Source organism: Gillisia hiemivivida (genome assembly GCF_007997295.1).
GTDB lineage: Bacteria > Bacteroidota > Bacteroidia > Flavobacteriales > Flavobacteriaceae > Gillisia > Gillisia hiemivivida.
Genome location: NZ_VORY01000001.1, coordinates 173,015 through 288,357, shown reverse-complemented (window position 1 = coordinate 288,357; position 115,343 = coordinate 173,015). Strand labels below are relative to the sequence as shown.

Annotated in this window: 103 protein-coding genes and 1 tRNA gene (2 of these 104 running past the window's edge); 41 read left to right on the top strand and 63 right to left on the bottom strand. The window is 34.9% G+C overall.

Annotated elements, in window-relative coordinates; translation table 11 throughout:
* Both ES724_RS01280 and ES724_RS01275 read right to left on the bottom strand, forming a co-directional pair.
* Positions 1–102 carry the beginning of a lipid-binding SYLF domain-containing protein gene (locus tag ES724_RS01280; RefSeq protein WP_146928485.1) on the bottom strand. Its footprint begins 447 nt before the window's first position, so only the first 102 of its 549 coding nucleotides appear in the window; the start codon lies at positions 100–102; the stop codon falls past the left edge of the window.
* Between the two features lie 156 nt (positions 103–258).
* Positions 259–1,275 carry a LacI family DNA-binding transcriptional regulator gene (locus ES724_RS01275; RefSeq protein ID WP_146928482.1) on the bottom strand — a complete coding sequence of 339 codons (1,017 nt, stop codon included), beginning with the start codon at positions 1,273–1,275 and terminating at the stop codon, positions 259–261.
* A gap of 656 nt (positions 1,276–1,931) precedes the next feature.
* Between ES724_RS01275 and ES724_RS01270 the strand changes: the two genes are divergently transcribed.
* The 5 genes from ES724_RS01270 (at position 1,932) to ES724_RS01250 (ending at position 7,120) form a co-directional block, all read left to right on the top strand.
* Positions 1,932–2,069, top strand: coding sequence for a hypothetical protein (locus ES724_RS01270; protein ID WP_211362736.1), 138 nt, complete (start codon positions 1,932–1,934; stop codon positions 2,067–2,069).
* Positions 2,070–2,209: 140 nt separating this feature from the next.
* Positions 2,210–3,976, top strand: coding sequence for an SLC13 family permease (locus tag ES724_RS01265; RefSeq protein ID WP_146928479.1), 1,767 nt, complete (start codon positions 2,210–2,212; stop codon positions 3,974–3,976).
* A 485-nt stretch (positions 3,977–4,461) separates the two neighbouring features.
* Positions 4,462–5,460 carry a DUF1028 domain-containing protein gene (locus ES724_RS01260; RefSeq protein ID WP_246136788.1) on the top strand — a complete coding sequence of 333 codons (999 nt, stop codon included), beginning with the start codon at positions 4,462–4,464 and terminating at the stop codon, positions 5,458–5,460.
* A gap of 39 nt (positions 5,461–5,499) precedes the next feature.
* Positions 5,500–5,865: a hypothetical protein gene (locus ES724_RS01255; RefSeq protein ID WP_146928476.1), complete on the top strand. Its 366-nt coding sequence runs from the start codon at positions 5,500–5,502 to the stop codon at positions 5,863–5,865.
* A 100-nt stretch (positions 5,866–5,965) separates the two neighbouring features.
* Positions 5,966–7,120: a DUF3095 family protein gene (locus ES724_RS01250; RefSeq protein WP_146928473.1), complete on the top strand. Its 1,155-nt coding sequence runs from the start codon at positions 5,966–5,968 to the stop codon at positions 7,118–7,120.
* A 48-nt stretch (positions 7,121–7,168) separates the two neighbouring features.
* Here ES724_RS01250 and ES724_RS01245 read toward each other — a convergent pair whose 3' ends face one another.
* Positions 7,169–8,716 (bottom strand): M20/M25/M40 family metallo-hydrolase, encoded by a 1,548-nt coding sequence (locus ES724_RS01245; protein ID WP_146928472.1) that lies wholly within the window; start codon positions 8,714–8,716, stop codon positions 7,169–7,171.
* Between the two features lie 162 nt (positions 8,717–8,878).
* Between ES724_RS01245 and ES724_RS01240 the strand changes: the two genes are divergently transcribed.
* A complete protein-coding gene (locus tag ES724_RS01240; protein ID WP_146928469.1) occupies positions 8,879–10,102 on the top strand; it encodes a cysteine desulfurase-like protein in 1,224 nt (407 codons plus the stop codon).
* Positions 10,103–10,167: 65 nt separating this feature from the next.
* On the opposite strand, the gene pncA is transcribed toward ES724_RS01240, so the two are convergent.
* Positions 10,168–10,776, bottom strand: a complete 609-nt coding sequence (pncA, locus tag ES724_RS01235) for a bifunctional nicotinamidase/pyrazinamidase (protein ID WP_146928466.1) — start codon at positions 10,774–10,776, stop codon at positions 10,168–10,170.
* Positions 10,777–10,778: 2 nt separating this feature from the next.
* The gene (locus tag ES724_RS01230; protein WP_146928463.1) at positions 10,779–12,182 is read right to left on the bottom strand and encodes a nicotinate phosphoribosyltransferase; all 1,404 of its coding nucleotides are present in this window, start codon (positions 12,180–12,182) and stop codon (positions 10,779–10,781) included.
* Positions 12,183–12,908: 726 nt separating this feature from the next.
* Between ES724_RS01230 and ES724_RS01225 the strand changes: the two genes are divergently transcribed.
* From ES724_RS01225 to ES724_RS01210, 4 genes are all read left to right on the top strand, one after another.
* Positions 12,909–14,315 carry a reprolysin-like metallopeptidase gene (locus ES724_RS01225; RefSeq protein WP_170249829.1) on the top strand — a complete coding sequence of 469 codons (1,407 nt, stop codon included), beginning with the start codon at positions 12,909–12,911 and terminating at the stop codon, positions 14,313–14,315.
* A gap of 109 nt (positions 14,316–14,424) precedes the next feature.
* Positions 14,425–15,132 carry a VIT1/CCC1 transporter family protein gene (locus ES724_RS01220; RefSeq protein WP_146928457.1) on the top strand — a complete coding sequence of 236 codons (708 nt, stop codon included), beginning with the start codon at positions 14,425–14,427 and terminating at the stop codon, positions 15,130–15,132.
* Between the two features lie 83 nt (positions 15,133–15,215).
* Positions 15,216–15,797 (top strand): tRNA-(ms[2]io[6]A)-hydroxylase, encoded by a 582-nt coding sequence (gene miaE / locus ES724_RS01215; protein ID WP_146928454.1) that lies wholly within the window; start codon positions 15,216–15,218, stop codon positions 15,795–15,797.
* Positions 15,798–16,561: 764 nt separating this feature from the next.
* Entirely contained in the window at positions 16,562–16,888 is a 327-nt protein-coding gene (locus ES724_RS01210; RefSeq protein ID WP_146928451.1) for a hypothetical protein, read from the top strand.
* A gap of 680 nt (positions 16,889–17,568) precedes the next feature.
* On the opposite strand, the gene ES724_RS01205 is transcribed toward ES724_RS01210, so the two are convergent.
* The 7 genes from ES724_RS01205 to ES724_RS01175 form a co-directional block, all read right to left on the bottom strand.
* A complete protein-coding gene (locus ES724_RS01205; RefSeq protein WP_146928448.1) occupies positions 17,569–18,231 on the bottom strand; it encodes a GIY-YIG nuclease family protein in 663 nt (220 codons plus the stop codon).
* The gene (locus ES724_RS01200) at positions 18,224–19,633 is read right to left on the bottom strand and encodes a hypothetical protein (RefSeq protein ID WP_146928445.1); all 1,410 of its coding nucleotides are present in this window, start codon (positions 19,631–19,633) and stop codon (positions 18,224–18,226) included. Before ES724_RS01200 ends, ES724_RS01205 begins: the two co-directional genes overlap by 8 nt.
* A gap of 188 nt (positions 19,634–19,821) precedes the next feature.
* Positions 19,822–20,625 (bottom strand): hypothetical protein, encoded by an 804-nt coding sequence (locus tag ES724_RS01195; protein ID WP_146928442.1) that lies wholly within the window; start codon positions 20,623–20,625, stop codon positions 19,822–19,824.
* Between the two features lie 247 nt (positions 20,626–20,872).
* The gene (locus tag ES724_RS01190; RefSeq protein WP_146928439.1) at positions 20,873–21,121 is read right to left on the bottom strand and encodes a hypothetical protein; all 249 of its coding nucleotides are present in this window, start codon (positions 21,119–21,121) and stop codon (positions 20,873–20,875) included.
* An 18-nt stretch (positions 21,122–21,139) separates the two neighbouring features.
* Positions 21,140–22,123 (bottom strand): DUF3871 family protein, encoded by a 984-nt coding sequence (locus ES724_RS01185; protein ID WP_146928436.1) that lies wholly within the window; start codon positions 22,121–22,123, stop codon positions 21,140–21,142.
* A gap of 4 nt (positions 22,124–22,127) precedes the next feature.
* Positions 22,128–22,994 carry an AAA family ATPase gene (locus ES724_RS01180; protein ID WP_146928434.1) on the bottom strand — a complete coding sequence of 289 codons (867 nt, stop codon included), beginning with the start codon at positions 22,992–22,994 and terminating at the stop codon, positions 22,128–22,130.
* Positions 22,995–23,113: 119 nt separating this feature from the next.
* Positions 23,114–23,458 carry a hypothetical protein gene (locus ES724_RS01175; protein ID WP_146928431.1) on the bottom strand — a complete coding sequence of 115 codons (345 nt, stop codon included), beginning with the start codon at positions 23,456–23,458 and terminating at the stop codon, positions 23,114–23,116.
* A 430-nt stretch (positions 23,459–23,888) separates the two neighbouring features.
* Here ES724_RS01175 and ES724_RS01170 point away from each other — a divergent pair, with 430 nt between their 5' ends.
* From ES724_RS01170 to ES724_RS01155, 4 genes are all read left to right on the top strand, one after another.
* Positions 23,889–28,808, top strand: coding sequence for a DEAD/DEAH box helicase (locus ES724_RS01170; RefSeq protein ID WP_146928428.1), 4,920 nt, complete (start codon positions 23,889–23,891; stop codon positions 28,806–28,808).
* Positions 28,809–28,821: 13 nt separating this feature from the next.
* Positions 28,822–29,919 carry a dsDNA nuclease domain-containing protein gene (locus tag ES724_RS01165; RefSeq protein WP_146928425.1) on the top strand — a complete coding sequence of 366 codons (1,098 nt, stop codon included), beginning with the start codon at positions 28,822–28,824 and terminating at the stop codon, positions 29,917–29,919.
* On the top strand, positions 29,909–31,648 hold the full coding sequence (locus ES724_RS01160; RefSeq protein WP_146928422.1) for a hypothetical protein: 1,740 nt from the start codon (positions 29,909–29,911) through the stop codon (positions 31,646–31,648). The genes ES724_RS01165 and ES724_RS01160 overlap by 11 nt, the downstream gene beginning before the upstream one ends.
* Before the next feature lie 148 nt (positions 31,649–31,796).
* The gene (locus ES724_RS01155; protein ID WP_146928419.1) at positions 31,797–32,813 is read left to right on the top strand and encodes a phospholipase D-like domain-containing protein; all 1,017 of its coding nucleotides are present in this window, start codon (positions 31,797–31,799) and stop codon (positions 32,811–32,813) included.
* Positions 32,814–33,022: 209 nt separating this feature from the next.
* Here ES724_RS01155 and ES724_RS01150 read toward each other — a convergent pair whose 3' ends face one another.
* The 3 genes from ES724_RS01150 to ES724_RS01140 form a co-directional block, all read right to left on the bottom strand.
* Positions 33,023–33,517 (bottom strand): BAR domain-containing protein, encoded by a 495-nt coding sequence (locus ES724_RS01150; protein WP_146928416.1) that lies wholly within the window; start codon positions 33,515–33,517, stop codon positions 33,023–33,025.
* A gap of 133 nt (positions 33,518–33,650) precedes the next feature.
* Positions 33,651–34,478 (bottom strand): hypothetical protein, encoded by an 828-nt coding sequence (locus ES724_RS01145; RefSeq protein ID WP_146928413.1) that lies wholly within the window; start codon positions 34,476–34,478, stop codon positions 33,651–33,653.
* Positions 34,479–34,488: 10 nt separating this feature from the next.
* Positions 34,489–34,947 (bottom strand): hypothetical protein, encoded by a 459-nt coding sequence (locus tag ES724_RS01140; RefSeq protein WP_146928410.1) that lies wholly within the window; start codon positions 34,945–34,947, stop codon positions 34,489–34,491.
* A 78-nt stretch (positions 34,948–35,025) separates the two neighbouring features.
* Between ES724_RS01140 and ES724_RS01135 the strand changes: the two genes are divergently transcribed.
* Positions 35,026–35,259: a helix-turn-helix domain-containing protein gene (locus tag ES724_RS01135; RefSeq protein WP_146928407.1), complete on the top strand. Its 234-nt coding sequence runs from the start codon at positions 35,026–35,028 to the stop codon at positions 35,257–35,259.
* A gap of 47 nt (positions 35,260–35,306) precedes the next feature.
* Here ES724_RS01135 and ES724_RS01130 read toward each other — a convergent pair whose 3' ends face one another.
* The 3 genes from ES724_RS01130 to rseP all read right to left on the bottom strand — a co-directional run bounded on the left by ES724_RS01130 (position 35,307) and on the right by rseP (position 38,324).
* Positions 35,307–36,506 (bottom strand): site-specific integrase, encoded by a 1,200-nt coding sequence (locus ES724_RS01130; protein WP_146928404.1) that lies wholly within the window; start codon positions 36,504–36,506, stop codon positions 35,307–35,309.
* A 228-nt stretch (positions 36,507–36,734) separates the two neighbouring features.
* Positions 36,735–36,808: transfer RNA gene (locus ES724_RS01125), tRNA-Asn, on the bottom strand.
* A gap of 199 nt (positions 36,809–37,007) precedes the next feature.
* Positions 37,008–38,324 carry an RIP metalloprotease RseP gene (gene rseP, locus ES724_RS01120; RefSeq protein ID WP_146928977.1) on the bottom strand — a complete coding sequence of 439 codons (1,317 nt, stop codon included), beginning with the start codon at positions 38,322–38,324 and terminating at the stop codon, positions 37,008–37,010.
* A 155-nt stretch (positions 38,325–38,479) separates the two neighbouring features.
* Here rseP and ES724_RS01115 point away from each other — a divergent pair, with 155 nt between their 5' ends.
* The 4 genes from ES724_RS01115 to ES724_RS16440 all read left to right on the top strand — a co-directional run bounded on the left by ES724_RS01115 (position 38,480) and on the right by ES724_RS16440 (position 41,750).
* Positions 38,480–39,148 carry an SCO family protein gene (locus ES724_RS01115; protein WP_146928402.1) on the top strand — a complete coding sequence of 223 codons (669 nt, stop codon included), beginning with the start codon at positions 38,480–38,482 and terminating at the stop codon, positions 39,146–39,148.
* A gap of 82 nt (positions 39,149–39,230) precedes the next feature.
* A complete protein-coding gene (locus tag ES724_RS01110; protein ID WP_026837059.1) occupies positions 39,231–39,458 on the top strand; it encodes a FeoA family protein in 228 nt (75 codons plus the stop codon).
* A gap of 4 nt (positions 39,459–39,462) precedes the next feature.
* Positions 39,463–41,562, top strand: coding sequence for a ferrous iron transport protein B (gene feoB, locus ES724_RS01105; RefSeq protein ID WP_146928400.1), 2,100 nt, complete (start codon positions 39,463–39,465; stop codon positions 41,560–41,562).
* Between the two features lie 38 nt (positions 41,563–41,600).
* The gene (locus ES724_RS16440) at positions 41,601–41,750 is read left to right on the top strand and encodes a hypothetical protein (protein WP_170249828.1); all 150 of its coding nucleotides are present in this window, start codon (positions 41,601–41,603) and stop codon (positions 41,748–41,750) included.
* Between the two features lie 8 nt (positions 41,751–41,758).
* Here ES724_RS16440 and ES724_RS01100 read toward each other — a convergent pair whose 3' ends face one another.
* The 3 genes from ES724_RS01100 to ES724_RS01090 are packed head-to-tail and all read right to left on the bottom strand — an operon-like array spanning position 41,759 to position 43,708.
* Positions 41,759–42,175 carry a hypothetical protein gene (locus tag ES724_RS01100; protein ID WP_146928398.1) on the bottom strand — a complete coding sequence of 139 codons (417 nt, stop codon included), beginning with the start codon at positions 42,173–42,175 and terminating at the stop codon, positions 41,759–41,761.
* Between the two features lie 48 nt (positions 42,176–42,223).
* Positions 42,224–43,045, bottom strand: a complete 822-nt coding sequence (locus ES724_RS01095) for a ZIP family metal transporter (RefSeq protein WP_146928974.1) — start codon at positions 43,043–43,045, stop codon at positions 42,224–42,226.
* A gap of 6 nt (positions 43,046–43,051) precedes the next feature.
* On the bottom strand, positions 43,052–43,708 hold the full coding sequence (locus ES724_RS01090; RefSeq protein WP_146928396.1) for a metal-dependent transcriptional regulator: 657 nt from the start codon (positions 43,706–43,708) through the stop codon (positions 43,052–43,054).
* Between the two features lie 99 nt (positions 43,709–43,807).
* On the opposite strand from ES724_RS01090, the gene ES724_RS01085 reads away from it, so the two are divergent.
* The gene (locus tag ES724_RS01085) at positions 43,808–46,078 is read left to right on the top strand and encodes a TonB-dependent receptor (protein ID WP_146928394.1); all 2,271 of its coding nucleotides are present in this window, start codon (positions 43,808–43,810) and stop codon (positions 46,076–46,078) included.
* Between the two features lie 68 nt (positions 46,079–46,146).
* On the opposite strand, the gene ES724_RS01080 is transcribed toward ES724_RS01085, so the two are convergent.
* Positions 46,147–46,878, bottom strand: a complete 732-nt coding sequence (locus ES724_RS01080) for a TerB family tellurite resistance protein (protein ID WP_146928392.1) — start codon at positions 46,876–46,878, stop codon at positions 46,147–46,149.
* Positions 46,879–47,059: 181 nt separating this feature from the next.
* Here ES724_RS01080 and ES724_RS01075 point away from each other — a divergent pair, with 181 nt between their 5' ends.
* The 4 genes from ES724_RS01075 (at position 47,060) to ES724_RS01060 (ending at position 49,581) form a co-directional block, all read left to right on the top strand.
* On the top strand, positions 47,060–47,470 hold the full coding sequence (locus tag ES724_RS01075; protein WP_146928390.1) for a BrxA/BrxB family bacilliredoxin: 411 nt from the start codon (positions 47,060–47,062) through the stop codon (positions 47,468–47,470).
* 255 nt (positions 47,471–47,725) lie between these two features.
* Positions 47,726–48,103 carry a hypothetical protein gene (locus tag ES724_RS01070; RefSeq protein WP_146928388.1) on the top strand — a complete coding sequence of 126 codons (378 nt, stop codon included), beginning with the start codon at positions 47,726–47,728 and terminating at the stop codon, positions 48,101–48,103.
* Between the two features lie 57 nt (positions 48,104–48,160).
* Entirely contained in the window at positions 48,161–48,892 is a 732-nt protein-coding gene (locus ES724_RS01065) for a lysophospholipid acyltransferase family protein (protein ID WP_146928386.1), read from the top strand.
* A gap of 35 nt (positions 48,893–48,927) precedes the next feature.
* Entirely contained in the window at positions 48,928–49,581 is a 654-nt protein-coding gene (locus tag ES724_RS01060; RefSeq protein ID WP_146928384.1) for an HD domain-containing protein, read from the top strand.
* Between the two features lie 495 nt (positions 49,582–50,076).
* On the opposite strand, the gene ES724_RS01055 is transcribed toward ES724_RS01060, so the two are convergent.
* The 17 genes from ES724_RS01055 to uvrC form a co-directional block, all read right to left on the bottom strand.
* A complete protein-coding gene (locus ES724_RS01055) occupies positions 50,077–50,514 on the bottom strand; it encodes a hypothetical protein (RefSeq protein ID WP_026837048.1) in 438 nt (145 codons plus the stop codon).
* Between the two features lie 43 nt (positions 50,515–50,557).
* A complete protein-coding gene (locus ES724_RS01050; protein ID WP_146928382.1) occupies positions 50,558–51,910 on the bottom strand; it encodes an endonuclease in 1,353 nt (450 codons plus the stop codon).
* 108 nt (positions 51,911–52,018) lie between these two features.
* On the bottom strand, positions 52,019–53,182 hold the full coding sequence (locus tag ES724_RS01045) for a hypothetical protein (protein WP_146928380.1): 1,164 nt from the start codon (positions 53,180–53,182) through the stop codon (positions 52,019–52,021).
* A 12-nt stretch (positions 53,183–53,194) separates the two neighbouring features.
* The gene (locus ES724_RS01040) at positions 53,195–55,747 is read right to left on the bottom strand and encodes a TonB-dependent receptor (protein WP_146928378.1); all 2,553 of its coding nucleotides are present in this window, start codon (positions 55,745–55,747) and stop codon (positions 53,195–53,197) included.
* A gap of 186 nt (positions 55,748–55,933) precedes the next feature.
* Positions 55,934–57,568: a glucose-6-phosphate isomerase gene (gene pgi / locus ES724_RS01035; RefSeq protein WP_146928376.1), complete on the bottom strand. Its 1,635-nt coding sequence runs from the start codon at positions 57,566–57,568 to the stop codon at positions 55,934–55,936.
* Positions 57,569–57,570: 2 nt separating this feature from the next.
* Positions 57,571–58,809 carry a peptidoglycan DD-metalloendopeptidase family protein gene (locus ES724_RS01030; protein WP_146928374.1) on the bottom strand — a complete coding sequence of 413 codons (1,239 nt, stop codon included), beginning with the start codon at positions 58,807–58,809 and terminating at the stop codon, positions 57,571–57,573.
* 2 nt (positions 58,810–58,811) lie between these two features.
* Positions 58,812–59,780 (bottom strand): tryptophan 2,3-dioxygenase family protein, encoded by a 969-nt coding sequence (locus ES724_RS01025; protein ID WP_146928372.1) that lies wholly within the window; start codon positions 59,778–59,780, stop codon positions 58,812–58,814.
* A 4-nt stretch (positions 59,781–59,784) separates the two neighbouring features.
* A complete protein-coding gene (locus tag ES724_RS01020) occupies positions 59,785–60,561 on the bottom strand; it encodes a DUF3108 domain-containing protein (protein WP_146928370.1) in 777 nt (258 codons plus the stop codon).
* A 313-nt stretch (positions 60,562–60,874) separates the two neighbouring features.
* The gene (hppD, locus tag ES724_RS01015) at positions 60,875–62,035 is read right to left on the bottom strand and encodes a 4-hydroxyphenylpyruvate dioxygenase (protein WP_146928368.1); all 1,161 of its coding nucleotides are present in this window, start codon (positions 62,033–62,035) and stop codon (positions 60,875–60,877) included.
* A 105-nt stretch (positions 62,036–62,140) separates the two neighbouring features.
* Positions 62,141–63,301 (bottom strand): homogentisate 1,2-dioxygenase, encoded by a 1,161-nt coding sequence (locus ES724_RS01010; RefSeq protein WP_146928366.1) that lies wholly within the window; start codon positions 63,299–63,301, stop codon positions 62,141–62,143.
* Between the two features lie 198 nt (positions 63,302–63,499).
* Positions 63,500–65,437, bottom strand: a complete 1,938-nt coding sequence (locus ES724_RS01005) for a heavy metal translocating P-type ATPase (RefSeq protein WP_146928364.1) — start codon at positions 65,435–65,437, stop codon at positions 63,500–63,502.
* A 57-nt stretch (positions 65,438–65,494) separates the two neighbouring features.
* A complete protein-coding gene (locus tag ES724_RS01000) occupies positions 65,495–65,914 on the bottom strand; it encodes a Fur family transcriptional regulator (RefSeq protein WP_146928362.1) in 420 nt (139 codons plus the stop codon).
* Positions 65,915–66,061: 147 nt separating this feature from the next.
* On the bottom strand, positions 66,062–67,264 hold the full coding sequence (locus ES724_RS00995; protein WP_246136787.1) for an efflux RND transporter periplasmic adaptor subunit: 1,203 nt from the start codon (positions 67,262–67,264) through the stop codon (positions 66,062–66,064).
* A gap of 10 nt (positions 67,265–67,274) precedes the next feature.
* The gene (locus ES724_RS00990; protein ID WP_146928360.1) at positions 67,275–71,654 is read right to left on the bottom strand and encodes a CusA/CzcA family heavy metal efflux RND transporter; all 4,380 of its coding nucleotides are present in this window, start codon (positions 71,652–71,654) and stop codon (positions 67,275–67,277) included.
* A 117-nt stretch (positions 71,655–71,771) separates the two neighbouring features.
* The gene (locus tag ES724_RS00985; protein ID WP_146928358.1) at positions 71,772–72,197 is read right to left on the bottom strand and encodes a hypothetical protein; all 426 of its coding nucleotides are present in this window, start codon (positions 72,195–72,197) and stop codon (positions 71,772–71,774) included.
* Positions 72,198–72,208: 11 nt separating this feature from the next.
* On the bottom strand, positions 72,209–74,434 hold the full coding sequence (locus tag ES724_RS00980; RefSeq protein WP_146928357.1) for a patatin-like phospholipase family protein: 2,226 nt from the start codon (positions 74,432–74,434) through the stop codon (positions 72,209–72,211).
* On the bottom strand, positions 74,435–76,228 hold the full coding sequence (uvrC, locus tag ES724_RS00975) for an excinuclease ABC subunit UvrC (RefSeq protein WP_146928355.1): 1,794 nt from the start codon (positions 76,226–76,228) through the stop codon (positions 74,435–74,437).
* 219 nt (positions 76,229–76,447) lie between these two features.
* On the opposite strand from uvrC, the gene ES724_RS00970 reads away from it, so the two are divergent.
* From ES724_RS00970 to ES724_RS00945, 6 genes are all read left to right on the top strand, one after another.
* Positions 76,448–76,873: an ATP-dependent zinc protease family protein gene (locus tag ES724_RS00970; RefSeq protein WP_146928353.1), complete on the top strand. Its 426-nt coding sequence runs from the start codon at positions 76,448–76,450 to the stop codon at positions 76,871–76,873.
* Positions 76,870–77,742 carry a 30S ribosomal protein S6--L-glutamate ligase gene (rimK, locus tag ES724_RS00965; RefSeq protein WP_146928351.1) on the top strand — a complete coding sequence of 291 codons (873 nt, stop codon included), beginning with the start codon at positions 76,870–76,872 and terminating at the stop codon, positions 77,740–77,742. The genes ES724_RS00970 and rimK overlap by 4 nt, the downstream gene beginning before the upstream one ends.
* A 2-nt stretch (positions 77,743–77,744) precedes the next feature.
* Positions 77,745–78,734, top strand: a complete 990-nt coding sequence (locus tag ES724_RS00960; RefSeq protein WP_146928349.1) for a succinylglutamate desuccinylase/aspartoacylase family protein — start codon at positions 77,745–77,747, stop codon at positions 78,732–78,734.
* Complete coding sequence (locus tag ES724_RS00955; protein ID WP_146928347.1) at positions 78,724–79,290, top strand: 5-formyltetrahydrofolate cyclo-ligase; 567 nt, start codon at positions 78,724–78,726, stop codon at positions 79,288–79,290. The genes ES724_RS00960 and ES724_RS00955 overlap by 11 nt, the downstream gene beginning before the upstream one ends.
* A 61-nt stretch (positions 79,291–79,351) precedes the next feature.
* On the top strand, positions 79,352–80,803 hold the full coding sequence (locus ES724_RS00950) for a sensor histidine kinase (protein WP_146928345.1): 1,452 nt from the start codon (positions 79,352–79,354) through the stop codon (positions 80,801–80,803).
* A gap of 6 nt (positions 80,804–80,809) precedes the next feature.
* Positions 80,810–81,229: a response regulator gene (locus ES724_RS00945; protein ID WP_121344312.1), complete on the top strand. Its 420-nt coding sequence runs from the start codon at positions 80,810–80,812 to the stop codon at positions 81,227–81,229.
* Here ES724_RS00945 and ES724_RS00940 read toward each other — a convergent pair.
* The 7 genes from ES724_RS00940 to gdhA form a co-directional block, all read right to left on the bottom strand.
* The gene (locus ES724_RS00940) at positions 81,226–81,855 is read right to left on the bottom strand and encodes a lipoprotein signal peptidase (RefSeq protein WP_146928343.1); all 630 of its coding nucleotides are present in this window, start codon (positions 81,853–81,855) and stop codon (positions 81,226–81,228) included. The genes ES724_RS00945 and ES724_RS00940 overlap by 4 nt on opposite strands.
* Before the next feature lie 41 nt (positions 81,856–81,896).
* Complete coding sequence (locus tag ES724_RS00935; protein ID WP_146928341.1) at positions 81,897–82,517, bottom strand: DUF4097 family beta strand repeat-containing protein; 621 nt, start codon at positions 82,515–82,517, stop codon at positions 81,897–81,899.
* 80 nt (positions 82,518–82,597) lie between these two features.
* Complete coding sequence (locus ES724_RS00930; protein ID WP_146928339.1) at positions 82,598–82,981, bottom strand: TraR/DksA family transcriptional regulator; 384 nt, start codon at positions 82,979–82,981, stop codon at positions 82,598–82,600.
* Between the two features lie 4 nt (positions 82,982–82,985).
* On the bottom strand, positions 82,986–86,387 hold the full coding sequence (gene ileS / locus ES724_RS00925) for an isoleucine--tRNA ligase (protein ID WP_146928338.1): 3,402 nt from the start codon (positions 86,385–86,387) through the stop codon (positions 82,986–82,988).
* A gap of 172 nt (positions 86,388–86,559) precedes the next feature.
* Complete coding sequence (locus tag ES724_RS00920; RefSeq protein ID WP_146928337.1) at positions 86,560–88,962, bottom strand: TonB-dependent receptor; 2,403 nt, start codon at positions 88,960–88,962, stop codon at positions 86,560–86,562.
* Positions 88,963–89,682: a DNA repair protein RecO gene (gene recO, locus ES724_RS00915; RefSeq protein WP_146928335.1), complete on the bottom strand. Its 720-nt coding sequence runs from the start codon at positions 89,680–89,682 to the stop codon at positions 88,963–88,965.
* 74 nt (positions 89,683–89,756) lie between these two features.
* A complete protein-coding gene (gdhA, locus tag ES724_RS00910; RefSeq protein ID WP_146928333.1) occupies positions 89,757–91,100 on the bottom strand; it encodes an NADP-specific glutamate dehydrogenase in 1,344 nt (447 codons plus the stop codon).
* Between the two features lie 196 nt (positions 91,101–91,296).
* Between gdhA and ES724_RS00905 the strand changes: the two genes are divergently transcribed.
* Positions 91,297–92,073: a THC0290_0291 family protein gene (locus ES724_RS00905; RefSeq protein WP_146928331.1), complete on the top strand. Its 777-nt coding sequence runs from the start codon at positions 91,297–91,299 to the stop codon at positions 92,071–92,073.
* A gap of 55 nt (positions 92,074–92,128) precedes the next feature.
* Here ES724_RS00905 and ES724_RS00900 read toward each other — a convergent pair whose 3' ends face one another.
* Positions 92,129–93,271, bottom strand: a complete 1,143-nt coding sequence (locus ES724_RS00900; RefSeq protein WP_146928329.1) for a cystathionine gamma-synthase — start codon at positions 93,269–93,271, stop codon at positions 92,129–92,131.
* 91 nt (positions 93,272–93,362) lie between these two features.
* Here ES724_RS00900 and ES724_RS00895 point away from each other — a divergent pair, with 91 nt between their 5' ends.
* The 3 genes from ES724_RS00895 (at position 93,363) to ES724_RS00885 (ending at position 95,491) form a co-directional block, all read left to right on the top strand.
* A complete protein-coding gene (locus ES724_RS00895) occupies positions 93,363–94,115 on the top strand; it encodes a DUF3298 and DUF4163 domain-containing protein (RefSeq protein ID WP_246136786.1) in 753 nt (250 codons plus the stop codon).
* Between the two features lie 118 nt (positions 94,116–94,233).
* Positions 94,234–94,587 (top strand): arsenate reductase family protein, encoded by a 354-nt coding sequence (locus ES724_RS00890; RefSeq protein WP_146928328.1) that lies wholly within the window; start codon positions 94,234–94,236, stop codon positions 94,585–94,587.
* Positions 94,580–95,491 (top strand): DMT family transporter, encoded by a 912-nt coding sequence (locus ES724_RS00885; RefSeq protein ID WP_146928326.1) that lies wholly within the window; start codon positions 94,580–94,582, stop codon positions 95,489–95,491. The genes ES724_RS00890 and ES724_RS00885 overlap by 8 nt, the downstream gene beginning before the upstream one ends.
* Here ES724_RS00885 and ES724_RS00880 read toward each other — a convergent pair.
* Entirely contained in the window at positions 95,463–95,951 is a 489-nt protein-coding gene (locus ES724_RS00880) for an acyl-CoA thioesterase (RefSeq protein ID WP_026836956.1), read from the bottom strand. The genes ES724_RS00885 and ES724_RS00880 overlap by 29 nt on opposite strands.
* A gap of 96 nt (positions 95,952–96,047) precedes the next feature.
* On the opposite strand from ES724_RS00880, the gene ES724_RS00875 reads away from it, so the two are divergent.
* The 4 genes from ES724_RS00875 to nadD all read left to right on the top strand — a co-directional run bounded on the left by ES724_RS00875 (position 96,048) and on the right by nadD (position 99,112).
* Positions 96,048–97,013, top strand: coding sequence for a YheT family hydrolase (locus tag ES724_RS00875; protein WP_146928324.1), 966 nt, complete (start codon positions 96,048–96,050; stop codon positions 97,011–97,013).
* A gap of 73 nt (positions 97,014–97,086) precedes the next feature.
* The gene (locus ES724_RS00870; protein ID WP_026836954.1) at positions 97,087–97,944 is read left to right on the top strand and encodes a YicC/YloC family endoribonuclease; all 858 of its coding nucleotides are present in this window, start codon (positions 97,087–97,089) and stop codon (positions 97,942–97,944) included.
* Complete coding sequence (gene gmk, locus ES724_RS00865; RefSeq protein ID WP_146928322.1) at positions 97,944–98,531, top strand: guanylate kinase; 588 nt, start codon at positions 97,944–97,946, stop codon at positions 98,529–98,531. The genes ES724_RS00870 and gmk overlap by 1 nt, the downstream gene beginning before the upstream one ends.
* Entirely contained in the window at positions 98,528–99,112 is a 585-nt protein-coding gene (gene nadD / locus ES724_RS00860) for a nicotinate (nicotinamide) nucleotide adenylyltransferase (RefSeq protein ID WP_146928320.1), read from the top strand. The genes gmk and nadD overlap by 4 nt, the downstream gene beginning before the upstream one ends.
* A 148-nt stretch (positions 99,113–99,260) precedes the next feature.
* On the opposite strand, the gene lysM is transcribed toward nadD, so the two are convergent.
* Positions 99,261–99,761, bottom strand: coding sequence for a peptidoglycan-binding protein LysM (lysM, locus tag ES724_RS00855; RefSeq protein ID WP_146928318.1), 501 nt, complete (start codon positions 99,759–99,761; stop codon positions 99,261–99,263).
* A gap of 299 nt (positions 99,762–100,060) precedes the next feature.
* Here lysM and ES724_RS00850 point away from each other — a divergent pair, with 299 nt between their 5' ends.
* Together ES724_RS00850 and ES724_RS00845 are read left to right on the top strand one after the other, a co-directional pair.
* Positions 100,061–101,056 (top strand): NAD(P)H-dependent glycerol-3-phosphate dehydrogenase, encoded by a 996-nt coding sequence (locus tag ES724_RS00850; protein WP_146928316.1) that lies wholly within the window; start codon positions 100,061–100,063, stop codon positions 101,054–101,056.
* 44 nt (positions 101,057–101,100) lie between these two features.
* The gene (locus tag ES724_RS00845) at positions 101,101–102,003 is read left to right on the top strand and encodes an EamA family transporter (RefSeq protein WP_146928314.1); all 903 of its coding nucleotides are present in this window, start codon (positions 101,101–101,103) and stop codon (positions 102,001–102,003) included.
* Positions 102,004–102,014: 11 nt separating this feature from the next.
* On the opposite strand, the gene ES724_RS00840 is transcribed toward ES724_RS00845, so the two are convergent.
* From ES724_RS00840 to ES724_RS00830, 4 genes are all read right to left on the bottom strand, one after another.
* On the bottom strand, positions 102,015–102,443 hold the full coding sequence (locus ES724_RS00840) for a hypothetical protein (protein WP_317129729.1): 429 nt from the start codon (positions 102,441–102,443) through the stop codon (positions 102,015–102,017).
* Complete coding sequence (locus ES724_RS16435) at positions 102,413–102,580, bottom strand: hypothetical protein (RefSeq protein ID WP_170249827.1); 168 nt, start codon at positions 102,578–102,580, stop codon at positions 102,413–102,415. Before ES724_RS16435 ends, ES724_RS00840 begins: the two co-directional genes overlap by 31 nt.
* Positions 102,581–103,603 (bottom strand): phenylalanine--tRNA ligase subunit alpha, encoded by a 1,023-nt coding sequence (pheS, locus tag ES724_RS00835; RefSeq protein ID WP_146928312.1) that lies wholly within the window; start codon positions 103,601–103,603, stop codon positions 102,581–102,583.
* A gap of 67 nt (positions 103,604–103,670) precedes the next feature.
* A complete protein-coding gene (locus ES724_RS00830) occupies positions 103,671–104,027 on the bottom strand; it encodes a hypothetical protein (protein WP_026836946.1) in 357 nt (118 codons plus the stop codon).
* Positions 104,028–104,073: 46 nt separating this feature from the next.
* Here ES724_RS00830 and ES724_RS00825 point away from each other — a divergent pair, with 46 nt between their 5' ends.
* Positions 104,074–104,601: a CvpA family protein gene (locus ES724_RS00825; RefSeq protein WP_146928310.1), complete on the top strand. Its 528-nt coding sequence runs from the start codon at positions 104,074–104,076 to the stop codon at positions 104,599–104,601.
* A 64-nt stretch (positions 104,602–104,665) separates the two neighbouring features.
* Here the strand turns inward: ES724_RS00825 and can are convergent, their stop codons facing one another.
* The 10 genes from can to ES724_RS00775 form a co-directional block, all read right to left on the bottom strand.
* On the bottom strand, positions 104,666–105,301 hold the full coding sequence (can, locus tag ES724_RS00820; RefSeq protein ID WP_146928308.1) for a carbonate dehydratase: 636 nt from the start codon (positions 105,299–105,301) through the stop codon (positions 104,666–104,668).
* Positions 105,302–105,316: 15 nt separating this feature from the next.
* Entirely contained in the window at positions 105,317–106,906 is a 1,590-nt protein-coding gene (locus ES724_RS00815) for a SulP family inorganic anion transporter (RefSeq protein ID WP_146928306.1), read from the bottom strand.
* 269 nt (positions 106,907–107,175) lie between these two features.
* Positions 107,176–107,463, bottom strand: coding sequence for a hypothetical protein (locus ES724_RS00810; RefSeq protein ID WP_034886018.1), 288 nt, complete (start codon positions 107,461–107,463; stop codon positions 107,176–107,178).
* 81 nt (positions 107,464–107,544) lie between these two features.
* Positions 107,545–108,291, bottom strand: a complete 747-nt coding sequence (locus ES724_RS00805; protein ID WP_146928304.1) for a tetratricopeptide repeat protein — start codon at positions 108,289–108,291, stop codon at positions 107,545–107,547.
* Between the two features lie 2 nt (positions 108,292–108,293).
* Positions 108,294–110,051 carry a BatD family protein gene (locus ES724_RS00800; protein WP_146928302.1) on the bottom strand — a complete coding sequence of 586 codons (1,758 nt, stop codon included), beginning with the start codon at positions 110,049–110,051 and terminating at the stop codon, positions 108,294–108,296.
* A 38-nt stretch (positions 110,052–110,089) separates the two neighbouring features.
* The gene (locus ES724_RS00795) at positions 110,090–110,989 is read right to left on the bottom strand and encodes a tetratricopeptide repeat protein (protein WP_146928300.1); all 900 of its coding nucleotides are present in this window, start codon (positions 110,987–110,989) and stop codon (positions 110,090–110,092) included.
* 1 nt (position 110,990) lies between these two features.
* On the bottom strand, positions 110,991–112,031 hold the full coding sequence (locus tag ES724_RS00790) for a vWA domain-containing protein (RefSeq protein ID WP_146928298.1): 1,041 nt from the start codon (positions 112,029–112,031) through the stop codon (positions 110,991–110,993).
* A 44-nt stretch (positions 112,032–112,075) separates the two neighbouring features.
* Positions 112,076–113,080 (bottom strand): vWA domain-containing protein, encoded by a 1,005-nt coding sequence (locus ES724_RS00785; protein ID WP_146928296.1) that lies wholly within the window; start codon positions 113,078–113,080, stop codon positions 112,076–112,078.
* Entirely contained in the window at positions 113,080–114,774 is a 1,695-nt protein-coding gene (locus ES724_RS00780; protein WP_146928295.1) for a DUF4381 domain-containing protein, read from the bottom strand. Before ES724_RS00780 ends, ES724_RS00785 begins: the two co-directional genes overlap by 1 nt.
* Before the next feature lie 9 nt (positions 114,775–114,783).
* Positions 114,784–115,343: the 3' portion of a DUF58 domain-containing protein gene (locus tag ES724_RS00775; protein ID WP_146928293.1), read on the bottom strand. It continues 307 nt past the right edge of the window; only the last 560 of its 867 coding nucleotides appear in the window; its start codon lies off the right edge, out of view; it ends in the stop codon at positions 114,784–114,786.

Here is a 115,343-nt window from a genome sequence, read left to right as displayed (position 1 = left end):
AATATCTCCAGATGTGTTCTGACTTGATCCACAACTTACCAACAATAAAACCATAAAAGACATTAGCATTGGAATTAAAACTTTTTTATTAATCGTTTTCATCTAAACTTATTTTTTTGGTTAATACCATAAAATTAGACGAAGCATAAAACTATTAATGTTAAGCGCTTGTTATTTCACTAAATATTAGCACAAAAATCTTAATATTGTTAATTTTTTAAGGTAAAATTCAGATGAATTTTACAAGTTGGCTGTATATTAAATTAGCGTAGAATCTAAATGCACGATCTTAGTGTTTAAAATCTGAGTGTCAAATTCTTTCGGTTGCATTTTTTTGATCCTTTCTATAAGTAATTGAGTGGCAGATTCTCCGATACTCAAAGGGTGCTGATCTATATACGAAATTGAAGGCCAAAGAAATGGTGCGAAATCTTCATTTACATATCCTATGATCTTTATGTCTTCAGGAATATTTAGTTTTTTTTCCTGAACAACTCGGGAAGTTAACAGCGTACTTAAATAATCCAAGGACACAAATGCTTCCATCTCATAGGTATCCAAAACAAGACCAAGCTGTTTTCTTAATACCTCAGGATCATTAGATACAATCAAGAATTCCTTTTGAAATGTTGTGTTTTGGTCGTTCATTGCCGCTTTATATCCATCTATTCTAGCTTGTGCAAGTCCAAGATCTCCGATACTACAAACCAATCCTATTCTATTAAGTCCTTTAGACTTCAGATAGCGAACAGCATTATAAATACTTTGCATATCATCTACCCCAACTTTATCCAATTTTACATCTACATTGATTCGATCAAATAAAACCACAGGGATCTCATACTCGGTAAATCTATAAATATGATCGTAGTTCTTAGTAGTTTGAGTTTCTGCCGAAACAGACATTAAAACCCCATCTGCCAATCCATTAGAGATCAAATCCATTATCTGTTTTTCAACAGTTAAGGACTCATTAGAAATATATGTGATTAATTGATAACCATTTTTTCTAGCCTCATTCTCAATTCCTCCTAGTACTTTTGCGAAAAAAGTGTTGGAAATATTGGGAACTATCACTGCGATATTTCCTGTACTCTTACGCTTTAAATTAACTGCGGTAAGATTTGGGCTATAATTATGTAATTCTGCTAATTCCTTTACCCTTTTCACCGTATTCTTGCTTATCTCCGGGCTTCCATTCAATGATTTTGAGACCGTGGAAACGGAAACATTCAATAATTTAGCCAATTCTTTTAGTGTGATCTTGGATCTCATAAGCCTAATAAATTACTTGAAATTTAAATTTAGAGAAGTTATGTTAATTAAACCCTGTTTAAGCTGTAAATTATTCTGATTTTTCAGTTTCAGACATAAAAAAATCCGAGTTCTAGATAAGAATCCGGATCATCTTTTATTTTAATAATGTTTAATACAGTATAAAAATCAAGAACCTCGGGGCAAGCCCACGAGTTATGTCTCGATGGTTCGGGAGGAAAATACTTTTAAAAATTCGAGGCAAGCCCGCCTGAACGTATCGGCCAGGCCTCGGGGAATTAAACCCTCAATGAGGGATTGATTAAGGAAAAATTTAAAATTTGTTAATTCAATGTTATTTTACTGATAAACAAATGATTAAAAACCATAGGTTTAGGGAATATGTTTAAAAGTGACCTCGCCCAGAATCGAACCAATTCCCTTGACGCCCTATTCTATGGGGCTTGAACAATTCTACAAAAAAATATTGACGATCTGTGAGCCTTTATAAGTGATTTTGAACATTCATCTTATAAAATATAATCAAATATAATAATAAAAATTAGACAGCTAAAACACCTACTGAGATAACCATATTTTTGATAGATTTAAAAGAGCTAATAGAAAATTGAATTTAACTGAAATTGCAAAAAACGGTTATAACTAAAAAATTAAGTATGAAAATTACTCGTCACAGTTTTGGAAATATAGCGGGTGATAAAATTCCTGTTCAAATGCTTCAGCAATTATATAGACATTCATCTATAAATACCATTATAATGAACCAATCACTTTATAAGAGAAGAAGCAAATAAAGCTTTCTGTATTAAATAATCGCCTATTTATATGAGTCAAACCGGTTATATATTAACCGGACATTAATGTTCTTAAAATGGAAAAGAAACAGATATTAGCTCAAACATTGACTTTTCTTTACTTAATAGCCTAATAAAATATGGATCAAAGTATTGTATTTATTACCCTTGCTCTAGCCCTAATCCTTTTTATTTGGGATAAGGTTCGTTATGATATAGTTGCTTTTCTTACACTTTTTACATTAGTTGTTTTTGGAATAATTCCATCGAGTGAAGCTTTTAAAGGATTAAGTCATCCTGCAGTTATTACGGTAGCAGCTGTGCTTATAATCAGTAAGGCTCTTCAATATTCCGGACTTGTAGATGTTATTGTTGACTGGATAAGCAGGATATCTGAGAAATTATGGATACAGATTATATTACTTTGTGGTATTGTTGCCTTAGCTTCTGGTTTCATCAACAACATTGGTGCTCTAGCCATTATAATGCCCGTGGCAATTCACCTTTCACGAAAAAATAAATTTTCACCTTCAGTTCTTCTTATGCCCCTGGCATTTGCTTCAATCCTTGGCGGGATGATTACACTTATAGGAACCCCTCCCAATATTATAATATCCACTTTCAGGGAAGAAGCTTTAGGTAGTAGATTTGAGATGTTTGATTTTGCTCCGGTTGGTCTTGCCTTAACCGTGGTCGGACTTCTTTTTATCACCCTGCTGGGTTGGCGGTTCTTACCCAAAAGGCAGTCAGCCGAGAGTCCCAATATATTTGAGATAGAAAATTATATTACAGAAGTGATCATTCTGCCAAATTCAGATCTAATTGGAGTGACCATTTTCAAAGTAAATGAATTGCTGAAGACGGAAGTTATTATCTTGGGGATCATTAGGAACAATGTGCGCATACACGCACCTTCGCCCTGGGAAGAATTACTGGAAGGCGATATACTTATCCTTGAGGCCGATACCGAGGATCTCAAAAAATTTACCGACTCCAAAAGATCTACTCTTGCAGAGGGTAAACTTCTAAGTGATAGCGCAAGGGGATCTGATATAATCCAGACCGCTGAAGCTGTAGTAATGGCTAATTCCCTGTGTGTGGGAAGCAGCGTGACAGAGATAAGAATGCGGTCACAATACAATATAAATGTGCTGGCAATTGCCCGTGAAAACAAGAAAATAAAAAAGCGAATTGCCCAAACTATAATAAAACAAGGGGATGTGCTGCTTTTACAGGGCCGTCCAGAGAACCTTAAGGAAGCCATGAAATCCTTGAACTTCCTCCCTCTGGCTGAAAGGGAATTGCATCTTGGAAGACCTACCCGGGTCATTGGTGCGCTTAGTATTTTTGCAGCAGCAATCATCCTAGTGATAACAGGACTCTTGAGGGTAGAAATAGCTTTTTCTTTCGCTGCTGTAATCCTGGTGATAAGTAAAATTCTACCCTTGAAGGAAGTTTACCTAAGTGTTGACTGGCCAGTGATCATCCTCTTGGCTGCAATGATCCCGGTGGGAGAGGCTTTTGAATCCAGCGGAGGAGCCGCGACGGTGACCAGTTTGATATTGACACTAGACAACGATTATCCTGTTTGGATCTTTTTGGGTTTACTTATGGCCATAACTCTGGTTCTCTCCAATATTATTAATAACGCCGCCACAGTGGTATTAATGGCTCCCATTGCCATAAAAGTTGCTGAAAGTCTGGGATTAGCCACAGACCCTTTTCTTATGACTATTGCTGTGGGGGCCTCCTGTGCCTTTCTTACTCCAATTGGGCACCAATCCAATACCCTGGTTATGGGACCGGGAGGATATAAATTCAGCGATTACTGGAAAATGGGACTACCTGTAACCATACTAATATTGTTATTCGGCATTCCACTTATCCTCTATGTGTGGCCTGTTTAACGTTGGGCTATTTTATTGAATTGCATTTATATTTTCCTTTTGCAACTAAAAATGTCACCACCACCAGTTTTTAAGAGGTGATTTGACATCATAATTGAAATTAAAGTATTAATATTTTATTGCCCCATATCTACCATAACTAATCTGCGCGTGGATCCTGCGCTGTTTTTATAGCGTACGGGAAGTTAATCGTTAAATAAAAACAGCATAGGGAACGAAAATATGATTTTGTTTGATTGGTATTATTACTGTAAAAGTGACCTCGCCAAGCCCGAGCCGTCGGGGGAACTTGGATCTAAAGTTAAGGACCCCGACGCTTCGGGGCTATTCTAGCCGTTGAACTACGAGACGATTAATTAAAGATCATAAATTTATAACCTCTAAGAGGTTTTGCTATAACTTATTCCAATTCATTAAAAATTATGTAAAAGCAGGTACAGTAGTAAATAGCTAGAATTTCCCTATTTTTAAGTAAAATTCGAAATATGAACATAAATTATAAACACACAATTATATTCCTAATAGGCTTGATGTTTTCAGGGACTATAATTGCCCAAACCCATCCAATTATGAAAGACCCCTTTGCACATACCTTTTCTATAGTTGCCCGAGATTCTGTAACTGGAGAAATGGCGGTGGGAGTTCAAAGTCATTGGTTTTCTGTAGGACCATTGGTGGCTTGGGGAAAATCTGGAGTTGGAGTGGTAGCAACTCAATCTTTTGTTAACCCGGCTTATGGCCCTAACGGGTTAAAATTAATGGAAGAAGGAAAATCTGCCTCTCAGGCTTTAGAAAAATTAATAGCTGAAGATGATGGTGAAGAGTATAGACAGGTTGCTTTTTTAGATTCTTCAGGAAGAACAGCTGCACATACTGGCAGTAGTTGTGTAGAATCTGCTTTTCATTATACAGGGAAGAATTACTCTGTACAAGCAAATATGATGCTTAATGATAAGGTGGTACCCGCAATGAAAGCTGCGTTTTTAGAGCATTCTGATCTTCCTCTGGCAGAAAGAGTTGTTAAAGTTTTACAAGCGGCACAAAATGCTGGCGGAGATATTCGCGGGAAGCAATCTGCTGCATTGATCGTGGTAGGCGCCAACAAGGTAAAGAACTCTTGGGAAGATAAAAAGATAGATCTTAGGGTAGATGATAATGCAGAACCTATAGTGGAGCTAGCGAGACTTTTGAAAGTAGCAAGAGCTTATGAATTTATGAATAAAGGAGATCTTGCAATGGAAGCAGAAGATGTAGACGAAGCTCTAAAGCAGTATAGCAGTGCTGAAAAACTATTCCCCGATAACTTAGAAATGAGATATTGGAAAGCAGTAGCACTTGCAAATAGCAAGAGATTTGAAGAGGCGATTCCTCTATTTAAAGCTATATTTGAGGCAGAAGATAATTGGAGAACGATGACCTTGAGATTACCATCTTCTGGCCTTTTGAATGTAACCGAAGCTGAATTAGATAAGATTGTGAATTAAATAGGAAATTAATTTTTACTGAATTTAAAAAAATTTATTATGAAAAAGAGACTCTTAAATAGTACCATCATTGCCTTAAGTTTAAGTGTGATGATTGCATGTAAAGAAGAAAAGAAAGAAACTGAAGCATCTCCGGCTAATTCAGAAATGGAAACTATAGATAATCCAAAAACTACTGCTGCTTTAAACCCAGTTCATGGACAGCCAGGACATCGTTGTGATCTTCCCGTGGGAGCACCTCTAGACCAAGCTGCTAGCACAAGTATTCAACAAACCAATACCACTACTCTCAATTCAAATGTTTCCCCAGTGAGAGTTGACGGAGGTGATACCCCTGCCAAAAACCCTGCTCATGGGCAACCAGGACACGATTGCTCTAAACCCGTTGGAGCAGATCTAAATTAGACTGAGGAAAGTTTATAACATCCCTTTTATATTCGTTCAATAAAATTATTGAAGGGGAAATTTTTTAGTTTCACTATCGACTAAAATTCTAAAATTAAATATGCCGACCTCAACCAGTCTGAACTTTTATTCCAGCCTCGTCTTGCAAACGAGTTCTATTAGTGATCTGGTTGCTAATAAATCCCTTTTTTCTAAAGTTCCAGAAGACTGGCATGCAGTTGCCGCAGATATCAAAAATTCTACGGAAGCTGTTAGAAACGGAAATCATGACCAGGTTAATTTAGTAGCGACCGGAAGTGTAATTGCCATTTTAAACTTAGCCTATTCAAAAAATATGACTATCCCTTTTTTCTTTGGAGGAGATGGTGCAACGATGCTAATTCCTTCAGAATTACTTGATAGCGCAATGGCAGCTTTAAATCAGCATAGAATAAATACCTTGGAAAATTTTGGGCTCGAACTTAAAATAGGTTCTCTTTCAATTAAAGAGATCTATGAGAAAGAGATCTCGTTGGAAATCTCAAAAGTTAAAATTAGTGATATCCTAACTATACCAGTAGTTCTTGGTGAGGGTCTACAATATGCAGAAAACCAAATAAAGGCCAACTTTAAAGATTCGCATAAAGGGAGCACCAAAATTCCAGATCTCTTAAATTTAGAGGGTATGGAATGTAAATGGGATAAAATAAGTCCGCCAGAAAAAAATCAAGAAGTTGTAAGCTTAATAGTAATTGCTTGTAAAGAAGAAGATCCTTCAGAAGTGTTATCGAAGGTCCTACAAAATATCGATACTATTTATGGTTCCCTAAACAGTAGAAAACCTATTTCAGTAAAACGATTAAAATTGAAGGCCAGTTTGCAAAAACTGAATGATGAGATGCGCTCTAAGCTTGGAAAATATGACGCTTTCTATCTTTTAAAAAATTGGATTACTACTGTATTTGGAAAATATTATTTAAAAAACACCAGCGCAGGAAAAACCTATCTTCAGAAATTAGTGGAGCTAACAGATACGCTAACCATAGACGGGAGAATAAATACCGTAATTACAGGTACTCCACAGCAGCGTAAATCCCTAACATCTTACTTAAATCATTTGGAAGAAAAAGGAAAGATAAAATATGGGCTTCATGTAAGTGAGCAAAGTGTGATGTCCTGTTATGTTAGAGACATGAAAAAAGATGACCATATTCACTTTGTAGATGGTGCTGGAGGTGGTTATACAAAAGCAGCAAACCAGCTAAAAAACAAATAGTCTTTTACCTGGTTTGCAGCAATAATATTATTTCAAATTTCTTCTTACTTAATCCAACCCACCTTTTCGAGTAGCATCTCTAGCCTCAGGCCAAGTCATTTGCTCCCCAGATCTTTTGCTAATTGGTAAAACTCTTTTTTCTCTTGAGGTTTTCTCTGGATCTTCACTTGCCATATATGCCATAATTGCTGTAAGTATCACGTTGCTACGAACATCATCAAACACAATCTTATCATAAGTATCCAAGTTGGTGTGCCAAGTATAATTCCAGTAAGACCAGCTTATAGAACTCAAGCTAAAGGCTGGAACTCCTGCCGCAAGAAAAGAAGCATAGTCTGATCCACCACCACTTGGTATTCCAGGGAAGGTCGTTTCAATTTCATCTGTAATTTCTTCTGGAACTGCTTCCAACCATCTACCTAAATAATCGTAAGAGTTCAAGAATCCTCCTCCTGAAAGATTTACCACTCTCCCGGTTCCATTATCCTGATTAAATAATGCCTGAACATTGTCTACGATTTCCGGATGATCCTTCACAAAGGCTCTAGACCCATTCAATCCTTGCTCCTCACTGCCCCAATGTCCTGCAATTATAGTACGCTTTGGATTTGGATACATTTTTTTGAGAATTCTCATTGCTTCCATCATTACCATAGTACCAGTCCCATTATCTGTCGCTCCTGTTGCTCCATCCCAGGAATCGAAATGCGCTGAAAGGATTACATATTCCTCAGGTTTTTCTGTTCCTTTAATGGTTGCTATGGTATTAAAGGTAGGAACTACACCCAATTCTTCAGATTCTGCAACCAGTCTCAATTTCGGTTTATCTCCATACTCAGCTAGCCTATAAACCATTCCATAATCCTCTAAAGAAAGCTCTATAGTTGGAATTTTTTTAGTGGAAGCAGAAAATATCTTGTTTGCTCCAAATCCTCTGGACCAGTTTAAGGTAATAATTCCAGCAGCTCCTGCTTTTTCCAAAGCTTCAGTAATGTTTCTGTTGGTATATCCTGTTTTGGTCATTCTATCTGACCATGCCTCAGACTGCGCGTTTCTGTCCTCTTTCATTTTAGCGAAAGAAGAATCGGTAGCAAATTCTTCCCAATTCTCATCTGGTCTCCCAGTCATTTGAGGCATAGAAATCATTACTAATTTCCCTTTAACTCCAGATAATAATTTGGCAAAATTAGTAGAATCTTTGGCTTCTGGTAAAATAACAACTTCAGCAACAATAGGTTTCTTACCCGAGCTTGGGCTCCAAGCCAATTGCATTCCAGAAAGAGTTCTTACTCTAGGTTCTATTAGGTCTATATGGGTAATTCCACGTTTCCAACCTCGCCATTCTCCCCATTGCTGATTTTCTGCAGGAATATCCCATTCTTTATATTTATTCACCGCCCAATCATGCGCTTGCTTCATTTCTGGAGTACCCACTAATCTTGGTCCAACAACATCTAATAGCTCATGACCTAACTTTTCTAGTTGAGAATTCTCTGAAGCTTCCTTTACAATATTTTGAATAACAACATCCTGATCTTGAGCAAAAAGAATGCTCGAGAAACAAAAGGATGCAATGAATAAAAATTTACTTTTCATAAAAAATGAGTTTAATTAATTCTAAGTTGTTCAAATATATCTTTTTTTGCATTAATAATTCTCAAAGTGACATTTTGTGTATAATACGCAAGAAAATACAAATCACATTTTTAAACTTCCTATTTTTGATTTATAGGAAACTGTAACTAAGAAAACTTTATAATGGATTTAGAATTTATACGGGAACAATTCCCTTCTCTTAAAAAGGGCTATACATTTATGGATAATGCGGGAGGCTCGCAAATTTTGGGTAATAGCATCAACTATATTTCTGAATATTTTTTGAACTATAATGTACAATTAGGTGCCTCCTATGAAGTTTCAGCCAATGCGGGGAAAGCACTTTCAAATTCTACGGAGAAGGTTGCAGAATATCTAAATGTTTCCAATCCTAAAGAAGTAATTATTGGGCCTACCTCTACAATGCTGTTAAGGATACTGAGTATTTGTATTAGCGATAGCTGGAAAGCAGGGGACGAGGTTATTATAACCAATACAGATCATGAAGCCAATGTTTCTTGCTGGAAAGACTTAGAAAGCAAAGGTATTAAGATTAAGGTATGGAAAGTGAATCCATGTTCTTTTGAATTGGAATTAAATGAACTTTCTAATTTACTTTCCAACAAGACAAAATTAGTGGCGGTAACACATTGTTCGAATGTTTTGGGAAGCATTAACCCCATTAAAGAGATCTCCAAAATTGTACATGAGGCCGGAGCACTTATTTGTGTAGATGGCGTCGCTTTTGCTCCCCATAGAAGAGTGGATGTGCAAGAATTGGATGTAGATTTTTATGTTTTTAGCTGGTATAAAGTTTTTGGTCCGCATCTGGCAGTGATGTATGGAAAGTTGCCTTTGCTTATTGATATGCCTGGAATTAATCACCAATTCTTCAAACCCGAAGATGTGCCCTATAAATTTCAGCCGGGGAATTATAATTTTGAACTTACTTATAGTTTAAAAGCTATTCCTGAATATATGATCGGGATAAATGATCATCACTTTTCTGATAATAAGTTTAACAGAAACGAAAAGCTGGAAGCTAGTTTTGAGCTGATAGCTAATTATGAGGCTCAATTGGCACAAGAGCTTTTAGGTTATTTGAGATCTGTTGAAGACATTAAAATTATTGGCGCTTCGAGTGCCGATGCCTCTCTTCGTGTACCAACCATTTCCTTTATTCATCCCAAATTTAAAAGTTCAGAAATTGTTGAGTTCATAGATAAAAAGCACATTGGGATTAGATATGGAGATTTTTATGCGAAACAGCTAATTAAAGATCTGGACCTGAAACAATATGAAGGTGTAGTTAGAGTGAGTTTAGTACATTATAATACAATAGAGGAGGTTCAGAATTTAATAGCGGCTTTTAAAGAGATCTTTTAATTCCTCATTGAGGGTTTAGTTTCTTAACCCATAAGCTATCGGGGTGACTCGCATATTTAAAAGTATTATTCAACTTCTGATGTAGCAATAATTTTTCCTCCAGCGTGCAGGATGGACTTTTTTGCATTTTCAAAATCATCCTGAGAAATAGCTCTGGTGGCATCTTCTATCAAGACGGCTTCAAAGCCTTCTTTTAGAGCATCTATGATGGAGAAATAGACACAGTATTCTGCCGCAAGGCCACAAAAATATAAAGTACTAACTCTTTTATCTTTTAAATACCCCGAAAGTCCAGTAGATTTTAAATGCGCATTATCATAAAATCCGCTGTAACTATCTATTTCCTTATTGGTTCCCTTTCTGAAAATAGCTTCAATTTTTTTTGAATTTAATTCAGAATTAAATTCTGCTCCTTTTGAATTTTGTACACAATGAACTGGCCATAAAATTTGATCCATTTCATTCAATTTGATGATTTCATACTCCTTCTTTCCAGGATGATTTTCAGCAAAACTAGAATGATCTAAAGGATGCCAATCCTGGGTTGCTATTACCAAATCAAATTTATGCTGAAGCTTATTAATTAACGGAACAATTTCGTCGCCACCGGGAACAGCCAAAGAACCTCCCGGAATAAAATCATTTTGCAAATCTATTATTACCAATGCTTTCATCACTATTTCTTATATTTCTTTAACAAGGTTTCGCGTTCCTTTTTAAGTGCCTTACTAATACCTACCTTATAAATATGCGGATTATCAAAGCGTTTATATTCCATAGGAAGACCCTCTAATCGGTCTCGGGAGTATGCTGCTATCTCTTTTAAGCTCCTGGTCTCTTGGGTTTTTTTACCATTTTTCATCACTAAATGAAGCAAGGCTTCAGTCTTACAGTTTTTTACAGGCAAAGATTTCAAAATTTCCTGCGGATCATAGATCCTTGAAACCTCTTCCTCATCTCTCATCGTAATGGCATCGGCACCTATAAGTTCTCCTTTTGCATTCATCAATCTATAAACCTGTTTTTTATGGGGAATGGTTACTTTGGAAAGACTTTCAGAAATCTTCAATCTTGGAATGCCATTAGAAACAGAGAGTTTATAAACGCCATCTAATGCACCATCTGGTTCTCCAGTCACCAAATTAGTACCCACTCCAAATATATCTATCGGGGCATTTTGTTCTAACAAACTCTTGATCACATATTCATCTAACTGATTTGATGCCGCTATTTTCACATAATCCAGACCTGCCTTATCAAGCATTTTTCTACTTTCTTGCGCCAAATATGCCAAATCTCCACTGTCCAATCGAATTCCCATCAATTTTTGACCCTTAGATTCCATTTCCTTTCCTATCTTAATAGCATTTGGAATACCGCTCTTAAGCGTATCGTAAGTATCTACAAGAAGCACGCAGTCTTTTGGTCGGCTTTGGGAAAAGGCTCTAAAAGCCGTTATTTCGTCGTCATAACTTTGAATAAAGGAGTGTGCCATAGTCCCAGAAACCGGGATATCAAAATTTTTGCCTGCCACCACATTGCTGGTGCCATCAAATCCTCCAACTATTGCCGCTCTACTGGCATAATATCCACCAGGACCATGGGCTCTTCGCAAACCGAATTCAAGTAATATGCTGTTTTTTGCTACCAATCTTATTCTGCTTGCCTTAGTGGCAATTAAGGTTTGAAAATTTAAAAGATTCAGAAGGATAGTTTCTATAAGTTGAGCTTCTATAATATTGGCTTCTACTTGAAGAACCGGCCTATTAGGAAATAAAATATCACCCTCTCTAGCAGCCATGATAGTACCAGAAAATTTGAAGGTTTTTAGGTAGTCTAGAAACTCTTCAGAATAGTTCTGATCTTTTAAATAAGCAAGGTCTTCTTCATTAAATTTAAGTTCTTCGAGAATTTCCAATAGATCTTCTAAACCCGAGAAAATCGCATATCCCCCATCAAAAGGAAGCTTTCTAAAGTAGTAGTCGAAAACTGCAGAGTGTTCTTTTTGCCCATTTTCAAAATAAACTTGCGCCATGGAAAGCTGGTACTGATCTGTATAAGTAGCAGTAAAATCTAGCATTTAATTAATTTTGGTGAAGCGGGATATCCCTGTATCACCTTCAATTTTTTAAGATAATAATCGAGATCCTGCTCACTATGTAACACAAATTTAATCTTTTGGATTTGGGATTTCTCATCCAGCTCCTCTAAAATTGTTTTGAGGACAATATCATCCCCTTATCCCCTCCTAAATCCTCCTAGATCCTCCCCAAAGGGGATGACTTTAAAAAAATAGTACATAAATTAGGTTCTGAAATTATTCCGCTAGCTATCCGAACAGCATGAACTGTGCTAAAAACCAGTATTGTCCACCTGTCCCGAATCATATACGCAGGATTTTGGAAATCATCTAACTGAATTAGTTAAAGACTACGAGCTAGAATAATCAGAAAAAAATAAATATTTTGCTGAAGAAAATCTTGCTGAGTTATCCCAATTCTGTTTCCTTCAGAAGTTTTAGGCTTAGAACACTACTTTTTCTATAGCAGTAGTTAATTTATTTTCCTAATTTAGAAAGATTTCGCAATTCATTGGTATTAATACAAAATCCGAAAAACTCCTGAAATTGAGAGAGAACCGAAAACGATACAGAATCTTTTTTAAGCTTGAGGAACATCTTGAAGTCCCAATGTTTCTTCTGGCAATTGGGTGGTTAATTCTTTTTATTATAGAAATTTTTAGAGGGCTCAGCCCATTTCAAGAAAAGCTCATATACCTCATATGGATTCTCTTTATACTCGAATTTTTGATTAAAATAATAATAGCACCCCGAAGAAGTCAGTTCATAAAGCATAATTGGATCACCGTAATATCACTAATAATACCTGCACTTCGGGTTTTTAGAATGTTTAATGCTTTAAGAATACTGCGTACGCTAAGGGTTATAAATTCTACAAAGATCATCCGGGCTATAACTTCAGGAAAAAGGTTTTTTGGTGCATTAGATAAAGCACAGGGTCCACAGCCAAATGCAGAGATGGATGTAGGATTCCTGATCGCAGTTAAGAATCTGAAAGAAAAAAAAGAAATGATTGCGTATGCAAATCAACTTGCTGAAGACGTAAAACCAGAGCTGGAAGAAAGTACAGGAATAAAATGGAATTTTGTTATTTCAGAAACTTTTAAACTTGACAATGACCGCTCCAGAAATCCGTCTTTTTTCCTTGACAGAGCCAGCATGAGTATGGCTGAGGGCAATTATGACCTTGTTTGTGTACTAACAGATATTGGACTGATGTCTAGGAGAAATGTCCAGGTTTCTGCCCTTAGTTCATCCATTGCACGCATTGTGGCCCTTTCCACAAGACAAACTACGTCCACAGGAAAGAACCGGGAAAGACTTGATTTAAATAGCACATTCGTCCGGTACAACTCTGCTTCTCTTTTCCTTCATCAAATAGGGCATATATTGGGCCTGAACCACAGCCCTGCAACAGAACCGGGAATTATGAGTTCCACAAAATTCGACAGGTCTTTATCAAAAGTTCCCTCTTTTTCTTCAAAAGAAAAAAAAGTACTTAAGAAAAAAGCAAAAAAGGCTCCAGACAGAGAGTTGAGAAATGGAAATGATCTTGAAACCTTCATTTTTCATATCCTGATGACCTTTAGGCATCTTGGTAAATTCTTTTGGCCACTGATAAGGAATAAAGCATTATTACTGCCGCTTTCCTTGCCGGGTTTAGCTACTGCCGCGGTAGCGCCCGCAATAATTTTAATTTTCAACGCAGAGATCTGGGATGTGGGTTTAGGAATGACCAATGGAACTGCTGCATTTTTTGCGATTATAAGCATCATGTTAGCAAGCTTTTATCTGGTGCGGGTACAATCTCTGTTTCTTCCGAAAAGAGAAAAAAGAATTATCACTGAACATCTTGCCGTGGCCAACACAGTTATCTATTTCAGCATTTTCCTTGCTTGCATTGGACTTTTCCTCATGGTAGGGGCATTGATGATGGTAATAGAATTGTACGTATTCCCAGAAGATCTTATGCGCACTTGGCCAACTTTAAGCAAACCGGAAATTTTATTGGAAGATAAGATCAGGATCGCAGTTTTTATAAGCACAGTTGGAGTAACCACGGGTGCCTTGGCAGGGGGATTAGAAAGCAGAACTATTATTCAACATCTGGCCTTGTTCAGAAAAAACGAATAGGAGAAATGAAAGAAACTCTATAGTTCCCGCCATGTCCATAACTTCTGAAAATGATGCATGAATCCTTTAAAAATAGGAGAAAAATATTATAAACAAAAAAGCCCGACAGATGAGTGATCAACCAGATGAATACTTAGATAATCATTATATCCATAGAAGTAATTGGTTAAGAGCAGCAGTGCTTGGTGCTAATGATGGCATTTTATCTACTGCAAGTCTTGCAATTGGTGTCGCAGCCGCGAGCGATATGAGAGAACCTATTATTTTGGCTACTCTAGCTGGTTTAGTTGCCGGTTCCTTATCTATGGCTGCTGGAGAATACGTCTCAGTAAGTTCTCAAACCGATGTTGAAAGAGCGGATATTGAAAGAGAAAAAATAGAACTAGAAGAAACCCCAGAAATAGAATTGCAGCGCCTAGCTGAGATTTATGAGAATAGAGGTTTAAAGAAAGAAACTGCCTTAATTGTGGCAATAGAATTAACCGAGCACGATGTCCTTGCTGCTCATGTAAGAGATGAGTTAGGAATCAATGAAATGAGTCAGGCCAATCCAATCCAAGCCGCATTGGCTTCAGGAGCCTCCTTTATCGTTGGAGGGATACTTCCTCTTTTGGTTGTGTTATTTCTACCTCTTTTATTTATGGAGTATTATTTATACGGATTTGCAACCTTATTTTTAATAATATTAGGTGCCTTAGCTGCTAAAACCGGAGGTTCCAATATTGGAATTGCCATTCTAAGAATTACATTTTGGGGAACAGTAGCGATGGGGTTAACCGCTTTCGTCGGGTATTTATTTAGTGTCAACGTGGGATAAAAATTTTAGATGTTTTTCGGGAAGCACAAATCTATTATTATAAATACAATCCTATCTTTAAGTATCTTTGAAAAAAATAAATAATGCTTCATCTTAAGTTAGAAACAGATCCACGTTGGGTAAACATAGTTGAATCCAATATAGAAGAAATCCTTACTGACCATGCTTGGTGTGAGCAGAAAGCAGCCACAAATGCTATCACAATTATCACGTTAAATTCGGAATATCCAGATCTGGTAACCGAATTATTGGAGCTGGCAAAAGAGGAGTTAGAGCATTTTGAAATGGTTCACGAGATCATCAAAAAAAGAGGGTTTAAACTGGGGCGAGAACGCAAAGACAGCTATGTTAATGAACTTTATAAATTCATGAACAAAGGCGGGAGCAGATTGAATTCTATGGTAGACAGGCTCCTGTTTTCTGCAATGATCGAGGCGAGAAGTTGTGAGCGCTTTAAACTACTTTCCAAAGAAATAAACGATCCTGAATTATCTAAATTTTATCACGACTTAATGATAAGTGAAGCTGGTCATTATACCACTTTTATAGGCTTTGCTCGTAAATACGGAAAAGATATCGATGTTGATTCGCGTTGGAAGGAACTTGTAGAATTTGAAGGCGAATTAATAAAAAGCTATGGTAAACATGAAACTATTCATGGTTAAAAAAACCAGAAATACCGAACATCTTCAAGTACAAGTACTAACATTTATTGATCTACCCTTGAGAACAAATAGAACATTCGCTTACAATGACCCTTTTAAGCCCAAACACGTTTAAACTTTCTACTTATAATCCCTAGAATAGTGAAATTCAGCTGGTTTATAATTATGAATACTGCAATTTCAGAGGCGATATAAGGCCGGGCTATCTACAATTCCTGATCGCAGATTTGTAATCCAGTGATATGATCTTATAATTTTAGCAACTGCCATTCCAGATAGACTTGTCCAAATCATGTGCATGCTGTATAAAGGGAAAATTATAAAGCTTTTGTAAATATGACAGCAATGTATAGTAAAGACAGTAAAACAGAAGATTTCACCGATATGACAAACTCTTAAACGAAACGCAACGAAATGAGTGCATCCAATGATATCGAGGATTTCAGCGCAAAATATTCCATTCCTCCAACATCAAGCATTCTCCACTTTCTTTTATAAAACATGCTTATCACACAGTACACTAACAGCTTTTAACATAAAATTGCAGGAAAATAACGCCGTTTTTTGTAATTTAAAAAGAACAATCTAAAAAAGTAAACTTTACTATTATGAGATATTTTTTTTTAATACTAAGTGTAATCTCCATTGCACTTACCAGTTGCGGGGACGAGAACAAAACGCTTATCGAGATACATGACCAGCTTCTCACAGAGAATGACAGCCTGAGGCAGGTCAATATGCAATTCCAACGGACTCATCAACAAATGAAAGATACACATGCTCAAATGAAGGAGCAGGTGGAAGCCAAAGAAATAACCGATCCTGATCTTAGGGAAAAACTTGCGCAGCACGAAGTTTTATTTAAAAAGCATGAGGCAATAATGATGGGTCACGAGGCAAACATCGAAGCTCACGAAAGTCTTCGGGAAGGCTTCTCTAAACTCAACCTTACCGAAATGGAAGCCCAGATCGTTGAAATGCAGGAGGGCCATAACAAGTTGATGGCAGAACACGAGGCTATGCGGGTAGAACATGAACAGATGGAAAAAGATCATTCTATGATGCTCGAGCAGATAATAGCACAGAAGTAAGCTCCAGCAAACGTTCTGAAAACTAATTTAATAGAGGCGGCTCCAAAAAAGCAGTCTCTTTTATTATAATTATACTCGAAAAATTATCCAGATCGCCACTTGAATATAATATATATCCCTGACTGAGATTTTTCTTCTAAGAGGGATTAATATAATAATTGTAAAAATTGTCTTTATATACAGCTAAACTTTCTTTATTAAGAAAAGTTTCAAAAAAAAGGATGGACTGCTTACTAGTGGATGATTTATAAGAATTCATTCTCAAATTTAATAAGAATGTTTGACCTATGTTAGACCTATATAAAAAAAGAAAGCCACTCAATTTCTTGAATGGCTTGTCTTCATTGAGCTCCTCCTCTTGGGCTCGAACCAAGGGGCAACATCTTAAGTATATCAGTCCTTTCCAAAGGTTATCATTTAATGGGTATCCGAAAAGTATGCCTTTTTAATAATGTTAATATTCAAATTTAATATAATTAATGCATCTAGTTATAACTATAATAATAAAATAGAGATGTTTTTTTATTATAGCTGGAATGAATATCTATTCAATAAATTAAAAATTTACTCGTTAAAATATTAGGTAGAGCTCGTTTAAAATTACCTATTACTTTTTAGATTATCAAAAAAGCAAATCTTCTCCTTATACAAATATAGAAGGCATCGATTTCTTACTCCTTTCATAATTGATTGGTGTATCTCCATATATATCCTCCTGAAGAATCTCTTTCTCCTCGGCATACTCTTGAAATACAAGTTTTACTCAATCCTGTTTTTTGAGTAGCTTCTGCAACTGAATCAAATTCATCAATTATATTGGCATTTAAATCCAACTGAATTACTCCTTTTTTCCTAGAATCACCATTGGAAGTAAATACCTTAGAACAACTGTAACTCCATAGGTATCCATTTAATAAGCCATTGGCGCTTAAACATGCTCTGGAAATATCCTGTTTAGTTGCATTAACCGAAATGGCTGCACTATTTAAACAAGTATAATCTTGAATTAACTCCTTAGTTTCTAGATTATACTTAAAAATAGTCTTTTTAAAACCTCCTCCACTATCTGCATTGTAACCATTTTCTTTAGCATTATATTTTATCACATATTCCTTTTCTTTTTCTGCTAATTCGTTACTTGAATTTGCTGTATCTATCTGCACCCATTCAAATGCTTCAGATCCATAGGTTCTAATAGCTTGCTGAAATTTTCCACCGACATTTTTTTTAGCTTTTTGTAGATGGTCGTTTCGTCTATCTTTCAAAAGATTAAAGGTCACACCTATATAAACTTCTTTTGTGATTTTATTGATTGCTTTATATATTTTTCCTAATCTATTCATTACTATCTGCTTTAGAATGAATCCAAAAATAATATTCCCCACCTGAAGATTTATCTTCGTAGCTGCAGTTCAGATGATCTGCATAAAGTTGTAACCATTTAGTAAATTGATGAGGAGACAAATCTTGATATTTGGGATATAAGGAGATAAAATCAGACAGAAAATGTCGCTTATCAAACTTAAAATCTTTCTTAATATATACCTCTGCAAATTCCACAAAATCAGAACTTGTATTGTCCGTTATTTTTGAAATTTGCAAATTTAAGGATGGTAAATCTATTAAACCATTAGCCAAATAATCTTGTACACATGTAGACATAAAAAAATAAAATTTATTCCATTCCTCCATAGGCCAAAAATTGCCAAAAAATCTATTTCCAAATTCATGTTCAGGTTTGAGTTTTTTACTATAGTGGTTTGCTATTTCAAATTCATATCGTCTTCCTAAATCAGAGTCACCCCCATCCCCATTTACATAATAATTAGAGGTAATTAACAGCTTAGGAGATTTTGAATCAGGAATATAGAATGATTGTTTTCCTTTTTTTTCTACTTCCACTCCAGTAGTTAGAATAGAATAAAAAATATCGAATTTTAAATTTTTAGAAATATCATCGTATACCAAAAGGTCGGTAGTAAGATTTATGCGTTGATTCTTGAAATAGCTTTCATTTTTCATGCTCTTACCATCAAAAAGTTCCACTTCTCGACATTTACTTAATGCTGTGGCGATAACAGTTTTTCCAGTTCTTCCATTGGCTTTGTCTCCAACACCCATTTTTTCATCATACAAAATAACCGCCTTTTGTTCTCCTTTCTCTTTATTGCGATGCAACAAATAACCTATAAGACATTTCAATGCTTGAAACCTTTGATCTTTACCTCCAGTAATTCTTTTACAAAAAGTTTCAAATTGTCCAACAACATCTAGAGAAGGAGGGTTATATTCTATTTGTAATATCCTATTCTGCCATATAGGTTTTTCTAAATTTTCATTTTCAATAACCTCTATTCTATCTGAGTAAACCTCACATACGCAATTTTGAAAATAAAATTTTGAAGAATTTAATTCATCTAGATCATCAATAATCTCTATTGACTTTAATAACTGAAGTTTATTTACACCTATGTAAGTACCAGGGCTTCTTGCGAAAACATCATATATCTCTCTATTAGCTTCGTTATCTAGAGTATTTCGAATAAATGCGACCAAATCTAAAATCTTTATACGATATAAAATGTTCCTATCATTTCTAACGAGCATAACCTCATCCCCCATGCGGACATTTAAAAACCCATTCAATTCTAAAAAATCAATAAGTTTGGCTTGTATAATTTTAATTGCACCATTATCATCACGTAAATAAAATGATATAGGTTCTTCGATAACTTCTTTAGTCATTTGTTTCAAATTTTTAATTAGCAGAGAAATTTCGCCGCTTTCTGAGAACAAATATTTATAAGAAATTTATCTGTAAATGGAAAGTTTTAATTAGAAACAGATAATACGCTAATACAAATAACTAGAATACAACCACTTAAACTGGTTACCAATTAAAAATTTTATAATGGGAAGCAGATAAATGCAGATTACTTCTCGGTTTCTAATAAGTCAATTATACTATTGATCTCTCGCATAGAATCTTTATCCGATAGTATCTTTTTATCTAATACTCCAAGTGAGTTTAGCTTATCACTTGGCATAGGGATGCCTTCTTTATCTAATATTGCGAAATTTTGGTTTACAGATAGCCAGATGGGGTTAATTTTTATTAAATGTTTCTTCTCTTTTAAACCTTTAAAAAAATGATCAGCTTCGGGATGAGAGCCCAACCATATTATCTTTTTTGATATTATACCTTTTGAAAAAACAATCTTAAGATCCATTTTATTAGTTTCTGATGGAATTAAGGAACTTTTTCTTAAAGCTTTACAAAATTCATTAAAACTACTCCATCCTGAAGGACTTTCCATATTTAGGAATTGAATCCCATAATTGATTCTTGACTTTTTATTATCTTTTTCACTGATAAACTCTTTTTGAAAGTCTAATAAACATTTATGGAATTGAGTTTTTATGACCGTTTCAAAGGGTTTGGGAGTATTAAAATTTGCAGCGTTATCAGATGCTTTAGATAATCTCTTATTTATGAGCATCACAAAACGGTTCTCCTTCCTTTCATTATCTAACTGGATTAAATCTTCATGGAGTGTAATTCTTAATCTCTCGAATTTATCAGAAATTTCATTCTGTAAATCTTCATTTAAATCAAATTTATTTATATCAGATTCAAAGCTCGGCGTTAAACTTATAGAATATCTGCTCCTACCGTCCCATTCCTTTGGAGAATTAAATATTATAGTATAACTATACCAAAATCTATCTTTAATCACTAAAAAAAAGGATTCTGAAAAAACATCTTCTATTTCATCAATTAGCTCTAAGGATTTCATGTAACTCTAAATTAAATATTAACCAACACAGCAACAATATTGATGCTGTGCCAGCAAATATAATAATCCAGATTTCTTTTTCAGGAGTTTTTTGATAAAGGAGAAACAGTCTCAAAAGCTTGGTTATCCAAAATACAGCTTAACTCCTACCCCTTACTAATAATATGAGGAATTTTCAATCTTTACTTTAATTTAAAATTTCAAAATGATCATAATAATAAGCTCTCCCTTTAATTATATAAACAGTTTTTAATTTGACTGTAACTTTTACATTTTCTACCCAAATCTTCTCCCCTTTTTCAAGTTCCCCAATTTGATGTTTTACCATCACCTGAAAAGGACAGAAGAGTTTTTTAAGAAGATTATTCCAAGTAACTATGTATAAAATTTTAGGAGAGCTATACTTTAATGTTTCTATTAATTCTTCATCGCTCATTGCATAAACGCTATATAATTAATGTTGCAAGAACCAATTAGGACTTCCACTATGTAGTGAATTCACTAGGTGATTGATTAAGTCGTACGCGTGAACATTGCGTTCAAAATTATTATCTATGTAGGAGGATTTGTTGGCTTCCGTAAAAAGATTGTAAAGCTTCCACAGATTAATTGTGCCATCCCCTTTACATTTAAAATTAGGGCATTGATAATAGTTTTTCACTACGGTGTTTATCTGACTGTCATTTAGCGAAATAGAGAAATGCTGCTGTTGATCGTATTTATCCATAAACTGGTACATTCTTAATTTCCCAATTAAATGGGCGAATTGAGATTCAGTAAGATTATAATCAGCCATTCTTTTCATCACACTTAAATGATCCTCACGATTATATGCCCTTAACAATCCCTCAACTGCTTCAGATAGTTGGTTAACAGAAGTAACTCTAACCTGATCTGCCAAACCATCTGTTGATATGCACAAGTTGGTACACACCATGTTTTTAAACCCAACAAATAATTTGAACTTTTCAGGACTTTTCTTGCTATACAAGTTTTCCTGATTATAGGCACGTACGCCACCCACGCTAAGGGCTAATGCATTTCCATTTACAATCTCAGTAACCTCAGGAATTTCTATAATGAAAGCACAACGTTCATAGTACAATGTTTTCTCAAAATCCTTAAGATCTTTTGCAGGCTTACCTATAGCAGATGGAATTCTCCCTTTAATCATATGTGATGTCCTAATATTTGGCTCAGCTACATTAAATTCTGGAAATAGGTCTTTCACTACCTGTCTGGTTTTATGTACAAATTCGTAGTGACTAATCGTACTCTCATTGTCCTTGGAAAAAACTGGAATTATACATTCATTTTTTAGATGAGATAAATTTACTTGGGTCGTATTGGCTTCAATAAAACTTCGATTTGTGGATGTTACCACTTCCCTCTCTTCCACCATTTGATTTTGTATAAGGGATCTTTCTATTATTTCCATAATTTTAATTTTTTGGTTGTTCTACATTATTTTCTTCAATTAACTGCGAATTGCTATCCTCAATAAGGTTCTTACGTTCAATTATTAACGGGTATATTTCCTTCTGTACGGAAGAATATTTATCATAAATATGTTTGAGCCCTGCAAGATGGTGGCATAGTGAAATTTCTTTCTTAATCTTTTCTATTGAAACTCCATCTGTACACCACTCTTTAAGCTTCTTTCCAGTAGATTGATTAATTATAAACTCTGGCTTATTCATAAATAATCCAGTTCTATCCTTTGAAGCTTTTACTAGATGGTTATCATTAATAAGCTCAAAATTGACAGTGAGTTCATATTCAAAACCCTCTCTTGTTATCTCTTTTGTACCCAGCTTCATAACCTTAGTTTTACCATTCATATCCCTATCTAAGGAATAATCCACTTTTCTGCGGGTTGATGTGATCACGTGACATTTAGATTGTAATATCCCATCTACAAATGAATTATGATAAGGAGTGATTTTTGCCCAATCTTGGAATCTCCCTCCAAGCTTTTCGTGCATCTCTAGGCAACCACCTTTACCCTGCCATTCGTGAGATATAGAGTCCACAATAATAACCTCCATATCAGCCATTTCGCAGGTTTTAAGAGCTTCAACATATCTTTGTGGTGAATAAGGTTCTTCTAGACTTAACACGTTAAAATCGCCTAGATGAGAGTATAATGATGCGGAATTATTTTCAGTATCTATTACTGCTATTTTACTCCAATCGTTAGTAATTCCAAATGCTAATAAAAGGGCAGAATATGTCTTGCCATAGCCACTTGGTCCGCTTAAGCCAATTCTTAATTTCACTTGGCTTCGCTGTGCTTGTTGTAGTTTCATAAAATATTAATTATTAGTTGTCATCAAGATTATTATTAAATCTACATGACGGGATTAGACAATAAAAAAGAGCCTCCTAATTGGAAGCTCTTCTTATATTTTAACTTTAAACTGAAGAGTTAGATTACCATTCTTTCTTCCTCAACATTACTTTCAAGGATTTCTTCTTCTGGAGTTACAAATACATTTCTCTCTGAGTATGTGGTAATTTCCCCAGTTTTTGTATTTGTGTACTCGTAGGGATCAACTTGTACCTTTTTAATAGTTCCTGGGATGCTTGTTCCTACTAATGACTTACAAGTAGCTTCATCAAATGTGCTTGATACTTGAGCTGTTTTTGCTGTAAAATAGATTTGTCCTGTTTCTTTACTTTTAACAGTCTCCAATCCACCTTGTACAATTAATGCATTAAAGTTCCCTCCGTCTTCTTTTTCATAAGACTTGTAATTGATAATCGTAACCATGGTTTTATCGATTTAAATTAATATTAAACGAGAGACTATCCTCCCAAGGCTCTAACTGAGTAGGGGTTGACAGCCCATAGGGCGGTTTAGATTCTTTTATAAAAAACTTTGGAAGGAGAAAATAATTTACCTTAAATGAATTGGCGGTGGCGCGGGTATGTCCAGTTTAAAAGGAGGATAGGGGGGTATGTTTTAGATTATAGCGCATTCTCACTGAAATCTTCCATAAAAATTTTATAAAAAATTTAGGAACAAAATTTTCAATTTAAACTTGACGTCAAATTGTCAACTTTTATTGTTGATTTCTTTCACTCTATTTTAACAGGAGAGATTGGATAAGACAAAAAGAAGCGTTAAAATTGTATATGGAATTCATTCTCCCCTACTACTCTGTAATTCCTTCATATAATTAATAAACACCCAACAATAAATGTCCTTCCAAAAAGTACTAGATAAGTATCGTGAATTTTCATTTTCAGAGCGAGATAAAGGTGATAGGTTTGAACGTTTAATTCAAGCATATCTGCAAACAGATCCCACATACTCAAATACCTTAAAATATGTTTGGATGTGGAATGAGTTCCCTGGAAAGAAAGATTTTGGAGGAAAGGACACAGGGATAGATTTAGTTGCCTTAACTATAGATGGTGATTATTGGGCTATACAATGCAAGTGCTATAAAGAGACTGGGCGAATTGATAAAGCAGAAGTAGATTCTTTTCTTTCCACATCAAGCAGGCATTTTAAAAATGACCAGTTACAAACTATTGGGTTTGAAAAAAGAATTTGGGTTTCTACTACTAATAATTGGAGTAGTAATGCCGAAGAAACAATAAGAAACCAAAATCCCCCAGTTACAAGAATTAATCTTACAGATTTAGAACAAGCTCCAGTTGACTGGGGAACACTTGAAAAAGGTATTACAGGTGATCTAGCAAGAACTACTAAGAAGATTTTAAGGCAACATCAAACGGATGCTCTTAATAAAACTCATGATCATTTTTTAGAAAATGATAGAGGAAAATTAATAATGGCTTGTGGTACGGGTAAAACTTTTACTTCCTTGCGTATTGCAGAAAATGAAACAAATAATAGTGGCTTAGTGTTGTTTTTAGTTCCATCTATCGCATTATTAGGACAAACACTACGTGAATGGTCTTCCGACGCTAATGAACCTATTAAACCTATTTGTATTTGTTCAGATTCTAGGATTACCAGACAAAGTGGTAATAATGATGACGATGATTTTAGTGTAGTAGATTTAGCTTTTCCTGCTTCTACAGATGTAAAGAGCGTAATAAAGCAATTTAAAGGCATAGATAGAACATCAAAAAAAGGAATGACAGTTGTCTTTTCAACATATCAATCTATAGATGTAATTGCTAATGCCCAACGTCATTTATTAAACGAAAAGAATAACAATGCTATTTTTGACTTAATCATATGTGATGAAGCTCACAGAACTACAGGAGTTACATTAGCTGGCAATGATGAATCTTCATTTGTTAAAGTCCATGATAATGAATTCTTGCAAGCTAATAAGAGGATTTACATGACTGCTACTCCTCGTCTATTTAGTGATGATTCTAAATCCAAAGCAGATCAGAATGACGCTACCATTTGTTCAATGGATGATCCTGAAAAATACGGTGAGGAGATGTATCGTATTGGTTTTGGCGAAGCTGTAGAGAGAGGTTTATTAGCTGATTATAAGGTTTTGGTTCTAACATTAAGTGAAAATGATATACCACCAGCAGTTCAAAAAATGGTGTCTAATTCAGAAAATGAAATTAACTCTGATGATGCTTCTAAATTAATTGGATGCTTAAATGCATTATCTAAACAGGTGCTAGGCGACAATGGGTTAATAAAAGATAGTGATCCGGAACCAATGAAAAGGGCAGTCGCATTCTGCCAAAATATTAAGATTTCAAAAAAAATAACTAGCACATTTAATGATACTTCAGATGTTTATTTAGATTCTGTTGCTCCAAAGCAAAGGGAGAAGTTAGTACGTGTTTCATCAAATCATATAGATGGAAGTATGAACGCTCCTCAACGTGATCAATTATTAGGTTGGCTAAAATCACAATCTGCAGATTCCAATGAATGCAGGGTTTTAACCAATGTACGCTGTTTAAGTGAAGGCGTAGATGTACCATCATTAGATGCTGTATTATTCCTCTCCGCACGTAATTCTCAGGTAGATGTAGTTCAATCTGTTGGAAGAGTAATGCGTAAAGCTCCAGGAAAGAAATATGGTTATATTATTATTCCTGTAGTTGTACCATCAGATGTAGAACCTTCAAAAGCATTAGATGATAACGATAGATTTAGAGTTGTTTGGTCTGTTCTAAATGCATTACGTGCTCATGATGATAGATTTAATGCTACAGTAAATAAGATCGATTTAAACAAAAAGAAACCTAACAATATATTAATTGGTGGAGTTCCTAGGTTAGATGTAGATGGGAATGTTGTTAATGAACCAAATGAAAAATATGGCGATGTTAATGACCAATTAGCTATACAATTTGAACAATTGCAATCTATCGTTTATGCTAAAATGGTTCAAAAAGTTGGTGACAGAGTTTATTGGGAAAAATGGGCGAAAGATGTAGCAAAAATTGCTGAGAATCAAGTCGCACGAATTAGAGTACTTATAGAAAATTCTCCTGAGCATGAAGAAGCATTTGAAAAGTTTCTAACAGGTCTAAGAAAAAACATAAATCCTTCGATTTCAAAAGAACAAGCAATTGATATGCTATCACAGCATATTATTACCAAACCAGTATTTGAAGCATTATTCGATGGATATTCTTTTGTAAAAAATAATGCTATCTCCACATCTATGCAATCCATGCTGGATGTATTAGAAGATCAATCTTTAGATAAAGACACAGAAACGCTAGATAAATTCTACCAATCTGTTAAGAAACGTGCAGAAGGAATAGATAATGCAGAAGGAAAACAACGTATTATTATAGAGCTATACGATAAATTCTTTAAAACAGCTTTCCCAAAAATGGTGGAACAACTGGGAATTGTATATACCCCTGTAGAAGTTGTAGATTTTATTATTCACTCAGTTAACGATGTATTACAAAAGGAATTTGATCGCTCAATTTCAGATGAAAATGTTCACATTCTTGATCCATTTACTGGAACAGGTACCTTTATTACACGTTTATTACAAAGTGGGTTAATAAAGAAGGAAGACCTCAAAAGAAAGTATACCCAAGAATTGCACGCTAATGAAATTGTATTATTAGCCTATTACATTGCAGCTGTAAATATTGAAAATGCTTACCACGATCAAATAGAACAAGAGGAGACTGAATACACACCTTTTGATGGTATTGTATTAACAGACACTTTTCAATTAGGTGAAACCAATGAGAGTGAAAAATTGTTTTCAGAAATGTTTCCTCAAAATTCAAAACGGGTACAAGCACAGCAAAAAGCTCCGTTAAGAGTAATTATTGGAAATCCGCCTTATTCAAAAGGTCAAAAATCTTCTAATGATAATGCTCAAAATCAATCCTACACATTTTTAGATAATAAAATCGCAAAAACTTATGTAGCTCTATCAGAAGCGACAAACAGCAATGCTGTTTATGATTCTTATTTAAAAGCATTTAGGTGGAGTACCGATAGATTAGATCCTATAAATGGAGGAATAATAGCATTTATTAGTAATGGAACTTGGTTAGATGGAAATAGTACCGATGGTTTTCGTAAATCATTAGAGAAAGAGTTCTCGTCTATTTACATATTTAATTTAAGAGGTAATCAACGTACCTCTGGTGAGTTATCTCGTAAAGAAGGAGGTAAAATATTTGGATCTGGGTCACGTACGCCTATTTCAATAACCTTATTAATTAAAAATCCTCATAGCGCTAAAAAGGCGAAAATCTACTATCACGATATTGGTGATTATTTGAATAGAGAAGAAAAATTAAAAATAGTTTCAGATTATAAATCAATAAATAATATAAAATGGAAAGAGTTAATACCAAATGAACAAGGAGATTGGGTTAATCAAAGAAATGAATCGTTTGAAGAGTTTATAGAAATTGCACCAGAGAAGAAAATGGATTCATCCTCAAAATCTTACTTTGTTAATTATTCTTTAGGGCTAGCTACAGGACGCGATGTTTGGGTTTATAATTTCTCATATTTAAATTTAGGAAAACAAATCAAAAAGCATATTAATCATTACAACAGCGTAGTAGATGAATTTGTGTTTTCACAAAAATCAAATAACAAAACTAATTATGAGGACTATATAGTTACTAATTTAAAAAAAATCAGCTGGAATAGGAATCTGAAAAATGACTTAAAAAAAACATATAAACATACATTTAATCAAAATCGGGTTTATCAAGGTCAGTATAGACCTTATGTAAAGTCTAATTTATATTTTGAAAAAGACTTGAACGCAATGTTATATCAAAATTTAAAACTTTTCCCAGAGTCAAATATTGAAAACTTAACAATTTGTGTTTCAGGTATAGGCGGTAATAAAACAAATACGGCAATAATGAGCAATACCATAACAGATTTGAATTGTTTAGATGCTGGTACACAATGTTTCCCATTATATTATTACGAAGAAAAAGAACAAGTACAGGGCAGTTTATTTGATGCATCAAGTGAGTCTAAATACATTCGTAGAGATGGAGTAAGTGATTTTATTTTAGAGCGTGCTATTAAACAATATGGAAAATCAGTAGAAAAAGCGGATATTTTCTATTATGTATATGGGATTTTACATAGTCAAGATTATAAAGAAACCTTTTCTAACGATCTTAAAAAAATGCTACCTCGTATCCCCTTGGTAGATAAACCAAAAGATTTTTGGTCATTTAGTAAAGCTGGTCGCCAATTAGCAGATTTGCACATCAATTATGAGGATGTGGAACCATACCAAGGTCTAGAAGTGGAAATGCCAAAAGACCAATTACAAATAGATGATTATGAATTGTATAAAGTAACTAAACTACGTTTTCCTAAAAAAGACCAAAAAGGAACTATTCTCTACAATAGCAGAATTAAGATTAGTAATATTCCAGAGAAGGCTTATGATTATATTGTAAATGGTAAAAGTGCAATAGATTGGATAATGGATAGATATCAAGTAAAAATTGATAAAAAGTCTGGAATTAAAAATGATCCTAATGACTGGAGCAAAGAGGTAGAAAATCCAAGATATATACTTGATCTTATTTTAAGTGTTATTAATGTAAGTGTGCAAACTGTGGATATTGTTAATGCGTTACCAGCATTGAAGTTTGAGGAAGAAGAAGTGGAAGAAGAAAGCAAAATAGAAACACTTAACTCTAACTAAAAATCACCAGACTTTGAAAGATCCATCTCTCAATGCAGGACCAAGAGCCGAAAATGGCTTTGCACTACAACGAAATTCAGCCTTGTATCTTTTAATGGAAAACTACCATTCTAAATTTAGAGATGAAAAATTTTTTATATGCTTGGAACACCACGATGATTTTCTTTTCGTTTTCCTTGATGACAAAGAAGATGTGGCTTACATTGAGGCTTACCAATCCAAGAAAAAGTCACCTGATAAGTGGACAATAAACCAAGAAATGTCTGCTATTATTGGGAAGCTTTTAAGCACGGGAGTAAATCTAATAAATGACTCTATTCCCAAATCTGAAGATTATTCCCACTGTTTATTTTTTTCATCAAATTCCTCCATTAAATTAAAGGAAGGAGCGATTAATATTTCGATTGATGAGGAGAGTCTTTCTGTTGCTTATAAGAGCCTTGATGACAAGTTAAAAGATAAAATTAGATCTAAACTTAAAGAAGATCTTAGTGGTAATTTTACAACAGAGTTGGAAGGTGAATTACATAATTTACATTTTCATTATATTGTTCTCACTCGTACAGACAAAGAACAACAAAATCAGCTGATAGGAAAGATAGAAGAAGTTTTTGAAGATTCAGTTTCTAATCCAAGAGCTGCCCTAATAACAATTTTACATCTATTTAGAAACATTGAAACAATTTACAACCAAGGTAACACTGCGAAACTATTAGATAAATCAAAAAGGGTTCATAGTGATGATATTAATAAAGTTTTCAGTCTGATAACTACACAATCTAAGGCATTTGACTTTTGGAGAGATGAATCAAAATCTATTTCACGGATTTTAAACATTAAACCCTTTGAAAGGGATCAATTTAAGATGAGTTTTGAATCAGCATTCGACTTGTTCAAAAGTTTGGAACAAGTCCAACATCAAAGAGTTTTAAAATTTGTGAAAGAAAATTATCTCAAATGTATTACAACGCAAGAAGAAGAAAATGTAAAGGAATTGTTTGATATGATAAGATCTGAGACGTCTATTCCTTTTGATGATCTTAATCTGAAGGCAACTATTTACGCTGCATATTTCGAAGCAATTCATAAACAAAAGAATAATGAACAATAAATTAGAGTTTAAAAGATTTTTCGCTTATTCAGAAGAAAAACATAAATCTTTTTATACAGAATTCATAAATGGAAGCAACATAATTTATGGAAAGAACACTTCTGGAAAAAGTACTTTAATTCATGCTTTGCTTTACACCTTCGGAATTAATGACGAGAAAGGAAAACTTTCGGATCTATTAAAGGAGAATGTGATATTCAGAATTGATATCATACTACATTCAAATACAGCTGAAAATATTACTATAGTAAGAGAAGATGAGACCATTATAATTTCAAGAGAAAATAAACCCAGGAAGAAATTTATTGGAATTAGCGGTAATAGATCCGAAGAACATAAATCTTTAAAACATTATTTAGGAGAAATATTTGATTTTAATCTCCATTTGGAGAGTTCTGGGAAGTATCAACAGGCACCAATCGAAGCTATGTTTCTTCCATATTATATCGCTCAGGATGTGGGATGGGTTTATCGTCATAAATCTTTTAGAGGACTAGATTTTATCAAAAATTTCAAAAGAGACTTTTTTGATTACTACTTAGGAATTGTAAACGACTACGATAGAAACCAAAAAAATGAATTAGATAAAGCTAAAGAAAAACTTAAAAATGAAATTGAATTTCTAACCAATATTGAAAGCCAAGATCTTGAAATTAAGTTGTCAAAACTTAAAGATGAAAAATATGTAACTAAGTCTTTAGATTATTTGAAGATTTACAAAGAAAATAAAGAAGCTCTTATTGTATTAGAAAAAGATTATCTCATAACCCACAATAAGCTAGCATTGCTTGAAAATAGAAAAAATGTTCTTTTTAGAGTGAGAAAGGCACTTAAAAATCAAGATCCAATCGAAGATGATTGTCCAACTTGTCATCAGGAATTACCTGAAAGTTTAGAAAAAATTTATGAATATCATCAAGATTATTTAGATACAGAGGATCAAATTGAAGAGAATAAACGAGTGATAAATAAGCTCAAAACCACATCTGGCAAAATCAATTCACTGAATAGAGATATTGCAAAGTATAAGGAGATTATTGCCAAAGATTACGCTACTTTAGAAAACTATAACCTAAACGATTTATCACTTAATACCTGGATCGAGAATAAAGTAAACATTCAATTTTCAAGCAATGTAACTTCTAAAATCGGTGAGAAAACAATAGAGTTAAAGGAAATAGAAAAAAAATTAGAAATATTTAAAACTGATGATGAAATTGAAGATGAAAGAAAATTAAATAGTTCAGTTTTCCGTACTTTATTCAAGAGGAATTTAAAAGAACTGAAGGTTAAAGAATTTGACGATCATAGGTTTTTAAGACTCTATGAAATTCCTGCCTTTCCTCGGCAAGGAGTGGAATTATTGAAAACACTTCTAGCTTATAATTTCGCATTTAATAATTTAATAAAAGATACTGAAGGAATTCACAGGTTTCCATTTTTGTTGGATGCCATTTTCGAAGGAGATTTAGAAGCTGATAGTAAAGATATTATACTCAAGTTTATAGGTAAATATAAACCTACAGATACACAACTCTTTGTTTCCATAGCAGATTCCAAGAAAAATAAAATCTCAGTTAACGATTATAATACAAAGTACTTTAATGGAAAAGCTAATTTAATTTGTATTGGTAATAATAAACTTGAAAGAGCTTTTCTTAGCGATCATGAAAGCAAGTTTGATGAATATCTAAATGAAACCTTTGATCTTCTTATTGAAACTGATTAGAAGGAAAAATATTTAAAAGTTGACGTCAAGTTGTCAAGTTGTCAAGTTTTTCCTGTCAAGCACAAATCTATTAATAGATAACCTATATTTATCTAAAAAGATAAATTTTTGTTTTTATTAGTAGCTATTTAACAATTCCCTCAATTTAATGTTAGCATTTTCTGAAAATATTGAAAACGTAATAATTGATAAATTTGATTCTGCTAAAGAATCAATTATAATTGTTGTTGCCTGGTTTACTAGTCCAATGATTATTAATTCCCTAATTGATATAAAAAGATATAAAAATATTGAAATAGAGATTTTAGTAGATGATAATTTCACAAATGAAAAATACTTTTTTGAAAGATTTTCAGCAATATTATATAAAGAAGGAATCAAGGTTAGGAAACAAAAATTTAAGGGCTTCAACCATAATAAGTTTTCAATAATTGATAATCAAAAAATTATAATTGGATCATATAATTATACCAAAAGAGCATCTAAAAATAAAGAAACAATAGTAATTCTCGAGAGTAAAGAAATTGCATCATACTTTACAAGAATATTTAAATTTTTTACAGTTGACAATTATATAGACCAAAATATTGAAATACTATTTGAGAATTTTGAGTTTGCAAATAGAATTATTTCGACATATTACCCTTTTAACAAAAAAACTTTAAATAAGATAAAAGATAAAATTGAAATTGGAGCTTGCTATACTTACCCCAATGGTATATATGATGAAATATATTATCGGCCAGGGTTAATTTTTAACCCAAAATATATTCATCATAACGAGTTGAAGAATCAAAAGAAATATAAAATTTCTATGAAAGATATTGATTCTAACTTTTCTCAAGAATTTTCACTCCCTGTAAAGAAGGAAACAATAATTAATTTCCAAACTAATGAGATAAACAATTTCAACCTTTCAATACTAAATGAATACTCCCTTTACCATGAGGTTGACATTGATTACGATCAATATTCGGATGATGCTTTAAAAAATGAAATTGCTATTAAGTTATTTTACAAAAGAAAATTTGAACAAACATTTTCTAAATCAGAATTAGAAAAGATAATAAACGACAATATTGATTTAATTAAAGAGGATTATATATGGGCCAATAATTTCATGCCATTTTTAAATGATCGCATCATATTAGATTTGTACAATTAAGTTCAGCCAACATCAATTAGAAGCAAATAGCGTACAATTTGAGGAAATGTCCTATTTTAGTCATCAAAGAAAAAGTGGCAACATTAAAAAATACTTTTATCACTAATTTTATAATAGAAAACCTGACGTCAAGATGTCAAATTAAAAGTCAAAAAAATACCCTCTACAAAATAATAGAGGGTTTAATATTTCTGATTTTTTAATATAATCTATTTGATTTTTATTCTATTATTAAGTTGTTTTAATTCTACACTATTTAAGTCATTAGTGGTTAAATTAACTATAAAACTTTTTTGCTTATAAAGGAATACAATTGAAGTATTATTAAACTTATTTCCTGAGTAGGTTAAATAGGATTTAATTTTTAATGCCTTTTGACCATTTGCTAAGATTATTGATTCCGTACTTTCTCCATTTGAAATAGCATTCTGCTTTGCAGCTTGTAAAAAGCTATTCTTAAAGCTCTGCAACTGTTTTCCTTGAAAATTATTCATTTCTTCAAATAAGTTTTGAACTGTTACAGAATATTGAAATATTGTTTCATCAATATTTTGTAATACACAACTGTAATTATTTTGATTTCCCAAATTACGTGTATATTCTAGCTCACAAGGTGTATTAATAGTTAGTCCTTCTATTTTATTATCAGTTTGACTAATGGCAATAAAAGGAAATAAAATTCCAAGTAATAATATTTTTTTCATAATGATGGATTAAAATTTTAGCTTATTTGAAAGGTTAAGCAATTAATTATTGTAAAAAAACTTGACAAGTTGACGTTAGCTCTTTAAGTCAAAAAATCCCCCATACATATAAATATATGGGAGAGTATAAGTTCTATATTTTGTTATAAAATTCGTCCATCAAGTTATCCCAATCTGCATTAGAAGGCGTTCTTTCTAATCGTCTATCTAATTCATTAAATACTGTTTGAAAACTAGCATCTGGTAACGTACCACAATCTAAAATATCATTGTCTGTCAGTATAAACAGTTTGGGCTCATGAATTCTTCCAGACAGATGCATAAATAGCCATCTTGATAAACTATCCTCTTCAATACCCAGAATTATAAAATTGTTACTACAAATCACACTCCCTTCATGATTTTTGAAAACATCTCCCAAATTATTAGAAATAAATAATAGCTTACCTCTATTTTTATCAAGTTCAACAGTAATTGGTTTTAATGAAGTGGTAAGAGATTTAAAGATACAAGTATAATCCTCTATTATAAGATTAACACCTGTTTTAGAACTCACAAACTCCTTCAGCAACTTCAAGAACTCGTTAAAATATAGAGTAGTGTCAGCGCTTTTAATCTTCTCTAAAGATCCTAGAGCTTTTTGATTCATGCTAAATTCATAGAGAATTTCTGCAAATTCATTTCTATCAGTTTCAGAATTTGATTTATTAATTTCAACCTCTTTAGTTATTGGAGGGGTTTGGTAAGTCTTTTTTGTAGTGGGTGTAGGTTTTGTCTCTTTTGGGTTTCCTCTAGCTTTATCAATCAAAAAGCCTATTAGCCAACCCCAAAAAACTCCATTTACAACTCCTACTAAAATTAACATTCCAATATCGTCATCATTGGAGCCTCCTGTTAAAGCAACAGTTAATATTGGAGAAATAATGGCGCCAATCCACCATGAGTAATTTGCTACTTTCATATTTGATTATTTATAAATTGATTTTTGAATAGGTGAGAATAGGTATTATTAAAATAATTAGTGTTAGAATACAACCAGACTTTTTGCTTTGAAAATTCTTTCTTGGGGTATTAACTTTTTTTCTGGTAAAATCCATTACAAGTTGGGCATGTTTAGGATTAGCATTGTGTTTATTCATAACTCCTGCGATTACACTCTTCCATTCGCTGACATCTAAATCTTCATAGATTTTATCGCCAGTTGTTTTAGCTTTTTCAATTAGCCCTTTAAATGTTGCAAATGAAACATATACAAAATCTTCATGTTTATTGAGGTCTATGTAAATATCTCCTAATTTATTACCGTAAACAACGTAGGACATACCATGTGAGAGAACATTAGAAGAGCTTTTACACTGAGTTAAATCTGTAGTGTCCTTCATTTGATTCATAGCTTGGACGTAATTGGGGTATGCTTTTTTTAATTCCATGTATTAAGATTGATTAATTAGTTAAAAATAGGCAAATATGCCTATAATATAAAGGTGCAGCTCCACGACTTTTAATTTGTGGAATATTTAAATGAAAAAGAGTTTTTAATAGCATTTGGTAAAAACCTTAGAAAGGCTAGAAAATCCAAAGGATTTACCCAATCGCAATTAGCCAACGATATTGGCATAGAAATCTCTCAAATCAGTAGAATTGAAAGAGGGATAATAAACACATCTGTAGGGAATGTAAATGCTATCTCTAGAGCATTACGGGTAGATATTCAGGAATTATTTAACCTAATTAAAAACTAAATATAGGTAAATTAATAAAAAGTCCAATATAAAACTGGACGTCTCATTTAATTTTTATCCAATTTTACAGAAAGCTTACTCATTTCCATTCCTACTTTTTTTTGTAAAATCTTTCCATAATAATCTTGAGTTATTTGAATACTAGAATGCCCTAACAATTCACTAACTATTTCGATAGACACATCATTAAATAGTAGAACGGTTGTAGCAAAGGTTCTTCTCGCAACATGGTGAGTCAGATTAAGTTCGATCCCTATAATTACGGCAATCTCCTTCAAATATGCATTAATCTTTTGATTGCTGTATGAGGGAAATATCAACTCTTTGTCACTAGAATATTTTTTAATGATTTTTTTAGGTTTTACTAAAAGAGGTACTGATATCATCTTCCCTGTTTTTTCCCGTTTAATCTTTATCCATAATTCACCATCGAAATTTTTGATGATATTAATTTTATGTAATTCTTTCATTTCACGGTAGGCTAACCCAGTATAGCAACAAAAAATAAAAAGATCTCGTACTAACTCCAAGCGAGGTAGTTGAAACTCATAAGTTTCTAATTTTTCCAATTCCAATTCACTAAGAAATGTCAGCTCCTTTTTAGCCCTTTTTGACTTATGAAGCATGAAAGGATCAGAAGTGATTAAACCTTCCGCAAAAGCTACTCTAACTACCCTTCTGAGACGTTGTAAAGCCTTATTAATAGTTATTTGCTTATGTCCCTTCTCAATTTTTAAGTAATGATCAAAATCTTCTAAAAAATGAAGTTTTAATTCTTCTAGTAAAATATCATTCTTTTGAAATTTAGCACGAATAAACTTTTTAAGATCATTTCTAATGTATTCAAACTTTTTGTAAGTGGACTCCTTTAACTCCTTACCAATTAAGGAATTTAATTTCTTTAAATAGATGTTATAAAATGAAATTAAGTAAACTTTATTCTGCTCAGGTTTATTAAAATATTTTAGAGCAATATCCTCCACAGTAAAAATGTCGTTTTCTAGCTGTACTGAGATATATGATTTTTGAAGTTTACTGCGAATTACCTCTATATTGGAATTTAGTAATGAGGAGTCTTTCTGCAATTGTAATTTAGAATTCCACTTCTTTGGGTCTACCATAAAACCAGATGCAAATTCTTTACGTTTCTTATCAAATGTAATTCTACATTTTAATGGGCATAGACCTTTACGGTTTAGCTTTGCCAGATTGGCAACAAATAAAATTGATAGTTTTGATTGATTCATACCAATTGGTTTTTAAGTTAAACAATTGGCATACTCTCGGATATGAAAAAATGGGAACCCAGATTTTAAAAGTGGGAACCTTTTTCTACACCTTATTTTGGGTATAGGAACCCAAATCTGATATTTTTAGTTTTTTATACAAAACAGGAAAAATGTTATAGATCCTGTTATAGCGGTGGCTATAAAGCAAAAAAACCAGCCTCGTTAAAGACTGGTTTACTTAATTTGCTCCTCCTCTTGGGCTCGAACCAAGGACCCTCTGATTAACAGTCAGATGCTCTAACCAACTGAGCTAAGGAGGAAACTGTACTTTATAATTCTTTAAGAACGTTTTTCTTTTTAAAGATCCTAACTCTTAATCTGGACCTGCAGTAGAGACTTAAATATTTCTCTTTTGCGGTTGCAAATATAAATCAATTTTTAAATGCCTACAAAACAAAAAACGACTTTTTTTTGCTAATTTTTGATAAAAATTTTTGGCTACTTTTTACTAGATAGCTATTATTCGAACAACCAGCGATATAAATCGTTTCCATTAGCAAACAATACCAATGCGATCAATAAAAAGAACCCAAACATTTGAGCATATTCCATGAATTTCTCATTCGGAGTTTTTCCTGAAATAATCTCATAAAGCAAGAACACCACATGTCCACCATCTAATGCTGGAATTGGCAAGATATTCATGAACGCTAATATGATAGAAATTAAAGCCGTTGCCAACCAGAAGCCTTTCCAGTCCCAAGCATCCGGGAACAAGCCTCCAATTGCCCCAAAACCACCAACCTGAGTTGCCCCTTTAGCAGTAAATACATATTTAAATTGTGCTACATAGTCATGAAGTGTCCAATACCCATAACTAAAGCCTTCTTCAATACTTTCACCAAAATCATATTCTCTGGTTTGTACATTAAAATCACGCCTTGAAGAAACGCCAAGCATTCCATCTTCATCTGGAGTTACCATTACGCTCATAATATCTCCATCTCTTTTAAAGACAACTTCTACTTCTTTTTCTTTGTTTTCAGCAGTGATTGGCGCTAATTCGTGCCAGTATCCAATTTCCTGCTTATTTATAGAGATCAAACTATCTCCTTTCTTCAATCCTGCTTTAGATGCTGCAAGGTCTGCAACAACCGTATCCAAAACTGCATTTTGAATAGGCACGAAAGGTTGCATCACCCCTTCTTGAAACATTTTAGAACCTATATCTTCAGGAATAGAAATTGTTTCTTCTTCTCCCGATTGATGAATTACGGTGATATTTTTGACATCACGCATAAACAGGAATCTGTTTACCTCTACACTGTTTTGGAATTCCTCTCCGTTAACAGAAAGTATTCTATCTCCATCTTCAAATCCAAATTCCTTGAACTCGTCTGCAACAGCAAATCCTTGTGGCATATCGTCTGGACCTACAAAAGAGCTTCCCCAAACAAATAATACCATCATATAAATAAGGAAACCAAGAACCAAGTTAACAGTAACTCCACCCAACATAATAATTAAACGTTGCCAAGCCGGCTTACTTCTAAATTCCCAAGGCTTTGGAGGAAGCGCCATTTGCTCCTTGTCCATACTCTCATCTATCATTCCGGATATTTTTACATATCCACCAAGTGGTAACCAACCTAATCCATATTCGGTTCCACCTATTTTTTTCTTGAAAAGCGCAAACTTCACATCGAAAAACAAGTAGAATTTCTCTACTCTGGTTTTAAATAACTTGGCTGGTATAAAGTGTCCAAACTCGTGTAAAACGATTAATAAGGATAAACTAAGAAGTAACTGTATTGCTTTTATTAAAAATGGATCCATTCTCTCTGCTTCAAATTTGAAATCGCACAAAAGTAACCTTTTAATAGCTCCTAAAAAAGTATAAATAGCTACTGAAATGTCCGCCTAAAAAATTTTAGTACTTCCCTTGCACGTATTTAGTTAGAAGGCTTTAATTTTGTATTAAATCATTTCTAATGCTTCAGTTTTTCTCTAAATACAAGCCCCTTGCCATAGTGATGGCAATTCTTTCAATTATAATTATTTCTAGCATTTATACTTTGCTGAAACCGGAGAAAAAATTACCTGTCTTTCAACCAGATATGGTGAATTCAGAATTAGTAGATACTACGGTTCAGTTTGTGAGGAAATATCACAAGATTGCCGACTTCAATCTACAGAATCAGAATGGAGAAACAATCACGCAAGACACTTATAAGGACAAAATTTACGTAGCAGATTTCTTCTTTACAACCTGCCTTACAATTTGCCCAATCATGACTGGGCATATGCTAGATATTCAGGAACGTTTAAAAGACGATCCAGATGTGCTATTGCTTTCTCACACTGTAATTCCAGTGGCAGACAGTGTGCCTCAGCTTAAAAAGTATGCCTTGGAAAAAGGAGTGAATGATGCTAAATGGAATTTAGTTACGGGGGATAAAAAGCAGATCTATGAATTGGCAAGAAAGTCTTATCTAGCCACTAAAAGTGATGGGGATGGCGGCCCTTACGATATGATACATACCGAAAACTTTATCCTGGTAGACAAAGAGAAAAGAATCCGTGGTTTTTATGATGGCACCAATGCAGAAGCTATAGATGATCTCTTGGATGATATTGAAATTTTAAAAGCTGAATACTAGCGATTATACTTTTTCTTCCTAAACTTTTCTAAGACTTTTTTTTAAGTTATTTTTGCCTTGTTTAAAATCAATCTAAATAATAATGAAGCTAACTGTTGCTCATTTACAGCGTGGTCAACGAGGGATCATCAAAGAATTTATCGTAGATAAAATTCCTTTGAAACTCTTAGAAATGGGCTGCTTACCAGGAAATTTAGTAGAGTTGGTGCAAACCGCCCCTTTTAGAGATCCTATGTATTTGAACATTAACGGGAGCCATTTGGCAATTCGCAAAGAGACTGCGTTGCTTATAGAAATAGAATTAATATAATACTATGGGGAAACAGATTAATGTTTCGTTAATTGGAAACCCAAATACTGGTAAAACTTCTGTTTTCAATCAACTTACTGGTTTAAACCAGCAAGTTGGGAACTACCCGGGAATTACGGTAGAGAAAAAATCGGGAGTCTGTAAACTTCCCCGAGGCTTAAAAGCACATATTTTAGATCTCCCCGGAACCTACAGTTTAAATGCATCTTCCTTAGATGAGAATGTGGTTATAGAACTCTTATTGAATAAAAACGATAGGGACTTCCCAGACGTTGCAGTCGTAATAAGCGATGTAGAAAACCTTAAAAGAAATCTACTTCTATTTACCCAAATAAAAGACCTTGAAATACCTACCATTCTTGTTATCAATATGGCAGATAGAATGGTGCGTAAAGGAATATCATTGGATATTGGCATTTTAGAAGCTAAATTAAATACAAAGATCGCACTTGTAAGTGCCAGAAAAAATACCGGAATAGAGGAACTAAAAGAAATGATCCTTAATTACCGCCAAATTTCTACTGAACCTTGCTTGCATGCCTCCATTATGGACCCTGAGTATTTTGGAAGATTAAGAAAGGCATTTCCAAATCAGTCTTTATACAAACTCTGGTTAGTTATCACACAAGATGTAAATTTTGGGAATGTAAACAGACATTCTTTAGATAATGGTAATAGCTTTCACACTAAAAGCAATAGTGACCTTAAAAGGCTTCAGCAAAAAGAAACCATTCTAAGGTATCAGTTTATAAATGGATTATTGAAAGAAGGTTTAAAAGTAGATCTAAAATCTGCAACGGACCTTAGAATTAGATTAGATAGGATCTTAACCCACCGAGTTTGGGGATATGTGATCTTTTTTATGGTCTTGTTACTCATTTTTCAGGCTATCTATAATTGGTCCAGCTACCCTATGGATTTTATAGATTCCACATTTGCATCATTAAGCGAATGGACAAAAAACATGATGCCCGCGGGACCTTTTACCAATCTTATTTCTGAAGGAATTATTCCGGGACTAGGCGGAATTGTAATTTTTATTCCGCAGATCGCGTTTTTATTCTTCTTTATATCCTTACTAGAAGAAAGCGGCTATATGAGCCGAGTGGTTTTCTTGATGGATAGAATTATGCGAAGGTTTGGACTTAGCGGCAAAAGTGTAGTGCCTTTAGTATCTGGTACCGCATGTGCAATTCCAGCTGTAATGGCCGCAAGGAACATCGAAAATTGGAAAGAGCGACTTATCACCATTCTGGTGGTTCCTTTTACAACATGCTCCGCTCGACTACCTGTTTATTTAATTATAATTGCTTTGGTAATCCCAGACGAAAGTTTCCTAGGCTTTAATTTACAAGGATTAACATTAATGCTCTTGTACCTACTTGGTTTTGGTACAGCCCTTGTTTCCGCTTGGATTCTCAACAAGATTTTGAAGATAAAGAGTAAAAGCTATTTTGTGATTGAAATGCCTAACTATAAGCTACCAATGGTCAAGAATGTAGCGATCAATGTGGTAGAGAAAACAAAGTCTTTTGTACTTGGTGCGGGGAAAATAATACTTGCTATCTCCATTATATTATGGGTTTTAGCAAGTTATGGGCCTGGAGATTCTTTTAATAATGCTGAAGAAATTGTAACTTCTACCTATAATGCTGAAGCTGATCTAGATTCTGATTTAGAAGAAGAAATAGCCTCTTATAAATTGGAGCATTCTTATATAGGAATTCTCGGAAGAGGGATTGAACCTGCAGTAACACCTTTAGGTTACGACTGGAAAATAGGAATTGCTATTGTGAGTTCTTTTGCAGCTCGTGAGGTTTTTGTAGGAACCTTAGCAACTATCTATAGCGTGGGAAGCGATGAGCAAGAAACCATTAAGAATAGAATGGCTGCAGAAGTGAATCCCATCTTAGGTGGCCCATTATTCACTTTTGCCAGCGGAATAAGTTTATTATTATTCTATGCCTTTGCCATGCAATGTATGAGCACCTTAGCAATTGTGAAAAAAGAAACAAACAGTTGGAAATGGCCCATTTTACAACTGGTAATTATGAGCGCATTTGCCTACGTAGTGGCATTAATTGCTTTTCAGCTTTTAAAATAGTGTAAGAATTTAAATATAAACCGACTTAAATAAGTATTATGGACGTATTACAAAACATACTAGTATTTATCACCTTTTTGATCTCTGTTGGATATGTGATCACAAAATTTGTGTGGAAGCCAGCCTTTTTAAAAAGTAAAAAGGAATCTGAGAAAGAATGTGGCGTTTCAGGTTGTGGATGCAGCTAATTCCTGATTTATTTTTCTACCTTTTTATTCAATTGAATTTTTAGACAGTATTCTGAATCTTTAATTTTATGACTAGAAACTGGATAAGGAATTAGATCTAGAGCTTTTAAAGAATAAATATCTTCCAGACCTAAAAAGCTAAGATCAATTTTGTTTTGGGCATTTAGCGTTACTATTTTCTCTTCAATTAGTTTTCCGTTTTCTAGAATAGCGAGCATTACTTTCGCTTCTCCGGCCCAAACACAGGTAACATCTTTGGGACATCTTGAATCTGAGATCACTTTTTTGAACTGAATAGATTTGTTTTCAAAAGAGAACAGCTCACTAGCATTAATTTCTGCATAAAATTGAACAATAGAATCGTTTTCTTGAGCATATGAAGAAACCATTATCAAAGAAAACACAAGAACCAAACAATATTTCATAACCAATTTTATTTTAAAGACTGTAATTAAAACTGGCTGTTGCAAATTTTAGCCCAAACCAACATCTAAAGTCATCATAACTATAAATCCTCCTATAAATCCCATAGTTGCAATGTCGGTAAATCTTTCCTGCTGAGATTCAGGAATCACTTCCTCCACCACTACAAAAATCATAGCCCCGGCTGCAAACGATAAAGCATAAGGTAAAATTGGTTCAAAAGTTAATACTGCCCAAGCCCCAAGCACTGCGGCTATAGGCTCTACCGCCGCTGAAAGTTGTCCGAAATTAAAACTTTTCCATTTGCTAAGGCCCTGCCGGCGTAAGGGCATTGCTACTGCGAAACCTTCTGGGAAATTCTGTAGTCCAATCCCTATAGCGAGTGCCACAGCACCTCCAATACTAGCACCTTCAATACCGGCTGCAGCAGCTCCAAACAGCACTCCCACGGCTAATCCTTCAGGAATATTATGCAATGTAATGGCTAGGGTTAATAAAGTAGATTTATGCCAAGGGGTTTTAATACCTTCCTTTTCATCCATTTTAAAATTTACATGCAAATGGGGAAGAACTTTATCGAGACCAAAAAGAAAAAAAGCTCCCAGGGTAAAACCCACAACAGCAGGAATAACTTTAACAAAACCTTCTCCGGGACTCATTTCAATTCCCGGAGCCAGTAAACTCCAAAAACTGGCGGCAACCATAACTCCACCAGTAAAACCAAGCATTCCATCAAAAAAAGCTCTATTCATCTTATTAAAGAAAAACACTAAAGAAGCGCCAAGTGCAGTAACCCCCCAAGTAAAAAGTGTTGCATAAAGTGCCGCTAAAATTGGATTTAAACTTTCCATGTAAGCAATAATAGTTTCCATCATAATCTAAGAGGTTTTTATATATAAATTACTCGAGATCACATTAGAGATCTTAAGCTCCTTTCCGTTTAAATTTATAAGCATAGACTGGTCAAAAGACTCCTTTTCAAGGATCACTATTAATTGTCCTAATGCAATGTTATTCTTGTCTAAATATTGAAGGAATTCTGGTGAAGAATCTTTTACTCCAATACAAATTCCAGACTCTCCTTTCTTCAATTCGGCTAACAACACCTTATTGGAGGTTACAAAATTTCCTTTTGAATCCGGAATAGGATCCCCGTGAGGATCCCGTTTCGGAAAATCTAGAAATCTATCAAGTTCTTTTATTAATTTATCAGATTTAATATGCTCCAGTTGTTCTGCCACTTCGTGTACTTCATCCCAGGCAAATCCCAGTTTATCAACCAAGAAAACCTCCCAAAGACGATGTTTTCTAATTACTTCTACAGCAGTTTCTCTACCAAACTTACTAAGCTTAACACCCTGATATTTTTTATAAGCCACCAATTTTTTCTCAGATAGTCGCTTTATCATATCTGTTACCGAAGAAGCTTTCGTACTCATTTCTTCTGCCAAAGCGTTAGTACTAACCCCTGTTGGATATGACCTTTCCAAATGAAAGATCGCTTTTAAATAATTTTCTTCAGAGAGACTGAACATAATCCTAATTTATTTTGATCAAAAATACATTTTTATTTTAAATAAAAGCTTTTTTAGACTCATCTAAATAATATTTGTAAATTTGTAAAAAATAATTTTATGAGATATCTGATATATTTAGAGCTTTTTTTGTTCGGAGGCAATGCTTTTGCGCAATCCGGAGAACTTTCCGGAATTGTTTCATCTAAAGATGGACCGGTAATCTATGCGAATATTTATATACAAGATCTAAATTTAGGAACTACCTCAAATGAATCCGGGAGCTATTTTTTGAAAAACATTCCAGAAGGCACCCATATATTGCAGATAAGTGCTGTAGGATACGAGGCTAAAAAAAAGGAAATATCAATAAGCCCCAACCAAAAAGTACTAATAGATTTCCAGATGGAAATTACCTCCAGTGAACTTTCTGAAGTTTTAATTATAGATGAGCAATCCGGCTTAGCCCTACGCACGCCTTACAATGTTTCCTCAATTAGTATGGCAGGAATTGAAAATAAGGGAAACCCAAACGGTATGATGGGAATCCTGAGGGAAGTTCCGGGAATTTACGGAGCAGAATTCGGCCAGGGAATTGTAAAACCATTTATTCGCGGACTTGGATTTTCACGAATTGTAACTATCTATCAGGGTAATAAACTCGAAAATCACCAGTGGGGAGCAGATCACGGATTGGGGATCAACGATCTTGGGATAAAAAGTGTGGATGTTATAAAAGGTCCCGCATCGGTTTTATATGGATCTGGCGCTTTGGGCGGGGTTTTGCTTTCAAAAGATGATGATTTTTATCTAAATTCTACAAAATTTGCTGGGAATGCCGGCACTACATTCAACAGTATTTCCAATGGAATAAGAACATATGGTTCTTTGGGAAAATCCTATAAAAATGACATGTTTTTCGCTATTAATGCCGCTTATGAAACGCACGCCGATTATAAAAACGGCGATGGGAGAATTATAGGTAACAGCAGATTCAATACTCAAACGATTCGGTTGCATACCGGGATTGAAAAAGAGAGTTTTCAGAATAAGTTGTCATTTACCTACAACAATCAAAATCTGGGAATTATTAGTGATGAGGAAATGGATGCATCTAAATCGCTTGCAACTACCAGGAATGACATGGATATGCAATTGCCCTTTCAGGAGGTGGAAGATTTCCTGATCTCCTACAATCAGGGAACTCAAAGCGAGACTCTGGAGAGTTTTGTTCATCTCTCCTATCATTTTAATGACAGGAAGGAAATTGAGACCGAACCCAATCTAGTAGATCTTGGATTGATGCAGCATCATACATTCTACAATTTCAGACTGCGGTTTCCGAAGGGAAAAGTCAAACATAGTATTGGAACCCAGGGCAGTTTTAAACAAAATAATAATCTGGAGACTGCTCAAAAATTTCTTATCCCGAATGCACGAACTTTTGAAAGCGGTATTTATTATCTAAGTAGTCTAAAACTTGAATCTGTTTTTTTACAGGGGGCGCTAAGGTATGATTATAGATCCGTTACCGCCGATGCGACATCGGCATCTTTGGTGGCTTATAATTTTATCCTGCCCGGAAATCCTGAAAACCGCAAACTCACAAAAACATTCAGCGGATTTACAGGCTCACTTGGGATGACCACTAAATTTGATAAAAAAAACACGCTCAAATTAAATTTTTCGACCGGGTTCAGAGCCCCGGATCTTGCAGAGTTATTTTCCAATGGCCCCCATCCCGGAACCAGCAGGTTTGAAAAAGGCAATGAAAATTTTGGAAGGGAACAAAGTTTTCAGGCAGATGCGAATTACAGTTATAGAAATAAAGATTTTCAGGGTCAAGTCTCAATTTTTGGTAGCCGGATCAACAACTATATCTTTTTTGCTTCTACCAATGAAGTACGGGAAGAAGATGGTCTCGAAATATGGTCTTATCTCCAAACCGATGCCGATTTTTACGGAATGGAGTTCGATTTAAAACACAGCTGGTTGAAAAGCAACCGAATGGAAACCACTATTTCAGGAGCCATTGTAAGAGCATCTGAAAGTGGATCGAATGAAAACATAAGTTTTATCCCTCCCAATAATTATAATGTTGAAATAAGCTATTTTACCCTTCAGGATAGATCGCTTTATCTATTTTCAAAATTAAGGCTTATTGATACTCAAGAAAGGCTTGGTTTTAATGAGGAGAAAACCCCGGGATATGTGCTGCTAAATTTGGGTGCAAGCAAAAAAATCAATCTGGAAAAAACCAATATTGAAATTGGAATCACCGTGTATAATGCGCTAAACAAAACCTATGTAGATCATATGTCCATTCTCAGGGCCTTTAATGTGAGCAGTCCCGGTAGAAATTTAATGTTGAACCTTAATTATAGCTTTTAATCCAGCAGCGTGTTTATTCCCAAATGCCCAAAGGGAAATGGAATGCATCAAGGTGATTTGGAATTTCCTTATATCCCTCTTTCTTTTTGGATCTGCTCGTAGGCTTCTTGGACTTTCGTGAATTTGTCTTGAGCTCCAGTTCTGTAAGCCTCGTCCATATGCTGAAGCTTGTCCGGATGATACTTCTTTGCCATGGTTCTGAATGCCTTTTTAACTTCTGCATCTGTAGCCGACTTTTCGATCTCTAAAATCTTATAGGCATTATCGGCACTTTTAAAGAACATTGCTTTAATACTCTCAAAATCTCTATTATTCAGCGCTAAAAAGCCTGCAATAGATTGTAATTCTGAAACTTCAGCGGTTGAGATTGATCCATCTGCTTGTGCAATACTAAAAAGAAAATGCAAGATCTGTAACCGCACTTCGTATTTGGTACGCTGCTGCAGGTAGAGTCCAATTCTTTGAGCAGAGATCTCCCTGTCCTTTATAATTTCATTAAAGGTGCGAAAAGTAGCATTTGCACGCTCTTTTCCATAAGCACGCACAAAATAAGTACGCACATAATCCATTTCAGTTTGAGATACTTGCCCGTCTGCCTTTATCACCAAAGAGGCTAAAGAAAGGAGATTCAATTCAAAATCGCCAGGAGACACCGTTTTGCTTTCAGTTTTAAAAACCGAAGTAAATCCTCCTGAAGAACGATTCCAATTATCTATTACAGTTCCTAATATAAACCCCAGTACTGCTCCAGGGTATCTGAAAAACATATAGCCTACAAAGGCCAATATCCATTTAAACATAAATTTCAACTTGATAAGTGGCAAATATACTATTTTGAATAGGTATTAAAGAGACCATATCCCATAAACTTGTCTTTGATATCTATAAGTAGAGCCTATTAGTATATAGGAAATTGAGATATGAAGAGCTAAAGTTAATTTGTATCTTTACCCTTTATAAATTATAATAAAAACTCTATATATGTATCCAGCAGATTTAGTTAAACCGATGAGAGAAGACCTTACGAATATAGGTTTTCAAGAATTACATACCGTTGCAGATGTTGATGCTGCTATGGAAAAAAAAGGGACTACTTTGGTAGTAGTAAATTCAGTTTGTGGATGTGCAGCTGCTAACGCACGCCCAGGAGCTCGTATCTCTTTACAAAATGGCAAAACTCCAGATAATCTGGTAACCGTATTTGCAGGTGTAGATTCTGAGGCTACAGATAAGGCTCGTGGCTTCATGATCCCTTTCCCTCCTTCTTCACCTTGTATGGCATTATTTAAAGACGGGGAATTAGTTCATATGTTAGAACGTCATCATATTGAAGGACGTCCTGCAGAGATGATCGCAGATAACTTAACAAGTGCCTTCAACGAGTTTTGTTAATCCCTCATTGAGGGTTTAATTAGTCGTTCCGATAGCTATCGGGATGCCTGAATTTTTTTAAAGTATTTTCCTCACGAACCATCGGAACAGACCTCAAAGGTTTGTCCTGAGATTCTTGATATCTAAATATACTAAGCCGATCTAAATAAGATCGGCTTTTTTTATGCTCTTATTTATTTAGATATTTTAGCACTACTATCTGGAAGTTGGTTTTTTTAGTATCTTTCCTTTTTAACCTGAAAAATAAAAACAGAAATGAAAATCCTAATTCTTCTTTTACTATTTATAGGAACAACAGGAAGTTGCCAAAATTCAGAAGAGACTCAAGAAGTAAGCACACGGGATTTGGATTTGCAATTTAAAGAGATCACCAATTTAGTAGCCTCAAAAAATTGTACTGAAAATTCACAATGCAGCTATATGGCCTACGGAAGTAAAGCTTGTGGTGGTCCACAAGGTTATCTGGTGTTTTCTTCTGAAGTTGATCTGGACAAACTAAAGGAATTAGTTGAAAATTATACTGCTGCTGAAGCTGCATACAATAAACAAAACGGAATAATGAGTGACTGCAGTATAGTTTCTCCACCACAAACTATTGGCTGTGTAGATGGCGACTGCATTAAAATGGATTAAAGAAAGCATTTCTCATTATTCCATAAAAATGTATTTTTGCTGCAATCACAATTTAAGATGAAGAAAATACTAGCTTATCCTCTTTCAATTATATCTTACTTTTTTTTCTTTTTAACCTTAGTGGTATTTCACGGGATCCAATGGTTCTGTTTTACCTTTATTGGAAAAGAGGCTCATAAAACTTCTGTAGATGTTTTTAATTTCACCCTTATGCGATGCCTTAATATTTTGGGAACTACTTTTACAGTAGATAATCCGCATAATATCCCAACAGATGTGCCTTGTATCTTTGTTTCTAATCATCAAGGACTTTACGATATTCCGCCAATCATCTGGTATCTTAGAAAACATTATCCAAAATTCATTAGTAAGAAAGAACTAGGAAAAGGGATTCCAGGGATCTCATACAATTTAAGGCATGGAGGCTCTGCATTAATAGATAGAAAGAACCCCAAACAAGCGGTGGTAATTATTTCAAAATTTGCAGATTATTTAAATGAAACGCATCATTCTGCTGTTATTTTCCCGGAAGGCACCCGAAGCAGAGATGGAAGACCCAAGAAATTTGCAGGAACTGGTTTACAGATCATGTTAAAAAAAATGCCACATGCTTTGGTTGTGCCAATCACCATCAATAATTCTTGGAAATTGTTCGAATACGGGAGCTTCCCCTTAGGAATTGGCCATAATATTAAAATGAAGATCCACAAGCCAATTTTGGCAAATTCAGACGATGTCAATAGCATTATTGCAAAGGTGGAGCAAACGATTATTGCAGATATTCTATAGAAAATTATATTCCTATAAATTCAATTTCCCTTGGTATGACTTCAGAAAAAATTATAGAGAATACTATTCTTTTTGTTCAGGAAACTTTAAAAGATGCTGAAGGAGGACATGATTGGTTTCATATCCTTAGAGTTTTAAATAATTCCAAATTAATTGCTGCTACAGAAGAGGTAGACCTTTTAACTGTAGAGTTGGGCGCATTGCTTCATGATATTGCCGATTCTAAATTCCATAATGGAGATGAAACTGTTGGACCAAAAGTAGCTAGAGCCTTTCTAAGCACTCAGGATGTTACAGAAGAGGTAATTGTTCATGTTATTAATATCATTGAGAACATCTCGTTTAAAGGAGGAAACAACAAGCAATCTTTCCACTCTAAAGAACTCGCCGTTGTTCAGGATGCAGATAGACTAGATGCACTTGGCGCAATAGGAATAGCAAGAACCTTTAATTATGGTGGATTTAAAGGAAGAACTTTGTATGATCCGGAGATCCAACCAAATCTTAAAATGAGCAAAGAGGAATACAAAGCTTCTACGGCACCTACTATCAATCACTTTTATGAAAAGCTTTTGTTGCTGAAAGATCGGATGAATACCGAAACCGGGAAGGCTATTGCAGAACAGCGGCATCTGTATATGAAACAATTCTTAGATCAGTTCTATGCTGAATGGAACGGAAAAGTTTAGCATAAAAAAAGCCTTATTTCTAGTAAGGCTTTTTATTAATATTTTATAAAAATATTCATGAAGTGTTATTCTGAACGTAATGAAATGAAGAATCTATCTACAACTATGAGATTCCTCTACTGATACCTATCGAATCGGAATATTTTAAAATTCACTAAAATTATCGTTTTCGAGAAGCTCAACCTGACAGTTCTAATATTTGTCATTCTGAACGCAATGAAATGAAGTGAAGAATCTCTCGACAACTATGAGATTACTCTCCCGATACCTATCGGGTCGGAATATTTTAAGATCTACTAAAATTATAGGTTTCGACAGGCTCAACCTGACAATTTTAATATTTGTCATTCTGAACGCAATGAAATGAAGTGAAGAATCTCTATAGAGCTATGAGATTCCTCTCCCTATACCTATCGAGACGGAATATTTTAAAATTCACCACAATAATAGGTTTCGAGAGACTCAACCTGCCATCTCCACTATATTATAACTTCACTACAACCAAGAACTCCAAGGAATTCTTGAAAGCATTAAGATTAAAGCCAGCGTATAAAAAATAGCTAGGATCTTGAATTTAGGTTTAGAGGTAAGTTTCTTCTTATGTTTTGAATATCCCATTGTAATAAGAACAATGGCTAAGATCATTACTAAAGGATGTTCTACATTATACAATCTAAGAACCGAATCCTTCATTACTCCGCCCATTCCAACTTCACCCCACATTTTAAAATAAGGAGTTGTAAAATACAGCACTAACCCAATAAGCAATTGTAAATGTGAAACAATAAGAGTGAACAATGCAATTCTAAAATTGGTTGCACCATATTCTTTATTGGTAGCATAACCAATAATTGAGTTTACTGATGCTACTACAAGAACAATAAGCACTAGATATGCCCAATAAGAGTGTATAAATTGAATAGTTTCGTACATAGTTGTTGTTTTGGGTAAATATATTAAAGTTAACGGAATATGACTACTCCCATTTGTTTTCTGCAGGGTCACCGCCCCAGATTAACGTTGCAATGTAAGGATTATCTATAAAAATATTTCTATTCCCTTGGGCTGCGTAAATCACATTATTTCGTTGCAGTTCAAACGCTGAAACCGGGTCTTCTTTATTCCATTTTAAAAACAGCTCCAAACCTCCAACCTTTACAAACTCTTCCCCGTAACGCACATTAAGATACAACAGCATTCGTGCTACATCCCCTTTCCATTCATCTCCCGGGAACCATTCGGAATCATTTACTAATTCAAAAGTACCGCTTCCATCAACAAAAGGATAGTTACTTCTTAAAGAATTAATATCGGCATCTGTAGAGCGTAAATGATGTAAGTCTGTTACTGCGTCTTCAGTACTTAACTTTGATTGTGGAAAAATATGTTCGGTATTAAAAGTTTGGGGGCTATAGGAGTTAGTCCCTGAAGTATATTCTTCATAATATCTGCTTTCGCCGGTATACATAAGTATTACATTATCAGGATTAGCCAGATCTGCATCTGCATTATAAAGAAACTCATGCCTTGCACCATAAGAAAGAATTGTCGTATGATTATCTATAGTATGATTAGATACAAAATTGAAGTTTAAATCCCCATCCGTGGTGATTGGAAGCTCTTTATAATATTCCTTAACTTCATTTGGAATGTTAAATGCAACTGGTTCTAAAATATTTACTGTAACCGTTGCTGTAGAGCAAGTAGCCTCCTCATCATCGTCACATAATGAATATGTAAAAGAGTCTTGCCCTTGGAAACCGTTTCCGGGAGTATAACTTACACTTCCATTACTATTTAAAACAACACTTCCAGAAGAATTTGAATCGTCCACTGAGGTGATTTTAGCCTCATCGGTAATATCGTCGTTAGCGGCCAGATTATTTATGGTGATTGGCACAGAAGTTACTGTACTAGCCTCGTCATTTTGTGCTACTGGCGATCCAGCATCTTTTACCGTTATTGTAACAGTTCCCGTGGAGCAATTTGAGCTTTGATCACAAAGTTTATAAGTAAAGGTGTCCTCTCCAACAAAATCTGAAGCAGGAACATAAGTATAACTACCATTTCTATTATCTGTAACAGAACCTCCTTTTGAGGTTTCAGTATCTGTACTGGTTATCCTAGAGCCCGAAACGACAGTGTCATTGTCTAATAAACCAGATATTACCAATTCCTCATCTTCCTTAGTTTCAGCTGAATCATTTACCGCAACTGGTTTATCTTGTAAAACAGGAGGAGTTGGTTCAACAGGTTTCGTTCCTCCACCATCATCCGTGCTACAAGACACTATAAAAAGAACAAGAAAGAAATAGATAAAATTTTTCATTGGGTATTTTTTAATTAGAACATTGCAAATATCATATAATTCAAAGAATAAAAAAACCTCTTATCCAAAAGCAAGGATAAGAGGTTTAATATTATTCCGGAAGATGTATTATTCGTTAATAATCCACTCACCATTTAATTTAATTAGGCTTAATTCTTGGTTAACTACTGCACCATTATATGCTGCAAAAGTAATTACATATTGTTGTCCTTCTTCAGCATTTGGCATTAAGTTGTCTAGAACAACATTCATTGCCTCAATTAACATTGATGGATTCCAATAGTTACTAGAAGATGATCGCACATCAAAACTTTGGAATCTTCCAACGTTATTTGCAGGACCAGCGTAAACATCCATTAGTGTACTACTAACTACAGAATAGTCTGATCCAGCTAAGGTGTATCTAATTGTATTATCTGGAATCCAAACTCCATCTATATTTCCAAACTGAATACTTTGAGAAAGTGTATTACCATATGGCTCAAAAGAAGATCCATTATAGACGAAATACTTTACATAACTGTAAGTAGTTCTATCTGTAGTACTCCCGTCTCCATCTACATCATCTTCATCTGTAACGAAAAGCTTGAACATAATTGGCTTTATATCTCCAGCCTCTAAATTCTCAAACTTATATTTCTCTTTTAAGATTAAAGGAAGTTTTTCATCAGCTTCGTCTTCATTAGAAAAGTTAGAAAAACGCTCTCCTAATAAATTATACTCTTCATCCGATAAACCAGGAATCATAGTAAACTCTCCATCTACGAAAAGAAACCCATTATTAAATGTGTTAGGCCTACCATCATAAAACTCGTAAGTTAGAGATACTAAAGTACGATTTTCAAGATCTGGAAATTTTCCTTCTAAGAAATCGAATATTTGATCTTCGTCATCGAAATTATCAAATCTTTCAGTTTCCTCATTAGCGTCATAATCCTCTGTAGTTACTTCATAAACGATGAGGCTTCTCTCTGTTGGAAGAGGTGCGTATATATCAAATGTGATATTTGCGGACGACTTTGAGCCATAATTAGGATAGTTATCTGCTAAAAATTCAGGCAATAAGCTCTTTGCATCATCTACAGAATTAAAATTTGGAAAATTTAATCCTAAATCATCATAATCATCTTCTGTTAAAGTATAAGTTATATCTCCAACAGCTCTTTCATTGTCCAATTTTGAGTTAACCTCGTCATGGATATCTTCCATAGGCTCACAACTTGTAAGTGCAAGTCCTAAGAAAATAGCTAAATAATAAAATATGTTTTTCATTTTGAGTATTTTTTAAAATTTAATTTTAGCTCCAACAGTATACGTACGACCGAAACCATACCAAACAGATGCAGTATTAGCATCATGATCTCTACCATCTCGAGCATCTGCAACATATTCAGTATCTAATGCATTAAATACGTTAGCATTAACAGTTGCATCTAATGGTCCAAATGTAAAATTGTGAGTTAAACCAAGATCTAATAAACCAAATGCTGGGGCTTCCCATGGGTCTGCAACATCTGGTGTAGTTCTTTCTGTAGGCTCAAAATCTGCATAATATCTATCGTTATAAGTAAAGTCTGCACGCACATAAGTACGAGGGAAAACTTCATAGTTCATACCCAAAGCCATAGTTGTTTGAGCCGCATCTCCTACTGGAGTGTCTTTTATATAGATATCAATTGGATTATCTTCATTAATTGGAATGTTATTTTCGTCAAACACCAATACGTTTCTAACGTCATTAGCCCATTGGTAATCACCTATAGATGCCATTGCAGTTAAAGTAAGTTTATCTGTAGCTCTATAATCCAAATCTATTTCTAACCCTTGGTGAATAGCATCTACTCCTAAAATATTTGCAGTAAAAAACTCATCTCCTTGTGATTGAACAGATCGAATAAATGTTCTATCAGACCAATTAGTTCTATAGATATTCACATTCGCTCTAAAGTCACTAGTTCTGAATCCGTATCCTAGTTCAGCACTAAAGATTTTTTGATTCTCTGCATCTTCATTTATTTCATTTGTATTATTCAGAAAAACAGCATTTAAAAATGGAGCCTTTTCGAAATACCCAATATTTGCGAAGAAGTTACTTTTTGAACTCACATTGTAGTTTGCTCCACCTTTTGCGCTATATCCAAAAAAGTTTACGAAATCTGTTTCTTGGATAGGATCACTATCTAAGTAACTAAAATAATCTATTCTTTTATAAGAAGTATTTGACGCCGCAACAGCTATAAAAGCTGAAAGATCATTTTTAGAATATTCCACTTGAGCGAAAAGCCCTTCCCAAAGAACAACACCATCATTGTTGTATGCCATTTTATCACCAACTTGAGTTAGTCTGTTGGGATTGTTCACATCGTTATCATCTGCCCAATATTGCCCTCCTAAAAGGTCTTTAACTTCTCTAAAGTGTTTTCCTTTGTAATATCTTAAATCTACTCCACCACTAAATTCAATATCATCTGTGATATTGGAAGTTAATGTAGAAATAGCTCCATACCAGTTATGGTCGTTTCTAGAATCATAAAGAATAGTACCAGATCCATCTGCTCCATTAGCAGCATTTTCTGCTTGTACACGATCTAATTGTAATGGTTGGTAATCTGCAAATCTATAAGGACTGTTAGTAGCGTTTCTTAAGTTAGCATCTCCAGTGTATCCACCTCCACCACCGGTACCAAAAGATACATATGCAGCAGTACCAAGATTTGTTTTATCAGATATATTCCAGTAGTGATTTAAAGATATTTGTGGTTTGTGATAGAAGTTATCCTGAACATTATAAACCTCTCCATTCTTGTATCCCCAGTCACCATTAAATTTGATATCTCTATCACTTCTTTGATAATCTTCTATAGAGTAACGAGTTTCTCTTTGTCCGTGACGTTGTGGTGCTCCAAAAGCAGTTAAAGACAATAGATGATCTTCATTTATTTCTTTCGCAATGTTCACAAAGTAGTTATACCCTTCAAATTGAAGTCCATCTGCAAAACGCTCTCCGCTGGTTTTAGAAGCAGCAATTGTAGCAGCCCATCCATTATCAGATTTCCCAGTAGCTAACGTAAATCCAAATTTTTGAAGACCATCGTTTCCGGTTGAAGCAAATACGTTACCACCTTCTTCCATATCGGTAGACTTAGTAACTATGTTCACAGTACCTCCAATAGAAGGAACTGCAACTTTAGAAGCTCCAAGACCTCTTTGAACTTGCATAGTTCTTGTCACGTCTGCAAGACCAGCCCAGTTACTCCAATAAACTCGACCATTTTCCATGTCGTTTACAGGAACACCGTTAATCATTACAGCAATATTCTCAGAGTTAAATCCTCTTAACCTCAACTCAGCATCTCCAAATCCACCTCCAGCTTTAGTTGCATAAACTCCAGGAGTAGATTTAAGGATCTCAGGAAATTCCTGATTTCCCAGTTTAGTCTCAATTTTTTGAGCGCTAATTGTTGAAACCGCAACTGGTGTCTTACGATCTATCGCAAGAGAGAAACTTGTAACTATGATTTCATCCAATGCATTTTCATCTGCATTTAATACAATAGTTCCTAAATCTTTTGTTGTTCCATTAGCAACAGTAAATTGCATAGACTTCTTCTCGAAACCAATAAAACTGATATCTACTGTTCCTGAAGAAGTTTGAACATTTAGCGAAAATTTACCATCAAAATCCGTAGTCGTTCCATTGTTTGTCCCCACTACCATCACAGTTGCTCCTGGCAACGGTGCGTTCATGTCAGAATCCATTACCGTACCGGTAAGGGTTCCTTGAGCAAAAATTGTAGCAGTTGTTAAAAACAATGCTAGGGCTAATAATTTCCTCATGCTTTAATTGTTTGTGTGTTTAGTTTATAATTCGCGGCAAAAGAAGTCAATTTCTTAAAATCTAACTTTAACTTAATGTTAAGATTTCAGAATTTAACATTTAACCACAGCAAACATAACATTTTCACACAAACGATTCTCACTGAAGCGCTTAAATCTATTAAGAATTTATTAACAATAAGGAACCTATTGCTTTAAATAAAAATTTAACAGTTCTTTCGTAGAATCATCATGACTAGAGACCTTAGAGGTCTCAATTTCGGTAAGAATTTTAGAAGCTAATTGTTTCCCTAACTCCACTCCCCATTGATCGTAACTAAATATATTCCAGATTACTCCCTGAACAAATATTTTATGTTCATACATCGCAATCAATTTCCCTAAACTCTCAGGAGTTAATTCATCAATTAAAAGTGAGGTGGTGGGTTTATTCCCTTCAAAGACTTTGAATGGAATTAATTTCTCAATCTCCTCTGACTTCAGCCCCTGAGTGGTTAATTCTTTTTTTACTGCGTCTTCAGATTTACCCTTTAAGAGGGCCTCTGTTTGAGCAAAATAATTGGCCATCAATTTATCATGATGATCTTTATCCTCAAATAAAGATTTTTTAAAACCAATGAAATCTGCAGGGATCAACTTAGTTCCTTGATGTATTAACTGAAAAAAAGCATGTTGGGAATTAGTGCCCGGTTCTCCCCAAATAATATTACCTGTTTCGTAGGATACAGGATTTCCATTTCTATCTATACTCTTCCCGTTGCTTTCCATTATTGCCTGCTGAAGATAACTTGGCAATTTTTGAAGATATTGAGAATACGGAATAACCGCTTCGCTTTCAGCTTTAAAGAAATTATTATACCAAACACTCAATAAAGCCAATTGCACAGGAATATTCTTAATAAAAGGCTCAGTCTTAAAATGCAAATCCATTTTATTTGCACCTTCCAGAAGCTCATTGAATTTCTGAAATCCTACTGCAAGACTTACAGATAAGCCTACAGCGCTCCATAACGAGAATCTCCCTCCAACCCATTCCCACATTGGAAATATATTATCTTTCGAAATTCCGAAATCTTCCACCTTTTGAACATTCGAGGAAACTGCAACAAAATGTTTTTGAACATCTTCCTGTGAAGCGGTCTCTAAAAACCACTTTCTAGAGGTGATCGCGTTGCTTAATGTTTCCTGAGTTGTAAAAGTTTTAGACGCAATTACAAATAAAGTAGTTTCTGGGTTTAAAGGCTTTAAAGTTTCATGAACATGGTCTCCATCTACATTGGAAATATAATGTACATTAAGATGATTTTTATAAAATTTTAGAGCTTCAGTAACCATTGCTGGTCCAAGATCTGAACCTCCAATTCCAATATTAACTACATCTGTAAATGCTAATCCAGAATATCCTTTTGTGCTCCCAGAAATAATAGCATCAGAAAATGCTTGCATCTTAGCTTTTACCTCAAAAATTTCAGGAATTATATTCTCACCATCAACAAGTACGCTATCTGAATTCTTCGCTCTCAAAGCAGTATGTAATACTGGTCTGTTTTCGGTTCTATTGATGCTTTCCCCTCCAAAATAAGACTTGATCGCTTCTTCCAAGCCACATTCTTCTGCAAGATCCAGCAAAAGTTGTTGTGTTTCTTTTGTTATTCTATTCTTACTGAAGTCGACTAAAAAATCCTCCCAATGAATACTAAAATCATTAAATCTTTCAGTCTCTTCAGAAAAAAGCTGGCTCATTTCCACCTCTTTTATCTTTTCAAAATGTTCCTGCAATTTTGTCCAAGCAAGTGTGGTGGTAGGATCTATATTCAGCATTATTAAATTTCTTTGAATGGAATTTTATCTAATTTTGTTTTTGTCAATTTTATAGAAGCAAAATAATCTTCTTTTAAATTATCTGCGATAGGCTCTGCTGCCGGTAAGTTTTGGCGAAAAGGATCTACTTGTTTTCCTCGCAACCAAAATCTATAACATACATGAGGTCCAGTTGCAAGCCCTGTACTTCCAACATACCCAATAACATCTCCTTGTTTTACTCTTTGCCCAACCCTCACATTTCGTTTGGACATATGAAGATATTGCGTGGTATACGTATCATTATGTTTTACTTTAACGTAGTTACCATTTCCTCCGGTATAACTAGAAGCGATAACGGTTCCATTGGCTGTAGACCAGATCGGCGTACCGTGTGGCGCCGCATAATCTGACCCCTTATGGGCTTTCCATCTTTTCTGAACCGGGTGATATCTATTCCCTGAAAATCTAGAGGAAATTCTACTAAAATTTAATGGTGCTTTTAAAAAGAAACTCTGTAAAGGTCTAGCTTCTTCATCATAAAAATCTGAGTCCCCCTTTTCAGGATCTGCCACATAACTAAATGCATAATAAGGCTTTTCCTGATGTACAAATACGGCTCCTTCAATACTTTCTATTCCGGCATAAATGCTATCATTAATGAAACGCTCATTATAAACCATCTTGAATTGATCTCCTTTTTGCAGCTTCCAGAAATCGATACTCCATTGGTAGATGCTACTTAATTCATGTGATAAAAGAACGCTTAGGCCTTGATTGGAGATCGCTTCAGAAAGACTACTAACAATAACCCCAGAAACGGTTTTCCTTTTTATAGTAACTGGCTTCTGAGATTTAAACGCTGCAATATTTTCTCCGATATTTACAACGGTATAATCAATCTTATCGTTCTCATAAATAAAGTACTCTGGAGTACCAATAGAATCCTTAGCTTTTAGAATAACATAAGGCTTACCAACCACTAATCTTTTAGGATTGAAGGTTTTGTTGCTTACCTGCTCTGTGATTTCATAGACCTTGGACCTACTAACACCTTGGTTATCTAAAAGTTCTCCAAAACTGTCCCCAGAACGTATAGTATCTCTAATAACATCATAATCATTAAGCACAAAACCATATTCCTCTATTACAGGAACTACTTCTTCAACCTTAACTTTGCTTGTTTCCTTTTTACTATTATCTTCCTTCTTGCACGCAGTAAATGCTACAACTATTAAAAGTAAATATTTTAAATTCTTCAACTTCAATCTTGTTTTTGTGAATTAAACATATGTGTTACCCATTCTTTTCCCCAGTTATCAAATTCCTTCTCGCTCCATAAGTTTGGGAAAAAACTGTTTTTCTGAAAACTTGGAGGTAAAAATTCCTTCCAATTTGTTCCACCCGTGGCAGAAATGGTTTTATTATCCTTGTTAAGGTATCTATGTGCCGCTCCCATGTGCATTAACAACCAATTAATATTAATATTAGTATCAAAATTACGTAGACCTTCAATTAATATTGGATTGTTTTTTTCTTCCTCTGGAAGCTGCAGGTATTTATGATACAGTGTTTTTTCTTTTACCTGATTTGCAATTCTCAAGAACCTTGGAGTATAACGAAGTTCAAATTGTTTAAGAGTGAGTGTTTTTTCACCCGTAGAAAGATCTATTCCGCCCCTTTTCCAATAAATATTCTCATAAAGCTCCTCTATATTATTTTCTGAAGAAAAATTATGACGCTCCTTAAAAGGAATTAAATGCTGTAGTGGGGTTGCATTAATTTCGATCATTCGAAATTGTGCCGATTGAAATCCGCTAGCTGGCAATAAAGCCATTCTAAACTTTAAAAACTGCTCTCTTTCCATCCCTTTGATCATCACATCAAAAGAATTGATCAAAATTCTTACATATCTATTTAGCCGGATCAATTTTTCTGTAAAAAAAGCGGCCGTTAAATTCTCTGAAGCAATTATTTGCTTTTGCTCATGTAAAATCAGCTTAAAATAAAGCTCTGTGATTTGATGATAGGTGACAAATATTTCCTCATCCGGGAAATGAGTTTTTGGATTTTGTAAACTTAACAAGGTATCTAAACTAATATAATCCCAATAGGTAAGGTATTTATCATACAAAAGCCCATCTAGATAAGAACCCATATCCTGACCAGAATTCTTGAATTTTTCTTCAAGTAATAAAATTCTTTCAGCAATTTCGGGTTTAATTTCATTCATTCTTTTAATTCATTATAATTTTTAACTGATGTTTCAAACCTTTGAATTCTTCCAGATCTGCTGCAAGTGATCCAACCGCCAGATCTGCTTGGATTTTTACTGGAATCTTATTTTTATCATCACTTATCCAAAAAGTAAGGCTTTCTTGCTCTTTAAAAACTCTGCCCGCCATTACATATGGCCTAAATTTTAAAGTGGCAATTTTACCAAATTTTGTACTCAAAACTTCCTTTCCGAGGAACTTTAATTTAAAATCATGGTTTTCTTTATCAAAAAACATATTTAAATGGAGCTCATCCCCTACATTCAGGTTACTTGGATTGATATCATTTCGAACAAAATAAAATGCAGATAACATGTCATGAACATTCTTCTCTGTAGTATAGGTTTTCTTTTCGTTGTGTTTCTTATCAAACACTTCAGCCTTATTATTGTCTTGATCAAACTCAATTTGCAGGTCTTTAGTATGCCCTCCTTCATCTATTTTCCGAATGAATCTATATGGTAATCCTGTTCTTTTATCTACATAAGACTCATAATTATCATCTACTTTAAAAAACAAATGCAGCAAACCAGTAGATTTTCCCTTACCTACTATATGATATACTTTTTTATTATTAAGACTGGTTTCATTTACGCCAATGGTAGCATAGCTGGCATTAAAAGGACCGTAATGAATTCTGAATTTAAACCATTCCCCATCTTGAAAAGCTTTCTGAGAAAACGAACTAAATGGCAACAATAATAGGAGGAGACAGAGAATTGTAAATCTATTTTTCATGTAATGGAGCTTTAATTTACACCTAATGAACTTTTTAAAGTTTTATTGATAAGAAAGAATTACAATTTCCATTCCAAATGTATAAAACTAAAAAACCCCATCAAATTAATGATGGGATTTTTATCTTATTAACCAACTAAAACTTAAATTATGAAAAATTTAATTCAATTTTGGTAACCACTCCAGAATTGCGGTGCAAAAGTCTGGAGATTTACTCTGTTTTACAAGCTCAAAATAAACTTTAACTCAAAATTTATCAAGTCGGCAATTATTTGGTTCTTATACAACTAAGTCTACAAATAATTAAATATTTCTACAATGTTCCTCGTAATTCCTGCTCTCTCTCAATCGACTCAAACAAGGCTTTAAAGTTCCCTGCACCAAAACCTTTTGCTCCCATTCGCTGAATGATCTCAAAAAACATCGTTGGTCTGTCTTGTAATGGCTTGGTAAAAATTTGTAAAAGGTAGCCTTCTTCATCTGCATCTACCATAATCCCTAAACCCTTTAATCTTTTAAGATCTTCATGGAGCTCATGACTAAATTCTTCCAACCTTCCAGGGATTGCGTTGTAATATTCATCTGGAGGTGTAGATAAAAATTCTATTCCTCTAGATCTTAGATCTGTAACTGCTTTGATGATATCATCTGTAGCCATCGCAATATGCTGAACTCCCGGTCCTTCATAGAAATCCAAATACTCTTCAATTTGAGATTTTTTCTTCCCTTCAGCAGGTTCGTTAATAGGAAACTTAATTCTTCCGTTTCCATTACTCATCACCTTGCTCATTAAAGCTGAATACTCGGTATGAATTTGTTTGTCATCAAAAGAAAGGAAATTAACAAAGCCCATAACATCTTCGTACCATTTTACCCAAATGTTCATTTCATTCCAGCCTACATTTCCAACCATGTGGTCAATATATTTTAACCCGACAGGCTCTGGATTATAATCTGACTCCCACTTCACATAACCTGGTAAGAATGTTCCATTAAAGTTTTTACGCTCTATAAACATATGTACGGTTTCCCCGTAAGTATAAATTCCAGCTTTTACAATCTCTCCATTCTCATCTTTTTCTACCGTTGGCTCTAAAAAAGATTTAGCGCCACGCTTAGTAGTTTCTTCGTAAGCAGATCTCGCATCTTCTACCCAAAGAGCTACTACTTTAACTCCGTCACCATGCTTTACAACATGTTTATTAATCTCTTGTTTAGAATTTAATGGCGAAGTAAGAACTAGTCTAATCTTATCTTGTTTTAACACATAAGAAACGGTATCTCTACTTCCAGTCTCTAGTCCTTTATAAGCTAGTGATTGAAAACCAAATGCTGTTTTGTAAAAATGCGCTGCTTGTTTAGCATTCCCAACATACAACTCTACATAGTCTGTTCCTAAGAGTGGCAAGAAATCTTGCGCTCCTTCAAATATTTTCTCTAATCCGTAATTTACTGATTCTATCTTTTTGCTCATTATTTTAATTTTTGAATTCATTCAATCTCTTTCCCGCAAACTGATGTATCTAATTTACCACATCGCTCTAGCCTGAACTGAAATATTTTCCTTTTTATCCATTAATTAATGATCTAACCATGATTTATGATACGTGTCATCGGCAATTTTCATAGCCTCCTCTGTAACCATTAATGGTTTAAATGTATCTACCATTACTGCCAATTCCTCAGTTTCAGTCTGGCCAATACTGCGTTCTACTGCTCCTGGGTGCGGCCCATGTGGTATTCCCGCTGGATGTAACGAAATATGCCCAGCTTCAATATCATTCCTGCTCATAAAATCTCCATCTACATAATACAATACCTCATCGCTATCTATATTACTATGGTTATATGGCGCCGGAATACTTTCTGGATGATAATCATATTTTCTTGGGCAAAAACTACAAACCACAAAAGCATCAGTCTCGAAAGTTTGATGTACTGGTGGTGGCTGATGTATTCTTCCTGTTATCGGTTCAAAATCATGTATTGAAAAAGCGTACGGGTAATTATATCCGTCGTAACCAACTACATCAAAAGGATGGCTAGCATAGATCATATCGAAGATCTCGCCCTGCTTTTTAACCTTGATCAGAAAATCTCCTTTTTCGTCATTCGTTTCCAATTCATATGGCTGTCTTAGATCACGTTCACAAAATGGAGAATGTTCCAGTAATTGCCCGAAGTAGTTTCTATATCTTTTAGGAGTATAAATAGGTCTTCTTGATTCTACAATAAAAAGACGATTGTTTTCGTCATCAAAATCTAATTTATAGATTACTCCTCTTGGGATTAATAAATAATCCCCGTATTTAAAATCCAAGTTCCCTAGATGGGTTCTTAATTTCCCGCTTCCTTTATGAATAAAAAGAAGCTCATCTGCATCGGTATTCTTATAAAAATAGTCGTCCGTAGATTGCTGTGGAGATGCCAGTATAATATCTACATCACTATTGGTAAGCATCACTTTTCTACTTTCCAGATAATCTGGATGTGGAATAACTTGAAAGCCTCTAAATCTATAAGATTTTATATTATTTTCGGTGGCTATTTTTGGCTTAACACTATAGCTCCCTTTAATTTCCTTAACCTGCGTAGGTCTATGCTCGTGATATAGATTAGAAGACATCCCATCGAAACCAATAGTTCCGAAAAGCTGTTCTGAATACAAGCTTCCATCTGGCTTTTTGAAAACCGTATGGCGTTTATGTGGAATTTTCCCTAGCTTATGATAAAATGGCATGAGATCTCATTTTTAGGTTAAAAACTTCAGCAAATAAAGTTTATTACTTACTTATATGAAGTTTACTATCAAGTCTAACAAATATCGCTATTTTTTATCAAAATTATACTAAAGAAGCCTTAAAAGTAGGAAGAGTGCAACTAGCTTATACTCCTTTTATTCTGCTGAAATTTTTGTACAGATAACTAAAAACAGCAATTAATCCCATTTTATTTTCTGAAGTCTTATCGCATTTAAAATAGCTAAAAACGCTACCCCAACATCTGCAAAAACTGCTTCCCACATAGTTGCCATTCCTATTGCACCTAAAGTTAGGACTATAGCTTTTACTCCAAAAGCTAGCCCAATATTTTGCCACACCACATTTCTGGTGGATTTCCCGATTTTAATTCCAGTTAGAATTTTAGAAAGCTGATCTGTTTGTATCACTACATCTGCAGTTTCAATAGCAACATCGCTACCTAAACCACCCATAGCAATTCCAACATCACTTACAGCTAGAACCGGAGCATCATTAATTCCGTCTCCAACAAAGGCCACTTTCCGGCCTAGCTGTTTCTTAAGTTCTTCAACTTCTTTTAACTTATCTTCTGGTAACAAAGCTCCCTTTGCTTCAGTAATTCCAAGATCATTTGCCACTTTTTGGGTTATAGAATCCTTATCCCCAGACAACATCACGATCTTATTAATCCCATATTTCCTCAGTTGTAAAATGCTCTCTTTCGCGTCTTCCTTTAATTCATCTGCGACGGTTACATAACCCGCATATTTTCCATCTATAGCCACTATAACAACAGTGTCTACAATATTTAGAATGGAGTCTGGAAAATCAACCTTATATTGTTTTAACAAACTGGCATTTCCAACAAGCACGTTTTTACTATTTACCTTTCCAGCCAATCCCTTCCCAGAAATCTCTTTAACCTCTCCAACAGAAAAATTTTGAGTGCTAGCAGTTCCTTCTACTATAGCACGAGCAATAGGATGAGTTGATTTCTTTTCTAAAGCAACCAAGTAATTTAGAAATTCTTCTTTCTCTATTCCATTAGTTTCGATCTCTTGTACGGTAAAAACCCCTTTGGTAACCGTTCCGGTTTTATCCATCACCAGGGTATTGATCTTAGTGATCGTGTCTAAGTAAGAAGCGCCTTTAAATAAAATCCCTTTTTTTGAAGCTGCTCCCAATCCGCCAAAATATCCGAGAGGCACAGAGATCACTAAAGCGCAAGGACAAGAAACTACAAGAAATATAAGGGCTCTATAAAGCCAGTCTGAAAAAGCATAATTCTCTACTATAAAATAAGGCAGAACTGTGAGTAAGATTGCACATATCACTACAATAGGAGTGTAAACTTTGGCGAACTTCCTGATAAACAGCTCTGTTTTGGCCTTTCTGGAACTAGCATTTTGCACTAATTCTATAATTCTCGCAACCGCACTTTCATTAAATATTTTTGTGGTTTCAGCCTCAATCACTCCATTTAAATTGATAGAACCACTTAAAACGGTTTCTCCTTTTCTAACAATTATTGGTTTACTTTCCCCGGTAAGTGCTGCGGAATTTAATTCAGCTTTTTCTGACAACAACTTTCCGTCCAACGGAATTTTCTCTCCAGATTTAATCTGAATTTTCTCTCCAACCTTTACTTTTTCTGGATGTACTTGTATATAATGATCGTCTCTCCAAACTGAAGCTATATTTGGTCTAACATCCAACAGGGCTTGAATATTAGATTTTGCGTTTTTAACTGCCGAGCCTTGGAACAACTCACCAATCGCATAGAATAACATAACAGCAACCCCTTCCGGATATTCGCCAATGGCAAATGCTCCAATGGTTGCAATAGACATCAGGAAGAATTCAGTAAAAAAACTGCCCTTTAGAATATTTTTAATCCCAAGCATCAACACTGGATATCCTACAGGGAGGTAGGCTAAAAAGTACCAACTAATTCTAAGCCAGCCATCAAAAAAGCTGGTGTTTAAAAAATTATCTATAATTAATCCAACTACCAGCATTAGAAAGCTGAACAAGGCTGGAAAATAAAGTTTGAATTTTGATCTTTCAGAGGGGGATTCACACGATCCGCAACAATCTTGGGTTGCATCTTCTAAAACAATCTTTTCATTTGACATGTAGGCTGAATTTATTCTCTACAAAAATACAGCTCATTAGACTGCAATTGTAGTGCATTAAAGCCTGTTACACTTCTCGCAAATGCCTTTTACTACCAAATTAACATCTTCGGCCAAATAGCCTTCAGGTAAATTAATATGTGGGATCTTATGATTGGTTAAGCAAACCGTTTCTCCGCAATTGTTGCAATGAAAATGCAAATGAAGATCTGTGTCTACCTCGCAATTACAGTTCTCTTCACAAAGTGCAAATTTATTAATTCCCGATCCATCATCTATAGTATGTACAATCCCGTGCTCTTCAAAAGTTTTAAGGGTTCTGTATAAAGTGGTGCGTTCAGACTTATCAAAAGCATTTTCAATATCTGTAAGGCTTGTAGCCACATTTTGACTTTCTAAGAATTTAAAAATAAGGATACGCATGGCCGTGGGCCTTATTTTCTTTTGCTCCAAAAAATTATCGATGTTTTTTATCATTTTAGCTTATCTAATCGAGAACCTCGGTGGCATCCCCGGAGATATATCCCTATAATTATCCAAGAGGTACTGTTATTAAAAATTCAAAGCAGGCCCGCCTGAATGTTTCGGGCAGGCCTCTCGGGAATTAAAACCTCTATGAAGGTATTAATGCCCATGTCCACCGCCATCATCACTGTTCTTAGCGGTCGCTAACAAGGTATTTGCATCTTTTATTACTATAGAGGCGCTCTTAATATCAAATCCTTCTTCCACCAGGTCTATTTGTATTATTCCCGCTTCAGAGGAGCCTGTTATTACCTCTACCATCTCAAAGTTATGCTTTTCAACACCATTCTCCTTATTGGATTCCTTGCTAATAAAAATATAGTTTTTAGAGTTAAATCTCACCACAGCATCCTGTGGCAGTGTATAACTATCTGAAGTTCCCGTCTCAATCCTCGCATTTACGAACATTCCAGGCCATAAATCTTCATACTCCTCTAATAAATGACCGTGCACTGTAATACTTCTGTCGTCCCGAACGCCACTTCCAATTAGAAATACCTCAGCTTCTTTCCAGCTTTCAGGTTTATTAGCTAGGCTAAATCTTATTTTTTGACCTGTTTGTACTTTTGTTATATCACTTTCGTAAACGGTAAGTTCTACGTGTAGATCCTTAGCATCTGTAACGTCCATGATAATATCTTCTGGGCCAACAAATTTCCCGATATTGCTAAAAACCTCCCGTACCTGCCCAGTAACGGGAGAATAAATATTCACTGCAGAACTAACTTTACCTGCTTTCAAACTTTTTAAATTTACTCCTATCAATCGCAATTTTTCTTCCATTGCATTAATTTGAGCTCTATTGGTGTTATACATACTCTTAGCTTGCTGATACACTTTTGCTGAAGAAACCTCCTCATTATATAAGATTTCTTGTCGCTCAAAATCTGTTTTCAGGTATTCTCCTTTTGCTAATGTTTCCAAATAATTTTGCTGAATATCTATAAACATCGGATTTTCTATAACCGCTAACAATTGTCCTTTTTTCACTTTCGTTCCAGGCAACATTTCTGTGTATTTTAGAAATCCGCCATAAGGGATATTAATAGAGATATTTCCTTGTGGCGGAACATCAATAATTCCATTCACACTAATCTCACTCCCTAGAGATCGCATCTCAGCATTGCCTATCTGAATATTGGTGTTCTTAAGCTGCTCGTTTGTAAGTTCAATTTGGTTTTCATTCTCTTCTGAATATTTTTCGGATTTTTCCTCTATTTTTTCTTCTGAAGTAGATTCCCCACAACTCAGCATAGAGATGAAAAGAATTGCTAAGGCTATTTTTGATACTATATTTTTCATTTCTATGCTTTTAGTTTTGATTTCCTGTAATGAATTCTAAATCTGTTTTGGTATGGTAGAATTGATTGATGATCTCTAAATAATCCAACTCTATTTTTGCAGCTCTATCCAAACTCTGAATATATTCTACATATCCTATTTCTCCTTCTTTAAAGCCTCTTTGAGCCTGCTTAAAGATCAATTTGGCCTGGGGAAGCGCATATTCATTATAAGATTCAAGGTTCGTCTGAAGCTGGGCTAATCTTTCCTGAAGGAGCACATATTGTGTAGCTATCCTATTATTTACAGCTTGATAGGTTGCTTCCCTTTCCTTAGTTTTAAATCTTTCTGCTTTAATTTTAGAAAGTTGTGGTTTTGCCCAGATAGGAAGTGAAATCCCAAATAGTACTCCAGAAAATCTATCAGAAGAATTATACATAACACTTTCTCCCGCTAGATTTTGTCCAAGGCCATTAAAAGATTGATTATAATACCCAATGCTTAGATCTGGTAAAAGTTTCGCACGTTCCACTTTCCTTTCTAATTGAGAGACTTCTATTTGTTGTGCAAAATAAGCAAGCCTTGGATTGTTCATGGAATCTTTTTGAGGCATAGCTTTTTCTAGCTCTCCCAAAAATTGAATTGCTATTAAAGGAACATCTATCAGTTCGTCTGAATTCAGCAACGTCTGTAATTCTCTTTGATATCTTCTAATTGCAACTCGATTTTCTTCTTGTTGTACTTCGATTTCAGCAACTCTGGAACTCGCAGTGGCACGTTCCAGTATATTACTCTCTCCTGTTTTATACCTTATCTCTGCGGCTCTATTAAAATCAGAATAAATACTATCTTGTTTAAGAAAGATCTCTCGTCTTCCTTTTTCAACTAAAAGGTTATAATACGCTGCCTTAACAAGTGCAATTAATTCATTTTTGGACTGAGCTTCCAAAATCTCACTACTTTTTACTTCAGCATTATTCAGTTTAGATCTATTTATATAAACTGAAGGAAACTCAAAACGCTGACTTACGGTTAACCGAAGATCATCATCATAGATACTGTTATTCTGGCCATATTCTCCATTGAATTCGGTTTTAGGAAGATTCCATGAATTGCCTCCTAAGGCTTCCACTTGTTTTGTTTTAAATTTAGCTGCCTCTATTTCTGGATTATTTTGAATCGCTGTAGTTATTAATTCCTCTAAAGTTGAATATGTTTTTAGGGGATCTTTTTCTTGAGCAAAGCCAACATTTCCGAAGCCTAATCCAAAAATCACTATTAAGATCGCTGCTTTAGGAGTTTTTCTCCATCCTTTTTCAAAATAATAATACAATACAGGAAGCACTATTAAAGTAAGCAAAGTAGCCGAAATTAAACCTCCAATTACTACCGTTGCCAATGGTCGCTGTACTTCTGCCCCTGCGGAACCCGAGAGTGCCATTGGAAGAAATCCAAAAGATGCTACAGAAGCAGTCATAATTACAGGTCGTAATCTGGTGGCTGTACCTTGATACACTCTTTGGAAAACATCTGTCATTCCCTCTTTTTTAAGTCGGTTAAATTCAGCTATAAGTACAATTCCATTTAGCACCGCAACTCCAAAAAGTGCAATAAAACCAACACCTGCAGAGATACTAAAAGGCATGTCTCGAGCATAGAGCGCAAATACACCGCCAATCGCAGATAATGGGATAGCTGTAAAAATTAATATCCCTTGTTTTATAGATCCAAAAGTGAAATACAATAAAATAAATATGAGCAATAAAGCTAATGGCACAGCATAACTCAGTCTTTTTGTTGCCTCCTGAAGGTTTTCAAATTGTCCCCCGTACCCAACGGTATAACCTGGAGCAAAACTTATTTGCTCTTCTATCTTTGCACCTATTTCTTCTACTACACTTTCTACATCTCTATTACGAACATTAAAAGCTACTACAATCCTTCTCTGGGTATCGTCTCGCTGAATCTGGTAAGGGCCATCTTCTATATTTACCTCTGCCACTTGGTTCAAGGGTATTTCCCTCCCATCGGGAGCAGTTAAGTATAAATTCTGAACGCTTTCAAGATTGCTCCTATTTTGTTTGTCCAGTCTCACAACCATATCAAATCTTCTATCACCTTCATAAACCAATCCGGCGGAAGCTCCGGCAAAAGCTGTTTGAATACTTTGATTTATATCCCTGATATTTAATCCATATTTAGCTATCTGATCTCTTTTAAATTTAATCGCTATTTGTGCTACTCCGGTAACTTCTTCAATATAAATATCGGTAGCCCCATCAACATTTTCGGCTATATTTCCAACTTGGCGGGCGTAATCTGATAATTCATCTAAATCTTCCCCATAGATCTTGATAGCAACATCCTGCCGGACTCCTGTCATCAGTTCATTAAACCTCATTTGAATTGGTTGTTGAAAACCAAAGGTCACCCCAGGAATCACTTCCAAAGCTTCGTTCATTTTATCTGCAAGTTCCTCTCTGGAAGAAGCCGAGGTCCAATCGCTTTTGTCTTTTAAGATTATCATAAGATCGGCAGCTTCAATAGGCATTGGGTCTGTAGGGATTTCCCCAGATCCAATTTTGGAAACCACTTGCTCTACTTCAGGAAAGTTGTCTAATAAGATCTTTTCAGCCTTAGTGGTTGCTGCAATAGTATTATTTAATGAACTTCCTGTAATTACACGAGTTTCTACTGCAAAATCCCCTTCTTCTAAGGTTGGAATAAATTCGCCTCCCATATTCAGAAAAACAAACAAGGAAACTATGAGCAATCCTAAAGTGATTAATAAAACCCCTATTCTAAAATTCATTGCCCGCTTTATCAGAGGAGAATAAATCCTATTGAAAAAAGCCATGATCTTGTCTGAAATATTTGGTTTGTGCTTAACATTCTTGCTTAAAACCAAAGCAGACATCATGGGCACATAGGTCAATGATAAAATGAACGCCCCTAAAATGGCAAAACTCACAGTTTGTGCCATAGGACCAAACATCTTTCCTTCAGTTCCTACTAAAGCCAAAATAGGTAGGTAAACAATAAGGATAATTATTTCACCAAATGCGGCGGAGTTCCTGATCTTACTAGCCGATTGAAACACTTCCTCATCCATTTCCTGCTGAGTAAGCTTTCTGGTAATTTTTAGGGCTCCTAAATGAAAGAGTGTTGCTTCTACAATAATCACAGCTCCATCTACGATCAATCCAAAATCGATTGCTCCCAAACTCATAAGATTTGCTGAAACACCAAAGACATGCATCATTCCAAAGGCAAAAAGCAAAGCTAGCGGGATAACAGAGGCAGTAACAAGTCCTGCTCTTAGATTTCCCAGCAAAAGCAGTAAAACGAAAATAACAATTAGAGCTCCCTCTACCAGGTTTGTGGTTACCGTACCGATTGCCTTATCTACTAATTTTGTTCGATCTAAAAATGGCTCTATTACTACTCCTTCTGGAAGCGTTTTCCTTATCTCCTCCATTTTAAGCTTAACACTTTTTATAACCTCAGCAGAATTTGCTCCTTTAAGCATCATTACAATGGCGCTTACCACTTCCCCTTCCCCATTTCGGGTAGTGGCACCATATCTTACCGCACTTCCAATTTGGACTTTAGCTACATCCTTAATTAAAATTGGACTTCCACTGGAATTGTTTTTTACTACAATATTTCCAATATCTTCCAAAGAGCTAACCAAACCTTCACTTCTAATGAACAATGCGTTATTGCCTTTTTCAATATAAGCTCCTCCAGTGTTTTCATTATTAGATTCTAAAGCCTTAAAGATCTCGCCTATAGAAACATCCATGGCATTTAAACGTTCTGGTGCAATTGCAATTTCATACTGCTTGAGATGGCCTCCAAAACTGCTAACATCTGCAACTCCCGGGGTGCCCAGTAATTGGCGCCGGATAATCCAATCTTGAATTGTTCTCAGTTCTCTATCGTCATACTCATCTTCATAACCTTCTTTAGTAGTGATTACGTATTGATATATTTCTCCAAGTCCTGTAGACAACGGAGCGATACCGGGTTTTCCTGCAGACGGCGGAATCTTAGCTTGGGCTTCAGTCAGGCGTTCATTCACTTGTTGTCTGGCCCAATAGATGTCTGTTTTTTCTTTAAAAACTATGGTAACCACAGATAGTCCAAATCTTGAAAAGGAACGTATTTCCTCAATTTCAGGAATTGTTGCCATAGTAATTTCTACAGGAAAGGTAATGAGTCTTTCTACTTCTACGGCAGCTAAATTTGGAGAGGTGGTAATTACCTGTACTTGATTATTGGTGATATCTGGCACGGCATCTACCGGCAACTGATTTAAGGAATAAACACCCCAGAGCATCAATCCAAAAGTGAGTAAGCCAATCACCAGTTTATTGGTGATGGAAAATTTTATAATACTTTTAAGCATAATTAAGCTGAATATTAATTGAAAAAAATAATTAAAGAATCAGGTTTAATAAGACTACTAAATTAAACACCAAAAAATTGACTGCTTAAAAATAGTATTACTAAAACCCTTGCTGAATTATACTTTTGGGGGCTGAAAAGGGGAGTCTAAAAATTCTGAATAGAGCTCAGAATTATAAAATGAATATTGCGGTTTTAACTCTACAATTTCAGGAGATATCACATATTCTGTATCTAAAGAATAAAAAACCAGAGAATGGGCACAACAATGATGACTCCCTTGGAATGGTAAGTCTTCATGATCTGAATTTTCGTGATGACTTTGTGAACCATCAAAACTAAAATAATCTTCTTCTAAGAATTCCAAAAAAGAGTCTCCAAAAGCCTCATTATGTTCTTCATAGTGTGCTAAAAGATTGGAGATTTTCGGCAATTCACAACACAAATCCAACGTAAGTCCAAATCCCTGAAGGAGGAATAGGAAAGTAAGTGATATGGAAGTGATAAAATTCATTTGCACAAAAATACTTTTTTTTGCTTGCAATGCCAATGCATTTAAAACCAAAAACCGAAGCTAATAAACCATTCATTTTGTTTGATCTCAGGAGAGTAAGAATATTTCACTTCCATGGGTCCTAAAAAAGTTTCTAAACCGTAGCCTATTGCATAGCCCGTATATTCTGGTGTAGAAAGCCAGTTCCCAGAAGAATATAAGTCGTTCTCTACATTCGCAAAATTGGCACTTAGGCTAATATGATTTTTTCTGAAAATCTCATAGTCCAATTCCAGCGTCCCTTTTATATAGCTATCTCCAGAAATACTTATAAAATCATAACCATAAAAGGGAATAAAATTATTTATAAAATCGTTTCCGTAGCCTCCAAGAAAGAAATCTAAAGAATTTGGCCCTGCTTGTCCTATTCTGAATCCTGCTTCTGAAGATATTTTGGTTGTAAATTTATTAAAAGGACTAAAAACATAACCCACTGCTCCTTTGGCTATGGAGAATTCATTAAAGTCATTATTATAATCCGAAGAGAATAGATAAAGGTGAAAGTCACCTTTAAAGTAAACCCCTTTGGTAGGAAAATATTTATTATCAAAACTGTCCAGTTTTAAATAGCCAAAGCTGCTGTAATAATTGCTTTTTTCAAAAGTCCCATTTGGATTACCGGTCATAGAAAAATCTCCTAAAGTCTCTGAAGTAACCTTGAGGTATTTATGCTCGAGGCCCACTCCAAAAGATAATACTTGTTGAAACTGGGTTTCTATGTAAAGTTGATTTGTGTAATCCTGATAATCTACCTCGATCTTATTAATTCCAATACCATCTACATCGGCATTCGCATCAACAAAATCGAACGGAACTCCTTTGTTAAAGCTGTTATATCTGGACTTTACACCAAAACTCCAATAATATCCTTTGTCTATATAATATTGAAAATTATATCTAAAATTATCTCCTAAAATAACATCCAGTGAGGTTACATCATTTGTAACCAAAGAACTCTTTCTAGTTAAATTTATTAAAGCACCACTTTTATAAAGATTATCGTAGTGTAAAGCGAGCCTTAAAAATGTCTTGTTCTGGCTTTCCTCCAACTGCAGATTCAGGTTATAGGAATCTGCTTTTGTATCTATATTATAATTTATTGTGTTAAAGTTACCGGTGGCAGAAAGCTTATTTATTCCATCGTACAAATCGGCTATCGTATATTTGGAATCGTATTTTAAATTCAGTTTCCCCAAAATATAAGCTCGAGGATAACTGTTGTTGCCTTTAATACTAAGAGAACTAATATTAATACTATCTAAAGGTTTAATTTTTATTCTAGAAACTGTTTCAAATTTGTGTTGAGCGCCTATCAGCTTTAATTCTTTCAATTTATTTCTTGCAGCTACTTCTCCAGAATCTATAATCGCAGATCCTTTTTCAAAAGAGAGCACACTAAAAGCTTTTATATTTGGCTTGATATAAACATCTGTCAATGCTCTATTTTCCTCCATATGAGCGATAGTTCTAAAATTGTTTATTTGGGTAAGGATTTCAAATACACTCTTTAACTCTTCCCTATCTGCCAAACTATCCTGCACATCTACACCAATTATTATATCTGCGCCCCGTTTTCTTAATTCTGCCACCGGATAATTATTAACTACCCCTCCATCTGTCAAAATTTTACCATCAATATTCACCGGACTAAATACAGAAGGAATTGCACCACTTGCTGAAACTGCTTTTGCCAGTGATCCACTTTCCAATATCACTTGCTCTCCGGTTTCCATATCTGCCGCAATGCAAAAAAATGGTATAGGTAATTTGCTGAAATCCCTTACATCTCCTAAATGAAGCGTAAGTTTAGATATTAGATTATAGATGTTTTGCCCTTTTGATAAGCCCGAAGGAAAACCAATCTTAAAATTATTGAAGGGTAAGGTCAATGCATATTTCTCGGTATCTTCTTTTTCGTAAAAAGTTTTTGAACTACGTGGAATATCATCTTGGATTAAGATATTGAAATTGATCTCATGAAAAATGGAATCTAGTTGATTAGCTGTATATCCTGAAGCATACAATGCGCCAACTATGGCACCCATACTGCTTCCTCCAATATAATCTATTTTAATTCCTGCCTCCTCAATTACCTTTAAAGCTCCAATATGTGCCAAGCCTTTGGCTCCTCCCCCACTTAATACCAATCCTACTTTTACCTCCTCCTTTTCCTGCCCAAATCCAGAAAAGGCAAGTAAAAGAATGATAAGTAATAGGAAATTTTTCATTTATTCGGGATGATATTTATTATAGATGATACTCGCCTTGGAAAGTCCAATTACGGGTGCTAATTCTTCTAAGGTAGCTTCTTTTACTCTTTTAAGCGACCTAAAATGCTTCAATAATTCTACAACAGTCTTATCTCCAATGCCGATTATAGATTCTAACTCTGTGTTTAAAGCCTCACTACTTCGCTTATTTCTGTGAAAAGTAATTCCAAATCTATGCGCTTCATTTCGTAATTGCTGAATGATCTTTAAAGTTTCAGACTTTTTATCTAGATACAGCGGAATAGAATCTCCTGGATAATATAATTCTTCCAGTCTCTTTGCTATCCCAATGATCGCTATTTTTCCTCTTAATCCTAATGCCTCAAGAGCTTTAACTCCTGAAGAAAGTTGCCCTTTTCCTCCATCAACAATTATTAGCTGCGGCAAAGGTTCTTCTTCATTAAGCAAGCGTTTATATCTTCGGAATACAACTTCTTCCATAGAGGCAAAATCATCGGGGCCTTCTACAGTCTTTATATTGAATTTGCGATAATCTTTTTTGCTTGGTTTTCCATTCTTAAAAACCACACAGGCAGCCACTGGATTGGTTCCCTGAATATTGGAATTGTCGAAACATTCTATATGTCTAGGCTCTACACTTAGGCGCAAATCCTCTTTCATCTGTGCCATGATCCTGTTTACATGCCTGTCTGGATCTACAATTTTCATTTGTTTGAATTGTTCCTGCCTGTAATACCGTGCATTTCTATTGGATAGGTCTATAATGCTCTTTTTATCTCCTAATTTAGGGACTGTGATCTTTATCTCTTCCCCAACATCTACATTAAAAGGCACATATATTTCTCTGGACATAGAGCTGAAGCGTTGTCTTATTTCAATTATTCCAAGTTCCAGTAATTCTTTATCTGTCTCATCCAGTTTTTTCTTCATCTCTATGGTATGAGAACGAATGATAGAACCATGGGAGATCTGTAAGAAATTTACATACCCATATCCTTCATCACTCACAATAGAGAACACATCTACGTTATTGATCTTAGGATTTACAACGGTAGATTTAGACTGATAATTCTCTAAAATATGGATCTTTTCCTTGATCCTTTGGGCATCTTCAAATTCCATCTTTTCAGCATGCTCTTTCATTTGAATATGAAATAGCTGTAATGAATCTTTAAAATTACCTTTTACGATATTCCGGATCGCTTCTATATTTTCGTTGTATTTCTTTTCTTCCTGCAGACCTTCGCAAGGACCTTTACAGTTCCCTAAATGAAATTCTAAACAGACCTTGTATTTTCCGTTTCTTATTTTTTCTTCTGCCAGGTCATAATTACAGGTTCTTAACTGGTATAAGCCTTTAATAAGATCTAATAAGGTATTTACCGTTTTAAAACTCGTGAAAGGGCCATAATATTCGCTGCCATCTTTTATTAACCTTCTTGTGGGAAACACTCGGGGAAATCGCTCATTTTTAATACAGATCCAAGGATAGGTCTTACCGTCTTTCAGCATCACATTAAATCGAGGCTGATATTTCTTAATAAGATTGTTCTCCAACAACAATGCATCGGTTTCAGAGTTCACCACAATATGTTTAATATCATGGATCTTCTTTACCATCACATCTATCCTATGGCTATCATGAGATTTATTGAAGTATGAGGAAACCCTTTTTTTGAGGTTCTTAGCTTTCCCTACATAGAGGATCCTTCCATTCTTATCGTAATATTGATAGACCCCCGGACTGTCGGGGAGGGTTTGTATTTGTATTTTTAGAGGAGTTGTTTCCATTTTTTCAAATATATTACATATTCCCGGGAGCATTAAACTTTAGGCTCCGGTAAATTTTAAATTTTTCTGGGTATTTAATATAATCAAGAACCTCGGGGAATCAAACCCTCAATGAGGGATTCAAATTCAAATCGCCTTACTTCATGAAGCTTCTTTTTTTTACAAATAGATATTGAGAACCTTGAAAAATCACATTAATCAATTTAGTAACTTGCAGCCATGGAGAAAAGACTAATAGGGAAATTTGATAAAGCCGATTTTCCAATGTTGAAAATGGAAAATATCGCAATAAAAATTGATACAGGAGCATACACTTCCTCTATCCATTGTAACAATATTGTGGAACAAGATGATGCACTGCACTGTACTTTTTTAGATGAAGAACATCCGCTTTATAATGGAACAGAGATCATCTTTAAGGATTATGATATTGTTTTTGTAAAAAGCAGTAACGGCATCATTCAGAAGCGATTCCAAGTACAATCCACCATTAAAATTTTTGATAAGCTTTATAAAATTTCACTTTCTTTGTCTGCTCGGCAGGAAATGCGTTACCCAGTATTGATAGGCAGAAAATTCCTTACTAAAAAATTTATTGTTGACCCAGAGTTAACAGATATCTCCTATAATTTGAAAATTAAATGAACATAAAAATACTGTCAAGAAATAGCAGTCTTTATTCTACTAGGCGACTTGTTGAAGCTGCCAAAAAAAGAGGGCATCATGTAGAGGTCATAGATCCTCTTAAATGTGATCTAATTATTGAGAAAAAGAAACCTTCTATTTTTTATAAGGGAAAAATCTTAGGAGAAACAGATGCTGTGATTCCTAGGATTGGTGCGTCTATTACTTTTTATGGCACCGCAGTAGTTCGCCAGTTTGAAATGAATGGTGTTTTCACAACTACTACGGGTCAATCTTTAATGCGCAGCAGAGATAAGCTAAGAAGTCTACAAATTTTATCCCGAGCCAGATTGGGATTGCCAAAAACAATTTTCACCAACTACTCTAAAGATGTGGGAGAAGTGATCGCTCATGTAGGAGGCGCTCCCTTAATTATAAAGTTATTGGAAGGAACCCAAGGTTTGGGAGTAGTTTTAGCAGAAACCCAAAATGCAGCAGAATCTGTGATAGAAGCATTTAATGGTTTACAGGCAAGAGTAATTGTTCAGGAATTTATTAAAGAAGCAGGCGGCGCAGATATTAGAGCCTTCGTGGTAGATGGGCAAGTTGTAGGCGCCATGAAACGTCAGGGAAAAGAAGGAGAATTTAGATCTAACCTTCACAGGGGAGGAATCGCAAGCCTTATAGAACTCAGCGATGAGGAAGAGGCTGCTGCCATAAAAGCTGCAAAAGCAATGGGCTTGGGAGTTGCGGGAGTAGATATGTTGCAAAGTTCTAGAGGACCACTTATATTAGAAGTAAATTCGTCTCCGGGTTTGGAAGGGATAGAAGCTGCTACAGGGAAAGATATCGCAAAATCCATTATTAGATATATAGAAAGACATTCGTAAATATGGCTCATATAGATAAAAACAATGTTTTAGAGATCTTGGGTAAGAAAATTTTGCCTGGTCAAGGTGCTGTCATCAACCTAAATATGGCTAAATTATATACCACTACTTCCGTAGAGGTTCCCGTAATAATAGAACGTTCTAAAAAATCAGGTCCTGTTATATTAATTACCGCAGGGATCCATGGAGATGAGATAAATGGAGTGGAAATTGTGCGCCAGCTAATTTCTAAAGGGATAAATAAACCGGTTATTGGTACTATTATTTGTATTCCGATTGTAAACGTATTTGGATTTTTAAATCTTTCACGTGAATTTCCCGATGGAAGAGACCTTAATAGAGTTTTTCCAGGAACCAAAAACGGCTCTTTAGCAAGTAGATTTGCATATCAGTTCGTGCAAAAAATACTTCCCGTCGCAGATTTCTGTATGGATTTTCATACCGGAGGGGCAAGTAGATTTAATGTGGCACAAATAAGAATTCAAAAAGATGACGAAGAGGGAAAGAAATTTGCGAAAATTTTCAATGCGCCTTTCACCTATTACTCCAAGACCATTGGGAAATCATATAGAGAAACTTGTAAACGATTAGGCAAAACCGTGTTGTTATTTGAAGGTGGAAAATCTCTGGATAGTAATAAGGATATTGCAAAGTTCGGAGTAGATGGAACTATGAGAGTTCTTAAACATATGGGAATGCTAAAACCTCGTTTTGTTTGTGAGGATCCGCCTTTGGACAGTATTATTATTGAAAACAGCACATGGATGCGTGCAAAATATAGCGGTTTAATTCATATAAAGATAGCATGTGGTAAACATGTAGAAAAAGGAGAATATATAGCTACTATTACAGATCCTTATGGAAAATTCAGGCATAAAGTAATTGCTTCATATACAGGCTATGTCATTAATGTGAACGAATCTCCAATTGTATATCAGGGAGATGCTATATTTCATTTATCCATCCCATCTAAATTAGCCCATGAAGAATAAGCTGCGTAAAAAATATGTGCTGAAGAGGGACGAATTGACGCCAGATCAAATTGAAGACTTTAGTATTGAGATCGCAAATAAATTGCTTGAATTACCTATCTGGGAACGGGAATACTATCATTTATTTCTAAGTATTACTGAAAAGAAAGAGATTGATACCGAATTCATTCTTCATATTTTACAGGGAAAAGATAAAAATATAATCCTTTCAAAAAGCATTTTTAAAACAAGAAAACTGGACAATTTTTTACTAACAGATACGACCGTTATAAGAAAGAATAAATGGAATATTCCTGAACCTGTTGATGGAATAGAGATCTCTTCAGAAAAAATAGATGTGGTTTTTGTACCATTATTGGCTTTCGATCTTAATGGGCATAGACTGGGCTATGGGAAAGGCTTTTACGATATCTTCCTTGCATCATGCAAACCTGATGTTATAAAAGTTGGAGTTTCATTTTTTGAAGCTGAAAACATGATTCCAGAGCTAGAAATTAGCGATATTGCATTAGATTACTGTGTTACACCGAAAAAAACATATATATTTAAAAAATAACCAGCTATATTTGGTAAATTTTTAACATTAGCTTACATTTAAATTCCCCAACTAACAATTGATGCTCAACGACCTTCAGTTAAATAATATTTTAGAAGATTTTGACATTGCCTATTGGAAGATTAATCTCCTTACAAAAGAAATTAGCTGGTCCGATCATTTTGAAGCATTGGTTGGCACTCCTCCTACTGATGAATCACTATTTGAACATTTTATGAACAACGTCCTTCACAAGGATTACCGGTATGACTATCGGGTTGCTTTTGAAAATCTAACTTTAGGCTCTGAAGATCTAAATCAGGAAATTAGATTGAAGCTCAAGAATGATAAATTTAGATGGTTTGAGTGTCGAAATTTGAAAAGAAAAGACAGCAACAATATAGAAACTGCGGTGTTGCTATTTGTAAATATCCATCAATCCAAAAGAGACCAATATACTATAGAGGAGAATTTCTTCTATTATCGGGAAACGGCTGAAATGACCACGACCGGTGGATGGTATATAGATATTACCACAAAATCTATTTACTGGGACGATGTCACCAAAAAGATCTTGGATTGCCCAAAGGATTTTAATCCAGACTACGATAAAAGATTACAATTTTATGCTCCCGAGCATCAAGAACAGGCAAATTCTATTTTCGAAAAATGTGAGAAATACGGGATTCCCTTTAAGACAGAATTAAAAATGGTAACCCTTTATGGACGCGAATTCTGGGTGCAGGCTACCGGGAAACCAGTTTATAATGAGGAGCAACAAATTATTGGGATTCGAGGAGTATTACAAAATATAGATGAAAATAAAAGCAATGAGCTTAATTTGCAGAATTCCTTAGATATCATTGCTGCACAAAACTCCAGATTGTTCAATTTTGCGCACGTGGTTTCTCATAATTTAAGATCGCATAGCAGTAATTTAAGTTTAGTGGTGCAATTGCTGAATGAAGCAAAAAACACACAAGATAAAATTGATCTTATTGAAAATGTCGAGGATATTTCAGAAAATCTAGATGTTGCTATTTCAAGGTTAAATGATATGGTTTCGCATCAAAATCTTTTGAAGAAAGAGCGCACTCTTGTTTCTTTCAAACAATCCTTAGACATTGTTATTTCTTCTGTTTCTTCATTAATTAACAGAGAAAGCGCTAAAATAATAGCCGAATTTAAGGCTTTAAAAGAAATTTCGTATATTCCTGAGTACTTGGAAAGTATTTTACTAAATTTAATAACTAATGCTATTCGATATAAACAACCTGGAAGAGTCCCTGTTATTTTTATACAGACCTACTCTGTTAACGACCAGAATTTTATAGAGATAAGCGATAATGGGATTGGTATAGATCTGGACCAATATGGTGATAAAATGTTTGGTATGTATAAAACATTTCATAGTAATCCAGATGCTAAAGGTATAGGCTTGTTTATCACCAAAAATCAGGTGGAAACGATGGGAGGGTCTATTTCTGTTACCAGTACTGTGAATATTGGAACAACGTTTAAAATTAAATTCTAGATCTAAATGGGGCAAAAAATGGAGCTAGCGTGTATTATTGATGATGATAAAATATACGTGAACTTGGTACGCAAAATCATCGAAATTAAAAAATTATCGGAAAATTTATTGATCTTCAAAAATGGATTAGAAGCCTTGGATTACTTCAAGATCATTCTAACCAATATGACTGAAGAAAAGTTACCAGATATTATTTTCTTAGACCTAAACATGCCTGTAATGGATGGATGGGAGTTTTTAGGAGAATTTATTAAGATCAAAAACCAATTCGACAAAAAGATCACTCTTTATGTAGTTTCCTCTTCTATAGATCCAAGAGATCTTGAGAGAGCAAAATCTTTTAATCTGGTTACAGATTATTTGATAAAACCAATAGAATTAAAGAAGTTCGAAAAAATATTCGACAGAGTTGCTAGTGTTGCTTAAGAAGAATGCCCTACCTCTTCAGTTTCCTTTTTATTAGGAAATGCTTTCTTGTTGAATACCAACAATAAGCCAACTCCAACACTTATTGCTGTATCTGCAATATTAAATACCGGATCAAAGAAAGAAAAATTTTCTCCACCCCAGAACGGAATCCAATTTGGCAATACCCCTTCATATAACGGGAAATAAAGCATGTCTACCACCTTTCCGTGAAATAATGTGCCATAACTACCACTTTCAGGTAAAAATTGCGCTACATGGCCATAACTATCGTCGAAGATAAGACCATAGAAGACAGAATCTATTATATTCCCAAAGGCACCTGCAAAGATACATGCGATAGCAGTGATCAAAATACGAGAACCATTATTTCTAACTGAATCCCATAACCAATACCCAATCCCAACTATAGCTCCTAATCTAAAAAGCGTAAGCAATAATTTGCCATATTCTCCTGGAATCTTAGCTCCCCATGCCATACCTTCATTTTCTACAAATAGGATACTAAACCAGTCCAGCACCTTAACTTCTTCTCCTAAAACGAAGCTAGTTTTAATATATATTTTAGAGATCTGATCTATTAAGAGGATCAAAATTATAAGTAGAGAAGCTTTTCTTAAAGACATGTATGGATTGAGTTAAATCGGGTCAAAAATACTAATATTATTTAGTTTTCTACTATTCTAATATCTCCATTGATGGAGGTGGCTTTTATTACATGCTTTCCAATAACAATTGAAGGTAGAATAACTTTTCCATTTCTAGAAGAAGCGGTTACGGTTGCATCTGTAGTTTGTATCGTGATTGCTCCATTAAAAGTGTTAACTAGGGCGTTCCCAGTAAAATTAGAAAGATTACAATATCCTGAGTTTAATTGAACTTGAACAAAATCATATGCTCCATCAGCCTCTACCGATGCTATATTAGATTTTACAAAAACCCGCAATTCTTCAGGGATCTCTAAGGTAATCTCTAATGAAAACACTTTATGTGCGCTCAACTTATCGAAACCACTTTTTAAGATCTCACGAAATTTGGTAGTTAGATAAATAGCGTTTTCTTTCACTTCTGTATTCAAGGCAATATCATTAAAATATTCTCCTTCAGAATGAGTTGAAATAGAAATTAGATCGCTATTTGTTGAAGTTTTTATATTGATCTTAAAAACCTCATCGGTATCTATATATATACTTTCAATCTCCTTTACACCTAATTGTTTAGAAGTGTCTTTTTGAGCGGAAGCGACAAGGCTAAGCAAGAAAATTAAAAAAGTTAGTCGAAATTTCATGAAGAGTTTAATGCAAAAAACGCTCCAAGCTAATGTGAAATATTAACTGGAGCGTTTTATTTTATTTAGAAATCTGTAAACTAGGCCTGAAGGTTTTTGGCTTCAATACTTAAAGTAGCATGTGGAACCAATTTAAGACGTTCCTTTGCTATCAATTTACCGGTAACTCTACAAATTCCATAGGTTTTACTTTCAATACGCACTAAAGCGTTTTTAAGATCTCTTAGGAATTTTTCTTGTCTAATTGCCAACTGTGAATTCGCTTCCTTGCTTAATGTTTCACTTCCTTCTTCAAAAGCTTTGAAAGTAGGAGACGTATCGTCGGTACCATTGTTACCATCATTCATATACGCGCTTTTGTAAAGATCTAATTGCTCTTGTGCCTTATAGATCTTTCCCAAAATCAGGGTCTTGAATTCTGCCAGATCGGCGTCGCAGTAACGTTCTTTAATTTCTGTTGCCATGGGCTTAATGTTTTTTGATACTCAGTTTAGTAACTATATCGTCGAATTCTATTTCCGTTCCGATTTCAATTACATCTGCAAACTCGAGATTTGCAGTGAGCGTCTCGTTTTTAATATACTTTATATTTTGTTGTACAGCATCCTCGACAATGCCATCTCTAAGTAGGGTCACATCTATGGTATCGGTAACTTCCAAGCCGGAATCTTTTCTTAAATTCTGAATTCTATTTACCAATTCCCGAGCAATTCCTTCTTTTTTCAATTCTTCAGATATGCTCACGTCTAAAGCCACTGTAATATTTCCGCTACTAGCAACTAACCAGCCTTCAATATCCTGTGATGTTATAATAACATCCGTGGATGCCAAATTAATCATTTTTCCGTTAATTTCAACAGTTATTTCACCATCTCTATCAACAGTTTCTATATCTTTTACAGTAAAATTGTTAATAACCTCAACTACTGCTTTCATATCCTTACCATATCTAGGCCCAAGTACTTTAAAATTAGGTTTAGCTTGTTTTATTAATAAACCGGAAGCATCATCTATTAATTCTATAGATTTTACATTTACTTCAGATTTAATAAGGTCTTCAACGGCTAATATCTCTATTTTTTGTTTTGGGTCTAGTATTGGGATCATGATGCGTTGCAATGGCTGACGAACTTTGATCATTTCTTTTTTACGTAATGAAAGTACCAAAGATGAAATTGTTTGCGCTTTTTGCATTTTATGCTCTAATGATTCATCGATAATCGATTTATCAAAAACAGGAAAGTCTGCTAAATGCACCGAAGAGAATTGCTCTTTTCCGGAAACTTCATTTAGATCTTTGTAAAGCTTATCCATAAAAAATGGCGCTACTGGCGCTCCCAATTTCGCAACCGTCAGCAAACATGTATAAAGGGTTTGATATGCAGAAATTTTATCTTGCTCGTAATCTCCTTTCCAAAATCTTCTTCTACTTAGCCTAACATACCAGTTGCTCAAATTTTCTTGAACAAATTCTGAAATTGCTCTCGTAGCTCTAGTTGGCTCATACTCTTCATAGAATTTGTCAACTTTTTCTATAAGCGTATGCAATTCTGAAAGCACCCAACGGTCAATTTCTGGGCGGTCTTTCATTGGCACATCTTCCTCTTTATAACTGAAGCTATCCAAATTGGCATATAAAACGAAGAAAGAATAGGTATTGTAAAGAGTCCCGAAGAATTTCCTGCTTACCTCTGCAATTCCTTCAATATCAAATTTTAAGTTATCCCATGGGTTTGCATTAGATATCATGTACCATCTTGTAGCATCTGGTCCAAAAGCGGCTAAAGTTTCAAAGGGATCTACAGCATTTCCAAGCCGTTTAGACATTTTTTGTCCGTTCTTATCCAACACCAATCCGTTAGAAACAACATTCTTATAGGCTACGTCATCAAAGATCATAGTGGCAATAGCGTGCAGGGTATAGAACCAACCACGAGTTTGATCTACTCCTTCAGCAATGAAATCTGCTTTTCGCTCGCCGTTCTCTACCATTTCCTTGTTCTCGAAAGGATAATGCCATTGTGCATAAGGCATAGAACCTGAATCGAACCAAACATCTATAAGATCTGCTTCTCGTTTCATGGGCTTTCCAGAAGCTGAAACCAAAGTAATAGTATCTACAACATTCTTATGAAGATCTACCAAGTCGTAATTCTCATCGGAGAAATTATCTACTTCAAATTCAGCAAAAATATCTTTGGTCATAAGTCCAGCTTCAACAGCCTTGCTCATTTCCTCTTTTAGTTCTTTAATAGAACCAATCATTATTTCTTCTTTCCTGTCTTCTGTTCTCCAGATAGGCAATGGCACACCCCAATATCTACTTCTGGATAAATTCCAGTCGTTTGCATTGGCTAACCAATTTCCAAACCTTCCTTCTCCGGTAGCTTTTGGTTTCCAGTTAATGGTCTGGTTTAATTCAAACATTCTATCCTTAAATTCGGTCACTTTAATGAACCAAGAATCTAAGGGATAGTATAAGATAGGTTTATCTGTTCTCCAGCAATTAGGGTAACTGTGCACATACTTTTCAACTTTAAAGGCACGGTTGTCTTCTTTTAGCTGTATTGCGATCTCTACGTCTACAGATCTTTCCGGGGCTTCTCCTTCATCATAATATTCATTCTTCACATATTTCCCGGCAAGCTCGCCTAATTCTTCTCTAAATTTCCCTTGAAGATCTACAAGAGGAACCAAATTATCGTTTTTATCTTTTACCAATAATGGCGGAACTTCTGGCACTGCCTGTTTTGCAACCATTGCATCATCTGCTCCGAAAGTTGGGGAGGTATGTACGATTCCGGTACCATCCTCTGTAGTCACAAAATCTCCGGCGATCACTCTAAAAGCATTCTCAGGATTATTATAAGGTTGAGCATACGGCAATAATTGCTCATATCTCATTCCAACCAGATCTATTCCTTTAAAGGTTTTCCCAACAAAATAAGGGATCTTATCTCCTTGTTTGTATGAAGCCAAAGCATCTTCGCTTTCTACCTTATTAAATTTTTTGTCGAATTGCTTAGTAACTAGGCTACTGGCAAGAATAATATTAATAGGCTGAAATGTGTATTGATTAAAAGTAGAAACTAATACATATTCTATTTTAGAACCCACTGTAAGAGCCGTATTAGATGGCAAGGTCCAAGGAGTAGTTGTCCAAGCGGTAAGGTAGATCTCGTTAGAAACTTCTGAAAGGAAATCTGGTAAGGTTTCTGGTTTCACCTTGAACATTGCAGTTACCGTAGTATCTGTAACATCTTGATAGGTCCCAGGCTGGTTCAATTCGTGTGAACTCAATCCTGTTCCTGCTTTTGGAGAATATGGCTGGATGGTATAGCCTTTATAGATGAGTCCTTTCTTATATATTTCAGAAAGCAACCACCAAACAGTTTCCATGTATTTGGATTTGTAGGTGATATATGGATCTTCCATATCTACCCAATAGCCCATTTTTTCGGTAAGATCGTTCCAGATTCCTGTATAACGCATTACTGCACTTTTACAAGCATCATTATACTTTTCTACACTGATCTTAGTTCCAATATCTTCTTTGGTAATTCCAAGTTCTTTCTCTACACCAAGCTCTATAGGCAAGCCATGAGTATCCCATCCTGCTTTTCTTTTAACCTGAAATCCTTTTTGAGTTTTATATCGGCAAAAAATATCTTTAATAGAACGCGCCATTACATGATGAATTCCCGGTAACCCATTCGCAGATGGAGGTCCCTCAAAAAACACAAAAGGCTCATTGCCTTCTCGTGAAGTCATGCTTTTCTCAAAAATGTCATTCTCCTTCCAATAGCTCAGAATTTCTTCAGCAACTTTTGGTAAGTCAAGTCCTTTATACTCAGGGAACTTTGCGCTCATTATATTGTAATTTCTTTTGAGTTGCGAAAATAACGATTTTTAAGAAAAGAGAAGGTGGTTATTGATTAAAAAGCTAATCATTTAACCATCAGATAATTCAATAAAATCATCTGTAAAAAAAGAATGTTTTTAAATAATCTGAAGGTTCATGAATTTGAAGAACTAATCTCTTCTACAAACTGTATCTCACTGCTGCTATAAAATTTATGCCCGCAGATGATATCCCGGAAGAATAGGTTCTATATCGCTGATCTGTTATATTTTCTATAGATACCGTTGTGCTCCAATGTTCAGAAAACCGATAATTTGCAGTGATATTTAAAGTATACCATTCAGCGAAATATGGATTCCCGTTACTATCTACTGCATATAAATAAGCTTTCCCTTGTTCTGAGGGTGCCAACTCATCAAAGCCCAGGCTCCCGTTATATTCTGAAAAAAGATCCAATTTCAATTTGTTTTTAGTCCAGACAAGATGCGTGTTTCCATAAAGCGGTGCCGCATGTCTAAGCGGGGCTTTACTGCCATCGTCCTGTTCCTCTTTTCCTTTGGTAATTGTAATTTGGGAAAGCAATTTTAGATTGTTGGAAAACCTTACTTCCAAACCTCCTTCAAATCCGTAAACATAAGCACTAGCGGCGTTTTGCATGGCTTGAACCCTGCTTGGCTCTCCTTGGTATTCTATGGTAGTACTACCATCCAGATTATAATCCCTTCGCACTAAGGCATCATCCAAATAAGTATAAAAGCCCGCTAAGTCTAAAGTGATAATTTTAAACACTTTCCATTTCACTCCTAGCTCTCCATTGTAGGCATATTCCGGTTTTAAGTGCGGATTTGGAATTACCACTGCACCCGGTTCAGAATCGAATATTTTTCCAATATCATCTATATTGGGAGCTCGAAAACCAGTTGAAAAATTTAATTTCCATTCTGTATTTCCATTTTGGCGCCAGCTAAGACCCGCGCTTCCTGTTAGCGCACCCGTATTAATATTTGCGTTATCAAATGGAAAATCATGCACTGAAGCTAGAAAATCTGCTTTGATAATTATATGATTATAACGCAAACCAGATTGAATATTTAAATCTTCATTTAGCTTCCAATTATAACTGGAATATGCCGCCAACGATTGCCATGTTGAACCATCTGGATATCTGGATGGATTGCCACCTTCAGCGTTAGTAAGAATATTTCTGGTTTTTCCTGTGGAATTAACCTCATCTAAAACATACTCTACCCCATAAAAGAGTTTATTATCACCAAAATTATTTTCAAAATCTAAATTAGCGGAATAGGCATCGACATTTTCGGTATTTATATAAAGTGTTTCATCATCAAATTTCCTGTCGAATCTGCTTTCTTCAAAATTCTGATAAGCAGCAGTAAATTGAAGCTTATCATACACTTTTCCATTTCCCTTTTTATTGATACTGAAGTTCCCCGAAAACCACTTTTGAGGACCATAATACCATTCTCCATATTTTAAATTTCCATCTCTCTTTTGCACCAAACGATCGTATCTGGAATAATTAGAAGTTTCAGAATAAATTAATCCCAAACTAAAATCCCATGTTTTATTAGGCATAAATGCTACTTTTTGAAGCAGATTGATCTGATCGTAACCAGTGGGAACCTGAACTTTTGGGTCTTTGTTTCTTACAATTCTATCTTCTCCATTAATTCGGGTCACATATTCGGGTCTTAAAAATTCTTCAGGGCCATGACTTCCCATTTTGAGATTTCCAAAATCCGAATAAGAAACACTGCTCAAAAAAGCCCATTTTTCAAGACCTATATTAAAGTCGGCATGAGCGGTTTTCTCTTCATTTGCAGTAGCATATCTGGTATAAGCATTCGCATTAAAAGAAGTGCCGCCATTTAAGGAATAAGAAGGTTTCAAGGTGTAAAAATTCATCACCCCTCCAATAGCATCGCTCCCATAGACCACCGATCCCGGACCTAAAATAACCTCAGCTCTCTCCACAGCAAGGGGATCTATAGAAATAATATTTTGAACATTACCACTTCTAAAAATAGCAGTATTCATTCGAACTCCATCTACGGCAATTAATAAGCGATTGGTAGAAAATCCTCTAATCATGGGGCTTCCACCGCCAAGCTGGCTTTTTTGAACATACACACTCCCAGTACTTTCCAACAGGTCTGCGGAAGTTTGTGAATTTGAAAAAGCTATTTCTTCTGAAGTTATACTCACAATTTGCTGCGGAATATCTTTTTTGTCCTGCTCAAATTTAGCCACAGAAAGCACCACCTCTTGTAACATATTTTCATCTTCTATTAAATAGACCTTATTTGATTTGATCTCCGATTTTAGCATGCGCTTTTCTAAATGCGAAACATGTTGGAAAACCAAGGTTTCATCCCTAGAGAATTTTGAAATATCTGCTTTTCCATCAATATTGGTAATACTGTTTTTTGACTTACTTGTATTATAGATCGCAACATTAACTAAAGGTTTTTCTGAATCTTTATCAAGGATCAAGATTTCCTGAGCTTGAATTGCAGAAAAGGTTAATAAAAAAACAAAAAGAGCAGTAAAATAAAATCGCATTTAATTGAATATTTCGTGTAGGATAGTAAGCGACTTTGGCTTTTTAAAGGATTCTATATGTAACATATAATAGTTAAGCAATAATTCTAGAAGTTCAGCTCGGTTAGATTTTGTTAGCTTTATTTCATTTAATGCCTCAAAATTTGTGCCCAATAGCAACTTTAAGTTTTCTAAAACTGCGCCACTTACACAATACCCATTTATTTTGGAATGCTGAAAAACACCATCCATTAAATTAAAATATGGAAGTTCTATTTTTGAATCTTCAGGGTAAAAACCTAGATATTGGGTTAATTTAAGAAGAAATAACAAATGGAAGTTTGCGATGTCTGCATGGGTATCTAGCCAATTTATAGCTCCTTCTAAATAATCATACAATTCTTCATTTTCTTCTTCTTCATGAATTGTATTCTTAAGCATTTCAGAAAGGAACATCACCATAGTAGATTTAACAACCTCGGTATGTAGCGTTTGATAATGAACCAGGATCTTGGCATCCTGCAAATATTCCAGACTACCTTTATCTTTATGGTTTGCTACCAACTCTAATTGAGTTAATGGCTGAAATAAGGAGGTTTTGAATTTCCCTTTTCGGGATTTTAAGATTCCCCGCAACATATATGTTTTAAGTCCCGATTTTTGCGTGTAACATTTCACGATCAAATCGGCCTCTGCATATTTTAAGGCACTTATTACAATTGCGTTGGTATTAACTACGATGACTGAAATTTTGCGGAAAGATAATTAAAAAAGCCGCTAATAGCGGCTTTCTTAATTCTATAATATAGGTGAAATTATACTACTCCCTGCGCAAGCATAGCATCTGCTACCTTTACGAAACCAGCTATATTTGCTCCTTTTACGTAGTCTACATTTCCTTTTCCATCACTTCCATACTCTACACAGGCATCATGAATATCTTTCATGATCCCGTGAAGTTTTTTATCTACTTCTTCTGCAGTCCAGTTATATCTCATAGAGTTTTGAGACATCTCAAGACCAGAGGTAGCAACACCACCTGCATTAGATGCTTTTCCTGGAGAGAATAAAATGTTCGCTTTCTGGAATACCTCTATAGCTTCAGGAGTTGTTGGCATGTTAGCACCTTCTCCAACCAGTTTACAGCCGTTTTTCACCAATTGCTTAGCATCATCTTCGTGTAACTCATTTTGAGTAGCACATGGCAATGCAATATCACATTTTGTTCCCCAAGGAGTTTTTCCTTCAAAATATTTAGAGCCTTTAAACTTATCAGCGTATTCAGAAATTCTTCCACGTCTTTCATTTTTAAGCTCCATTATAAATGCTAATTTTTCAGCATCTATACCAGCTTCATCTAGGATATATCCTCCAGAATCAGACATAGTGATCACTTTTGCTCCAAGTTGTGTTGCTTTCTCTGCAGCGTACTGCGCAACATTACCAGAACCTGATACCACTACCGTTTTCCCTTCTAACTTATCTCCTTTTAATGCTAACATGTTTTGTGCGAAATAAACATTCCCGTAACCTGTTGCTTCTGGACGAATCAAAGATCCACCATAAGAACGACCCTTCCCAGTAAGTATTCCAGTAAATTCATTTCTAATACGCTTGTATTGTCCAAACAAGAATCCAATCTCACGACCACCAACTCCTATATCTCCAGCAGGCACATCTGTATCTGCTCCAATATGGCGTTGTAATTCGGTCATAAAGCTTTGACAGAACTTCATTACTTCATTGTCAGATTTACCTTTTGGGTCAAAATCTGATCCTCCTTTACCACCACCCATAGGTAATGTGGTTAAGCTATTTTTGAATACCTGCTCGAATGCCAAGAATTTCAAAACACTTAGGTTAACGGTCGGGTGAAAACGCAAACCACCCTTGTATGGTCCAATTGCAGAGTTCATTTGAATCCTGAAACCTCTGTTTATTTGCGTATTTCCTTTATCGTCTAACCATGATACCCTGAACATAATTACACGTTCTGGTTCTACCATTCGCTCTAAGAGCATGGCATTCTGATATTTTTTATTGTTTTCTATAAAGGGTATAACCGTTTCGGCAACCTCATGTACAGCTTGCATAAATTCTGGTTCGTTCTGATTTCTCTTAGAAACTACATCCAAAAAATCTTTTACACTTTGCTCCATAATATAGGATAAATTGTTAATTATAACGTTTTCGTAATTGAATGCAAATATAAATTTTATATGAAGAAGAACGTTCAAATTTTATATTTTCATATAATATTAACTCTTTATAAGGCAAGAAGATATAAGTATAGTAATAGTTCTATCTTCGTTTGTACCATTTTTATATATTTGTTTATACATCCACTTGTTGTATATGGGAAGATCCCGACTTATTCTGTTAATTATATTTCTCTTTCTTTTCTGTAAAGAAAGCGGGTTTGCCCAACTCGGGATTTCGCATGAAATCGGAGTCTTAGTAGGGCCTACCTCGTTTTTGACAGATTATGGGGAACGCTACGATCTGCAAAATAATGTAAGTAACTCGGGATTTGGTATTGGTCTGGTACATTACATCAATTTTGCCTACAGAGCAGAGTGTAATTGCTATTCAGTAGACAGATATTTTAACGATCACTTTAAAATTAGGACCGAATTAGACTATTTCAGGACAAATCTGGAGCATATTGGGCCTGTTGCAGATAAGAATACAGTTGGTGGTAAACTCCTAAGAGGAATGCATGGTAAAACCCAAACATTCGAAATTGGAACACATTTGGAATACTATCCACTTAGCATTCGCGATTACGGGGCTTTTTCCTATCTATTTATGCCTTTTATTAGCCTAGGTGTTCACTTTGTTAATTATAATCCAGATGCTTATTCAGATTTTGGTCCTTTAAGCGATCCAAATAATGTTTTTCCAACTTTTGTAGGTGGAATAGATCTGGATGGTGGATCTACTTGGACTATTGTTGGAATTGCGGGAGCCAGATATAAAATAAGCCCTGTGGCAGATATATCAATTGAAGGAAGATTTCAATATTACGATGTAGATTGGATTGACGGGCTTAATATAGATGCGCCACAAAACAAATATAATGATGTGGTTTTCTGGTTAAATTTTGGGTTTATCTACTACCTAAACTATTAAAACGAAAAAGGCTTCAACTAAACTGAAACCTTTTCTCATAATTATTTTTTAAAATCTATCCCAAAGCTTGTTTTAGATCTTCAATAAGATCCTCTTCATCTTCAATCCCTACACTTAAACGAATTAAAGAATCTATAATTCCTAACTTCTCTCTTTCCTCCTTAGGAATAGAAGCATGCGTCATACTAGAAGGATGGCCCGCTAAAGACTCTACACCACCAAGAGATTCAGCTAAAGTGAAAACTTTCAGGTTTTCTAAAAGCTTAACAGCGCTTTCTAATGTTTTTTCTGAAGTAGTAAAAGAGATCATTCCTCCAAAAGCTTTCATTTGTGCTTTTGCGATATCATGGTTTGGATGATCCTCGAAACCTGGCCAATATACTTTATCTACTTTAGGATGTGATTTTAAGAACTTAGCCACTTTCTCTGCATTCTCACAATGTCTTTGCATTCTAATGTGCAAAGTTTTAATTCCTCTTAGCACTAAAAAGCTGTCTTGTGGACCACAAACGGCACCACTCGCGTTTTGCACAAAATACAATCTGTCTGCTAGATCTTTATCTTTTACTACTAGAGACCCTAATACCACATCACTATGGCCTCCTAAATATTTAGTTGCACTATGCATTACAATATCTGCTCCTAAATCTAAGGGTTGCTGTAGATAAGGAGTTGCAAATGTATTATCTACCGCTAATAGTACCTTGTGTTTTTTAGCAATTTTAGAACACGCAACAATATCTATAATATTCATCATTGGGTTGGTTGGTGTTTCTACCCAAATCAATTTTGTATTCTCATTTATATATTCCTCGATATTACTGGCATCATCCATTCCAATAAAGTGGAATTTGAGACCAAGTCCCTCAAAGATCTTAGTGAAAAGTCTATACGAACCTCCATAAAGATCATTGGTAGATATGATCTCATCACCAGGTTTAAATAATTTCATAACTGCATCTATAGCTGCCAATCCAGAACCAAAAGCAAGACCGAATTCACCATTTTCAATACTAGCAAGCGCATTCTCTAAAGCAGATCTCGTTGGGTTTCCACTACGAGAATATTCAAAGCCTTTATGACCACCCGGAGTAGTTTGAGAATAGGTAGTAGTTTGATAAATTGGAGGCATTACAGAACCGTATGCGGGATCTATATTATGTTGTCCTCCGTGTATCGTTTTAGTGTTGAATTTCATATATAAATATTTGTTGTAAATGTACTTCTCGTAGTGGGCAACTACAAAATAGCATGTACCTTTATCCCTAATTTAACATAGAAATCTCGTTGTGAAAAAACTGTTTTTAGCCTTGACATTCAACTTATTGTTAATTGGTTGTAATAAAGATGCTCCAGAATTAAATTTTGATGAATTGAATATTGAGCAAGTTTCTGAACTAAACTGTAATCCAGAGGAGGAAAACTGTACGTTTATAGGGATCACAGTGCCTTGGGCAATGGGGAAAGATAGCAGAAGCAATTTACTGAACAGTCACATAGAAGATCATATTATTAAACTGATAGATTATCAAGATAACAAAGAATTAAATTCGTTAGAAAACTTAGCACAAACCTTTATTAACGATTATGAAGCTAGCGCAAAAGAATTTCCAGAATACAATATTCCATGGGAAGCATTTGTAGAAGGAAATGTTACTTACAAATCTGAAAAAATTATATCTATTCAGTTTGACCTTGCGCTATTTACTGGCGGGGCACATGGATATACTAGTATTACTTATCTAAATTTCGATCCTGAATCTGGAAGGCTTATTTCCAATAAGGAGCTGTTTTCAGAGGATTTTAAAAATTTTGCTGAAGAAAGGTTTCGGAAGAAAAATGATATTCCAGAGAATGAACCTATCAACAGCACCGGATTATTTTTTGAAGATGATAAATTTCAGCTTCCACAAAATATTGGATTTCATGAAAATAAAATTGTCTTAAGATATAATGCATACGAAATTGCATCTTATTCTGAAGGAACTATTCAGTTAGAATTCAAAATGGATGAGGTTAAAAAGTTTTTTAAAATTCTTTAATCCCTCATTAAGGGTTGAATTCCTCGAGGCTTACCCCGAGGTTCTTGATTTTTGAAGAGTTATCAAAATGATCGTTTTGCCTTAAAAGTGTTTTTACCAAGATTTATAAAAAATTATTATGAAAAAAATCTATCACCTCTCCTCTTGTTCTACTTGTAAAAGGATTTTAAATGAATTGGAACCTTCTTCAGCTTATATTTTACAGGATATAAAAGAAGACCCAATAACTATAGAGCAACTAGATGAAATGTATGAGTTGGCGGGAAGCTACGAATCTCTTTTCAGCAAAAGAGCTCAGCTTTATAAGGAGAAGAATCTAAAAAATGAGAAGTTAGATGAAATGAATTACAAGAACCTAATTCTAGAACATTATACTTTTTTGAAGCGGCCTGTTATTATAAATAACGATGAGATCTTTATAGGGAATTCTAAAAGCACAGTGGAGGCTGCCAAAATTGCCATGAATGAATAGCCGAACGCTTGCAATTCTAGCGGCAACCGGAGCGAGTGCTATTTACGGGGTAAACCATACTATCGCCAAGGGATTAATGCCTGTTTATATAGAACCTTTTGGATTTATATTCTTGAGGGTTACCGGAGCGGCTATATTATTTTGGATCATAAGTTTTTGGGGGCCAAAAGAAAAAGTAGCTACCGGGGATTGGACCAGGCTTATAGCTTGCGCAATTTTTGGAATGGTGATAAACATGCTGATGTTCTTTAAAGGCCTTAGTCTCTCTACACCAATAAACAGCTCTGTTATAATTACAGTTTCACCCATTCTTGTGCTATTGCTTGCTGCAGTGTTAATCAAGGAAAAAATAACACTTTTAAAAACTGCCGGAATAGTAATTGGACTTGCCGGTGCACTAGCTTTGGTGCTTTTTAGCGATCCAGAAACTGTAAATGCCCCAAATATTCCAGTGGGAAATATGCTGTTTATTGTTAATGCTTTTTCCTATGGAATTTACCTGATTCTTGTAAAACCATTAACTTCAAAATACCACCCTTTCACTCTAATGAAATGGTTGTTTTTATTTGCGGTTATTATAAACTTCCCAATCACGATTTCCGAATTTTCTCAAGTGGAATGGTTGGAGTTACCAGCACATGCCATTTGGAAAATGGGATTTGTAATTGTAGGAACTACATTTTCAACCTATTTATTGAATATTTATGCCTTAAAAGAATTAAGTGCCGCGACTATAAGCGCATTCATTTATTTACAGCCGCTAATAGCCATTACTTTCGCTGTTGCCACGGGAGCAGATTCTTTAGATATGGTAAAAATAACCGCAGCAATTTTAGTGTTTACAGGAGTTTATATGGTTACGAGAAAGACAAAACCTAAACTGGTTTCGACTCCAAATCCTTAGGTGATTTCCCATATTTACGGGTATCCTCTTTAGTTAAGATCCTAAAATCTTCTGTATGTGGAATATTGTCTATGTCTTTTCTCATATGCTCTGGCAAGCCGGTAAGTTTACGCTCTTTAAGATCTATCCATCCACCCATTGCCTCACAAGTTGCTAAATTTCTTCCTTTATAATCGTAGAAGTTATGGACAAATTCAAAATACATTCCATCTTCAGAAAGGCCTTTTAACTCTAAGCTCACTTTTATCGGCATTCCCATAAATACCTCGCGGAAATAATAAATATGCTCATAGAAGACCACCGGTCCCAAGTTGTTTTTGGCTAAAGAATTCTGATCGAATCCATTTTCCATGAAATAACCCATTCTGGTATGACTCATGAAATTAATGTAGGCCGAATTTGCTAAATGCCTATTCGCATCAATATCACTCCATCGTATTTCAAATTCTTTCGTATACATATTTTCAAAATTTTGATAAAATTACTAATTTTTATTATGCGTGCATAATTAAATAAGTTAAGTATATGCCATTTAATTTTCCGAGATTTGTGACTTATGCCAATAGTAGAAAGCACCTATATTCCGCCATACATCTTCAGAAATTATCATATTTCTACAATCTATGCTGCAAAACTGAGAAGTATAAAGCCTGTACCGCAAACCAGAGAGCGTTTAAAACTAGAAGATGGAGACTTTATAGATATAGACTGGAGTTATGCCAATTCTTGTAGCTCCAATAAGGTTCTCGTTATACTTCATGGGTTGGATGGAAATGCACAACGCCCTTATGTTTTGGGTCTTGCGCATCATTTTAATCACCATGGCTGGGATGTGGCTGCATTTAATTTTAGAGGTTGTAGCGGAGAAATAAACAAGCTTTACAGATCTTATAATGCAGGGGCTAGCGAAGATCTTAATAATGTAGTTACCTATATTCTTTCCAATAGAAAATACGAAACCATGGCTATTAACGGTTTCAGCTTGGGAGCAAATTTATTATTGAAATATTTAGGGGAAGGAAATGATCTTCCTGAAGAATTAAAGGCCGCCGTTGCAATTTCTGCTCCCTGCGATCTTTATGCATCCCTTAAAAAATTGGAGGAAAGCAGAAACTGGATTTATTCCTTGCGTTTTGTAACACAGCTTAAAAAGCAATTGTTTTTAAGAGAGAAACATTTTCCTGAAGAAATCACCAAAAAGCAGATCGCCAATTGCTCCAATTTGTATGAAATAGACGAATTGTATACCAGTCAGGCTCATGGTTATGAGAACGCGTTAGAGTATTACGAAAAAAGTAGCGCCTTGAGTTTTCTGTCTAACATTAAAACTCCAACACTGCTAATAAATGCTAAGAATGACGGATTTCTTTCAGAGAATTCATCTCCCATTGATATTGCAAAAAGCAATCCGAATTTTTATTTAGAGACTCCAGAATATGGTGGGCATGTAGGATTTCTTCAGAATAAAGACGCTACTTATACCGAAGAGCGGGCTTTAGAATTTATAACTTACCATTTATAGCTCATACTTTCCTTAAGATTCTTTGTCCTGCTTAAGATTTGGTTATCTTTGCCCAACCTTTTAAAAATCAAGCATGATTCAGTCAATGACCGGTTTTGGGAAAAGCCTTTTACAGCTTCCTTCCAAAAAAATTACTATAGAAATTAAATCGCTTAACAGCAAAAGTCTGGATCTTAATGCCAGAATACCGGGCCAATACCGGGAAAAAGAATTGCTTCTAAGAAATATTATAGCAAAATCGCTAGTTAGAGGAAAAGTAGATTTTTCTTTATATGTGGAAGTTACCGGTGAGGAAACTACTTCTTCTATAAACCCTATAGTAGTAAAAAAATATATGGAGCAGTTGAGACAAATTGCTAATATAGATGATGATGAATTGCTGAAAATGGCTATTCGTATGCCAGATACCATGAAATCTGAAAGGGAAGAAATTGAAGAAACAGAATTCATCGAGATCGAAAAAACTTTGCAACAAGCCTTAACCGAGATCAATTCTTTTAGAACTGATGAGGGAAATGCCTTGGAGAAAGATCTTATGTTTAGAGTTTCCAATATCGCACAATTACTTCAGGACATTATAGCGATGGATCCAGATAGAATTGAAGGGGTAAGAGAACGTTTAAGAAAAGGGGTTGCAGATCTTCAGGAAAAAGTTGATGAAAACAGATTCGAGCAGGAATTGGTTTATTATATAGAAAAGTTTGACATCACAGAAGAAAAGGTTCGATTGGAAAACCACTTATCTTATTTTCTAGAAACCATTAATTCTCCTGACTCTAATGGAAGAAAATTAGGTTTTATTTCCCAAGAAATGGGTAGAGAGATCAATACTATTGGTAGCAAATCCAATTATGCTCCTATGCAACAATTGGTTGTGCAAATGAAAGATGAGCTGGAAAAAATAAAAGAACAACTTTTAAACGTATTGTAATGAAAACTGGTAAATTAATCGTTTTTTCTGCACCCTCGGGATCAGGAAAAACTACCATAGTTCAGCATTTATTAGCTCATCCAGAGTTAAATCTGGAATTTTCAATTTCAGCAACATCACGCGAGCCAAGGGGAGATGAAGTAGAAGGGAAAGATTATTATTTCTTGAATTTACATGAATTCAAACAAAAGATCAAAAAGGAAGAGTTCTTAGAATGGGAAGAAGTATATCGTGATAATTTTTACGGAACTTTAAAGGCAGAAATAGAACGTATATGGGCACATGGTAAAAATGTGATCTTTGATATAGACGTAGTTGGAGGTTTAGATATTAAACATATCTATCCTAAACAAACATTAGCGGTTTTTGTAAAACCACCAAGTATTGAAGAGCTTAAGATTAGATTGAAAAAGCGCAAGACAGAAAGCGAGGATAAGATAAACATGCGAGTTGCAAAAGCTTCTATAGAGCTTGCTACCGCACCTCAATTCGATTTTATTATAGAGAACAACAATTTACAAATTGCCTTGGATGAAGCTTATAATCTTGTTTCCACCTTTGTTGAAGCCAATAGCGAATTAGGATGAAAAAAAAGGTAGGACTTTATTTTGGCACATTTAACCCTATCCATTCCGGACATCTTATAATTGCTAATTATATGGTTGAATTTTCTGAGCTTACTGAAGTTTGGATGGTTGTTACACCACATAATCCTTTTAAAAAGAAAAGTAGCCTGCTAGATAATCATCATCGCTTAGAGATGGTCTATAAAGCCTGTGAAGATTATCCTAATTTAAAACCTAGCGATATTGAGTTTGGGCTTCCACAACCGAATTATACCGTAAACACTTTGATCCAATTAGAGGAGAAATATCCAGAACTGGAATTTGCCCTAATTATGGGGGAGGATAATTTAAAGAGTTTTCATAAGTGGAAAAACTATAAAGTAATCCTAGAGCGATACTCCATTTTTGTATATCCAAGAATATCTAAAGGATTGATAGAAAATGAGTTTCTAACTCATGCTAAAATCACACGAGTTCCTGCTCCAATAATAGAAATGTCTTCTACATTTATAAGAAAAGCGGTTAAAGAAGGGAAGAATATTAAGCCTATGTTACCAGAGAAAGTCTGGAAGTACTTAGATGAGATGAATTTCTATAAATAAAAAACTGTTTAAAAAATTATTTTGATCTTCAGTTGAGTTAATTGATCCTACTTTTTTCATTGTGGAACTATAACCTAGCACATCGACTGCGCTCAATATAAAACCTCAAATTTTTTAAACAGTCCTCTAATAATTAAATATCAATACTTTATTTTTTCAAAGCCGGAATTCGTAAAACCTGTCCGGGATATATTTTATCTGGATCTGTAAGCATTGGCTTATTTGCTTCAAATATCTCTGGATATTTATTTGCAGATCCGTAATGTTCTTTTGCTATTTTACTTAATGAATCTCCTCTTTCAACAGTATGGAAAACAGCCTCAGGCTCTTTATTTTCCACTACCATATTATCATCTACCTGTGCAATTCCTTCTACATTTCCAACTACTAAAATAATTTTTTCTCTAGTGGTTTGGTCATATGCTTTTCCACTTATTGTGGCCATATCATCACTAATATGAATTTTAAGATTTTCTATTTTGAGATTAAGATCATGAATGGTAGTTTCTAATTTTTGGGCAGCCTTTTTGTTTTCTAATTCTTCTGCTTTATCATTTTCTCCACCTACAACGGGAGTTTTATCTCTAGTATTCTTTTTAGAACCAAAAATTTTGGCTCCTGCATTTTTAATAAAAGTAAATAATCCCATTATGTAATTTATTAGTTAGATTTCTACATACAAATTACAAATTCAGCTCTACACTAACTACATTGTTTGTATTAAAATTTTGTTAGTATTTAAAAAAACAGCGCAGAGCTTATTAAACTCTACGCTGTTTCATTAAATAACCAACCAAAAAACTAAATTAAAGACGATAATATCAACCATTACCGATCTTCTATTTTATAACGGTATTAAAATAAAAAAATTGTAGTATACTAATAATAAAACCTGAAGAATTTACATTGTGTTAAAATTATGTATTTTTGAAGTGAAGAAAATTTATTATGAATAACACTCCTAAATTTGGTGTATTTGGCGGCGGAAGTTGGGCCACAGCGATCGTTAAAATGCTTGCTGAAAATCTCGATGAGATTAATTGGTATATGCGCAGCGAAACAGCCATAGAACATATAAGAACTCAAGACCATAATCCTAACTATTTAAGTTCTGTTGAATTTGATGTAAAAAAACTTCATTTAAGTAGTGATATTAATGAAGTAGTGAGAAATTCAGACTATCTGATATTTGCAATTCCTTCAGCATTTGTAAAGAGAGAGTTAGACAAGCTTACTGAATCTTTAGATGGTAAGGTGATCTTCTCTGCTATTAAAGGTATTGTACCAGAAACCAGTTTAATTGTAGGAGAACATTTTAATCAGGAATATTTTGTGCCAGAGGAAAATATTGGAGTGATCACAGGACCTTGTCATGCTGAGGAAGTTGCTCTTGAACGTCTTTCTTATCTAACAATTGCTTGTTTAGATGAGGAAAAAGCAAAAATCATGGCTAAGCATTTACAGAGTGATTATATTACTTGCAAGACTAGTGATGATGTTACAGGTACAGAATATGCTGCTATGCTTAAGAACATTTATGCTATTGCAGCTGGAATTGCTCACGGATTAGGCTATGGAGATAATTTCCAAAGTGTATTAATGAGCAATGCCATTCGAGAAATGAAAAAGTTCATTAAGAAAGTGCATAAGATGAAACGAAACATCAACGATTCGGCTTATTTAGGAGATCTACTTGTAACTGGATATTCTGTTTTTAGTAGAAACAGAATGTTTGGGAATATGATTGGAAAAGGATATACCGTTAAAAGTGCACAAATGGAAATGAGTATGGTGGCAGAAGGCTATTATGCAACCGAGAGTGCTTATAAGATAAACCTAGATAAAGGCGCTAAAACCCCAATTATAAATGCAGTTTATAGCATTTTATATGAAGGGAAAAATCCGAAGGCCGTCTTTAAAAAATTAGCCGAAAAATTAAACTAGCCCCGCCGGTTTAGCTTCTAAACAAAATCAACTTATTTTATTTTATGAATAATTCTATCCTAAAGGGCAGCTTATTAGTTGCTTTGGGAGCATCCAGTTATGGAATGCTAACTACTTTTGTGAAAATGGCTTATGCAGAAGGCTACACTTCTTATGAGATCACTTTTTCTCAAATGATTTTAGGTCTTATCGGCCTAATTATTATAAATTTCATATTCGTAAAAGAGAAACAAAATTATATAAAAGAAACCAAGACCAAAAGTATTTTAAAACTGATGGCTGCAGGAACCTCTCTAGGGCTTACCAGTATCTTTTACTATTTTGCAGTAAAATATATCCCGGTATCCATAGGTATAGTTCTACTAATGCAAAGTGTTTGGATTAGTGTATTACTCGAGTCTATTATAACCAAGAAAAAGCCTGGTTTAAATAAAATCCTTGCTGTAATAGTCATACTAATTGGAACTGTATTGGCAACAAATATCTTGATTGACTCTATACAACTGGATTGGAGAGGTATTGGCTGGGGACTTTTAGCAGCGGTCTCTTACACCGTAACTATCTACACCTCTAATACCGTGGCACTCCATTTACATTCCTTTAGACGAAGTTTGTGGATGATGTTAGGCGGCACAATAATAATTGCCATAATATCGGCTCCATTTCTCTTAGAACAGTTTAATCTAGATATCTTTAAAAAATGGGGATTGATATTAGCCTTATTCGGAACCATCTTGCCTCCTATTCTTTTTACCAGTGGAATGCCAAAGATAAATGTAGGATTAGGCGCAATTATTTCTTCAGTAGAACTACCTGTGGCTGTAATACTAGCCTACTTCTTACTAGATGAAGTGATAAATATTTATCAATGGACAGGCATCGTAGTTATTATAGCCTCTGTGATTCTTATGAATATGCCTAAGCTTTTTAAGGCTAAGAAGAATTAAGTAAATAAGATCTAAACGGCCAAAATACCTTTCAAATTCATGATAGGGATTTCTGTTAATGCGCTTTCTTTTACTGTGTTTTGTGGCAATGTAAAAGTGCGTTCATACATTTTACCTTCAGCAAAAAAACTGATAGAGAATTTGTTATCTAACTTTAAAAGCTTTTCCTGTAAGAACTCGATCTTAGCGAAATATTTAGCCGGAAGCAGCTTAATAGAATGTCTCATAGCAGGAGTCATTTGCTTCTCATTAGAGCCACTAGTAACAATAAGGATCATTTCCAAGGGATCATTCCGGTCATTGATAATATAGGCGTTCCAGTCCATCGTTTTATATTCCGGATGCTGTTCATAAACAGCCGCAACATAAACATCTTTCACTTCAGGTATTTCAATGTCCTTTCTCAAATCTAATCGAATGTTTGTTTTATCTTGTTCCATGCGATCCAAAGTAAGATGGCAGCAGCAAGAAAAAGAATAGCTCCAATCGCTATCTCAATAACAGCAATAATAAGAGTTACATAAATAATTACTGCAAATATTACGATTGCAAGTAACAAGAAGCCCATTTTTTTCATCTATAGTGCAGATTTAAATTGTTTGAGGAAACGTACATCATTCTCATAGAACATTCTAATATCTCCTATTTGGTACAATAGCATTGCAATTCTTTCTATTCCCATTCCAAAAGCAAAACCAGAATATTCTGTAGGATCTATTCCGCAGTTCTTTAAAACATTAGGATCTACCATTCCGCAACCCATAATCTCTAACCAACCGGTTCCTTTAGTAATACGGTAATCGGTTTCAGTTTCCAGACCCCAATAAATATCCACCTCAGCACTAGGTTCTGTAAATGGAAAGTAAGAAGGTCTTAAGCGGATCTTTGATTTTCCGAAAAGTTGCTTGGTAAAGTAGAGTAAAGTTTGTTTAAGGTCTGCAAAAGAAACATCCTTATCTATGTACAATCCTTCTACTTGGTGGAATATACAATGTGATCTTGCTGAAATCGCTTCATTTCTAAAAACTCTTCCCGGAGAAATAGTTCTAATTGGCGGTTTGTTCTCCTCCATATATCGCACCTGTACAGATGATGTGTGTGTACGCAATAAGATATCTGATGGATCTGTTTGTATAAAAAACGTGTCCTGCATATCTCTCGCAGGATGATATTCAGGAAGATTCAATGCGGTAAAATTATGCCAGTCATCTTCAATTTCTGGTCCTTCAGAAACATTGAAACCAATGTTCGAAAAGATCTCTATAATCTGATTTTTAACAATAGAAATTGGGTGCCTGGATCCTATTTGTATAGGTTCTGAAGGTCGTGTAAGATCTCCATATTTCCCTTTTTCTTCTTGCTTGCCCTCCAAAGATTCCTTTAAAAGGGTGACTTTTTCAGTAGCAGCGTTCTTTAGCGTATTAATGGCTTGACCAAAATCTTTTTTCTCCTCGTTAGGAACGTTTTTAAATTCAGCAAAAAACTGATTTAAAAAACCTTTCTTTCCCAAATATTCAATTCTGAAAGCTTCTATTTCTGAAGGATTGTCTGAACTGAATCCTTCAACCTTTGAAATATGTTCCTTTATCTTATCAATCATCACTACATTTCTTTAAAGAGGGGCAAATTTACTAAAATTGAGCATTTTGCCTACTATCCTAATTGGCTTATTCTATATATCCATTTTCCATAAAATAATTCACGATCGCTTCTTTCATTAAAACCGATTGCTCCCCAGCTTTTAAGCTTGGTAATGTTTCTATAGTTTTATAATGAGGCCACTTATCTTCATCAAAATATTCAAATTCATAATATCCATAAGGCTCCAAAAGCCTGCATATTGCAATATGCATAAGATCTAATTTGTGATCTTTTTTGAATTTTTTATGAGGTTGTCCAAGTTCCTGTACTCCTACTAAATATATAATTGCATCTAGATCTAACAAATCTCCATCTGCAAACTGATTGGAGATTTTTTGCTGTAAAGCACTCCAACGCTCTTTTAATTGTTCATCTCTTGCCATTTGGCAAAGATACGTATCTTGGGACTTGTAACACTATCCAAAAAAGATGAATATTGTAGATATCATACTAGGCGTAATCCTACTCTACGGACTGGTAAGAGGGTTTTTTCGTGGTTTTTTTGCTGAATTGGCTTCTTTAGTTGGTTTTATTCTAGGAATATACATAGCAGTCTATTTTTCGCATTATATAAGTGACTATTTAGTAGAAAGGCTTGCGTGGAATATGAGGTATGTTAACCTGGCCTCTTTTGCCATCACATTTATTATGGTTGTGTTCTTAATATCGCTTGCTGGGCAATTTTTAACCAAAGTAGCCGGATTTGCTGCTCTTGGTGTTTTAAACAAGCTTATTGGTGCCAGTTTCGGCTTTATAAAAGTCGCATTTGTAGTGAGTGTTGTAATTATGTTCTTTGCATCTACCAATGAGAATATAAAAATAGTAGAGCAGGAGACCTTGGAAGATTCTATATTATATGCTCCTATAAGAACTATTGCTCCTATTTTAATTCCTGCCATTCTAAGAGAAGCGCGAGATCTAGATCTTATCAAGGAAGAAGAAAAAGCTGAAGCATAAAAAATCCGCCAACTTAATTCAATAAAATTGAATCAGCTGGCGGATCATATTCTTGATTATTTCCCTAGAAATTTAACTGATAGACTTTTTCCAGTTGGGAATCATTGCTAAAGTTTACTTCCAGATCTTTAATAATTCCAGATCCTACTCCATATACCCATCCGTGAACACTTAGATCTTGATCATTCTTCCATGCGTTCTGAATTATAGATGTCTTAGCAAGATCAAAAACTTGTTCTTTTACATTGAATTCTACAAAAGAATCAAAACGCTCTTTTTCATCAGAAATAGCATTCAATTCATCTTTATGTAATCTGTATACATCCTTAATATGGCGTATCCAGTTATCTATTAAGCCAACAGATTGCTGTCCCATCGCTGCTTTTACACCTCCACAACCATAATGGCCACATACAATTACGTGCTTTACCTTTAGGATGTTTACTGCATAATCCAACACACTCAACATATTCATGTCTGTATGCACCACCATATTGGCTATGTTTCTATGTACAAATACTTCCCCAGGCTCTGCTCCTATAATTTCATTCGCAGGAACCCTACTATCTGCACAACCTATCCACAGAATTGGAGGCTGTTGCCCGTTAGCTAATTTCTTAAAATATTCTGGGTCAAGCTTCAACTTGCTCTCTACCCATTTTTTATTGTTTTCTATTAAATTTTTATATAGGTCTTGCATCTAATTTACTTTTTATTAATGGGCTGCTTTAAATACTTCTATCCCAAAAATCTCTCTATAACTAACAGGGTTTTCAAAAATCCCTCTTTCCGATATAAATTTAATTTGTATATCCTTGTTCCTTGCTGTTACCCCAAAATCTTCTAAGATCTCTAAAACATCTAAGTCTAAGGATCGTGTCTTGGTAACATCCATCTCCAGAAAACTATTAGGTGGTAAAGTGTTTAACTCTCGCTGAATAGCCCCTTTATTTAAGAATGTTACTTCTTCAGCAAAGACCATTTTTATTTTTTTGGCTCCATTGGATACATCTTCCATATGCAGAAAATGCGAGTTTTTATAGCTGTTTATTAAAATGGTAATAATTCCAACTGCAAGTCCTAACAAAATACCTACTAAAAGATCTGTTGCTACTATTGCTACAACCGTAACCACAAATGGAATAAACTGAGATTTACCTAATTTATACATCTGAAAGAATTGTTTAGGATTAGCCAATTTATATCCAATTATTAATAATACTGCTGCTAATACTCCAAGTGGAATTAAATTAAGAAAACGCGGAATTAGTAACACACTAAAAAGCAATAAAAAACCGTGAAGAATTGTTGAAAGTTTTGTTTTACCTCCGCTCATTACATTTGCAGAACTTCTAACAATTACCTGAGTAATTGGCAAACCTCCAACTAATCCGGAAAAAGTGTTTCCTACACCTTGCGCTATTAACTCTCTATTGGTTGGGGTTACTCGCTTTGCCGGGTCCAACTTATCTGTTGCTTCAACGCTCAATAGAGTTTCTAAACTTGCTACGATTGCTATGGTGATTGCAACAATATATATATCAGAGTTGCCTAATTGTGTAAAGTCTGGAAAGGTAAATTGCCCAATAAAATCTGAAACATTATCTGGCACAGGTACATTTACAAGATTTTTTCCTGTAATTTCAAAAATGGTAGTAGTATCACTAAAGATTAATTGATAGCTAATACCAGCTATAACTGCAACTAAAGGTCCTGGCACCAGTTTGAAAAACTTATTCCTCTTAGCCAATACATTATCCCAAACCAATAAAATAGTTAATGAAATTGCAGTTATAACTATTACTCCAATCGAGACAAAATCTGTCATATGGGCAAGGCTCAAAAATGTATCCCGTCCTGTAGTTTCAAAAAAAGAAAACACACTATCAGATTGATTATCGAACCCCATAGCAAGTGGGATTTGTTTTAAAAATATAATGATTCCAATGGCAGACAACATTCCTTTTATCACAGAAGATGGAAAGAAATATCCAATTACTCCTGCCTTTAATAATCCTAAAACAATCTGCATAATTCCAGCAAGAACTACGGCCACTAGAAACAACTCATAACTACCAAGATCTGAGATTGCTGCAAGCACTACTACTGCCAATCCTGCTGCAGGGCCACTAACTCCTAAAGAAGAACCAGATCCAATCCCAACAACTATTCCTCCAATAATCCCTGCAATTACGCCTGAAAACAATGGTGCCCCACTGGCAAGAGCAATACCCAAACATAAAGGTAGGGCCACAAAAAATACCACCAAACTTGCTGGTAAATCACTTTTTAAATTCTTAAACATGTAAATAATATGTGTAACAGGAACTGTGATTTTGAATCTTCCTAGAAATGGAAGCCCCTCACTGCTAATCTCATAGAGATTTGCAATAAGATATCGGATAACGAACCCTATTTGTGGCCCATATCCTAAACAACTCCTTTATTTATAATTAATTAATAAGGGGAATTACTTTTAAGATAAGTGTGATAGTTTTCTTACCAAACCTTCAATAGATGTATGGATTTAGAAAATCTAACTTAAATTAATGGTAACATGAAAATCGAAAGAAATTATGCCAGATCTGGCGGAGGTGATATAACTTCAAAATAAAGCGATTGTAAGTTGTGCTTTTCCCTGTGAAGGATCACAGATTTTTTACTTAGAAAATCAATACTCAATTGATTTTCTCTTACCTCATTATTTGTGAACTCTGTAGAAATATTGTTCTTGGCCTGTTCCTCTTCAGCAGTAGAAGAAATAAAAGAAATATCGGTATTGTTATCTATAAGTACCACAATAGTTGGCACCATGAGAAAACTCACGAAAATAAATACTAATATATAGGCCGTTTTCAACATTTCGGCAAAAGTAACAATATTGTTAGATAAGAAAAAAGAATGCTTATAAATTAACCTATACTTAGCATTTGTGAAATCTATCTACAAGAATTTAACTGAAGACTTATCCATCCAGCCTGTAGAACCATTGGCGAGTTCTAGCTGAACCCAATCCTGAAAGGTGTTGAGAATTTGAACCTTTGTACCCTCATGAAGCATGAACAGCTCATTACCTCTTAAATTAGGCTCGTTCCTAACCGGCACTTCTTCTGCAAAAACGATCGCGAATTCCCTATTTTGAGTATCATTTTTCATATAAAATCCGAATATTAAGGAGATAAACGAAATTACTACTGCTGTAATTGCAACCGTAAAAAATACGCGTTTCCATTTACTAGCAATGCTAAAATAATAGAGTAAAAATAGAATTGAAAAAATTGCTGATCCTAATATTGCGATCCACGCCCATCCATTAAAACTAAAAATACTGATCGCATTCGTTATAAAATTAGATAATCCCGATTTTGGCACCACCTTAATATCATCTAACACCATGTTACTAGCAAATTCCAAATTGTTTTTGATAGTTTGGTCTGCCGGATCTAACAATAAGGCTTTTTCATAATTATAAACACTTTCGGCTATATGATTGAGTTTATAATGGGCGTTCCCTAGGTTAAAGTATAACTCTGCCGATTCTTCCCCATTTTTAAGTACTTCTGTATATCGGCTAACAGCCTCAGGATAATTACCGGCATTATAAGCTGTATTAGCTTTTTCAAATAAAGCTTTATTCTGCCCCATCATAGGAGCGCAAATTAATAGTAAAAGGAACAGTATTCTTTTCATGCTTATAACTGTTTATCTAATGCTGAAATAGTAGCTGCAGCTTTCTCGTAATCCTGATTCATAGTAACACTAGAAGAAGGAGCATATCTTGCGAACTCACAAGTTTCTATAAGAGAAATGAACTCTTTATTTGTTGCGGGATCCACTTTCCTGTCTTGCAACAGAACATCGATTTTATCTTTACTCATTTCGTTGGTTTGAATATGCAACTTAGCTTTGAGATAATTGTGTAAGGCTCGCTCCAGAGCTATATAAAACGCCTTTTGATCTCCCAAATTATTCTTAGCTTCAGAAAGGTATTTCTTGGCAAGGCGATTCGCTTTCTTAATCTTTTTGCCTTGTACATCATTTGTTAATTCCCTTCTTTTTTTACCAAGGACGATCCCTAAAAATACAACCGCAATAGGAAGTGATAACAAGGTCCAGAATAAAGCCGAACCTAAAAAAGGACCCGAATTAATAGGTCTTAGATTGGTACTCAACTTAATGTATTCAAACTGCTTCCCGGTTGCTTCAACTGGAAGTTTGTTTATGGTATTCCCTGCTGAAAAAGAAGAATTGGCAGGAGCGCTTGAAACTTCCAACAAAATTTCTTCAGTATTAATGGTCTTATAACTTTTACTGCTAAGATCGAAGTATGAAAACGATAAGGCAGGAATAGGGAAATTCCCTTTTTGATTGGGCACTACGGTATAGGTGTCTGCAATGCTCCCTTGGGTGCCATTAAGATCTGTTCTTACGTTCTCAATTCGTTCCGGCTCATATAATTCAATAGAACTTGGCACTTCCAACTTAGGAAGGTCAAAGAGTTTTAAATTTCCTTTTCCAGAAACTTGAACCTTTAATGTTAAAGATTCGGTAGCTGCTAATTTGGTCTTACTGGCACTAATCTCAAAATCGAAGTCTCCAACAGCACCTGTAAAATTTGCTGGTTTATTTGCAAGCGGCAGTGGCTTTACGTTTATGTCTCTTTTCCCGGCAGTAACCGTTTTATCTACTGTGGTGTACAATCTGCCACCAAAAATATCACGACGCTCACTTGGAACATCTACAGATACAGAAAGGGCCAGTGGTTGTATTTCTAGTTCCCCTGTTTTTTGAGGATATAGTATAGTTTTTCTAAGCACTACAAATCTATATGGCTCTCCTTGATATTCACCAGATTCAATTTTTAATTGTCTAATATCTATATTTTGACTCCAAAAATCGCTGTAAACTGGGCTATCCATTTCCCGCCAATTACTCACGCTCACTAATGGGCTCACATATAATTTATAGACCACGGTAATGGCTTCGTTTAAAAACGGATTAGAATCGGAAATTTCTGCAACAAGATGTAGGTTTTCTGATGCAACGAAATCGGAGTTATTACCATCTGTAGGGGTTTCCACGGCTGAAGTAACCTCAACCTGAATAGGCGTAGTTTTATATATATCATCATCTATGGTAATCTCTGCCTGAGATATCGTGAACTTTCCTCGAGATGTTGGCGCTAGAAAATAACTGTAGGTTTTAGAATAGGTACGTTTTCCATTGATCCAACTATTACTAACTGCCTGATTAGGACCACCAACAACCGTAAAGCCTTTAAAAGAAGGTGGATTAAAGTTGTCCCCATCCTTATTCATTTCAAAGTCTACCCGGAGGCGCTCATTTACCCCTAATTTATTCTTGCTAGCCTTGGCTTCAAATTTCACCTGAGCAACAGAAATTGTAGAGATCGCTAGAAAAAACGATAATATGATTATTCTTAATTTCATTCTTTAAATGCTCTTTTTTATTGAATCTCAGATTCTTTCTACCAGTCTTTAGCTGTTTTTGTTTTTGCTCCTTTTGCCTTTTCAGCATTTATTTTATCCTGAACTTTTTTCTCTTCGTTGTTCATAGCTTCCAATAAATTTTTTATTTGCTGAGGAGAAAGTTGACCTGGCTGAGGTTGCTGTGGCTGTTCCTTTTCCTGCTCCCCTTTCTCGTCTTTTTGCTCTTTCTGATCTTTTGGCTCTCCTTTATCATCTGGCTTTTCAGGTTCTTTTTTAGGCTCCTTTTCTTTATCTCCACCTTCGTTTTCCTTATTATCGCCTTGATCTTTTTTATCCTTTTCTCCTTTATCGTCTTCCTTCTTATCTTTATTCTGATCTTCTTTTTCCTTCTCTTTATCTTCTTGGTCGTCCTTTTTATCGTCCTGATCTTTGTTTTCCTGCTGCTCTTTTTCCAACATTTTCTTAGCTAAAGCCAAATTATATCTGGTTTGCTCATCTGTCGGGTTATTTCTCAACGCATTTTTATAAGCACCTATTGCTTCAGCGTATTTTTTCTGATCCATATAGGAGTTCCCCATGTTATGAAAAACATCATGCTTATCTTCCTTTGTTTCTGCCACTTTTGCTGCTTGTTTGTATCTGGAAGTAGCTTGTGCAGGTTTTTCTTTTCCGTAGTACATATTGGCCATATTATATCTGGCTGTCGCACTAGATTCATTTTTCGAAACCGCTTTTCTATAGGAAGCTTCCGCGGAAGAAAAATCGTTTTCCCCTAATTCCTCTTCTGCATTTTTTAAAATTTTATTGGTCTCCCGATTCAATTTCTTATCGTTCTCCTGAAGCGATTGTGCTTGTAATCCTGAAACAAACAAGAAAAAGCCCATCAAAATCAGATTGATGTGCGAAGTGATTAATTGAATTCTCAAAAAGTTCTGCATCTTATTTTTTATGTTCATTAAACAGATTCAATTTCTTGATCCATCTTGTTTTTCTTTCCAATAAAAAGACATCTAAAAGTATCAACAATATTGCCAATCCCAAAAACCACTGAAATTGTGACTGATAGTCTGCAAATTGTTTTGCTTCAAACTCGGTTTTATCCAACTTCTGGAGGTTCTCTGCCACTTTTTCCAGCACATCCTGAGTTATATTTCCTTGAATATATTCTCCATTGGCATCGTTGGCAATATCCTTTAATGTAGCCTCATTAAGCTTAGTGATCACAGTCTCTCCATTCTGATCTTTTTTATAGGTCTGGATCACACCATTTCGCTTAATTGGGATTGGTCCCCCCTTTAAAGAACCTACTCCAATGGTAAAGATACGTATCCCTTTATCAGCTGCTTCTTTTGCAACATTGCCTATGTCTCCTTCATGGTCTTCCCCGTCACTTATTATAAAAAGCACTTTGCTGGTTTGGTCTTCTTCATTAAAATAAGTGGAAGAAAGTTCTATCGCTTCATTTATAGCGGTCCCTTGGGAAGAAACCATATCTGTATTCATCGCCTGTAAGAACATCTTAGCCGAGGCATAATCTGTAGTGATTGGCAATTGCGGGAATGCACTTCCTGCATAAGCGATAATTCCAATTCTATCGCTCGCAAGATTATTTATGATTTGCGTGACCAACTGTTTGGACTTCTCTAACCTGTTGGGAGCTACATCTTCTGCTTCCATACTTTTAGAAACGTCTATCGCAAAAACAATATCTACCCCTTCTCTGGTAACGGTTTCCATCTTAGTCCCAATCTTCGGATTTACCAAAGCAATTACTAAAAGCGCTAAAGCCAAAAGAAGTAAACTGAATTTTAACCAAGGCTTAAAAACAGATTTATCGGGTGTGAGCTGCTCCAGCATTTCGGGTGAAGCAAATTGCTTTTGCTTTGATTTTCTCCAAAATAATAAGCCTATAAAAAGAACAATCAACCCAGGGATGATCAGCAATAACCAGAAAAATTTTTCTTCTTCTAAAATATACATCAATATGTTCTTTTATAAAATATGAGCTTTTGCTCTTGCTTCTTTTAAATAAAACTTCTAAAAATCGTGAACCTTAAAAGTAATTCCATCAGTAATATGAATCCGGCAATTAAAACCAGCATTCTAAAATTCTCCTTATAATTATAATATTTGAATTCTTCTACTTCGGTTTTTTCAAGACTATCTATTTCCTTGTAGATATCTTCTAATTTCTCATTATTTGTTGCCCTAAAATATTTTCCTCCGGTTGTACTCGCTATTTCCTTAAGCAGTTCTTCATCTATTTCCACTTTCTGATTGCCATACTGAAAATTACCATTTGGTAAAATTCCTATTGGAGAAAGTGCCATTCCGTTACTCCCAACTCCAATAGTATATACTTTAATACCATATTCAACTGCCAATTCACTGGCGATCTTAGGATCTATAAATCCTGCATTATTTACACCGTCTGTTAATAAGATGATCACTTTACTTAGCGCCTTACTATCTTTAATCCTATTTACGGACGTTGCTAAACCCATTCCAATGGCGGTTCCATTAACTAGAACCGGGCTATAATCTATATCTTTCAAAGAGCTTAAAACAACCGCCTTATCACTTGTGATGGGCGTTTTTGTAAAACTTTCGCCGGCGTATTGCACTAATCCTATTCTATCTGTAGGCCTGCCTTTAATAAATTCACTAGCTACTTCCTTTAAAGCCTCCAGCCTGTTAGGTTTTAGATCGCGAGCCAACATACTTGCTGAAACATCTATAGCAAGTACAATATCTATTCCTTCTGTAGAGGTTGTTTTTGTTGAAACATCTGTAGTTCTAGGTCTTGCCATCGCAATAATAAGCAATGCTAAAGCCAGTAAACGCAATACAAATAGTCCATGTTTTAAATAAGGAAGTACACTGCGATTTTTCTTAAACCCCTGAATACTGGACATCTTTAAAGATGCCTGCTGTTTGTCTCGTTTCCAAAAATACCAAACCGCGGCTATCGGCAGTAAAACCAAAAGCCAGAAAAAATGGGGACTCTCAAATGTGAAATTGTCAAACATTAACTTGTGGGTTTTTCAAATTCAACTGAATTGATTATTCTATTTGCAATTTCATCGGCATAAGCATCTTGCTCATTATAGATCACCGTTATTTGCTGAAAACCACCATTTACAGCAAAATTCAGAATAATATATTTCTTATTAATGCTCCTATCTTTTTTGGGTATTTCCATTTCCAGCGTTCCAAAGACCTTAACGCCCTCAACCCCTTCTAAGGTGGTATATTCTTCATCTTTTGTGATGATATTCTTGGCGCCTTTCTTTTCCAGATTTGCATAAACGCCATCTACAGCAGTATTTAATTCAAATTTTACGTCTTCTTGAAACCTTACCGTACTTAGAACCACGTACAATTCTTCTTCTAGGTTTCCGTCTATAAAAGTTTCGTTCCCCACCAACATTTCCTTCGCTTCATTCGGCATGTCTATTTCACCGCGCTTTAATACCCTTGGGGTAACTATGCTAACTGATGGATCTCCATATTCACTTTGTATCCATTCTCCATCTAGCAACTCCTTTGTCGGGTTTCCGCCAAAAAGATCTACCAAATAAGTATACCCATTAGTATTCACCAATACAGTTCCTATAATAAAGATTAGAACCAATCCTGAAAGAGAGATCGTGAGGATCTTCTTCTTTCTTTTCTTTTTTAATTGAAGCTGTCTATATTCCTCATCTTTTAATAATTCCTCTTCTGTAGGTTCAGGGATTGCAGCTTTGGTATCTATAATAACATGTTCAATTTTAGACCTGTCTTCTTTAGCTGTAATAATATCTGGTTTGGAATTGGCGAACTTAGCAAGATCAGCTCTTTGAAGGATTACTTGAAGATCTGTAATAGTTTGATCACTTAATTTTAACTCTCCGGTTTCTTTTTTGAGTTCCAAGAAATGAATAAGCTCTGAAGTGGTACTTTCCATTGCCCTTAAATGAACCTCATCTTCTATATATCTCCTAACCGCTTCAGTTAATTTTGAATAGTATTCCTTAGTCTGCCTGTTCTCCAATAAATGAGATTTATCCAATTGCTCCAGCTCAAATAAGGCTCTTTCATAAGGTGGCAATTGCTTGATCGCGGCATCTCTTTTCTTTTTTCTTCTGATAAAAAAGAATGCAATACCAGCTATTATAAGTATTCCCAAGACCCACCAAATCCAATTCGGGATTTGGAATCCAGAGGGCACATCCATTGCTGGCTTAATAGGAAACATTTTTTGTTTGGTAGTATCTACTACTACATCTGCGACCTCAACCTGAAAAGAATCGGTTAAGAAAGGGCGCTCATTTATTAAAACTCGCTGCTGCGGAATAGTATAACTACCCGAATCAAACTGAGTTAAATAATATTCTTTAAGTAACCTAAATCTATTTTCTATCCTGGAAGTGTCTGTAGCTAAGGACTCAACTACTTCCAAAGGATTAAATGTGGCTCCTTCTGGAAAAACTACTAGCGCAGTGGAATCTGCTTCAACAGATATCTGATATTTTATTTGCTCTCCAATTTTTATGGAAGTAGAATCTATTCCCGCAGAAATTTGTGGGGCTTGAGCAAAGCTATTTAGCGATAAGAATAATAAAAGTCCGAAAATTGCCATCTTTCCGAAGCCATTCACATAGGCAGAAAAATTTAAGACATAAGCAAGTTGCCTTATTTGTAAACCGTACTTTCTAAATGTTGAATATTTTTGTGTCATTATAAATTCTTAGCTTCTTCTTTTAAAATAACCCAAAAGTTTTTTTACATAACCTTCATCTACGCGTGTATTTATAGTGCCTGCTCCGCTTTTATTAAAGCTATCTTTAAAATAAACTTCTCGCTCTCTAAAATATTTAGCATAAGCGGTTCTAACAGATTTAGCTCCGGTATTCACCATCATCATCTCTCCAGTTTCGGCATCTAACATTTGTACTAAGCCTAGATTTGGGATCTCTTCTTCGCGCTCATCGTAAATACGAATTCCAGTAACATCGTGTTTCCCGCTAAGGATCTTCAAGGTTTGCTGATAACCATCTGTCATAAAATCTGAAAGCACAAAAATTATCGCTTTCTTCTTCATCACACTACTTGCATATTTAAGAGCTTCAACCAGATCTGTACTTTTATTTTTTGGTTCGAATTCTAATAATTCCCGTATAATTCGAAGCACGTGTGATCTTCCTTTTTTCGGCGGAATAAATAATTCCATCTGATCTGAAAATAGCAACAATCCGATTTTATCATTGTTTTGTGTTGCCGAAAATGCCAAAGTAGCAGCAATTTCTG

Excerpts from the sequence above, each read along its gene's own strand:
- ES724_RS01090 (WP_146928396.1), bottom strand. The coding sequence starts at position 43,708 with ATGTTCAGTCTCTCTGAAGAAAATTATTTAAAAGCGATCTTTCATTTG.
- ES724_RS01040 (WP_146928378.1), bottom strand. The coding sequence starts at position 55,747 with ATGAGGAAATTATTAGCCCTAGCATTGTTTTTAACAACTGCTACAATT.
- ES724_RS00970 (WP_146928353.1), top strand. The coding sequence starts at position 76,448 with ATGGAGAAAAGACTAATAGGGAAATTTGATAAAGCCGATTTTCCAATG.
- rimK (WP_146928351.1), top strand. The coding sequence starts at position 76,870 with ATGAACATAAAAATACTGTCAAGAAATAGCAGTCTTTATTCTACTAGG.
- ES724_RS01190 (WP_146928439.1), bottom strand. The coding sequence starts at position 21,121 with ATGAGCGATGAAGAATTAATAGAAACATTAAAGTATAGCTCTCCTAAA.
- ES724_RS01100 (WP_146928398.1), bottom strand. The coding sequence starts at position 42,175 with ATGAAATATTGTTTGGTTCTTGTGTTTTCTTTGATAATGGTTTCTTCA.
- ES724_RS01055 (WP_026837048.1), bottom strand. The coding sequence starts at position 50,514 with ATGTACGAAACTATTCAATTTATACACTCTTATTGGGCATATCTAGTG.
- ES724_RS00905 (WP_146928331.1), top strand. The coding sequence starts at position 91,297 with ATGGGAAGATCCCGACTTATTCTGTTAATTATATTTCTCTTTCTTTTC.
- ES724_RS01140 (WP_146928410.1), bottom strand. The coding sequence starts at position 34,947 with ATGGAATTAAAAAAAGCATACCCCAATTACGTCCAAGCTATGAATCAA.
- ES724_RS01115 (WP_146928402.1), top strand. The coding sequence starts at position 38,480 with ATGCTTCAGTTTTTCTCTAAATACAAGCCCCTTGCCATAGTGATGGCA.
- gmk (WP_146928322.1), top strand. The coding sequence starts at position 97,944 with ATGAAAACTGGTAAATTAATCGTTTTTTCTGCACCCTCGGGATCAGGA.
- miaE (WP_146928454.1), top strand. The coding sequence starts at position 15,216 with ATGCTTCATCTTAAGTTAGAAACAGATCCACGTTGGGTAAACATAGTT.
- nadD (WP_146928320.1), top strand. The coding sequence starts at position 98,528 with ATGAAAAAAAAGGTAGGACTTTATTTTGGCACATTTAACCCTATCCAT.
- ES724_RS00960 (WP_146928349.1), top strand. The coding sequence starts at position 77,745 with ATGGCTCATATAGATAAAAACAATGTTTTAGAGATCTTGGGTAAGAAA.
- ES724_RS01210 (WP_146928451.1), top strand. The coding sequence starts at position 16,562 with ATGAAAGATACACATGCTCAAATGAAGGAGCAGGTGGAAGCCAAAGAA.
- ES724_RS01065 (WP_146928386.1), top strand. The coding sequence starts at position 48,161 with ATGAAGAAAATACTAGCTTATCCTCTTTCAATTATATCTTACTTTTTT.
- ES724_RS00840 (WP_317129729.1), bottom strand. The coding sequence starts at position 102,443 with ATGGAACAAGATAAAACAAACATTCGATTAGATTTGAGAAAGGACATT.
- ES724_RS01000 (WP_146928362.1), bottom strand. The coding sequence starts at position 65,914 with ATGATAAAAAACATCGATAATTTTTTGGAGCAAAAGAAAATAAGGCCC.
- ES724_RS00810 (WP_034886018.1), bottom strand. The coding sequence starts at position 107,463 with ATGTTGAAAACGGCCTATATATTAGTATTTATTTTCGTGAGTTTTCTC.
- ES724_RS00900 (WP_146928329.1), bottom strand. The coding sequence starts at position 93,271 with ATGAAATTCAACACTAAAACGATACACGGAGGACAACATAATATAGAT.
- ileS (WP_146928338.1), bottom strand. The coding sequence starts at position 86,387 with ATGAGCGCAAAGTTCCCTGAGTATAAAGGACTTGACTTACCAAAAGTT.
- ES724_RS01130 (WP_146928404.1), bottom strand. The coding sequence starts at position 36,506 with ATGAATCAATCAAAACTATCAATTTTATTTGTTGCCAATCTGGCAAAG.
- ES724_RS00780 (WP_146928295.1), bottom strand. The coding sequence starts at position 114,774 with ATGACACAAAAATATTCAACATTTAGAAAGTACGGTTTACAAATAAGG.
- ES724_RS00815 (WP_146928306.1), bottom strand. The coding sequence starts at position 106,906 with ATGTTTAAGAATTTAAAAAGTGATTTACCAGCAAGTTTGGTGGTATTT.
- ES724_RS00950 (WP_146928345.1), top strand. The coding sequence starts at position 79,352 with ATGCTCAACGACCTTCAGTTAAATAATATTTTAGAAGATTTTGACATT.
- ES724_RS01250 (WP_146928473.1), top strand. The coding sequence starts at position 5,966 with ATGCCGACCTCAACCAGTCTGAACTTTTATTCCAGCCTCGTCTTGCAA.
- ES724_RS01270 (WP_211362736.1), top strand. The coding sequence starts at position 1,932 with ATGAAAATTACTCGTCACAGTTTTGGAAATATAGCGGGTGATAAAATT.
- ES724_RS00935 (WP_146928341.1), bottom strand. The coding sequence starts at position 82,517 with ATGAAATTTCGACTAACTTTTTTAATTTTCTTGCTTAGCCTTGTCGCT.
- ES724_RS01180 (WP_146928434.1), bottom strand. The coding sequence starts at position 22,994 with ATGAAACTACAACAAGCACAGCGAAGCCAAGTGAAATTAAGAATTGGC.
- ES724_RS00875 (WP_146928324.1), top strand. The coding sequence starts at position 96,048 with ATGCCAATAGTAGAAAGCACCTATATTCCGCCATACATCTTCAGAAAT.
- ES724_RS00845 (WP_146928314.1), top strand. The coding sequence starts at position 101,101 with ATGAATAATTCTATCCTAAAGGGCAGCTTATTAGTTGCTTTGGGAGCA.
- ES724_RS01230 (WP_146928463.1), bottom strand. The coding sequence starts at position 12,182 with ATGCTAGATTTTACTGCTACTTATACAGATCAGTACCAGCTTTCCATG.
- ES724_RS01045 (WP_146928380.1), bottom strand. The coding sequence starts at position 53,182 with ATGAAAAACATATTTTATTATTTAGCTATTTTCTTAGGACTTGCACTT.
- uvrC (WP_146928355.1), bottom strand. The coding sequence starts at position 76,228 with ATGGAAACAACTCCTCTAAAAATACAAATACAAACCCTCCCCGACAGT.
- ES724_RS01255 (WP_146928476.1), top strand. The coding sequence starts at position 5,500 with ATGAAAAAGAGACTCTTAAATAGTACCATCATTGCCTTAAGTTTAAGT.
- ES724_RS16440 (WP_170249828.1), top strand. The coding sequence starts at position 41,601 with ATGGACGTATTACAAAACATACTAGTATTTATCACCTTTTTGATCTCT.
- ES724_RS01095 (WP_146928974.1), bottom strand. The coding sequence starts at position 43,045 with ATGGAAACTATTATTGCTTACATGGAAAGTTTAAATCCAATTTTAGCG.
- ES724_RS00805 (WP_146928304.1), bottom strand. The coding sequence starts at position 108,291 with ATGAAAAGAATACTGTTCCTTTTACTATTAATTTGCGCTCCTATGATG.
- ES724_RS01260 (WP_246136788.1), top strand. The coding sequence starts at position 4,462 with ATGAACATAAATTATAAACACACAATTATATTCCTAATAGGCTTGATG.
- ES724_RS01110 (WP_026837059.1), top strand. The coding sequence starts at position 39,231 with ATGAAGCTAACTGTTGCTCATTTACAGCGTGGTCAACGAGGGATCATC.
- ES724_RS00930 (WP_146928339.1), bottom strand. The coding sequence starts at position 82,981 with ATGGCAACAGAAATTAAAGAACGTTACTGCGACGCCGATCTGGCAGAA.
- ES724_RS01060 (WP_146928384.1), top strand. The coding sequence starts at position 48,928 with ATGACTTCAGAAAAAATTATAGAGAATACTATTCTTTTTGTTCAGGAA.
- ES724_RS01205 (WP_146928448.1), bottom strand. The coding sequence starts at position 18,231 with ATGAATAGATTAGGAAAAATATATAAAGCAATCAATAAAATCACAAAA.
- ES724_RS01240 (WP_146928469.1), top strand. The coding sequence starts at position 8,879 with ATGGATTTAGAATTTATACGGGAACAATTCCCTTCTCTTAAAAAGGGC.
- ES724_RS00880 (WP_026836956.1), bottom strand. The coding sequence starts at position 95,951 with ATGTATACGAAAGAATTTGAAATACGATGGAGTGATATTGATGCGAAT.
- ES724_RS01145 (WP_146928413.1), bottom strand. The coding sequence starts at position 34,478 with ATGAAAGTAGCAAATTACTCATGGTGGATTGGCGCCATTATTTCTCCA.
- ES724_RS01175 (WP_146928431.1), bottom strand. The coding sequence starts at position 23,458 with ATGGTTACGATTATCAATTACAAGTCTTATGAAAAAGAAGACGGAGGG.
- ES724_RS01005 (WP_146928364.1), bottom strand. The coding sequence starts at position 65,437 with ATGTCAAATGAAAAGATTGTTTTAGAAGATGCAACCCAAGATTGTTGC.
- can (WP_146928308.1), bottom strand. The coding sequence starts at position 105,301 with ATGCAAGACCTATATAAAAATTTAATAGAAAACAATAAAAAATGGGTA.
- ES724_RS00795 (WP_146928300.1), bottom strand. The coding sequence starts at position 110,989 with ATGCAGAACTTTTTGAGAATTCAATTAATCACTTCGCACATCAATCTG.
- ES724_RS00890 (WP_146928328.1), top strand. The coding sequence starts at position 94,234 with ATGAAAAAAATCTATCACCTCTCCTCTTGTTCTACTTGTAAAAGGATT.
- ES724_RS01085 (WP_146928394.1), top strand. The coding sequence starts at position 43,808 with ATGAGATATCTGATATATTTAGAGCTTTTTTTGTTCGGAGGCAATGCT.
- ES724_RS00830 (WP_026836946.1), bottom strand. The coding sequence starts at position 104,027 with ATGGCAAGAGATGAACAATTAAAAGAGCGTTGGAGTGCTTTACAGCAA.
- lysM (WP_146928318.1), bottom strand. The coding sequence starts at position 99,761 with ATGGGATTATTTACTTTTATTAAAAATGCAGGAGCCAAAATTTTTGGT.
- ES724_RS01275 (WP_146928482.1), bottom strand. The coding sequence starts at position 1,275 with ATGAGATCCAAGATCACACTAAAAGAATTGGCTAAATTATTGAATGTT.
- ES724_RS00945 (WP_121344312.1), top strand. The coding sequence starts at position 80,810 with ATGGGGCAAAAAATGGAGCTAGCGTGTATTATTGATGATGATAAAATA.
- ES724_RS01155 (WP_146928419.1), top strand. The coding sequence starts at position 31,797 with ATGTTAGCATTTTCTGAAAATATTGAAAACGTAATAATTGATAAATTT.
- ES724_RS01075 (WP_146928390.1), top strand. The coding sequence starts at position 47,060 with ATGTATCCAGCAGATTTAGTTAAACCGATGAGAGAAGACCTTACGAAT.
- ES724_RS00980 (WP_146928357.1), bottom strand. The coding sequence starts at position 74,434 with ATGAAAAATTTCCTATTACTTATCATTCTTTTACTTGCCTTTTCTGGA.
- ES724_RS01170 (WP_146928428.1), top strand. The coding sequence starts at position 23,889 with ATGTCCTTCCAAAAAGTACTAGATAAGTATCGTGAATTTTCATTTTCA.
- ES724_RS01220 (WP_146928457.1), top strand. The coding sequence starts at position 14,425 with ATGAGTGATCAACCAGATGAATACTTAGATAATCATTATATCCATAGA.
- ES724_RS01150 (WP_146928416.1), bottom strand. The coding sequence starts at position 33,517 with ATGAAAAAAATATTATTACTTGGAATTTTATTTCCTTTTATTGCCATT.
- ES724_RS00990 (WP_146928360.1), bottom strand. The coding sequence starts at position 71,654 with ATGCTTAAAAGTATTATAAAATTTTCCATCACCAATAAACTGGTGATT.
- ES724_RS00785 (WP_146928296.1), bottom strand. The coding sequence starts at position 113,080 with ATGTTTGACAATTTCACATTTGAGAGTCCCCATTTTTTCTGGCTTTTG.
- ES724_RS16435 (WP_170249827.1), bottom strand. The coding sequence starts at position 102,580 with ATGAAAAAAATGGGCTTCTTGTTACTTGCAATCGTAATATTTGCAGTA.
- ES724_RS00995 (WP_246136787.1), bottom strand. The coding sequence starts at position 67,264 with ATGAAAAATATAGTATCAAAAATAGCCTTAGCAATTCTTTTCATCTCT.
- ES724_RS00790 (WP_146928298.1), bottom strand. The coding sequence starts at position 112,031 with ATGTATATTTTAGAAGAAGAAAAATTTTTCTGGTTATTGCTGATCATC.
- feoB (WP_146928400.1), top strand. The coding sequence starts at position 39,463 with ATGGGGAAACAGATTAATGTTTCGTTAATTGGAAACCCAAATACTGGT.
- pheS (WP_146928312.1), bottom strand. The coding sequence starts at position 103,603 with ATGATTGATAAGATAAAGGAACATATTTCAAAGGTTGAAGGATTCAGT.
- ES724_RS01020 (WP_146928370.1), bottom strand. The coding sequence starts at position 60,561 with ATGAAAAATAGATTTACAATTCTCTGTCTCCTCCTATTATTGTTGCCA.
- ES724_RS01010 (WP_146928366.1), bottom strand. The coding sequence starts at position 63,301 with ATGCCATTTTATCATAAGCTAGGGAAAATTCCACATAAACGCCATACG.
- pgi (WP_146928376.1), bottom strand. The coding sequence starts at position 57,568 with ATGCTGAATATAGATCCTACCACCACACTTGCTTGGACAAAATTGCAG.
- ES724_RS00825 (WP_146928310.1), top strand. The coding sequence starts at position 104,074 with ATGAATATTGTAGATATCATACTAGGCGTAATCCTACTCTACGGACTG.
- ES724_RS00870 (WP_026836954.1), top strand. The coding sequence starts at position 97,087 with ATGATTCAGTCAATGACCGGTTTTGGGAAAAGCCTTTTACAGCTTCCT.
- hppD (WP_146928368.1), bottom strand. The coding sequence starts at position 62,035 with ATGAGCAAAAAGATAGAATCAGTAAATTACGGATTAGAGAAAATATTT.
- ES724_RS00940 (WP_146928343.1), bottom strand. The coding sequence starts at position 81,855 with ATGTCTTTAAGAAAAGCTTCTCTACTTATAATTTTGATCCTCTTAATA.
- ES724_RS01265 (WP_146928479.1), top strand. The coding sequence starts at position 2,210 with ATGGATCAAAGTATTGTATTTATTACCCTTGCTCTAGCCCTAATCCTT.
- rseP (WP_146928977.1), bottom strand. The coding sequence starts at position 38,324 with ATGGATCCATTTTTAATAAAAGCAATACAGTTACTTCTTAGTTTATCC.
- ES724_RS01185 (WP_146928436.1), bottom strand. The coding sequence starts at position 22,123 with ATGGAAATAATAGAAAGATCCCTTATACAAAATCAAATGGTGGAAGAG.
- ES724_RS00955 (WP_146928347.1), top strand. The coding sequence starts at position 78,724 with ATGAAGAATAAGCTGCGTAAAAAATATGTGCTGAAGAGGGACGAATTG.
- ES724_RS00885 (WP_146928326.1), top strand. The coding sequence starts at position 94,580 with ATGAATAGCCGAACGCTTGCAATTCTAGCGGCAACCGGAGCGAGTGCT.
- ES724_RS01025 (WP_146928372.1), bottom strand. The coding sequence starts at position 59,780 with ATGAATGAAATTAAACCCGAAATTGCTGAAAGAATTTTATTACTTGAA.
- ES724_RS01160 (WP_146928422.1), top strand. The coding sequence starts at position 29,909 with ATGAACAATAAATTAGAGTTTAAAAGATTTTTCGCTTATTCAGAAGAA.
- ES724_RS01050 (WP_146928382.1), bottom strand. The coding sequence starts at position 51,910 with ATGAAAAATTTTATCTATTTCTTTCTTGTTCTTTTTATAGTGTCTTGT.
- gdhA (WP_146928333.1), bottom strand. The coding sequence starts at position 91,100 with ATGGAGCAAAGTGTAAAAGATTTTTTGGATGTAGTTTCTAAGAGAAAT.
- ES724_RS01245 (WP_146928472.1), bottom strand. The coding sequence starts at position 8,716 with ATGAAAAGTAAATTTTTATTCATTGCATCCTTTTGTTTCTCGAGCATT.
- ES724_RS00800 (WP_146928302.1), bottom strand. The coding sequence starts at position 110,051 with ATGAAATTAAGAATAATCATATTATCGTTTTTTCTAGCGATCTCTACA.
- ES724_RS01080 (WP_146928392.1), bottom strand. The coding sequence starts at position 46,878 with ATGTTTAAATGGATATTGGCCTTTGTAGGCTATATGTTTTTCAGATAC.
- pncA (WP_146928466.1), bottom strand. The coding sequence starts at position 10,776 with ATGAAAGCATTGGTAATAATAGATTTGCAAAATGATTTTATTCCGGGA.
- ES724_RS01070 (WP_146928388.1), top strand. The coding sequence starts at position 47,726 with ATGAAAATCCTAATTCTTCTTTTACTATTTATAGGAACAACAGGAAGT.
- ES724_RS00850 (WP_146928316.1), top strand. The coding sequence starts at position 100,061 with ATGAATAACACTCCTAAATTTGGTGTATTTGGCGGCGGAAGTTGGGCC.
- ES724_RS00920 (WP_146928337.1), bottom strand. The coding sequence starts at position 88,962 with ATGCGATTTTATTTTACTGCTCTTTTTGTTTTTTTATTAACCTTTTCT.
- ES724_RS01200 (WP_146928445.1), bottom strand. The coding sequence starts at position 19,633 with ATGACTAAAGAAGTTATCGAAGAACCTATATCATTTTATTTACGTGAT.